The sequence below is a fragment of the Collinsella sp. LCP19S3_A6 genome (assembly GCF_052122015.1).
In the GTDB taxonomy this organism is placed as follows: domain Bacteria; phylum Actinomycetota; class Coriobacteriia; order Coriobacteriales; family Coriobacteriaceae; genus Collinsella.
Map to the genome: position 1 here is coordinate 115344 of NZ_JBQKDD010000001.1, position 115343 is coordinate 230686.

Genomic DNA, 115343 nt, shown 5'->3' on the forward strand with positions numbered 1-115343 from the left:
TCAGCTACCGTCTTATTACTGGACAGCCGCAGCCGAGCTAGCGCCCGCGGCTGCATCCTGCGAAAAATCAAGCGTAACGCTCTCGCTGGGCTCCACCATGCCATAAGCGCCCGCAAGATCGCGAATGCGTGTATCGGCACCATAAACAGAGTGCATGACCTCAAGGTCAGAGCTCTCATCGGTCGCCTTCTCGAGCGTGTTGGTAAGCTCGGCGTTGCTGTTGAGCACCTGGGCCGTAACGCTTGCAAGCGCCACGCGGGCGACGCCAATCGTCATGAAGATAGCCGCAATGATGCAAAACGTTTTAAGAACGCTCATGAAAACCGGGCTTACCGCCTGGTTTGCCTGACGGCCCGCGCCCGTGTAGACATCAAAGCGCGGTGTGCGCTGCTCACGAGGAGCAGCGGGCGCCTGCGGTGCCTCGCGGTAGGCGGGCATGGCGTTCATATCATAGGCGAGCGCTGCGTTTGAGGTGTTGTAGCCCATGATATGCCGCCTCCCATCCCGAGTACGTTGGTAGTGTGTTTAAGCTTCGTTTATGGTGCGAGCGGGAGGTCCAATATCGCGCGCGTAACGCTACAAGCGCTCCGCCACGCGGATTTTGGCTGATCTCGCCCGAGGGTTGCGCGCAACCTCATCGGGTTGGGCAACCAAGGGTTTGCGGGTGATGACCTTGAGTATCGGCACGTTGCCGCACACGCACACCGGAATCTCCGGCGGACACGTGCACCCCTGGCTCATCTCCTTAAAGTGGTTCTTTACGATACGGTCCTCGAGCGAGTGATACGAGATGACGCAGATGCGTCCGCCCGGGTTGAGCCACCTGGTGGCGGCGTCAAGTCCTCTCTCGAGCACATCGAGTTCATGATTGACCTCGATGCGAATGGCCTGGAAACTTTTCTTGGCCGGGTGTCCGCCATGCCGACGAGCGGCAGCCGGAATGCCAGCCTTGATGATCTCGACAAACTGACCGGTGGTTTCAATCGGTTCGGACTCGCGTCGACGCACGATCTCGCGTGCGATCTGCGAGGCGAACTTCTCTTCACCATAGACGCGTAGAATCCGGGCGAGGTCGTGTTCGTTATAGGTGTTGATGACCTCAGCTGCGTTTAGGGTGTTGTTACCCGGATCCATCCGCATGTCCAATGGGGCATCTTCGTTATACGAAAAGCCCCTGCCAGGGATATCGAGTTGCGGTGACGAAACGCCCAAGTCGAACAGGAAGCCATCGACCCCGGGCACCTCGGCCGAGCAAAGCAGCTCGTCCAAGTCGCCAAAGTTGCCCTTCAGCAGCTGATGCGAGACGCCGGGGACCTCGCGGTCCAGACGGGCACCAGCGGCCTCGAGGGCCATGTCGTCCTGATCGACGCCAAGCAAAAGACCCGTCTCCCCCACCTGCGCGGCCATCTTTACCGAATGACCGGCACCGCCAAGGGTGCAATCGCAGACGACAGATCCGCTCTTTAGCTGCAGCGACTCAAGCACTTCGCCGAGCATGACAGGTTCATGCCGATATTCTTGTGTCAAGATCCCACGCTCCATCCGTTACTCATGCCTTGCCCTTACGAGAAGAAGAGGTCCAGCAGAGCCTCATCGTCATCGTCCTCATCGGCCGTAGCACGGTCCCAAACCTCGAGGTGGTCGTAGTTGCCCACAACCGTGACCTCGCGGTCGAGGTTCGCCTGCTTGCGGAGAGACTCAGAAAGACCGATACGACCGGCGCTGTCCACATCCATCGAGGTGGTGCGCTTGTTGATCGCCCTCATGAGTTTCTGGTCGTTGATGTCACGCGGGTTAAAACCCTCGTGGCCCTCACGACCCGCGAAGAGTCCTTCGACCCACTTATCGAAGGCCTCGGCAGAGAACACGTACAGAGCATCGACATCCAGGGCTTTGAACACGCGAACATGCTCTCCAAGCTCCTCGCGAAGGGGTGCAGGCAGGGACAGACGACCTTTTGCATCGAGATTGCGCTCGTATGCACCCGTCATTCCCATGTGCGCCCTCCCCTCGGTTACTCAGATGGCACGTACGCGGGGAACCACCCCGCCTGTCGACGTCATTAATAATATGGGGAACTGCCCCATTTTTCAACATCTTTCCCCACACCTTCCCCCACAACACCCCACCACTCCACCCTCTATATGCTGTAAAACACCCTCGTTCATATGTTCGAAAACACAATATGTTGTGTTTACAGCAAAGCCGGGATGCCATCTGTAGCAGCCCGGCTTTCAACCTCAACCTTCAAGTTGACCTTGAGGCGAATTTTGTGTCCCTTTACGCGCCGTTCACATCGCCCCCCAAACTTCCCCACCAACGTCACGCGCGACCCACCGGCGCATCGGCGCAAGACAAAAGATGGGGCGGACCCCAGATTGCCGATACGCGCACAAAACCGCGTCACGACAACCTGGGGTCCGTCCCCCATTAGTTGTAAATATGCAGGTCAAAGAGTCGCTAGCGATGCGCCAACGGATGAGCCGCCAGGTAGACCTCGGTCAGCTGCGTGCGGTCGACATGCGTGTAGACCTGTGTGGTCGAAATGTCGGCATGTCCCAAAATCTCCTGTAGCACGCGCAGGTCGGCACCGCCCGCAAGCATATGGGTCGCAAAGGAGTGACGCAAGGTATGGGGATGAAGCCCCACCAGTCCCACCTGACGCCCGTATCGCTCGCATATGACGTGAACACTCTGACGCGACAGGCGACCACCGTTCTTATTTAAAAAGACTGCCGGCGTCTTTGACCCGCGGGCATGAGCGGCCAGGCGCCGACGCCCATCAGCAATATATTGAGCCATAGCCCGTGCGGCACTTCCCACGAGTGGGGCAAGCCGCTCCTTCGAGCCCTTGCCGCGCACCAGCACAAAGCCGTCGTCAAAATGGACGTCGCCCACATCGAGCCCCACCAACTCGCTCACGCGCAGGCCACATCCATAGAGCACTTCCAAAATGGCATGGTCCCGCAAACCCATCTCCCCTTCCGGGAAATCTTGGTCGAGGAGCGCCGAGACATCCCCTACCGAGAGATACTCCGGAAGGCGCTCCGCCTTTTTGGGCAGGCGCAGTGCAGCCGTCGGGTTTTGGGCGACGATCCCATCGCGAACCAAAAAGGCATGCAAACCTTTCACGGCCGCAACTGCACGCTCCACCGAGGCATCGGAGTAGCCCCCGTCGCGCCGATCACCGACAAAACCCTCTATTATCTGACGGTTCACGCCTTCAAAGGACTCAACACCGGCCCGCTCCAGGTAGGAACAGTAAGTCGTCAAGTCACGACGATATGCCGCGATCGTATTGCGCGCCAAGCCTCGCTCGACCGCAAGGTAATCAAGATACTCCCCCGTCACCGTATCGAGCAACGAGGGAGTATCTTCGGTATGTCTTTCGTTCGCTGGCACCCTTAGTCCGTCGCGAGGTTCATGGGCGTCACCTGCAGGCGATCGACACCCTCGTGCTGGCCAATCGAGGCGCGCACGAACTCGCGGAACAGAGGCTGCGGCTTGGTCGGACGGCTCTTAAACTCGGGGTGGGCCTGGGTGGCCACATACCACGGATGCACGTCACGCGGCAGCTCGACCATCTCGACCAGACGCTCGTCAGGCGAAAGACCCGAGATAACCAAACCCGCGTCCTCGAGCTGGTCGCGGAAGGCATTGTTGAACTCAAAGCGATGACGGTGGCGCTCATAGACAAGCTCCTCGCCATAGGCCTCGCGCGCAAGGGTATCGGCGGCGAGCTTGCACGGATAGGCGCCCAGGCGCATGGTGCCGCCCTTCTCGGTCACGTCCTCCTGCGAGCTCATCAGGTCAATTACGCTAAACGGACCGTCCGGATCGAACTCGGAGGAGCTAGCGCCGGCAAGGCCGACCACGTTGCGGGCAAACTCGCACACGGCGACCTGCATGCCCAGACAAATGCCCAGATACGGAATCTTATGCTCGCGAGCAAACTCGGCAGCAAGAATCTTGCCCTCCAGGGCACGCTTGCCAAAGCCGCCGGGCACCAAAATGCCCGATGCGTCGCCCAGCACCTCGTAGACGTTCTGCTCGTCGAGGCTCTCGCCGTCGACCAGCTGCACGTCCACATGACGATCATAGAAAACGCCTGCATGATGCAGGGCCTCGATGACCGACAGGTAGGCATCGGGGAGCTGGGTATACTTGCCCACAACGGCGATCTTGACCTTGTCGGCATGGTGGTTGGCATGATTCTGTTTGCGCAGGAACTCGTTCCACTCGCTCATGTCGCGCTCGCGCGGGTCCAAGCCCAGGCGCTCGCAAATGCGCAGGTCAAAGTCCTGCTCGGCGAGCAGCTGCGGCACGTCGTAAATACTCGCGCAATCTTCGTTGGTAAAGACGCAGTCGGTATCGACGTCGCAGAAGCTTGCGATCTTGCCACGGATGGCATCGTCGATATGGTGATCAGAACGCAGCACAATGATGTCGGGCTGAATGCCAAAGCTGCGAAGCTCCTTGACCGAATGCTGCGTGGGCTTGGTCTTGACCTCGTGCGCGGCGGCGATATAGGGGACGAGCGACACGTGGATGTAGCAGACGTTCTCGGGACCGGCCTCTTTACGGTACTGGCGGATGGCCTCCACGAACGGCTGCGACTCGATATCGCCAATCGTGCCGCCCAGCTCGGTGATGACCACGTCGGAACCGGTCTGCTCCTCGATGCGGCGGAATTTATCCTTAATGGCGTTGGTGACGTGCGGAATCACCTGAACGGTGCCGCCTAAAAAGTCACCGCGACGCTCGCGGGCAATCAGGCTCTTGTAGATAGCGCCGGTCGTAAAGTTGGAATCACGGGTAAGATTCTCGTCAATAAAGCGCTCATAATGGCCCAGGTCCAGGTCGGACTCGTAGCCATCCTCGGTCACGAAGACCTCACCATGCTGAAACGGGCTCATGGTGCCGGGGTCGACGTTCAGATACGGGTCGGCCTTCTGCATCGTCACCTTGTAGCCGCGTGACTTGAGCAGACGGCCCAACGAGGCCGCGGTGATGCCCTTACCCAAGGACGAAACTACGCCGCCGGTTACAAACACATGCTTGGTCATATTGAATTACCTGCGCTTCCCGTAGAAGTTTTCCATTCACATCTTACGGGTCTTCATTGTAATACTCGAAAAGCAAGCCGCTCGCTATTTTTCACCCGCATGCCCGCATTTCTCCATCTCGAAACAAAACACCGCCCAAGTAGCTTTGGGCGGTGCAGGCTCGTCGAAACTGCCGTGTTGTTACCGATCGGCAGTCTCATCCTTCAACATATCTTGAACAAGCATGCCGGCACGAACACCCTTAAGGTACCACTCGCCTCGCCCGGTCAGGCATATGCCGTTTGCAAGCTGGCCGCCATCATCGTTATAACGAGAAACGACCTCGATAAGGCCATCAGAATCCAAACGGTCGATTGCAGCGCGGGCACGATACGGCGAAACCCCTACGCACTCGGAGAGTGTCTTGCGCGAGAAACCGTACGGCACACCGTTTCCCTTAGATTGCCGAGCAATCTCCATCAGCACCAGCACCTCGACACGCTTCATATCGTTGACACTCGCACGACCCTTGCCCGCCATGGCAGCCTCCTCAAACCGAGCACGAGCATCAAAAGCACCGCGCATGACCGGCGCATCCCTCGATGGCCGGTAACATCCATCATGGGTAGCCCCGCAAAGGATGTATCCACTGAGGTAATTGTATACCGCGCAAATCGCTTTTGGGCAGGTAAACGGCCTAAATTTCGGCAAATATAGCCCTAAAACCCCCTAAGCGCCGCATCGGGTGCGCACTCCGATGCGGCGTCTCATCTCAATCTTAGCGATGGAAGAAACCGCGGCGCTCAAACTTGGGCTCACAGCACACGTTAATGCCCAGCTTGCGCAGCACCGTCTCGTCCGTAGGCGAGATAATCACGCTAAAGAAGGCGTCGCAGCCGCGCAGCTGCTCAAGACCCGAAAGAACACGAGTAGCCGTCTCGCTCGTGGCCGAGGTGATAGAGAGCGCCATGAGCGTCTCGTCGGTGTGGAGACGCGGGTTTTTGCTGCCAAGGAAATGCGTCTTGAGCTTGCTGATAGGCTCAATCGCCTCATCGCTGATGACCTCGAGCTCAAGATCGACGCCCGAAACATGCTTAAGCGCGTTCATGATGAGCGAGCTCGCGGCACCCAGACGCGTTGAGGTCTTTCCGGTCACTACCGAACCGTCCGGCATCACCATGGCACCCACGGGACCGCCCGTCAGTTGCTCCCTGGTGAGAGCAGCCGAGCGTGCCGGCGAATAGTTCTTGTCGATGCCGGCTTTTTTCATAATGAGTTTGAGACGGTCGACCTGCTCATCGCCCACGCCAGTACGGCGCACGCTTTCAACCGCGGCAAAATAGCGGCGCACGATCTCCATCTTGGAGGCATCTCGGCATGCATCGTCATCGGTAATGGCAAAACCGACCATATTGACGCCCATGTCCGTAGGGCTCTGATAGGGGCTCTCGCCCAAGATCTTTTCCATCAGGGCGCGAACAACCGGGAACGCCTCAACGTCTCGGTTGTAGTTGACCGTGGTCTTGTTATATGCCTCAAGGTGGAACGAGTCGATGATGTTGGCGTCATCGAGGTCTGCCGTGGCAGCCTCATAGGCAATGTTCACCGGATGCGTGAGGGGGAGATTCCAGACCGGGAAGGTCTCGAACTTGGCATAGCCGGCAGCGGTGCCATGCTTGTGCTCGTGATACAGCTGCGACAGGCAGGTGGCGAGCTTACCCGAGCCAGGGCCGGGCGCCGTCACGACAACGAGCGGACGCGTGGTCTCGACAAACTCGTTCTTGCCGTAGCCTTCATCAGAAACGATCAGGTCAACATCGTGCGGATAGCCCTCGATGGGATAGTGCAGCTTGGCGGGAATGCCGAGCGCGTTTAGACGATTGCGGAAGACGTCGGCAGCGGGCTGACCGGCATACTGCGTGATGACCACGGCGGCAACGGCAAATCCGTTCCCGCGGAACAGATCGACCAGACGCAGGACGTCCTCGTCATAGGTAATGCCCAAGTCGCCACGGGCCTTGTTCTTCTCGATATGGTTCGCATTGATTGCGATGATGACCTCGACGTCGTCGGCAATGCTCTTGAGCATGCGGAACTTGCTGTCCGGTTCAAAACCCGGCAGCACGCGGCTCGCATGATAGTCATCGAACAGCTTGCCGCCAAACTCCAAATACAGCTTGCCGCCAAACTGCGAGATGCGCTCCTTAATGTGAGCAGCCTGCAGCTCGATATACTTCGCGTTGTCGAAACCCTGGCGCATGTATGGCTCCCGTCCCGTTTCCATTTAATGTCCTAGGCGATTATAGCGGAGCAGACCCTCCCCCACCGACGAGGCCGGAGCAGCTAATTTGGGACGGGGCTTTTCTGACTACCCCCACATAAAGGGGTAGTCAAAAAAGCCCCGTCCCAAATTAGCTGCCCCAAGCGCACTTCCCCTGCACCAGCAATGGCAACATCGCAGGTTGAGCATAAGTCAGACACGGGCGCCAGAGCGAGCAAGCTGCTCCCTGCACCAGCAAGGGAAACGTCGCAGGTTGAGCATAAGTCAGCGAGCGCCGTCCAGAACGTACAAGTTGGCATGAAAAAGGCAAGGCATAGACCTTTTGGTCATGCCTTGCCTTTTGAATGACAAATTGTCGTTCTGGGCGGCGCGCAGCGTCAACTGGTTGCGCGGTTCGTAGAACCGCGCAACATAAGAGCGCCCCCTCCCGCGCACGGAACGGGAGGGGGCTAAAGGTAGGAGTCTACCGGTGGGTGACCCCACCGGACAGACGATGACCAAGTGATCCTCTACAGGATCGTCAAGGTTTCCGTGGGGCACCCGTTGGGTACTTAGATCAACACGCAGGCGACAGTCAGGATGATGGCGCAGACGACGGAGAGAACGACGATGAGCTTAAGGGCAAACTTGAGCCAGGTCGTCCACTCGATCTTGGCCAGGGCGAGACCGCCCATGATGGCACCGGAGGTCGGGGTGAACAGGTTCACGACACCGATGGCGGCGGAGAAGATCATGACCATGACCTCGGGCGAGAAGCCGAGCTTAACAGCCAGCGGTCCCATGATGGGCATGGAGACGGTAGCCATACCAGAGGTCGACGGGATCAGGAAGGACAGGCCGAAGTAGACCAGGAAGCTCATGGGAGCGAAGATCACGCCGGACAGACCAGCCAGGGCATTGGCGGCAGCGTCGAGGACGTAGACGTCGAGACCGGTGTTGGCCATGAGGACGGAGATGCCACGGGCGAGGGCGATGACGAGAACAACGGACATCATGTCGGCAGCGCCGGTGATGAAGGTGTTAACGATCTGCTTCTCGGACAGGCCACCGATGATACCGATCAGGATAGCCATGAGGAAGAACCAGGTGGAAGCCTCGTCGAAGTACCACTGGCCAATGGGCAGGCCGGTGATCAGGGCAGACCAGCCCTGGACGACGGTGTTACCGTCGGCATCGTAGACAGCGCCAGCGTCAAAGAAGTTGGCAACGCCCTCGTTGAGGTCGGCCAGCGGAATGAAGCCGACGATCATGACGACGAAGGTGAAGGCAAAGGCGATCAGAACACCCTTCTGACGACCGGTGAGCTTGACCTCCTTGTTAACCTCGGAAGCAGCCTTGCCGTGAGCCTCTTCGGCGTCCTTGAGCTCCTGCATCGAAAGGATGGTGGAACCCTTGTCAGCCTTGACCTTCTTGGCATAGCCCATGACGAAGAAGATGGAAATGGCCGTGGTAACAATCCACAGGACGGCACCGAGGCCGATGATGATGGACTGGTTGACCTCAATGCCAACGCCGGTCAGAGCGTCGACGGCAGCGCCGACGGCGAACGGGTTAACCGTGGAGCCCAGGCAGCCGCAGCCAGCGCCGAGCAGGACGGTAGCAGCGCCGACCATGGGGTCGAAGCCGGCAGCCATCATGGTAGCGGCGAGCAGGGCGTAGAAGGGAACGGTCTCCTCGCACATACCATAGGTGGTACCACCGAGGGAGAAGATGAGCATAAGGACAGGAACGAGCATGATCTCGTTGCCCTTAAGCTTCTGCACCAGAACGGCGATGCCGTTGTCCAGAGCGCCGGTCTCGGTCATCATACCGAGGAAGCCGCCCAAGATCATAACGAAGAGGCAGACGGGCAGAGCGTCAGCGAAGCCCAGAATCGGGGCGGTGCAGAAATCGCTCAGGCGGGCTGCAGTAACAGCGCCGCCGGACGTGCCGGAGACGATAACGGTAATCACTGCAACAATTGCCAGCAGAGCTAGAAGAATGGTGAACGATGAAGGCATACCGCGCTTTTTCTTAGCGGTCTCAGTCATAGTTCTCATCCCCCCTTCATAAATCATTTAACTTTCTCGCGCGAAGCGGATCTTCCGTGCCGTGCCCACCGCCCGACGCAAGATATTTACCAGACAAACCGCTCGGGGTGTGCAGCAATACACCCCGAGCGAAATGCTTAAAGGCTCTTACTTGAGCGTTGCGTACATGACAGCCTTGATGGTGTGCATGCGGTTCTCGGCCTCGTCGAAAACCTTGGAAGCAGGGCTCTCGAAGACCTCGTCGGTGACCTCCTGCTCGGTAATGCCGAACTGCTCGCACTTCTCGGCGCCAATCGTGGTGTTGGTGTCGTGGAAGCTGGGCAGGCAGTGCAGGAAGATGGCACCCGGGTTGGCCATAGCCATGACCTCGGAGGTGACACGATACGGGGTGAGCTGAGCGATGCGCTCGGCCCAGACCTCGTCAGGCTCGCCCATGGAGACCCACACGTCGGTGTAGATAACGTCGGCACCGGTGACGCCGTCCTTGACGTCGGTGGTCAGCTTGATGGTGCAGTCGTTAGCCTCGGCGATGGGCTTGCAGGCCTCGATGACGTCGTCAGCGGGCATGCACTCCTCGGGGCCACAGGCCACGAAATTCATGCCGAGCTTGGAGCAGACAACCATGAGGGAGCGAGCAACGTTGTTCTTGCAGTCGCCCATGAAGACGAGGGTCTTGCCCTTGATGTCGTAGTTGAAGTTCTCCTGGACGGTCAGGATGTCGGCGAGCATCTGGGTGGGATGCCACTCAGTGGTCAGGCCGTTCCACACGGGCACGCCGGACTTAGCGGCGAGCTCCTCGACGTCGTCCTGGGCAAAACCACGGAACTCGATGCCGTCATACATGCGGCCGAGAACGCGGGCGGTGTCCTCGATGGACTCCTTCTTGCCCATCTGCGACGAACCCGGATCGAGGTAGGTGACGCCCATGCCCAGATCCATGCCGCCGACCTCGAAGGCGCAGCGGGTACGAGTGGAGGTCTTCTGGAAGAGCAGAACGATGTTCTTGCCCTCGAGATAGCGATGCGGAACGCCAGCGCGCTTCATGTCCTTGAAGTTCTTGGAGAGCTTGAGCAGGTACTCGATCTCCTCGGTGGTGAGGTCGAGGAGCTTGAGGAAGCTACGGCCGGAGAGGTTAACACCCATGGTTCGTTTCCTTTCGAAAAATGAATTACGCAAGTATTAGTGTTGCCCGTTTGACGGGCAAAACCGGTGCGGTTGTAGGGGGACCGCACCGGAAACGGAAAGACTTAGAGGTCCTCGCGCCAGAAGGGCATGCTCATGCAGCGCGGGCCGCCACGGCCGCGGGAGAGCTCGGCGGAGGGCACGACGAGAAGGTCCAGGCCCTCCTTGTACAGCACGTCGTTGGTGACGGTGTTGCGGGCGTAGACGCAGATCTTGCCGGGCTCGACGCACAGGGTGTTGGAGCCGTCGTTCCACTGCTCGCGGGAGGCCGCGATCGGGTCGCCGCCGCCGCAGGGGATCAGCTTGACCTGGTCGACGCCGGTGGCGTCCTCCAGGACGTGCTCGAGGGTGTCCTCGATCAGGCGGATGTTCACGTCGCCCGGGTTCTTGCCGGCGGTCAGCTCGTAGACGCGCAGGGTGCCCATGATGGCGGGGTGGATCGTGAACTTATCGACGTCGATCTGGGTGAAGACCGTGTCGAGGTGCATGAAGGCGCGCGAGACCGGGATGTCGAAGGCCAGGATGCGCTCGACCTTGGAGTCGGAGTTCCAGAAGATGTTCTGGGCCATGACGTCGATAGCGGCGGCCTGGGTGCGCTGGGAGATGCCGACGGCGAGGGTCTTCTCGTTGATGTTCAGCACGTCGCCGCCCTCGGTGTGGAACTGGCAGTCGCGGCGGAAGTACAGGGAGACGTCCTTGTAGTCGGGGTGGTACTTGAAGACGTACTTGCCGTACAGGGTCTCGCGGTTGCGGGTGACCGAGTACATGCGGTTGAGGTTGACGCCCTCGCCGACGACCGCGAACGGGTCGCGGGTGAAGTAGAGGTTGGGCATCGGGTCGATGATCAGGTCGGACTCGGACTCGGAGTTGACCAGGGAGTCGAGGGTCGTGGAGGCCGTGAGGGGCATCTCGATCTCGGCCTTGGTCATGCCGGCCATGGTCTTCTTGACGAACTCGAGGTTGTCCTCGATGGAGTCCAGCTTCTCGCGGACGATCTGCGGCATGTGCTTCCCGCGGATGCCGGCCTCGGCGATGTACTGGTCGGTGAACTCGTCGCGGGCGCCGGGGACCTGGTCGAACACCTCGGCGACGAGGTTCTCGAGGTAGAGCACCTCGACGCCCTGGTCCCTCAGGATCTGGGCGAAGGTGTCGTGCTCCTGCTGCGCGACCTCCAGGAACGGGACGTCGTCGAACAGGAGCCGCTCGAGCTCGTCGGGCGGCAGGTTGAGGAGCTCGTCGCCGGGACGGTGCAGGCAGACCTTCCTGAGCTTGCCGATCTCGGAAGGCACGTGCAGACCTTTCGTCATGGCCTCCTACCTTTCTTTCGGGCCCTTGTCAGGGCCGATTCGTTAGCGCCCCTCCGTGTGAGGCGTTATTGCTGACGACATATTTATATCCAAAATCAACCCATACTTCCACCTTGCCCCCGAACGGTTTTTTATAGGGGGTGAACGGCATACACATATACTTCACGCATGGCACACTTCATCTTAATAAAGTGTATTTACGTGCTTAAACGCGTTTTCAATCCAAAAATCAAATGGAACTAAACTTTGTTAAACCACCCTCAGATTGCATATTTCATGCAACGATATGAATAGAATTCGCAATTCTTGCTGTCTCTCAACCATTTTGATTTTTATTCATAAAAAAGTTTGTCCTATTCATTTTTAGCAAACAGATTACCGTTTACCAGACGTTGGATACCGTTCACCGGAAACTTAGTATAAGGCCCGTCGAATACCCGATCGATCTTGCGTCTCCATTTGTAGCAACTTGACTTTTCCGGCGGCAAAGACAAACAGACCCGCTCCCCAAAAGGGGCGGGTCTGCATTCGGTACACCTAGGGCCAAGTAAGGTTTAGGCCTTCGAGGGCCTCAAGGGATTAGCGATCGAACTCGGCCAGTGCCTCGCCCAGAAGCCTCAAGCCCTCGCGAAGAACATTTTCGCTCGCGCAGTAGCCCAGGCGTGCGCCGCAGGGAAGCTCAAAACGGCTGCCGGGCACCAGCAGCACTCCCCTCTCGGACAACAGGCGTTTGCAGAACTCCTCGTCGTCCTCGGGAATATCAAGCTGGATAAACGAGGTAGACACGCCCTGCGGGGCCGTCCAGGAAACGCGATGTTGCGTATCGATCCAAGCCTGCGCGATATCGCGATTGCCAGACACGATCTTGCGGTTGCGCTCGAGAATCTTGTCCTTGTGCTCAAGCACATAGGTCGCCAGGGCATCGTTGAACACGCCGCCGCAGATCATGGTGTAATCGCGATAGGTACGGATGCGATTGGACACCTCTTCGTCGGCCACGACCCAACCCACGCGGGCTGCAGGCGTCGAATAGGTCTTAGACACCGAGTTGGTGACAATGGCCTTCTCATACACGTCGGCCATCGACATAAAGGACTCGGTGTTCTCGAGCGGCAGATACACCTCGTCACACAGCACGTAGGCGCCCACCGAACGGGCGATCTCGGCAATCTGACCGAGCGTATCGGCATCAAGCACCGTACCGATGGGGTTCGATGCGTTATTGATGCAGATGAGTTTCGTGTTGGTGCGAATGAGGCGCTTGAGTTCCTCGATATCGGGTTTCCATCCGAGCTCCTCGCGAAGCTCCCAATACTCGACCTCGGCGCCCAGTGTACGCGGGATCTCATAGAGCGGCGCATAGGTAGGCCACTCGGCGATGACATGATCGCCGGGCTCGACCACGGCAATGATGGCGTTGAGGTTGGCACCCGTGCAGCCGTTGGTCTGCAGAATGTGATCGGGATTGACCTCGCGACGATAGAGCTTGGCGACCTCAGCCTTAAACTCCGGTGAACCCTCGATCCAGCCGTAGTTCATCTTCTCGCGGTCCAGGCGCTCATAGAACGTAGCGCCGTCCTGCTCGTCGAGCGCGCGCAGCTCGCCCATGGTAAGCGACGAGATCGTCGACTGGGCGATATCCCACGTGGCGCTCTTCTCCCAAACGTTGAGCCATTCCTCAACGCCGATTGTCTTGATATCCATGGCTAGGCTCCAATCGCTAGAACACGGGGATGATGCCGGCGAAGGTCATGGGAATGGAGATGATGCCCAAAAGGCAAAGAAGCCGACACCGTTGGGGGGTATCAACGTGACTGCCCCTAGTCATATGGGCCGCCTTATCTGATGTTAATTAAGCTTCATTAAACAAGAATGGGGCGGTGCGAAAGATCCGCACCGCCCCAATGGGAGACATCTAATGGCAGCTAGATGTTTGTTTTAAGACCTGTACGGGTCTTTGAAAACCTTAGAGGTCCTCGCGCCAGAAGGGCATGCTCATGCAGCGCGGGCCGCCACGGCCGCGGGAGAGCTCGGCGGAGGGCACGACGAGAAGGTCCAGGCCCTCCTTGTACAGCACGTCGTTGGTGACGGTGTTGCGGGCGTAGACGCAGATCTTGCCGGGCTCGACGCACAGGGTGTTGGAGCCGTCGTTCCACTGCTCGCGGGAGGCCGCGATCGGGTCGCCGCCGCCGCAGGGGATCAGCTTGACCTGGTCGACGCCGGTGGCGTCCTCCAGGACGTGCTCGAGGGTGTCCTCGATCAGGCGGATGTTCACGTCGCCCGGGTTCTTGCCGGCGGTCAGCTCGTAGACGCGCAGGGTGCCCATGATGGCGGGGTGGATCGTGAACTTATCGACGTCGATCTGGGTGAAGACCGTGTCGAGGTGCATGAAGGCGCGCGAGACCGGGATGTCGAAGGCCAGGATGCGCTCGACCTTGGAGTCGGAGTTCCAGAAGATGTTCTGGGCCATGACGTCGATAGCGGCGGCCTGGGTGCGCTGGGAGATGCCGACGGCGAGGGTCTTCTCGTTGATGTTCAGCACGTCGCCGCCCTCGGTGTGGAACTGGCAGTCGCGGCGGAAGTACAGGGAGACGTCCTTGTAGTCGGGGTGGTACTTGAAGACGTACTTGCCGTACAGGGTCTCGCGGTTGCGGGTGACCGAGTACATGCGGTTGAGGTTGACGCCCTCGCCGACGACCGCGAACGGGTCGCGGGTGAAGTAGAGGTTGGGCATCGGGTCGATGATCAGGTCGGACTCGGACTCGGAGTTGACCAGGGAGTCGAGGGTCGTGGAGGCCGTGAGGGGCATCTCGATCTCGGCCTTGGTCATGCCGGCCATGGTCTTCTTGACGAACTCGAGGTTGTCCTCGATGGAGTCCAGCTTCTCGCGGACGATCTGCGGCATGTGCTTCCCGCGGATGCCGGCCTCGGCGATGTACTGGTCGGTGAACTCGTCGCGGGCGCCGGGGACCTGGTCGAACACCTCGGCGACGAGGTTCTCGAGGTAGAGCACCTCGACGCCCTGGTCCCTCAGGATCTGGGCGAAGGTGTCGTGCTCCTGCTGCGCGACCTCCAGGAACGGGACGTCGTCGAACAGGAGCCGCTCGAGCTCGTCGGGCGGCAGGTTGAGGAGCTCGTCGCCGGGACGGTGCAGGCAGACCTTCCTGAGCTTGCCGATCTCGGAAGGCACGTGCAGACCTTTCGTCATGGCCTCCTACCTTTCTTTCGGGCCCTTGTCAGGGCCGAATGTATCAGCGCCCCTCCGTATGGAGCGCTGCTTGCTGACAGCTCTAGTTATATCCAATTTCCACCCGCAATTCCACCTCGCCCCCGAACGGTCAACAAAGTACGATGAACGGTATATCGCATACGATTTCCCATGATGCACTTCAGTTTCGTAAAGCAGATTTTCCTAGGTAAACCTTATTTTTCTAGGAAATCAAGATTGAACACTCAAAGTTATCCATGATTCAAAATTGCATAGAAAAAACGGTTATCTGCATATAAATGACGCTTGTCCTCGATTCGACCTAAATTCGATTATATTCAGCTTGCTATCATTCTTATTCATACATTCTCACCAGTTGAGTGAGGATATAGATCGCTTGTTCAAAGCACCGGACGTTAGTTCTTCGGATCGTCAGCGTAATAAGTAGGTAAAGATACCGTTCGCGCGATACGTCCGCGCCATAGGTCGACTAAATTGAGACAATAGCAAACAGTGTTAGGCTACCGTCCCTTTGGGGACTGAACGGACAGATGCATATGCCGAGCAAAATCGAAAAGAAGCAGAACGCCGCCAAGCTGCGCAAGAAACCGCGCGATTTCTCGTATACGCAAAATCGAGAGCTTAGCTGGCTGCGCTTTGATAACCGCGTACTCGACGAAGCCTTCGATGAGTCTGTGCCACTGTTCGAGCGCCTTAAGTTCGTCTCGATCTTCGAGTCAAACCTCGACGAGTTTCTCATGGTGCGCGTGGGCGGCTTGTCCGATCTGGCGGAGCTCAAAAAACAGCCCGTCGACAACAAGAGCAATATGACCGCCTCCGAACAGGTCGATGCTGTCATGGCAGAGCTGCCCGGGCTCCTTACCCGCTGGGAGTCGATCTTTAAGAGCATCGAGGACAAGCTCGACGCTTTGGGCGTTCACCGCGCCCGCATCGATTCGCTTACGCCCGAGGAACATACCTTTGTAACCCGCTACTTCCAGGCCTACGTATCACCGGTCATCTCGCCGCTGGTCATCGATCCGCGCCATCCCTTCCCCAACCTGCGCAACGGCGCGCTCTATCTGGCTTGTGGCCTGGACGGCATCACCGACGAGGAGAGCCTGCTGGGCCTTATCGAGATTCCCGCCTCGATGAACCGCGTGGTCGAAATCCCCTCGCCCACCGGCACCTACTCCTACATTCTGCTCGAGGACGTCATCCTCGCCTGCCTGGACAGCTGCTTCGGCTCCTATAAGCCGCTCGACCGCGCGCTCATCCGCGTCACCCGCAACGCCGACATCGATCCGGACGGCGAGGGCGTCGAGGAGGAAGAGGATTACCGCCAGCACATGAAGCGCATCCTCAAGAAGCGCCTGCGCCTGCAGCCGGTGGTACTCGCCGTATCGGGCTCGCTCGAAAAGCCAACGCTCAAGACCATCCGCAAAGCGCTCGAGCTTTCGCGCCGCTCGGTTTTTACCTGCGATATCCCGCTCAACCTGGGCTATGTCTTTGGCATCGAGGGCAAAATACCCGAGCATCTACGCAACGAGTTGCTCTTTACGCCGTTTAGGCCGCAGCCCAACCCCACCATCGATATGACCCGCTCCATCCGCGATCAGGTGCTGCAGCACGACAAGCTGCTCTTTTACCCTTACGAGACCATGAATCCGTTCTTGGACCTGGTGCACGAAGCAGCCTACGACCCCGAGTGCATCTCGCTTCGCATCACGCTCTACCGCGTGGCCAAACAAAGCCGCCTGTGCGAGTCGCTCATCGATGCTGCCGAAAACGGCAAAGAGGTTACAGTGCTCATGGAGCTCCGCGCCCGCTTTGACGAGCAAAACAACATCGAATGGGCCGAGCGGCTGGAAGAAGCCGGCTGCACCGTTATCTACGGCTCCGAGGGCTTTAAATGCCATTCCAAGATCTGCCAGCTCACCTATCGCGAGGGCATGGCGCTTACCCGTCTGACGCTTTTGGGTACCGGCAACTTTAACGAGAAGACGGCCAAGCTCTACAGCGACTTTATGCTCATGACCGCGCATCCCGGCATCGGCGAGGACGCTAACCTGTTCTTCCGCAACCTGTCGCTGGGCAACCTGCGCGGCGACTACCGCTTCCTGGGCGTGGCGCCCGTGGGCCTCAAGCCGCTCATCATGCGCGGCCTGGACCGCGAGATTCAGCGTGCCCTTGTCGGCGAGCCCGCCCGCGTGTTCTTTAAGCTCAACTCGCTTACCGACCGCGAGGTCATCGACAAGATCGCCGAGGCATCGTGTGCCGGTGTGCGCGTGGACATGATCATCCGCGGTATCTCGTGCCTCAAGCCCGGTGTTCCGGGCAAGACCGAGAACGTGCACGTGCGCTCCATCGTCGGACGCTTTTTGGAGCATGCGCGCGTCTATGCCTTTGGCGTGGACTCGGATATGATCTACCTGAGCTCGGCAGACATGATGACGCGCAACACCGAGCACCGCGTGGAGATCGCCTTCCCCGTGCTCGACCCCACCTGCCGCGCCCAGGTGCACGAGTACATGGGCATGCAGCTGCGCGACAACGTGAAGGCACGCAGTCTGACGAGTGACGGCACCTGGATTCCCGTGAAGCGCAAAGAAGGCGAGAACCCCTTCAACTCGCAGGAAGCTCTGCTGGAGCGTGCCTATCGCAACGCCGAGGCCGTCGCCAAGGCAGAACCTACGCTCGCATCCAAGCCTGAGCCCGAACCGCAGCCGGCCGCACCCGAGGTCCAGAAGGTTCAGGCAACCGTCATAGAGCCTGAGTCCGAGCCTGCTCCTCGGCCCCAACCGCAGACGGCCAACCCCGCGTCCGAGAAGGGCGCCCGCCGCGAGAAGCCCGCTGGCAAGACCAAGACCATCGAGCGCCATCGCCCCGGTCGCGTGCGCATGGGACTGGGCCTGATCGGCCTAGGCCTTAAGACGCTCATTACCGGCAAGACGAAATAGACGTTTGTAGAAGCGCCCCGTATTTGAGGAATACCCCAAATACGGGGCGCTTTTCCCTGCTACCATGGTTGCGAACAATACCGCGAATGACAGGCAGGAACATGAAGCTCACCATAGAATCGATGACCTACGGCGCCGACGGACTGGCGCACGCCGACAACAGCAAGGCCGTCTTTGTGCAGGGCGCCGTGGCAGGCGACACCGTCGAGGCCGAGATCGTGCAGGACGGCAAGTCGTTTATGCGCGCCCGCACGACCGAGATTCTGGAGCCGGGCCCCGATCGCATTCAGCCCCCCTGCCCCTTCGTGGGCGTCTGCGGCGGTTGTTCGTGGGGCAATCTCTCGCGCACTGCGCAGCTTGCCGCCAAAGAGCAAAACCTGCGCTCCACGCTCGAGCGCATTGGCAAGTTCGCCCCCGAGCAGGTCAACGATCTTGTCCAGCCCATCCGCCACACCAAGGACGACTGGGGCTACCGCAACAAGATTGAGCTGGAGCCCACCCTCGTTAACGGCCGCGTTCGCCTTGGCATGCACGGCGTCGATCCCAGCAAGATCGTCACCGTAGATTCGTGCCCGCTGTTCGATAAGCGTTTTCCCAAGGCGCTCAAATCGGTCGTCGGCGCGCTCAACTATCTGAGCGGCAGTCACGATCTGGGTCTGGAGCGCGTGGGCATTCGCGCTTCGCGTCGCACCAAGGCACTCGAGGTCGCACTTTGGACGCCCACGGGCTCCTTCCCGCGCTCGCAGGTCTCGCGCGTGTTGGCAGACGCCGCTCGCCCCACGAGCGTAGTGCGCGTCATGAGCAAGGGCGAGAAGAAGGCCCGCCGCGTCTCCAAGGTGGAGATGCTCGCCGGCGAGGGCTCCTGGACCGAGAACATCGCCGACGGCCAGATGCGCCTTTCGGCCCCATCGTTTTTCCAGGTCAACACCAAGGGCGCCGAGATTTTGATCGAGCTTGTCATGGAGGCGCTCGACCCGCAAGAAGATGAGCTTTCCATGGATCTGTACTGCGGCGCCGGCACCTTTACCCTACCGCTCGCCCGCCGCTGTGATTTTGTTGCCGCCGTCGAGGCCTACGGCCCGGCCGTGCGCGACCTGCGCCGCAACCTCGAGATCAACAAGCTCGATAACGTCGATGTTATCGGCGGCGATGCCGTGCGCGAGTTCCCCGACCAGGATGCCGATGTCCTGGTGGTCGACCCGCCGCGTGCAGGTCTGGCACCCGAGGCAATCGACCTCATCGCCAGCACGAGCGCCCGCGACGTGGCCTACGTGAGCTGTGATCCGGCGACTTTGGCACGCGATCTTAAGCGCTTTGTCGAGGAAGGCACCTTCTCCCCCGTCAAGATCACGCCGGTCGACCTGTTCCCGCAAACCTTCCACTGCGAAACCGTCGCCCATCTCAAGCGCAACTAGACTGTTTGCCCAAGACCACACCCGATGATTTTTCTGGGACGGGGATAAAAATAAATTTGTTCCGAATGATTATTTAATCCCCGTCCCGAAATTAAACCGCCCCCCATTTCTTGGACATTGAACTGTCGCCCGAGAAAGCTAAACGCCTTCTGGCAGGTTGTCCCGGGCCGAGGGCGGCCGCCTCGACCGCCCTCGGCCCTCACCCACCTCAACTGCCCTCAACTACATAGAGCTGGTCGACATAGAGCTGGTCGAGAAGGACCCAAGCTAGCGGGCGCCTTCCTCGTCGTCGTTGGGCCGGTAGGTGATGAACTCGATGACGAAGGCCAGGACGGCAGAGACGAGCGAGGCGATGATCGCGAAGATCATGTGGGAGATTCCGGCGCCACCAGGGGTCCCGTCGATGAAGTTGAGCAGGTTGAAGACACCGAGGCCACCCGAGATGTACATGAGGGCGCCCGTCATTCCCACGATGGCGCCGCCCACGGCGGAGCTCAGGCATGCCACGACGAACGCGCGCTTGTTGGGGAGGGCGATGCCGTAGATGCCCGGCTCGGTGACGCCGAAGAAGAAGGCGGAGATCATCGCGGGAAGGGCGATGCCGCGGAAGCGCTCGTCCTTGTTTCTGAGATACATGGCAAAGATGACCGCTCCGAGCGCGAACCCGTGGCCGACGGTGGCGGCGAGCACGCTGTCGTGGCCGAGGGTGTTCAGGTTCATGATGGAGATGGGGATGAGGATGAGGCTCCAGTGGAAGCCAAAGATGACGAGGCACATCCACAGTCCGCCGACCAGGGCGCTGCCCAAGACGGAACCAACCACGGGAAGCTGGAAGATGAACGAGAACGCCACGCTCAGCAGGTTGGTGATGAGGGTGGCCACCGGGCCGATGACGAGGTAGCCCAAGACGATGGAGACCGTCATCGTGGCGAGCGGGACGAGGAACATCTTGAGCGCAGCCGGCATCCAGCTCTTGAGCCAGCGCTCAATGATAGAGCCGAACCACACCATGAGAAGGACGGGAATCACCGAGCTCACGTAGCCGGACACGGGCATGATGATGGGGACCCCGAGGGCGGTGGCGTACCACGAGAACGTGCCGGCCATGCCGAGGTCGATGCTGCCGAGCGCCTCGCCCGAGGTCAGGGCGACCATCGTCGGGTAGAGGAGCGCCACGCCGATTGCCACGCCGGTGAACTCGTTCATGCGGAACTTGCGCGCGGCACTGAACGCCAGGGCGACGGGAAGGAAGTAGAAGAAGCCGTCAGCCACGGTGTAGAGCAGCGTGTAGAGGCCGTCGTTTGCAAAGGCCGGGACGAAGTAGGTGATGAGGGCGAGCAGTCCCTTCATGATGCCTGCGGCGGCAAGCGGTCCCAGGATGGGCTGGAAGATGCCAGAGATGAGGTCGATGATGACGGAGGCAACGGTCTTATCGCCCTGGGGCTCGTCATCGGCGCTTGCGCCGCCCGAGAAGTTACCGGCCTCCAGGACCGCGTCGTAGACGTCCTCGACGATGTTACCCACGACCACCTGGTACTGGCCGTTGGCCTGGATGACCTGGATGACGCCCTTGAGGGCCTCGATCTTGGCCGTGTTGGCGCGGGACTCGTCCTTGAGCTTGAAGCGCACGCGCGTGATGCAGTGCGCGACGCTGGCGACGTTCTCGGCGCCGCCTACGTTCTCGAGTATGGATCTGGCCAGATCGTCGTATTTTTCAGCCATTATTTTCTCCTTAGTGATATTGCCCGGGCGGCTAGCCCAGGTCGCCTCCGTTGGTGGCGATGGCCTGTCGGTACCAGTAGAAGCTCTTCTTGCGCCTGCGCTCGAGCGTGCCGTTGCCCAGGTTGTCGCGGTCCACGTAGATGAAGCCGTAGCGCTTCTCCATCTCGCCGGAGCCCGCGCTCACGAGGTCGATCGGCCCCCAGGTGGTGTAGCCGAGCATCTCGACGCCGTCCTGCTCGATGGCGTCGCGCATGGCCTCGATGTGCTCGCGCAGGTAGGCGATACGGTAGTCGTCCTCGATCGTGCCGTCGGGAAGCACCTCGTCATAGGCGCCGAGGCCGTTCTCCACCACAAAGAGCGGCTTTTGGTAGCGGTCCCAGAGGTCGTTGATCGTGATGCGGAACCCCAGCGGGTCGATGACCCAGCCCCAGTCGCTCGTGCGCACGTAGGGGTTCTCCACGCCGGCGAAGGCGTTGCCCTCGGCGACGCCGCCCACGGAATCGGGGTCGCCCGCGGTGCAGCGCGAGGAGTAGTAGCTAAACGAGATGAAGTCGACGGTGTTCTCCGCAAGGATACGCTCGTCCTCGGCGGTCATGCCCACGTCGATGCCCTCGCGCTCGAGCATCTTGAGCGCGTAGCCGGGGTAGTGCCCGCGCGCCTGCACGTCCACGAAGAAGAGGTCCTCCTGGTTCTTAACCTGCGCCGCGCGGACGTCCTCGGGGCGGCAGGAGTAGGGGTAGTAGCTTCCCGCGGCGAGCATGCAGCCCACCTTGTTCTCCGGGTCGACCTCGTGGGCGATCTTGGTGGCCCAGGCGCTGGCCACGAGCTCGTTGTGCGCGGCGCGGTACTCGGCCTCGCGGGCATTCTCCCCGGGCTCGAGGACGATGCCGGCACCCATGAAGGGACGGTGCAAGATCATGTTCATCTCGTTGAACGTGATCCACCAGCGCACGAGGCCGCGGTAGCGGTTGAAGAGCACCGTCACGAGCCGCTTGTAGAGTTCAATAAGGGTGCGGTTTCGCCAGGCGCCGTACTTCTTGACGAGGTGGATGGGGCAGTCGAAGTGCGTGATGGTCACGAGGGGCTCGATCCCGTGCTCGCGGCAGCAGCGGAACACGTCCTCGTAGAAGGCGAGCCCGGCCTCGTTGGGCTCCTCCTCGTCGCCGTTGGGGAAGATGCGACTCCAGGCGATGGAGAGGCGAAAGACCTTGAAGCCCATCTCCGCGAAGAGGGCTATGTCCTCGCGGTAGCGGTGGTAGAAGTCGATGCCCGTCTGGGCCGGGTAGTAGTACCCGGGCTCGAAGTCGAGCATGCGCCTCAGGCCGCGGCTCACGTCGTTGCGCTCCGGCCCGTGTGGAATGACGTCGACATTGGCAAGGCCGCGGCCGCCCTCGTCATAACCTCCCTCGCATTGGTTGGCGGCGGTGGCTCCTCCCCAAAGGAACCCTTTTGGAAATGGCATGGTGCCTCCTTCTCTCTGGCGTCCCCACCTCTGCGGGGGACGCTTTAATAACGTCCTTGCGACCTCACGCGCCGGGCCCGTGGCCCTTTCCCTGATGCGCGCGGGCCGCCTGTGAAGGGATGACTAGCTGATGGCTTGTCCTGCGGCGGCGCGACGTGCCTCCCGGCCTCCAAGCAGGGAGGGGACCTGCGCCAGGCACACGCCGGCGAGGATGATGGCGACGCCCAGCCACTCGACGACGCCGAGCGGCTCGCCGAGGACGATCATGGCGATGAGCAGGCCGGCGGGGAGTTCCGCGGCGGCCATGACTGTGGAGAGGCCCGCGGGCAGGTGCGGAGAGCCCATGCCGAAGAGCAGGACCGGGCAGAGCATGCCAAAGAAGCCGGCGATGACGGCAAAGGGCAGGATGCCCTGGACGAGGACGCCCGAGACGACGTAGTCCGGGCACACCGTGAGCGACATGACCACGGAGCCCGCGCATACGATGACGCCACGCTGCTCGGACGAGCAGGGGGCCTCGACCTTGCCGGAGAGGGTGACAAAGAGGGAGCAGGACACGGCCGCCCCCAGCGCGCAGAGCAGGGCCACGGGGTCGTACCCGGTGATGCCGGTCTTGTAAACGCCGCTGGCGAACACCGTTCCGAAGACGATGACCAAGGCGGAGACCACTTGGAGGGCCCTCGGCGGTCGGCGCGTCATGACGGTCTGCCACAGGAGCCCCAGCCACGTGAACTGGAAGAGGAGCGTGAGCGCCACCGGGGCGGGCAGCACGCTCATGGCGTAGCAGTAAAGGATTGAGGTGAGGCAGGTGAGGGCTCCCAGGCCCATGAGCTTGAGGGCGAGCTTCCAGCCCACGCGCTGCCATCGGTGCCCGAGTGCGTTGCCCGCGAGTGTGGCGAGGGCGAAGAAGAGGCAGCCGAACCACGCCTGGCTCGCCACCACCTGCACCGAGGTGAAGCCCGCGGCGTAGGCGAGCTTGTAGGTCGTGGCCATCGCGCCGTAGCAGGCGCCGCCCGCAAAGACCTGGAGCGCCGCCTTGGCCTGTCCCGCGCCCGTGGCTCCTACCCCGGCGGCCTGTTGCTTGATTGTGTTTGTTCCTGCCATTAGGCTCCCTTCCGTCTGCTGTCTTGCAGATGCACGTCTCGTGCGTCTGTTCCCTGCAGTCGGAAGGTGGGCTCGTGCGGTCTTCTGGCGGTGCATGTGGCACCTGCTGCCAAGACGAAAAAAGCCACGCAACCGACTGCTCGGTTGCGTGGCAAAAAGGTGGCTAGCGCCCAGAAAAGTCCACGCGTTTTTAGACTGGGACAAAGTACTACAACAGGTGAGATTCCGTCAAGAAAAACCGAGGAAAAAAATGAGTCTCTGCCCGCCGTACCTGTGGCGGTCGTTCCCCGAACGGGGCGGTGTGTTGGGGACGGTCTCGATCTGTAACAGTAAGACCCGGTTTTGGTCCGTAGATGTTACAGATTTAGACGTTTTGTCGGGGCGGTTTCCGTTTGTCTTGATCTGTAACAGTTAGGGGTCAAAAGTGGGCCTAGATGTTACAGATCGAGATTGTTGAGGATGGGTGAGGGTAGCTAAAATAGCCCCGTCCCCTTTTAAACATTGGGAAATCGAGCGTGGCAAGCATAGGCCTTCGGGGTATAAGACGGCTAATTGTATGCCGCCTTACGAAAGGAACTCTCATGCCCAGCGTTGCCGTTCTCGCCGCCGATGGTTTTGAAACTATTGAATGCCTGACCATGGTCGATGTCATGCGTCGCGGCGGCGTGCGCGCCACGCTCGTCTCGATCATGCCCACACGCGAGGTCGTGAGCTCGCTGCAGATTCCCGTGACCTGCGATGCGCTCTTTGATGAGATCAACTTTGAGGAGTACGACTGCATCGTGCTGCCCGGCGGCCTGCCCGGAGCCACCAACTTGCGCGCCGACCAGCGTGTCTGCGATGTAGTCTGCGAGTTCGCCGCAACCAAGCACGTTGCCGCCATCTGCGCCGCCCCGTTTATCCTGGGCGAGCTTGGTCTGCTCGAGGGACGCCGAGCCACGTGCTTCCCCGGCTTTGAGAAGAGCTTCCCCGAGGGTGCTTATACCGGCGAGAAGGTCACGCAAGACGGCAACATCATCACTGCCAGCGGCATGGCACAGTCACTTCCCTTTGCCTTGGAGCTGCTGCGCACACTCGCCGGCGACAAGGCCGTCGAGAAGGTTGCCGAGGGCATCCAGCTATGATTTTGGCTTCGCAATCGCCGCGCCGCATAGAGCTGATGCGCGAGGCGGGCTATGACGTTCGCGTAATTCCCGCAGATATCGACGAAACACCTTTTGATGGCGAAGCTCCGCTTACGCTTGTCGAACGCTTGGCACGCGCCAAAGCCGCTGCCGTTGCCTCCGAGCACGCCGAACCCAACGAACTGACTGTCGCAGCCGATACCATTGTCACCTTTGACGGGCAAATTTTGGGCAAGCCGGCAGACGAGAACGAGGCACGCACCATGCTCCGCGAGCTTTCGGGCCGCACGCACCAGGTGGCAACCGGCGTCTGCATCGTTAAAGCCGGCGACGCGGCGGCTCCGCATGCCGCCGAAAGTCTGTCGTTTGTCGATGTGACCGACGTGACGTTCTATGAGCTTACCGAGGAGCAGATCGGGCACTATGTTGCCTCCGGCGAACCCATGGACAAGGCCGGAGCCTACGGTATCCAGGGCACAGGCGGCCGCATGCTCGTGCATGACATTTCGGGCGACTTCTACAACGTGGTGGGCTTACCCATCGCTCGCGTCGCACGTGCGATTCAAAAACTCTCGTAATTGCATCTGGCGCTGGGTATCCCCCGGCGCCTACAATTTTGCCGTACCGTACGGATCCCGACCGAGCATAAGGCCCGGCGGAAAACCGATAGGAGAAAACATGGACACACTGCTCGAAGCCATTGACGTTTGCGATATCGATGGCTTTTGCTTTGGCAACTATACAGACGGGGAGGCCGGCACCGGCTGCACCGTAATCGTGGCGCCCGAGGGTGCCACCGGCGGCGTTGACGTACGTGGTGGCGCTCCCGCTTCGCGCGAGACCGATCTGCTGCGTCCCGAGAACACCGTCGATAAGGTCCACGCCGTCTGCCTTTCGGGCGGTTCGGCCTTTGGTCTCGAAGCGGCAAGCGGCGTGGCCCGCGAACTCGAGAGCCGCGGCATCGGTCTGCCCGTCGGCCCCACGCAGGTGCCCATCGTGTGTTCCAGCTGCATCTTCGACCTCGCCTTTGGCGATCCCACCGTGCGTCCCGACATTGAGGCCGGTATCGCCGCCGTGCGCGAGGCGCTCGACCATACCCCCACCACACTCGATCAGGGCAATGTAGGTGCCGGCACCGGCGCCACCGTAGGCAAGCTCATGGGGCCCGCCACCTGCATGAAGGCTGGCCTTGGAGCTGCTGCCGTGGCACTCGGCACCGTCAAGGTGGGCGCCGTGGTCTCGGTCAACGCCTGTGGCAACGTGGTCGACCCGACCACCGGCGAGTGGGTGGCCGGCATGCGCGCCGCAGCCGATAGCGACCAGATCGTCGACATGGAGCTCGCCGCCCTTGCCGCCGCCGGCTCTATGAAAATGCCACTCGACCGCACCAACACCACCATCAGCTGCATCGTCACCAACGTGGAGCTCACTAAGGCCCAGGCCACCAAGGTCTCCCAGATGGCCGCAGACGCCTATGCACACGCCATCCGCCCCACACACACCACCAACGACGGTGACACCATCTACACCCTTGCCAGCGGCAAGCTGGGCAGCCAGGCAAGCGCCGCCGTTCCCCTAGACCTGCTGGGCATGCTCGCCGTAAGGGCCCTGGAAACCGCCATCGTAAACGGAGCCAAAACCGCCAAAACATCCCACGGCATCCCCGGCGTTGCGAAGTAAATTAGCTCGTCCGGTTGCCCGGTTGGTCTTGGTTATGTTTGCTGCTCTACAGTCCTGGCTCGCACGAAGAGCACATTAAGTGCTCTTCGGCTCGTGCGGAACTCGCGACAAACATAACCAAGACCAACCGGGCAACCTACTCATCAAGATCTCTTTCAGCCCAGGCCCCTGTGTACCGCGCGTCCAAGATCTTCAAATTCAGGCAGCCTGACAATCGATTCTTATAGCAAAGGCCCCTTGGCCTTTAGTTTGATACAAGTTCCGCACGAGCCGGAAAGCACTTAATGTGCTTTCCGTGCGAGCAGGACTGTTCGCAGTAGCAAACTAAAGGCCAAGGGGCCCAGTCAACCTATCAGCAGCGATTACTCAACAGCTAGTTGAATTTGAAGATCTTTGAGGCAAGGCGGTATAGGCCGAGTGTGGTTTTGTCTCCAGCCCGCCCGTGCAGGTTGGTAAAGAAGCCGACCACACCGTAGCGTGCACGACGATACATACGCTCGTCGTAGGCCTTCAAATCACTCCACAATGTCGTCAGGCGCTCGTCAGCGCAATCCTCATCGGAAAGCTTGGTAAGCACCGAACAAATTGCCATCATCATGGTGAAATAGCCCATCATGTACGCGCGCAGACGCGACGACTCGACATCGCTGTACAGATGGAACGACTCCATCATAATGCGCGTCACGCGAAACTGCTGGTCCAGACGTTTGACCATCGTGGCCTCGTTGACGCTCTGGCCCTCGCGACCGATAAAGTAACGATAGAGGTCGATGTCGGCGTAGTACATGGTCTTGCAGCGCGGCAGCGGCACATAGGCGTAGATATTGTCTACATAGAACGTGTGCGGCGGCATAGGCAGATTGGACGCGCGCAGCACATCCGTGCGATAACACAGGCTGTGCATGAGCAAATTCTGGTCCAGACGGAAATGGCCAATCTGGTCCCAGGTAAAGATCTTTTTGCGCGGCAGGGCGAACTTGTAACCAATAGCGGTATGCGTACCCTCGTAAACCTTCTCGTACACATAGTTCGAGATAAACAGATCGACGCGCTGGTCGCGCTCCTCAAAGCCACGCAGAATCGAAAGCATGGTCGAAAGCGCCGCACCGTCGAGCCAGTCATCCGAGTCGACGACCTTGTAGTAGGTGCCCTGTGCCTCGCGCAGGCCCGAGAGGACGGCCATGCCGTGACCGCCGTTCTCCTGATGCACCGCGCGGATGATACCGGGGTAACGCGCCTCCCACTCATCGGCCTTAGCTGCCGTCTCGTCCTTGGAACCGTCATCGACGATGATGATCTCGATATCGGTGGCGTAATTGCTCCCCTCCAGAATGGAGGTGATGCAATGGTCCATGTCCTTGGCGGCGTTATACGAGGGAATACCGAATGATATGACTTTATGCATGGCAGGCGATAATCTCATCCGAAAGATCGAGGGCAGAGTTGGTCACGGCATCCATATCGTAGTAACGATACTCGGCCAGGCGACCCACCGGGTGGAAGTTCGTCAGGTTCTGGACGCGCTCAAGATAGCGCTCATAGAGCTCGCGGTTCTCGGGCTCCAGAATGGCGTAATAGGGCGTCTCACCCGAGCCGGGCGTATAGGCCTTGGAATACTCCTTCATGATGGTGGTCTTGCCGGGCAGGACCTGACCAGTCATGTTCTTGAACTCGGTGATGCGCGTGTAATCCTCGCTCGTGGTGTAGTTGACGGTGCCCACGGGCTGGAACTGGTCCATATCGAGCGTCTCGAACTTCATGTCGAGCGTACGGTACGGCAGAGCGCCCAAGTCGAGGTTGAACAGCTCGTCGAGCGGACCGGTGTAGACGATCTCGCCGCCATAGACCTTGCCGTCGATCTTGACGGTGGTCTCGTCAATCTCAAAGAGGTCGCGGGCGTCCACGTTGCAGAACACATCAATCAGATCGTGGTCGAGCATATGCTCGAACAACGCGGTATAGCCGTCCTGCGGCATGCCCTGGAAGGGGGCCTGCGGGAAATAGCGGTCATCGTCGCCCACAAAGACGGGAACGCGGCCGGTGATCGAGGGATCGATCTGGTCGGGCGTCTGGCCCCACTGCTTCATGGTGTAATGCAAAAAGACGTTCTCGTAGACGTAATCGGCGACCTCGGCAAGATCCGGGTCGTTCTTCTTGCGCAGCTCCATGATGGGCACCTTGACGTCCTTGCCAAAGGTCTCCACGAGCTTCTGATACAGCTCCTCGCCGCGCTCATCGCCAAAGGCGAGCTTGAGGCTCGCGTGGTTAAAGGGCACGGGCATAAGGGTGCCGTTGATATTGGCAAGCACCTTGTGCTGGTAGTCCGTCCACTTGGTAAAGCGCGACAGAAAATTGTGGACGCGCTCGTTAAAGGTATGGTAAATGTGCGGACCATACTCGTGGACCAGGATCCCGGCCTCATCAAAGCAGTCGTAAGCATTGCCCGCAATGTGGCCACGGCGCTCCAAAACGGCAACGCGATAGCCGATAGTCTCGGCAAGACGGCGGGCACAAACGGCACCGGCATACCCGGCACCGACGACAATCATGTCGTATGCGCCGGCGTTAAAGCCTTCAGGCAGGCCTGAGGTAATCTGCATCGATACTCCTTGTCAAAAGCCACGGGCTCGTTAGCTGGGCTTTTCTCGAACATTCTTCGAGACATATTTATCAGAGCGATTATAGCGCTAATGCGTCCTATAATGAGCTTGCCACACAAGGAAAGCTCAAGCACCCCGGCGTACATATTTGAAAGGTAAACCCGCTAGCAGCGGGTTTATTCGTGGACAGCCGGGTGCCTGGAGCTTAGCGAAACGCTTGTAAGGAGTAACATGAGCGATTTCCTAAACCGTATGAAGTCTGCCGCCAAGGCCGACCTTAAGACGATCGTCCTGCCCGAGGGCGAAGATCCGCGCACCATCATCGCAGCTACCAAGATCATCGAGGAGGGCTTGGCAAAGATCGTCATCTTGGGCAACCCCGACGAGATCAACGTTCCCGGCGCTACCGTCATCGACCCGCGCAATGCCGAGAAGCACGAGGAGTACGCGCAGAAGTTTGCCGAGCTCCGCGCCAAGAAGGGTGTCACCATCGAGCAGGCTCGCGCCCAGGTGATGGACGCCACCTACTTTGGCACCATGATGGTCAAGATGGGCGATGCCGATGGTCTGGTCTCCGGCGCCTGCCACTCCACCGCCGACACCCTGCGCCCCGCGCTGCAGATCCTCAAGACCGCCCCGGGCACCAAGCTGGTCTCGGCCTTCTTTGTGATGTGCACCGACACCCCGCAGTTCGGCACCGACGGCACGCTGATCTTCGCCGACTGCGGCCTCAACATCAACCCGTCCTCCGATGAGCTCTCCGAAATCGCCATCGCCTCCGCTCACTCTTGGTCCACCTTCATGGGCAACGTTGAGCCGCACGTGGCCATGCTCTCCTACTCCACCATGGGTTCCGCCGGCGGCGAGGTCGCCAAGAAGGTCCAGGAGGCCGTGAAGTTCTGCAAGGAGAAGGCTCCCGAGCTCGCCATCGATGGCGACCTGCAGCTCGACGCCGCCATCGTCCCCAACGTCGCCCAGCTCAAGGCTCCCGGCTCCTCCGTTGCCGGCAAGGCCAACGTGCTCGTGTTTCCCGACCTCGAGGCCGGCAACATCGGCTACAAGCTGGTCCAGCGCTTCGCCGGCGCCGACGCCTACGGCCCCATCCTGCAGGGCATCGCCAAGCCGGTTAACGACCTTTCGCGCGGCTGCTCTGCCGACGACATCGTGGGTGTCGTAGCCATCACCGCCGTCCAGGCTCAGATGGCTGAGTAGCGCACGCACTCGCCCGAAGGCCGTACGGGCTAACCCCTGAAAACGTCCTCGACCAATGAAACGCCCTCGTTCTGCTCCTTCGGAGCTACGAACGGGGGCGTTTCTGGTCTGCGGATTGTTTTCAGGGGTTAGCCCGTACGGCCTTCTACCGCCACGTAGCATTCAGGGGATCTGGGGTGGACGGCGGCTTGGCTACGAGCTGGGGCTGAGAATCTGAATGGATGGGTGCCGTTGCTGAAAGTGCAGGCGTTGATGGCGGCAATCACTTTGGATGCGAAATGTTGGCTGCGGTTCGATGTCTGGCCCACCGGAAAGCGTGTCCCGGTTTGGAGGCGGATTGTGGGATGCAGCTTCCGCTTGGGGCTTGTTTGGGAAACTGTGGGACGGAATTTTGCTTTATTGTGGGTCGTTTTTTCCGCAACGTGCCTCAACCGGAAAGCGTGTCCCAGAATTTGTGCTCGAAACGGGATGGAGTTTCCGCTGTCCTTCTGCTAGTAAAAAAGGCCTCCCGAGCTGTTGCTCAGGAGGCCTTTCGTTTACATGCAAACGAGCGCGCTAGTTGTTCGCGGTCAGACGCTCGACGTCGCGGGCGATCATGTATTCCTCGTCGGTGGGGATGACCATGACGGTGACGGCGGAACCGGCGGAGCTGATGACCTGCGGGCCGTTGCCCACGGCCTCACGGTTCTTGTTGTTGTCGATGCGCACGCCCAGCCACTCAAAGCAGTCGCAGAAGGCCTTGCGGATCGACCAGTCGTTCTCGCCGATGCCGGCGGTAAAGGTGATGGTGTCCACGCCCGCCATGGATGCGATCATGGAACCGGCCTGCTGCATGGCCTTGTAGGCGAACATGTCGAAGGCGAGCAGGCAGCGCTCATCGCCCTCGGAGGCGCGCGTGCGGATGTCGCGGGCGTCGTTGGAGATACCCGAGATGGCAAGCAGACCAGACTGCTTGTTCATCATGTCATCGACTTCCTGATAGCTGTAGCCGCCCTCGCGCTGGAGGTAGCACACGGTGGCCGGGTCAATGGAGCCGCAGCGGGTTCCCATCATCAAACCATCGAGCGGCGTGAGGCCCATCGTGGTGTCGCGGCACACGCCGTCCTCAATGGCGGCAAGCGAAGCGCCGTTGCCCAGATGGCACGAAAGCAGACGGTGGCAGCGCGAGCCCAGGATCTCCTTGGCCATCATCCACTCGTAGCGGTGGCTCGTACCGTGCGCGCCGTACTTGCGCACGTGGTACTTGTCGCACACGTCCTTGGGCAGCGCGTAGGTGTAGGCAACCTCGGGCATGGTCATGTGGAACGAGGTATCGAAGACGGCCACGTTGGGCAGCTCCGGATACTTCTCACGGCAATACTCAATCGCCGCGGCCTCGCCGTAGTTGTGCAGCGGAGCAAGCGGTGCCACCTCAAGAATCTTGGCCATAACCTCGTCGTCGACAACTGCGGAATCATCGAAGTGCCAGCCGCCCTGAACGATACGATGCCCAATGCCATCAATCGTAAAGTCGGTCTTCTCAAGCTCCTCGAGCACACGAGCGATAGCAGAGCGATGATCGGGGAAGGGAACCTCCTCGGTCTGCTTGGCGCCACCGTTCTCGGAGTGGCCAAAGACGCCCATGTCCGATCCGATACGCTCGCAGTTGCCCTTGGCGAAAACCTTGCGGGTATCGGTATCCAAAAGCTGATATTTAAGGCTTGAGCTGCCGGCGTTGACAACAAGTACGTTCATGAGACTCCTTTGCAGTGCAATACGGTCGGCGCAGACCCCTTAAGGTGGCCGTATGTTAATAAGAAGTTATCACAACTTGATAAATAGCTATCAGGCATATCGCCCAACGAGCACAAGAGAGGGGCCGAACGGCACTTGATCGTCCAGCCCCTCCCCTCTTGCAATTACTTGCCGTTGACGATGCGCTCGACGTCGGAAGCGATCATGAACTCCTCATCCGTGGGGATGACGAAAATCTTGACCTTGGAATCCTTGGCGGACAGGCACCAGGCGCCGTCGCCACGCAGGGCGTTGCGGGCATGATCCATCTTAACGCCCATAAAGGCCAGACGATCGGCCACGCCGGCGCGAACGGCCGGAGCGTGCTCGCCGATGCCGGCGGTAAAGACCAGGGTGTCCATGCCGCACATGGAAGTGGCCATCTCGGCGGCCTTGGCGGCAATCTTGTAGACGAACATATCGAAGGCGAGCTGAGCCTCGGGGTCGCCGGCAGCGGCGAGCTCCTCAACGTTGCGGCAGTCGTTGGTCTTGCCGCCGGTCACAGCCAAAAGGCCGGACTTCTTGTTCATCATCTCGTCGACCTCGTCGAAGGTGTAGCCACCCTCGCGCTGCAGGTAGCACACGGTAGCCGGGTCGATGGAGCCGCAGCGGGTGCCCATCATGACACCGTCGAGCGGCGTCAAGCCCATGGTGGTGTCCATGCACTTACCGTCCTCAATAGCGCACAGAGAAGCGCCGGAACCGATGTGGCACACGACGACCTTGCGAGCCTCGCCGTTGGTCATCTCGGCAACCTTCTTGGAGATGTAGCGGTAGCTGGTGCCGTGGGCGCCGTACTTACGGATGTGCAGCTTGTCGCAGACGTCCTTGGGCAGGGCGTAGGTCTTGGCGACCTCGGGCATGTTGAAGTGGAAAGCAGTGTCGTAGACCGTGACGTTGGGCAGGTCGGGATACTGCTCGAGGCAGTATTCGATAACGTTGGCCTCGGGGTTGTTGTGCAGCGGGGCGAGCGGAGCGACCTCGCGGATCTTGGCGAGGACGTCCTCGTCGACGAGGGAGGAATCGCCGAAGTACCAACCGCCCTGAACGATACGGTGGCCGATGCCCTCGATCTTGACGCCGTTGGCCTCGAGGTCCTTCAGGACGACCTCGATGGCGACCTTGTGGTCGGGGAACTCGATGTTCTCGGTCACCTTCTTGGAACCGTTGGCAGCGTGGGTGAAGGTACCGCCGGTAAAGCAGACGCGCTCGCAGGAGCCCTTTGCGGACACCTTGTGGGACTTGGTATCGATGACCTGATACTTAAGGGTCGAAGATCCTGCGTTGACGACCAGAACGTTCATGTGTCTCCCTACTAACAGGCGGTGTGGCGCCGCCAGGTTACATACGCTTCAATAATAAACCCAAACGCCCTCGCGCTCGGGTTTATTGCGTTGATATATAAGTTATCGGTGCCTAAGCTTTCGCCTCATCCCACGGAAGAAGCGTCCTCAGATGAGGTTCTCGCCCAGGTTTTTGCCGCCGAGGACGTGCATGTGGAAGTGCATGACGGTCTGACCGGCATTGACGCCCTTGTTGGAGATGACGCGGAAGCCGTCCTCCAGGCCCTTGGCCTTAGCGACCTCCTGGATGGCGTGGGCCATGGCGCCCATGGTCTCGGCAGGTACGTTGTCGGCGATGTCGCTGTAGTGCTTCTTGGGGATTACGAGCGTGTGGACCGGCGCCTGGGGATTGAGGTCGTCGAACGCGATGACCTGATCGTCCTCGTAAACGACGGTCGAGGGGATCTCGTGGTTGGCAATTTTGCAGAAGATGCAATCACACATGGTTGGTTCCTTTCTCACAGACCAAGGTAGTCTTTTTGGGACGGGGCTTTTTTGACTACTTTTTCGCAAGCGCAGGCACCTGGCGAGCCGTCGCGCAAGGGTAGTCAAAAAAGCCCCGTCCCAAAAAGACTACCCCAAAGTAGGCTGCGAGGTGGTTAGAACGAGAGGTTGTCGTCGGTGTTGGCGGCTTCGCCGTCGACGAGCACGTCGTTGCCGTCGACGTCCTTAAGGAGCACCGAGACCTTCTGCTCGGCATCGGACAGGCGGGTGCGTAGGCTCTTGAGGAGCTCGACGCCGCGGGTATAGCTCTCGAGCGACTCCTCGAGCTCCATGTCGCCCGACTCCAGGCTGCGGATGATGAGCTCCAGCTCCTGCGAGGCCTGCTTGTACGTAAGCTGCTCGACCGGGGTCTTCTCTGCCATATCTGTTTCCTTTCCTAAGGGTCTATCACTGTGAAACGCGGTCTACTCGACCGCGTTGACGGTTGCTGCCACGTTGCCGTCCGCCATGCGCACGCGAATAGCGTCGCCCGGCTTAAAGATCTTGGCGCTCGAAGCCACACCGTCCTCGCTGTACGCGATGGAGTAACCGCGGGCAAGCACCTTGAGCGGCGACAAGGCATCGAGCGACGCAGCAGCTCGGCCCAGGTCGGACGCGGGCTTGCTGAGCATCGTGCGCCCCTGATGCTCCAGACGGGAGCTCGCAAGCGTGAGCGCATGGCGTTTGCCATCGAGCCCCGAGGTGCTTGCGATCAAGCGCTCGGGCAGGCGCTCAAAGTCGGAGCGGAAGGCCCCAACCGAACGCGTTATGGCGCCGGACAGGCGATCGGCCGTCAGGGCAAGCTCAGACTCGCGACGCTCGACCATAAACGTTGGATCGTTGAGGCACGGGCGGCACGCGGCCGCATCGAGCGCGTCGCCCAGACGAGCCGTATAGGTGTCCCAAGCGCGGCGACCACGCTGATCGAGCATTTCCAGATCGACCTGATCTGACCCGATCATCGAAGCCATCGCGGCGCCCAGACGCTGATGGCGCGTCTCGAGCACGTCGGCCAACTCCGTCATAGCCGGCGCCACCGATTCTGCCGCCGCCGTGGGCGTGGAGGCGCGACGGTCGCTCACCATGTCGCAAATCGAGGTATCGGGCTCATGGCCAATGCCGGTCACCACGGGCACAGGACAAGCCGCCACCGCGCGGGCAAGCTCCTCGTCATTAAAGGTCATGAGGTCCTCGAAGGAGCCGCCGCCGCGCACCAGCAAAATACAGTCAGGCGCCGGCGTAATGGAAGCGGCGCGACGCAAACCCTCAATGAGCTCTGCCGGCGCACCCTCGCCTTGAACCTTGGCACCCACGCAAACGAGCTCGACGAGTGGGTTGCGACGACGCAATGTGCGCTTGACGTCATCGATTACGGCACCCGAAAGCGAGGTGACGACCGCCACGCGTGAACAGAACACCGGGATGCGGCGCTTGCGCGCTTCGTCCATCAGGCCCTCGCGGCTCAGCTTTTCGGCCAGTTGCGCCACTTGTTGACGCAGCAGACCCTCCCCCGCCAGCGAAAACGAGCGGGCGACAAAACTCATGCGGCCCGTGGGCTTATAGAGATTGAAGCTACCCTTAAAGCTCACCTGCATGCCGTCGCGCAGATCGAACGTGCGCTTGAGATAGGCGCCCTTCCAAATGATGCAGTCAACGGCGGCCGAATCGTCCTTAATCTGGAAGTAGCAGTGACCGCTTCGGGCATTGGGGCCACGAAAACCCGTGACCTCGCCCAAAACACTCAGCTGCGGAATAGCATCGAGTGCACCGGCGGCGATCTCCACCGCCTGGCTCACGCTGAGTTCCTTGCGCTCCCGATCGTCCGAGCCGTCAAACTCGGCGGAAACGGCATTGCCGGTTAGATTCCAGCCTGCCACGCAGCCTCCTTTCGTTATCGCGCACAAAGGCTCCAGCCCTGCGCAAATTCAAGTCCAACACATAGTACAGCGCCGCGGGGACACAAATCCCCGCGGCGCCTGTCAAGCCAATTTGTTATCGGTTGGAGTTTCTGTTGTAGCGAGCCATCAGGTAGAGCAGCTGAATGATCGAGGTGAGCGCTGCGGCAACATAGGTAAGCGCGGCTGCCGTCAGGACCTTCTTGGCACCGTTGACCTGCTTGGAACTCATGCCCGACCGCTCGATGTACGCCACGGCGCGGCGGCTGGCATCAATCTCGACCGGCAGCGTAACCAGCTGGAACAATACACTAAACGAGAAGAAGATCAGCGCGAGGGTCGTGAGTCCCGCGATGTTCATGAACAGGCCCATGAGTAGCACGATGGTCCAGGTGTTCTGGGTAAAGTTGACGACCGGGACCAGGGCAGTGCGCACCTTCATCATGGCATAGCCGCTTTGGCGCTGGGCGGCGTGGCCCGCCTCGTGGCAGGCGACGGCAACGCTTGCGACCGATCCGCCCGAACGGTTGGCATCCGAGAGATACAGGTTGTTATCCTGCGGGTTGTAATGGTCGGTGAGCTCACCGGCGACGCCCTTGATACCCACGGCATTGCAACCGCTGGCGTCGAGCATGCGGCGCGCGACCGCAGCGCCCGTGTCGCCGTCCGAGCGAACCTTGGACCAGGTTTTATACGTCGAGTTGATATAGCTCTGCGCGGCAAGACCGAGCACCGTACAAACAAGGACGACCAGCAGGTACAGCGGGTCGATGCCAAAGCCATAACCATAGTAATAGGGCATGCGAATTCCTCCGAATCGAGTTACACGTTGGAGGCATTCTACCCACTCGCCCAGCCAACGAGACAGTATCGATGTTTTGGCAATGTCAGCGAAAACGGCCGAGAGCGAGCAAGGTGACGTGAAAGAGAAGCGACGCGTACTTTGGTACGCGAGCGACGATTGAACGTCAGATTGCCGCTCTCGGCCGTTTGCAGCGTCGAGCTGTTACGTGGTTTGGTAAAACCGCGTAACCATATACCTACAGGAGCTCGATTTTGCCGTCCTTCACCGTCAACCCCATGTTGCCCGAGAGCAGATCGTCCAGGCGCGAGCCCACAAGCTCAAAGCGCCAACCTTCGCGCAAAGGGCTCTGCTCGGGATGCTCAATATAGTCGGCCAGGTCATCGCGCGAGGCAATGACCGAGGTCGCCACGCCCGAACGCTCGGCAACCAGGCGAATGAGCGCGTACATGAGATCCGTCACGCTCTCCAGCTCCGGAGAGATCTGGCGATGTCCGCGCACCATGAGCGGCAGGCGATCGTGCGGGCAGCTCGCGCCGCGTTTGATGGCCATGAGCGCGCCGTCCACATCGCGCTCCCCCAGTTGATCGGTGCCGCGGATGCTGCGGAACTCCTCAACGCGCACAGGATTGCGCTTGACGAGCGCCAGCAGCGTATCGTCGGACATGACCCACTTGCGCGGGATGTTGCGGCGCTCGGCGCGGTCCTCGCGCCAGGCGGCAAGCTCGCGCGCAATGCCCAGCTGATGGCGGCTACACGAGTTGATGCGCTTGACCTTGCGGAATGCCTCATGGCGGTCGGCGCGGTAGTGCGACTCGTCGGCCAGCGGGCGCAACTCGTCGAGCACCCAGTCCACACGGCCCAGCTCGCGCAAACGGCTCATCATCTCGGTATAGGCGACGATCAGATACTTGACGTCATCGATCGCGTACTCAATCTGCTTATCGCTCAGCGGGCGGCGCGACCAATCGGTCAGCGACTCGGTCTTGGGCAGCGATACGCCGCAGAACGTCTGCACGAGCGCGCCGTAGGAAATCTGCTGGCGCTCGCCCAAAAAGGCGGCGGCGACCTGTGTGTCAAAAATCGGTCGCGGCAGCGCGCCCACGGTGTGGAGCATGACCTCCATATCCTGCGAGCAGGCGTGGAAGACCTTGACCACGCTCTCGTCGGCCATAAGCTCGGCCAGCGGCGATAAGTCGTCGATCACCAACGGATCGACCGCGACACTCTCGGCAGGGGTGGCAATCTGGACCAGGCACAGGCGCGGATGAAACGTGCGCTCGCGCAAAAACTCGGTATCGACGGCAATCGCGTCGAACTCACGAGCGCGCTGACAAAAGTCGAGTAGAGCCTGATGTGTGGAAATGTACATATCAACCCATCGAATAAGGTTAAGCCCGAAAAACACGGGTAGGATATCGGCATTGCCCTACAACTATACTCGGTTAGTCACAGAACGGGAACGTAAGTATGCGCTGCCTTATCATCCACAACCCGGCATCGGGTCCCAGCTCCGATGAAATCTACGCATTCACGCACGCTCTTGCACAGGGCGGCGACGAGGTCGTAATGCGCTTTATCGGCGATGGCATGGAGCCCGAGGACGCGGTAGCGGACGTTCGTGAGTTCGACCGCGTAGTCGTTTCGGGCGGCGACGGCACCGTCTCCAACGTGCTCGACCAGATGCGCGGGTGCGGTGTCCCTACGCTCATCTTCCCCTCCGGCACAGCCTGCCTGTTCTTTAACAACATCGGTAATGCCCCCGAGGCGGCGGCGCTTGCCAAGGCTTGCCGCGCCGGCCGCACGGTCAAGGTGGACATGGGTGAGCTCTTTTGGATCGACGAGAACGGTAACGAGAAGCGCCACGGCTTTATCATCATCGCCGGCTCGGGCTTCGACGCCGAGATCATGATGAAGGCCGCTCCCACCAAAAACGACATTGGCGAGATCGCCTACTTCCTCTCCGCGCTCGCCACGCCCAACCCCACGGTGGCGCACTTTACCATTGAACACGACGGCATGGTCGAGGAGCTCGACGGCATCTGCTGCATGGCGGGCAATACCTCAGTCATCCAAAACGACATCAACCTGTTCCCCAGCTGCCGCATGAACGACGGCATGGTCGACATCGCAGTCATCGAGCCGGTAAAAACCGTGCAGCTGCTCCCCACGGTGATCACCGCCGCGCTCGACCCCGCCGGCAAGGTGCTCGGCCGCCCGCAGTTTAAGATTATCCAGACCAAGGAAGCCAAGATTACCTGCACGCCGTCGCTGGGCATGCAGTTCGATGGCGAGATCATCTCCAGCAACTCCGGTGTCTTTGGCGCCCGCGCGCTTCCACAATGCCTCGACCTCATCGTCGACGAATTCTCTCCACTCGGAAAATAGGAGGACCCCGTGAACGACAACCCTATCATTGGCTTTATCGTCATCGTTCTGGCCATGCTCGTGGGCTACGCGATTAACGTAATCCACCGCCGGAAGAAGTAATTCCACATTGGTATGATATTCATCCAATCATCGTCTCCCCCGTTGTTTATGCATTTGCCAAACAGTGGGGGATTTTCTTCGCGCCCTGTGCAAGGCGCTTTATTCAGGTACAGTAATTACAGGGTGCCTTTATTTAAGTAAAGCTACATAATGAATACGATTTACCGCTCATCGAATATTTCACCACGTTTATAGAATAAGTTTATTTCACACATGAATAATATTTCCATTTCGTTATGCTATGGAAGATGTTTTATTGGCTGAAGCCCTCTGGCGACAGAGGGCTTTCGCACGCTGGGAGGGAAAATGAGGAAAGCTCACCCCGTCAACGCGCTCAAGAAGCTAGGCATAGGCCTCGCCTTTGGAGCTGCAACCATCATGTCCATGCCGACATCTGCGCTCGCCTGCACGCAGATGTACATGGGCAAGAACCTTACGGCCGACGGCAATACGTATTATGGCCGCGCCGAGGACTATGACAAACGCTACCTCAAGCACTTTGGCATCGAGGATTCGCACGCCCCCGGCTTCACCTACAGCTCCGATGAGTCCGGGTTCGCATACACCTCGAACAAAACCACGTATCGCTACAGCTATGTGCGCGATCACCCCTCGCAGTGGGATGACCGTTGGGACGCCTACTCCGAGGCAGGCATCAACGAGAAGGGCGTCTCCTGTTCCGCCACGCTAAGCACCAGCATGAATGCAGATGTCAAAGCTGTGGACCCCCTGACGGACGGCTTGGGTGAGTACAACTACGCCAGCGTTATCCTGGGCGAAAGCGCCACGGCCCGTGAGGGCGTCAAGCTTATCGGCAGTCTGATTGACGAGCAGGGCGTCTGCTCCAACGACCAGATTGTCATCGCCGACAGCAACGAGACTTGGCTGTTCGCCGCACTTTCCGGGCATCAGTGGATTGCCATGAAGCTCGCTGATGACGTCGCGTCGCTCAACCCTAATATCGGGAGCCTCAACTACGATGTCGACCTTAATGACGCCGAGAACTGCCTCCACTCCGAGGGCATCCAGACCATGCCCGTGGAGAAAGGCTTCGCCAAATACACCGACGGCAAGTTCGATGTTGCCAAAACCTATGGCGAGGGACTCGATGAGTCTGGCAGGCATCAGTGGACTCGCTATGTCCAGGGCCGAGACTACTTCATGAACCCGCTAATCAAGGACAAGGACTACACCATCGTTAAAGACAAGAACGGTACCGGCGCATCCGTCAGCGAGATCCAGCCCTTGTTCTTCAAGCCTGGCAAGTCTGGCTGGAGCACCTTTGAGCTGATTCGTGCCTTTGGCAACCGCGGCGAAAATGTCCCCGGCCTTAACGCCAACACCGACGGCGCCTACGCCATCGGCACCGAGCGCAACACCGAGGTCAACCTCTTCCAGATTCGTCGCGGCCTTGATCCCCAGGTTGCCACCATCCAGTGGGAGATGCTCTCCCGCGCTGCGTACTCCGTCGCCATCCCGTTGTACTCCGCTCTGATAACTGAGGTCAGCCCGTACTTCAGCGATCAGACCGTCTCCTTCGAGCACTGCGAAGAGACCGACATCGTGAACAACGAGGAACCCGAGAACTCAATCAACTACGTTCTCATGGACATCAGCTCGCTCTGCTTTGAGAACCCTGACACCCTTGGTATCAGCGTCCGTGCCTACCTCGATGCGCTCCAAAATGAGCTCATCGAGCAGAACAAAGAAGTTGACGTCGCCATGCTGGCCGAGACGACCACCGAGGGACGCACTGCTCTGGCCAACAAGGCCGGCAACGCTGCCACCGAGAACACCTACGTCAAGTGCAAGGCCCTGCTCCAGGAGATGCGCGCTTATCTGAAGGCTGGCGACTTTAGCAAGCCCTTCACCCCGAGCGACCTGAACACCGAGACCCGTGGCCTTAAGCAGTCCATCACCTACGCCAAGGATGCCCTCGCCACCGAGGCCCCCGAGAAGCCCGAGCAGCCCGGCACCCCCGAGCAGCCCGGCACCCCCGAGCAGCCCGGCACCCCCGAGCAGCCCGGCACCCCCGAGCAGCCTACTACCCCCGAGAAGCCGACCAAGCCGAGCACCTCTACCACGGTGACCACCAACAAGAAGAACACCAAGGGCAACCTGCCCACCACCGGTGACCGTTTTGACGGCCGCGTGGTTGCCGCGTTCGCCGCTGCTGGCGTCGTCGTCATCTCCGCTGGCGGCTATGCCCTCTATCGCCGCAACAAGGAGTAACACTCCTCGCAGGAAGTAACACTTCCCAGGGCGCGGGCGGGACAGCACAAGCTGCCCCGCCCGCTCTTCTTAATAGGAGGAAACGCCGCGAGATTCTTTTCAAAAAAGATTTCCCCGCACACACTTCGCTGTGCTATAGTGCAGCGAAACAGCAACTGGGCGCGACCGCGCCATGGCATCACGAAAGGAGCCACCAACATGAAGAACACGATGACGTCTCTCAACAACTGGTGGTGGCGTGATGCGAATACGATCGGTCGACGGTGAGTCCCTCACGCCTGTTTTTGCGCTCTAGGTGATTGGAAGGCCTCCGGTTTCGACCGGGGGCCTTTTTCTATCTCGAGCCCGATCGCATTCGCATCACGCGCCTCCGTTTTTCCTGCACTCCCCTTTTCGAAAGGACTTTCACCATGCCTCAGAACACCACCGCCGCCCAACCCCGCACCGTCCAGACCGCCGACCGCGGTAAACTCGACATCCGCGCCCTTGTCCTGCTCGCCATCCTGCTTGCCGCCGGCTTCATCCTCAACTTCACCGTTGGCAAGGCCATCTCGGGCATCTCGGGCGGCATGATCAGCCCCGAGTTCATCATCTCGGCCTTCTGCCTCACCATCCTGGTCATTCGCCCCAACATTGGCCAGGCGCTCGTCATCGGCCTCATCTCGGCCGCCGTGATCCAAATCACCACCACCTCGCCGTTTGTCGATTTTGCCGCCGAGGGCATCGCCGCCATGCTCATGGCCGTCATCGTCAACGCTGCCGCCAAGGGCGGCCAGGTTAAGCCTGCCGTCGCCATCGTCGCAACGTTCGTGACCACCTTTGTCTCGGGCGTCATCTTTATGGTCATCAAGATGGCCATGCTCGGCGTGGTGGGCGAGCTCGCCGCAGCCATGCTGCCCGTCGTCGCCATGACCGCCGTGTTTAACGCCATTCTGGTCGGCGCCCTCTACCTGCCCATCCAGAAGGCTCTGAAGCTCAACTAACCTGCTCGGCTTTACGAGCCACCCCATCTTGGCGTTCATTCGTCGCTCGCGTACCCAAGTACACTTCGCTCCTCTTTCACGCCAACCTGGGGCACCTCGTAAAGCCGTCTCCGCGCTCAACCAACAAAGACCATCCCCAACGACCATGAAAGGTATCCATGGAAACGATCATCAGCGTCGATGACGTCTCGTTCTCATACGGCAGCGCACCCCAGCCCGCGCTCGCCCACGTGTCGCTCGGTGTGCATCAAGGCGATTTCATCGGCATCATCGGGCCCTCGGGCGCCGGCAAGTCCACGCTTGCCGCCTGCCTCTCGGGCGCCGTGCCTCACCACTACACCGGCACCTTTTTTGGCTCCGTATTAGTTGACGGCCACGACACCTGCGAGGTCTCGCTCACCGACGTGTCGCAGATTGTCGGCAGCGTGCTGCAGGACATCGACACGCAGATGGTCGCATCCGTCGTTGAGGACGAAATGCTCTTTGGTCTCGAGAACTTTGGCGTTCCGCACGACCAGATCGAGCAACGCGTGAGCGATACGCTCGAAACAGTCGGTATCAGCGACCTGCGTGACCGCGAGATCGCCACCCTCTCGGGCGGCCAGAAGCAAAAGGTGGCCATCGCCGCCATCCTCGCCATGCGTCCGCGCGTCCTGGTACTCGACGAACCCACCGCAGCGCTCGACCCCGCCAGTTCCACGCTCGTCTTCGAGACCCTGCGAGAGGCAAACCGTAACCTCGGCATCACCATCGTCGTCGTTGAGCAAAAGGTCGCCCTGCTTTCGGAGTATTGCAACCGCGTGCTCGTGCTCAATCACGGCCAGATCGCGCTGCAAGGCGAGCCACATGAGGTCTTTGAGCACACCGACAAGCTCCGCGCCATCGGTGTCGATTGCCCGCGCGTCACGCGCATTTTCAACAGCCTCGAGGCCGATGGCTTGGCAAGCGGCACCCCCTGCCTGGATGTCGACGAGGCCGAACGCCTGATCGCGGGCATCGTCGACCCCGACCGTGCGACAAGCGACGCCCAGGCGCCCACAGGCTCCCCGCACGCACCGTCGCTGCGCCCGCATGCGAAAGACGCCGAGCCGGTGCTCACGTTTGACCACGTTGAGTTTTCCTACCCCCATGGTGGCGCCGCCGTCCACGACCTCAACCTGACGCTCTATCCCGGCGAGCTCGTGGGCATTGTCGGCCAAAACGGAGCCGGCAAGACCACGCTCACCAAGCTGCTCACAGGCCTGCTTAAGCCCACCTCGGGCAGCGTGCGCGTCACGGGACTGGATACCGCAGCCGTTCCCACGAGCCGCATCGCCCGCGAAGTCGCAACCCTTTTCCAAAACCCCGACCGCCAGATTTGCAAGGACACCGTGCTCGACGAGGTCGCCTTTGGCCTAGAGCTTGCCGGCATCGACCGCGCCGAGGCGCTGCGTCGCGCCCAGCTCGTCATCGACCGCTTTGGCTTGCCGCCCTACGATGCGCCCTTCTCGCTCTCGCGCGGTCAACACCAGATGGTGGCGCTCGCCTCCGTCGTGGTCGTAGAGCCCAAGATCGTGGTTCTCGACGAGCCCACGAGTGGCCTGGACTACCGCGAGTGCATGACCGTGATGGAAACGGTGCGCACCATGGCCGAGCGCGGCTGCGCCGTTATCATGGTCTGCCACGACATGGAAGTTGTCTCGGACTTTGCCGAGCGCATCGTGGTGATGGCCGACGGTCGCATCCTCGATCGCGGCCGCACGCACGAGCTGTTCTCGAACATCGAGCTCATGCAGCGTGCCTATGTTGAACCGCCCCAGGTTATTGAACTCTCACGCCGTCTGGCATCTTCCGTCTCGCCCGCCTTTGCACAGGTGAGCGAGGTCACCGATATCGTTCGCATTACCGAGGAGATGGTCCGCCGTGGTTAATGTCATCGACTATATGCCGGGCGACACGCTGCTGCATCGTCTGAATCCCGTCATCAAACTGGGCCTCGCCGCTGCCATCATCATCGGCATCCTTTTGTCCGACACCTACGTGGCGCTGTTGGGGTTTCTGGCGCTCACGCTCGCGCTGGGAGCCTACGCCGGCGTCGTCGACCGCCTGTTCTCGCTGCTCAAGCTGCTGATTCCGCTCGCACTCATCATGTTAGCGCTGCAGCTGGCCTTCATGCGCGATGGCAACGTGGTGTGGGGCTTCGTCACCGACGAAGGCCTCATCACCGGCTCGAAGGCCTGTCTGCGCCTGTTGGGCGTAGCGCTGCCACTCATCCTGATGCTCATGGTGACCAAGCTCAACGACCTTGCCAATGCCTGCGTGGAGGTGCTGCACGTGCCGTATCGCTACGCCTTTACCTTTACCACGGCGCTGCGCTTTGTGCCGGTGTTTGGCCAAGAGATGAACGCCATCATGGAGGCACAGACCGCACGCGGCGTCGAGTACGATACCAAGAATCCCATCAAGAAGCTCAAGCTCATGCTGCCGTTGTGCGTGCCGCTATTGATCTCGAGCGTGGGCAAGACCGATGCCACCGCGCTTGCCGCCGAGCAGCGCGGCTTCTACCTGCGCACGCGTGCGAGCTCGTACAAGCGCTACCCCATCAAAGGCTTGGACATTGCCGTACTTATCGTCAGCATCGCCCTTATCGCCATCGGCTTCCTGTTCTAGCAATCGCTGGCAGCAACCGACAAATGCAAAAGGCCTCGGCTCGCACAAACGAGCCGAGGCCTTTACTGTTTTCCCAGATAAAACCTACCAAAATAAACCTGTCCCTTTTTGGCAGGTCGAGAGCTACAGGCGGTAGGGGGCGCCGCTGCGGATGATGGACTCGCGTACCAAAACGTCCATGGCGTCGAGGGTGATCTCGGGCATCTCGCGATACTTTTGCAGCACCGAAAGCTCCGTGCAGGCCAGAATGACGCGGTCGCAGCCGCTGCGGGCAAACTCCCACATCACACGATCAAACTTATCCATATCGGGCTCGCGTCCCGCCTTCACGTCGTCGTAAATAAGCGACATCACATCGGCCTGGCGCTTCTCGCTGGGATAGACGACTTCGACGCCCGCCGCCTCGCACTCGCGACCGTAGACGCCGGCACCCACGGTGCCATCGGTACCCATGATGCCGATCTTGCGCACCGGCTCGGCCGGCATGCTCAAGTTGGGGTCGAACTCACACTCCCCCATCACCACGCCGGCAAGCGCATAGCGCACCGACTCGCGCGGCATATGGATGATGGGGACCGAGGTAAACGACTGAATCTGATCGTAAAAGTAGTGCGACGTGTTGCAGGGAATGGCAATGTGCGCGCAGCCCAGCGTCTCGAGCGCCTGCGCGCATTCCTTCATGGTCGCCAGCAGCTCGGTATGGTCGCCGGTCTTAATGGCCAGCGTACGGTCGGGCATGGTCGACTTAGAGAGCACCACCATGTCAATATGTTCCTGGTCGCGGGCGGCCGCCGTGTGACGCACCACCTGGTCGTAGTAATACGACGTGGCCTCGGCGCCCATACCGCCGATAACTCCCAGCTTTTCCATCGCCGCCTCCTTGGTGACGCTCACACCATTGCGCGTATCATACCCGCGCCCGTCCGATACAAACCGGGCGGGCGCGACGTTCATCCTATTTGTAATACGTCCTAAACAGCTTAAAGTGACGCAGCTTGGTGTGCCACATGCGCAGCCAGCGGTTAAAGACAAAATCACCCTTCATAAACGAGGGGTCGGCGGCCTTACCCTCCTTGGCCAGACGATGCGCCTTAGCGCGCAGCTCGGGATCCTTGACGTATTTATCGACCACGCCCATGGGGACAACCATCCACAGCGCCTCGTTCTGCGCCGTCACAAACTCGGGCTCAAACGGGCGGTTGTACACATACTCGTCCACTACGTACTTGGCAACGTTAAAGCCACTGTTGGTGACATAGTAGTTACTGCGGCCCTGGCGAGTGTTGAAGTCGAAGAACTTAAACGAACCGTCGCGCTCGTCGTATTTGACGTCAAAGTTGGAGAAGCCCGTAAACTTGAGGTCCTCGAGCAACTTGCGCACGCCGCCCATGAGCTCGTCATTGGGCTCGGTGATGATGCAGGCGTGGTTGCCAACACCGTGAGGCTGGTGCTCCTCGAGCAGCACGTGGCCCAGGCACATCATGCGCACCTTGCCGTTGCGGTCGGAATAGCTGGTAAGCACGCGCATGTACTCGTCGTTGCCGGGCACGCGATCCTGCAGGATCAGATCATCGGTGTAGCCACTCGCGTATACATCGCGAATGACCTGCTCCAGCTCGGCGCGATCGGCGATCTCGTAGGCCTTCTTCTGGCCCTCGAACTCGTGCTCCCACCACATGATGCCGTCGGAAGGCTTCAGGATCATCGGGAAGGGAAAATCAATCTGGTCGAGCACCTCGGCAGGAGCCTCGCCCCGGGCGTTAAGCATGGCCATGGTAAAGGTAAACGTATGCGGATAGGGAACACCGTGCTTCTCGCACAGCTCGTAGAAGATTTCCTTCTTCTGGCACTGTTCGAGCATGCTGTAGGGCGCATAGGGCGCGATGACGTTTGAGGCAAGCTCGCCGGCATCCTGAGCCTGTGCGGCAAGCGCGACATAGTTGTCGCCGCAGCCCATGAGAATAATCTTCTTATCGGGATTGGCCTGCGCGACACCGTTAATGGTCTCGATCATGACCGGCATGGTGTCGATATCCACATTGGGCGTGTAGTCGATAATCTGGCTGCGGTACGCAGGACCGGTCTGGTACTTGCCAAAGACCAGGCTCTTGACCTGATACTCCTCGTAAAAGGCGCGCGCCACCGAATAGGCGTTGATGTCACCACCGAGCAGCACGGGGATAAACTCGCGCTCTGTAAACTGCAATGCCATGGAAACTTCCTATCTAGAACTGCCCACGACGGGCGGTCTTTATGCAACCCGTTTATTTTAGCGTGCCGGACCGTTTCCACCTAAAGCTCCACTGTATCTATGACAATCAACGCAATTATCCAGCATGAAGGCCGCGCTCACCGCCGTATGACAAACGGTAATGAACCCACCGTTGTTGTAGGGTTCAGCATATTGATACCCCCGAGTGAAAGGCGCACGCGTGATCCAGGAACTTCCAACCGATAACCCCATCCTCGATGCCGCAAAACGCGAGTTGGCGCCGCGCGCGCAAGCGACTGCTCCTCTGCGCACCGCAAACGATGCTTACGACGGTGCCGCCTACATCACCTCCATCGATACATCGGCGCACAAAGGCACGCGCAAGACGCCCGTCGCCGGCGGACACGATACCGCCATCGAGCAGTTTGGCCTCGTCTCCGATGCCCACGCCGGGGACAACATCGGGGTAATCAAACTCGGCGACGGCACCTGTTCGTTCACCCCCGCCCAGGCGCTCAACGAAGTAGAGCAAGCTCGCCGCGATGGGACCTTATAGCCACAAACCCCAACGTTGAGATGGCTTTCACAGTCCAAAGCCCGTCCCAAACAGGCCCCCGTAACGTTAAAGTTGAACTCTATGGTTTCTCAACAATTCGATATAACTGCAGGTCAAAGCCAAAGTCTCAAGTTCAACTTGACCCTTTAAAACCTTTAAGGTTCAAGTTGAGGTCGAAAGCAGTAGTAGAATACCTGAGGAACAATAACCTACGATTGATTGCAGAGGGACTGGATGCAGCATTCGAATCATCGCACCGCAGCGCTCATCGCGTCGAAGCCGGCTCGTATCATCACGAGCGCCGCGCTCGCCGTTGCGTTGACGGCCACGCCGATGCTCTCCCCCGCCGCGGCGTATGCCGCCTCGCAGGCAACGCAGGATCAGCTTGCCGCCGCCCAGCAGAAGATCGAAGCCGCCACGAGCGCCTACAACGATGCCCGCACCAAGCTCGGCGATCTGCAGAAGCAGATTGACGCCAACGAGGCAAGTATCGAAAAGATCGAGGCGAAGCTTCCCGATCAGCAGGAAAAGGCACGCACCGCCATGCGCGATCTGTACAAGTACCAGAAGGGCACCAACCCCATCGTGAGCTTCCTGGTCAACGCACAGAGCCTGGGTGAGTTCATCACGACCTGCAAATACACCAACCAGATCACAAGCTCGAGCGTCGACGAGATCGAAGAGCTCAATAACATGCAAACCGAACTCGAGCAGAACAAGGCCGAGCTCCAGCAGGCCAAGTCTCAGCTTGAGGCAGAGCAGAAAAACGCCGAGGATGCGCTGGCGCAGGCCCAGCAGCTCCGCAGCGAGGCACAGGCAAAAGCCGAGCAGGAAAATGCCGCCGAGCTTGCCAAGCTTGAGGCCGATAAGGCCGCTGCCGCCGAGAAGCTCTCGGGCGAGGGCGTGAGCGGCAGCAATTCCAGCAGCCAGGCCACCAACGCCAACACCACCATCGACACCACGGTGAACAACGCCAACACCGGTAGTTCGGATTACGATTCGTTCATTAATGAGTGGACGAGCCGCATCGACAATTACCTCGCCGGCTCCCCTATGGCAGGCCAGGGCTATAACTTTGCCGTCGCCGCTTGGAATACCGGTGTCGACCCCCGTTGGTCCCCCGCCATCGCCTGCATCGAGAGCACCAAGGGTGCTTATTGCGCCAATTCTTACAACGCCTGGGGCTGGAGTGCACGTGGCGGCGGTTGGCGCAGCTTTGGCAGCTGGAGCGAGGGCATCTTCGCTCACGTTGCCTATCTGGGCGCCAACTACGGCTCCACCCTTACCCCGGCTGCGGCCAAAAAGTACTGCCCACCCACGTGGCAGGACTGGTACAACAAAGTCGCCGCTCAGATGAACCGCATCTAAGTGCAACTGCAAAGGGCCCCAATGGGGCCCTTTTTTAGGTAGCGGAGGTATCGACGACGCCGGTCGCATTGGCAACCGCGACTATGACGATCATGCATAGGAGCAGCACACCCAATGCCTTGAGCCAGAGTTTCGCGAGCTTCTTGCCGCGATAGCTGTCGAGCACTGCGAATCGCCGACGAAGACGGCGCTTATCGAGCACCGCAAAATGCGTAAGCGCCATAAGGCCATCGACAAAGAAAAAATACTCGATTATGAGAAGCCACGTCGGGTAGCTTTGGTTTGCTCCCGTGGGTTGAAAGACGGCAAAGTGACTTCCGGCAAAGAACACAAGCAGCGAGAAGCAGACGAGCGTATTCCAAATGCGCCCCAGGGACTCCGGAACGCGAGAGAGCAGACCGCATGCAGCGGAGGTGGCAGGTCTAGGAAGCCTTGCGGGGTTCTGGAGCCCTTGGGGCGTCAACAACGTCTCCGAGGCCGGAGTACGGACAGGCGCAGGCGCAGGAGGCCGCACGGGGCGACTCAGATCGTATGCCGCGCGCGTCGCCCGTCCCAACGCTTCCGCACTCGCAAAACGCTTGGCCGGATCGAGCGCCATCGCCATGCAAACGACATCGGCCAATGGGCCGGGAACGCCGCATGCCTCGCATTGTTCGCGCATGTCCCGACCCGGCTTGGGGTCGGTCCCCGTCAAACAAAAGAACAGCAGGGCACCGAGCGCGTAGACGTCGCTTCGCATGCTCGTCTGTCCAAACCCATACTGCTCGGGCGGCGCATAGGGCCGTGTCCCAAACTTGACAGTATCGGCATCGGCGCCATCGCGCCACACGCGCGCGATCCCCAAGTCGATAATCACCAGCGATGAAAACGTCAGGCCATCATCAGGCGTATAGTTGGCACCTGTCACGATGATATTCGACGGCTTGAGGTCGCGATGGATCACCGGCGCCGAAGCCTCCCCCGCCATTGCAAAACCGGCATGGAGCTCGCCCACGGCGTCGCAAAGGACAGGATACAATTCACGCGCATAATCGGGAACGGATCCCAGACGGTCCACCAGTGCCCCGAGTGTCTCCCCTTCGATGTATTCCATAACCACGTTGAGCTCGTCGCCCGCACGACGACAATCGACGATTCTGGGCAGGTGCTCAAAACGCCTGCCTGCCCGCTGAGCGGCAAACAGACGCTCGTATGCCCCGCCGATTTGAGCCGAAGCATCGATGCGTTTACGGACAAAGGGACCGAGCGAACCACCGCCGGTTCCTTCAAAGTACACGAGCTCGGTTGTTTCAACGGACGAGCGCTTAAGTACACGCTCCACGCGATAGCTGTCGTCGCGATCGAGCGACGCCAGGTGCTCGGCAAGCGCTGCAGTCAGCTCGTCATTGGAATATGTTGGGGTCTGAGTATCCATAGCCTCCATCATAGCGCAGGGCGCAGACACCCCATGGCATCCGCGCCCCGTTCGTTTGCATCGTTGTTCGACAGCTCCGCCGGCTCAGATATCAGCGGCTAATTCACCGTCTCCTCGCCAAAGCGATACAGCTCCTCGTTGACCTTTTGGAGGCTGCACCCGCGATCGATGCAAAAGATGATAATCGCATCGCGGCGGTCCTTGCAGTTAAGGACGCTTACCCCGGCAGCCGTCAGCGCACGGTTGGTCTCTTTGAGCGTCAGCGCCATCGCAAAGGCAATCTGCAGTACCTTATTGCGACTCGGATGACGCGCACCGGTAAAGATCTGATAGCCAAAGGTCTCATTGAGATCGGCCATACGAACCACGCGCGAGCGCTCCAAGCCCTTTTCCTGCAGTAGCTGCTTCAGGTAATCCGAAAGCGACGGGGCGGCAAAGTCGTGCTCCCTGATATAGCCATCGATGTTCGGCGCATCGAGAAGCTCATTGAGCAACTCCTCGGTCAGTTTTTTATCGGGCATACGACTTCACCTCCCATCCGGCGCAACGGTAGCGACATGCTAGGCCAGCACCCAGCTTGCAGTGGCAGACTTATCAAACATGTTGGCAAAATACAGTGCCTTCTTGATATCGCCATCAAAGTAGATATTGCCCGCCACGGAGCCACCGGCGGAAAGGGTACCAGACTGCAGCTCATCGGAGCCCTCGCTGTAGTAACCCTGATTCTGTTGGGCGCCGTTGGCGTCCTCACCCTTCCAGTCGTAGATATTGTAATCTGCGCCCTCATCGCCATTGTTGACGTACGTGACGTGAATGCCCGTCATGGTCGAACCGTCATAATTTGTAAGGCCGGGCTGGACGGAATCGACAACGACGGAAAGACCGGCAGCTGTGGTCACCGTCGTGCCAACCGCCAGGTCAGTCGTAGGCTGCTCTTCCTTCTTCGCCTCTTCCTTCTTGTCGCCATCGCCAGCGTCCTCGGTGACGGTCGCCTTATCGCTACCACAACCGGCAAGAAGACCGGCAGTCCCCAAGGCGACGGTGGCGAATGCGCCAAGTGCAGCGCGACGGCTCAGCAGCACTTCGTTTTCGAGCTTTTTCATTATGCATCCTTCCTACGATCCGGCTACCGCGCCGGTACACAGCACATCGTAGGAAGGATTAAACTTGAATTCATTAGCTGAGAGCTAAGGCCGCGGTAAACGGCCAATGCTCACAGCAATAACCGGGAGCAGCAGCAAGCCACACCCGCACCCACCAGGACTATATATGGCAGACTGTCGGCGTCGTTCCATCGTCACTCCAAGCCAAGCAATCGTTTGTAGACATCGAGGCCCTTGAGCAAAATTTCCTCGTCAAAGAGCATGGTATCGGTGTGAAGGGCGCTCGTGGCATAGGCGGGACAGCCATCCGAATCGCTCGGGTTTTCTTGACCCTCCGGCACACCCGTGCCCAGCAAGAAGAACACGCCCGGCAGATGGCGCTGATAGAACGCAAAGTCCTCGGCAATTAACAGCGGCTCCTCCACAAGCTGCAGGCCGGGCAAGGCAGGCGCGACACGGGCAAACAACTCGGGGTCGTTGTCGACCGGCGGATAGCCCTCGGCAAAGTCGAGATCGTACGTGCAGCCCGTTGCGGCACAGGCCTCATCAAGCACGCGACGCACGCCTTCGCGCGCCCGGTCGAACATGCCGTCCGTAAACACACGCAGGCTTCCGGCCACATGGGCCTCCCCCGCCACCGCGTTGCAAACCGTACCGGCCTGCAGCAGACCAAACTTGCCGATACAGGGCTCGTCGCCGCCCAGCTCGTCCATCAGCTCGCGCTCGGCAACCAAAAACTTCGCTGCCGCCAACGCGGCATCGTGCGACTCCTCGACCGGCACGCCATAGGTCTTAGCAATATGGATGCTCGTACCGTGAATATAGATATGCGTCTCGCTCGAACGCGCCAGCAGCGGACCGGAACAGCTCGCCAACGTGCCGGCAGGCAGATCGGGCCACACATGGAAGCCAAAAATGCGGTCGACCCCATAGCGCTCAAACACGCCGCTCTCGCATACCGTCTTGGCACCACCGGTCGTTTCCTCGGCCGGCTGGAACACAAAGAGCACGTTGCGCCTCATGGCGCCCGGCTGCTCGCGAATCGTACGGTCGACATACGTCGCGGCGGCAAGTGCCATGGCCATGTGACCGTCATGTCCGCAAGCGTGCATCTTGCCGGGATGGGTCGAGGCAAAGGCCGCCCCTGTCGCCTCCTCAATGGGCAGCGCATCCATATCGGCGCGAATCGCCGTGGCATGCGCGGCATCAACGCCGGCGTCGAAGAAAGCGCAGACGCAGCTGGAGCACGGATGGGTCACTTCGCAGGTGAGCGGTGCCAGCACGCCCTCGATATAGGCAATGGTTTGCGGAAGATCGAAATCGAGCTCCGGAATGCGATGGAGATCGCGGCGATAGCGACGGAGTTCTTGGAGCTCGGTCATAGAGGATCCCTTCGTGAGGCACATCTGTTGCAACTTATTGTGATACAGGATTGTGGCACACATGTTTCCAGCATATCCCTGCATTTTTTAAACGTTATATACGAATACTCTTGTTTGGTAAAGTGCAACGTGATAGGGTCTTTACCACTTGATAGAGGCGCGGGCACGAAGAGCCGCGGGCGAGCCGGCAGGCTTTGACCCCGCGGGGAGGCGAAACCCGCCGAACTGGGTTTTCGGGCACGAACAACCTGGTGGGCCTGTGGGAAACACCCACAGGACTGTCTGCAGCAATGCGGGAGCGCTATCCGGACATTGGGTCCACGCTATGCGGATTCGATGCGCAGATGGCGCCGTCTGGATAGCGAGGTTTACGGGACATGGCATTGACCCCCAACGAGGCATATGCGGCCAAGCAGCCGTTTGTGGACAAGGAGACGCTCGAGCATATCGTCGAGCAGTTCCCCACGCCGTTTCATCTATACGACGAGGCGGGCATCCGCCGCAACATGCAAGAGGTGCGCGACGCCTTTGCGTGGAACCCGGGCTTTAAGGAATACTTTGCCGTCAAGGCCAACCCCAACCCGGCACTCATCTCCATTCTCAACGAATACGGCTGCGGCTGCGATTGCTCGAGCTATACCGAGCTCATGATCGCCCGCTCGCTGGGTATCACGGGACACGACATCATGTTCTCGTCCAACGACACGCCGGCTGCGGACTTTGAGCTCGCCGACAAGCTGGGTGCCATCGTCAACTTTGACGACATCAGCCACATCGAGTTCTTTGAGCGTGTTGCGGGGCCCATCCCCAAGACGGTCAGCTGCCGCTTTAATCCGGGCGGCCTGTTCCAGCTCTCCAACGGCATCATGGACAACCCTGGCGACTCCAAATACGGCATGACCACCGAGCAACTCTTCGAGGCCTTCCGTATGCTCAAGACCAAGGGTGCCGAGGACTTTGGCATCCACGCATTCCTTGCCAGCAACACCGTCACCAACGACTACTACCCCAAGCTCGCGCGCATCCTCTTTGAGCTTGCCGTGCGCCTGGAGCGCGAGACCGGCGCACACGTCGCCTTCATCAATCTATCCGGCGGCGTCGGCATCCCCTACCTGCCCGAGCAGCAGGCCAACGACATTCACGCCATCGGCGAGGGAGTGCACGCGGCATACGACGAGATCCTGGTCCCCGCAGGCATGGGCGATGTGGCAATCTACACCGAGATGGGCCGCTTTATGATGGGCCCCTACGGCTGCCTGGTCACCAAGGCCATCCACGAGAAGCAGATCTACAAGGACTATATCGGTGTCGATGCAAGCGCCGTCGATTTGATCCGCCCCGCCATGTATGGTGCCTACCACCACATTACAGTGATGGGTCAGCCGGGCGGCGCCGACAAGGGCACAGCGCCCGTCACGAACACCTATGACATCACGGGCAATCTGTGCGAGAACAACGACAAGTTCGCCATCGATCGCGAGCTACCGCATATCGACATGGGCGACCTGCTTGTAATCCACGATACCGGTGCGCATGGCTACTCCATGGGCTACAACTACAACGGACGGCTGCGCTCCGCCGAGGTCCTGCTGCGCCCCGATGGCGCGGCCGACCTCATCCGCCGCGCCGAGCGCCCGGGCGATTACTTTGCCACGCTCGACGTGCTGCCGTGCGGCCGAGAACTGTTGGCCAAGTCGCGCGCCGAAAGTGCCCGCCGCCGCGCCCAAGACGAGCGCCTAGCAGTCGCCGCCCAATGGAACAAGCGCATCCAGATCGCCGAAGCGAAGGAGAAGAACATGGACATCCGCAATCTCGAGGGCTCAATCGTCGCCCTGGTTACGCCGTTTAAAAAGGACGGCAGTGTCGACTTTGATGCGCTCGAGCGCCTTATCGATTTCCACCTGCAAAATGGCACCGACGCCATCCTCGCCCTGGGCACCACCGGCGAGAGCGCCACGATGACCGACGACGAGGACAACTCCGTTGTCGCCGCGGTGGTCAAGCAAGTTGCAGGACGCGTCCCCGTCATCGCCGGCTCGGGCTCCAACTCCACGCAGACCATGCTCACCAAGTCGCTCACTTACCAGGGCTTGGGAGCCGACGGCCTGCTGCTCATTACCCCCTACTACAACAAATCCAACGAAGAGGGTATCTACCAGCACTTTAAGACCGTCGCCGATGCCGTAGACATCCCCTGCATCCTGTACAACATCCCCGGCCGCTGTGGCTGCGGCATCAGCGAGCGCAACGTGGAGCGCTTGGCCGCGCACCCCAACATCATGGGTATTAAGGAAGCCTCGGGCAACGTCGCCTACGCTGCCAAGATCGCCCACCTGCTGTCCGACGACTTCCGCATGTACTCGGGCGAGGACGCGCTCACCGTGCCGCTCATGAGCTTGGGTGCTTCGGGCACCATTAGCGTGTGGGCCGACGTGCAGCCGCAGCTCGTACATGACATGTGCCGCGCCTATCTGGACGGTGACGTGGCACGTGCCCGCGATATCCAGATTGCCGGCCAGCCGCTCATCAATGCCCTCTTTAGCGAGGTCAACCCCATCCCCGTCAAGGAAGCGCTCGCCCAGATGGGTATGATCGAGGCAAACTACCGCATGCCGCTGTGTCCCATGGCAGACGACACGCGATCCGCACTTACCGATGCTCTGAAGGGAGCTGGTCTGCTTGATTAAGACCGTCATTATGGGAACGGGCCGCATGGGCTCGCTCATCCGCACTACCGCCGAGGGTATTGTCGACGCTGCCGGAGAGCCCGTTTTTGACATCGTCGCCCAGATCGGCTTCGACTTGTCCGAGCTCGAGAACGCTCCGGCGGCCGACGTCATCATCGACTTCTCGAACGTTGCGACCTTCGACGCCGTCGTCGCCTATGTCGAGCGCACGGGTGCGGCGTTGGTCTCGGGCACCACAGGCTATACGCCCGAGCAGATGGATCGCCTGCGCGAGCTGGGTCAGAGCGCCCGCGTCATGCACTCCGGCAATTACTCCATCGGTATCGCAGCCCTGCGTCATCTGGTGGCACAGGCCACGCGAGAGCTGCCCGGCTTTGACTGCGAAATCGTCGAGACGCACCACAACCAAAAGGTCGACGCCCCCAGCGGCACTGCCAAGTTGCTGCTCGACGCCGTCGTCGAAGCCGAGCCCGAGGCAGGCTACCACCCCGTCTATGGCCGCGAGGGCATGTGCGGAGCGCGCGACCCCAAGGAGATCGGCGTGCACTCGCTGCGCGGTGGCACTGTCGCCGGCGTGCACGAAGTGAGTTTCTTTGGCCAGGACGAGGAGGTCACGCTCACGCATCGCGCCACGAGTCGTCAGATCTTTGTCAACGGCGCCTTGGCAGCCGCGCAGAAGCTCGTCACCCGCGAACCCGGCTTCTATACGTTCGACCAGGTCATGTTTGCCTAACCAGGTATCAACCGGATCCACCCAAAGGAGAGACCGCAAATGAGCAACGCAGCCGAAATGGATGCACAGGAGATTATCAACTATATCGCCACCGCGCCCAAGAAGACGCCCGTCAAGCTGTACGTGCGCGAAAAGCCGGGCATGAAGGTCCAGTGGGGCAGTGCGCATGTCTATGGCGGCCGCCGTGGCAAGACCGTCTTTGGTGACTGGGATGAGCTCAAGGCAATCCTCGACGCCAACGTCGATTCCATCGATTATTACGATGTGGAGAACGACTGCCGCAACTCCGCCGTGCCCATGCTCGACCTCAAGGGCATCAACGCCCGCATCGAGCCGGGTGCGATCATCCGCGACCGCGTCGAGATCGGCGACCGTGCCGTCATCATGATGGGCGCCATCATCAACATCGGCTCCGTCATTGGCGAAGGCTCCATGATCGATATGGGCGCCGTGCTGGGCGGTCGCGCCACCGTGGGCAAGAACTGCCACATCGGCGCCGGCACCGTGCTGGCAGGCGTCGTGGAGCCCGCCAGCGCCACGCCCGTCATCATCGAGGACGACGTTATGATCGGCGCCAATGCTGTGGTCCTGGAAGGCGTGCGCGTGGGCAAGGGTGCTGTCGTTGCCGCCGGCGCCGTGTGCGTCGAGGACGTCCCCGCCGGCGCCGTGGTCGCCGGTGTCCCCGCCCGCGTTATCAAGATGCGCGACGAGAAGACCGATAGCAAGACCGGTCTCGAGGAAGGCCTGCGCCAGCTGTAGGGTTACGCGGTTTTACCAAACCGCGTAACGGCTCGACGCTCCAAACGACCCAGAGCGGCAATCTGACGTTCAATCGTCGGGCATGACCAGAAGGTCAATGCCCTCCTCTTTCACGTCACCTTGCTCGCTCTGAGTCGTTTTCGCTGACGCATGCGCAACCTGCAACGTGATTAAGCCCCAAGTAAAAAGGCCGAAGCCCTCGTCCGAGGCTTCGGCCTTCATCATCTCAGGGTTCCGTCGTATTCAACCATGGCGGGTTGCTTTGACAGGCGCCCTACGGCCGTCTTATAGACCTCGAAACGATCGCGCCGCCCTATTGCCACGATCTCGGCAATCTCAACCATTCCGTCCTCTCGGATTCGGAAAACCATTCTGAGTCCTGCATTCCGCCATTTAATCTTTTTGCAGCCGGCGGGCTCGCCGTGAAGCGGCGTTCCGATTTCATCAGCGCGCGTCTTTAATTTTGCGACGGCAATACGGACGAGCCTGCGCTGGGATCCATCTAGTTTTTGATATTCCTTCTCGGCGTCTCGATTCAAAAAGCCGACAACAAAATGCCCGCTCATTCGAAAAGGTCCTCGTCGGGAATCGCGTCCGGATCCATCGACTCAAGCTCCGCGAGCTCCTCGGCAGTTAAGGCGTCCTCAAACGAAACAAACTCATGCGGACCATGCTTGACTCGATCCGCAGCGATGCGATTTATCTCAAGTTCACGCAGATACTGCAGCGCGCCGTACATTTCCTCATAGGCAGCATAGTCGATAATCACGGTATCGATATCATTATGATCAGCAATGAACTGAGGCGCGCGTTTTGCGCGTTTACGAATGGTGGATAAGGACTTGCTTGCTTCGGTAGCAGAAACAACCTGGTCTTTTGTAAACACCGGTTTTTCCAGAACAAATGGGGACATTTTGACCTCCAAAAAATAATCTGGATTATATTTCAAAGTATACTTCAAAATATAATCCAGACTTTTATTCAAAAGCAAAAAGCCTTATCGGTTCTCGATGCTGCCGATGTTTTTGAGCTCGATGGAGATGAGGCCGTTGGGCTCGTTGACAAACTCGATGTACTCGGAATTCGAACCCATCTCGGCCGGAAAGCTGATCTCGATGCCCGTATCGGTACGAATCTTGTGATTGCGTACGGCCGCGCGCTCGACTTGCTTGCGCTCCACGGGCACGCGCTCGGGAACCTTCTCCTCGGTCAGCGCCGCACGCACGCTCTCCTTGATGACCGGCTCGTCCTCAAAGACCTCATCGACGATATCCCAAGGCGGCAGCTCCTCGTCGTCTTCAACCTTCTCGGCAACGGCGGCTTTGACCTTGGCGAGCGCTACGGCCGTGTTGGCGCCGTGCTCCTCGGCGACTTCCTCGACCACGCGCGTCACCGTGTCGATGACCTCCTTACCCGAAACCCCCGTGTCGCACTGCAGCAGGCCGTCGGGAATGAGCATGCGGTCCTCGCCGGCAATCTTGCGCTTCTTATCCACGTAGCCGATCTCCATGGTGCTTGCACGCACGATGGCATAGCTCGGCACCTTTTGCGAGGGGTTTGGCAAAATGGCGTAGTGGCGCGCGATGTCGTTACGAACCTCGCCCTCTTCGCGACCCACCTCGTGCATGAATGCCTGCTTGGAGCCCAGCAGCATCACGGCAAACCAGCGGGCATCTTCATCATCGTCAAAGTCCGCCACAAGCACGTCAGTGGACTCGGCTTTCTCGGCCTTGGTGAGTTCGGAAGAGATGAACTCCGCAATCTGCTGAGACAAGTCCACGAACTCACGCTCACCAAAGAAATAGCCCTTGAGCTCGCCGCCAAACGCAGAGTTCTCCGCAAACGTGGCGCGCTTATTGTCGGCCGAGGTACGTGCGCGGCGCAGATGCGTGGTCACAAAGCTGCGCACGATACGGCTTTCGATATCCAGCTCGCGCTGGCTCATGACGTTGACGGCAGAGTCAAAGTCCAGGATATGCAGAATCGCGTGATTGATTTTCATATACGGCATTCCGTTCTAGATCGCTTTTGGCACGAACCAGTATAGCGGTCGAGTCCGCCCCAGGCGCATCGAAGATTGGTGCAAACAAGCCTGTCCCCTTTGCATAAAAAAGCGCCCGGGTCACATGGGCCCGGACGCCTTCATTGTAGCTTTTCGCTCTAGCGAGCTTGATTTAGCAGGAGAAGTCGACGCTGTCGATAATGTCCTTGAGGGCCTTTGCGGAGGCGGTGAGCTCATGCTGCTCGTCATCGTTCAGCGGCACGGGAACGCGGCAGACAACGCCGTCGCGACCAACGACGGTCGGCATGGAGATGGCCAGATCGGACAGGCCGTACTCGCCCACCATGAGCGAGGAGACGGGCAGAACAGTCTGCTCGTCACGCATGACGGCAGTGCAGATGCGCTTTACCGCCATAGCGACACCGTAGTAGGTGGCGTGCTTCTTCTCGATGATGGTGTAGGCGGAGTTCTTGACGTCCTCGGCAATGCGCTTCTCGGCAGTCTCATGCTCCAGGTGGCCGTGAAGCTCACAGAAGGTGTTCAGCGGCACGCCGGCAACCTGAGCGCTGGACCAGGCGACAAACTCGGAGTCACCATGCTCGCCCATGACGTAGGCCTGAACGTCGCGCGGGTCAACCTCGACGTGAGCGCCGAGCATCTGCTGCAGACGGCCGGTGTCGAGCACGGTGCCGGAGCCGATGACATGGCCCTCGGGCAGGCCGGACATCTTGATGGCGGCGTAGGTCAGAACGTCGACCGGGTTGGAGACGATGAGCAGAATGCCGTCGAAGCCAGACTTCTTAATCTCGGGAATAATGGACTTAAAGATGCTGACGTTCTTGTTGACCAGGTCCAGGCGGGTCTCACCGGGCTTCTGAGCAGCGCCAGCGGTGATGACGATCATGGCGGCGTCGGCGACATCAGAATAATCGCCGGCGTAGATCTTCATCGGCTCGGCAAACGTCATGCCGTGCGCAATATCCAGGGCCTCGCCCTCGGCGCGGTTCTTGTCCACGTCGATGAGAACCATCTCGGAGAACAGACCACTCTGCATCAGCGCGAACGCCGAAGACGAACCGACGAAACCGCAGCCGACAATAGCGACCTTCTTCTCGTTAACCATTAGAAACTCCCATCTCTCTCCACAAACAAGCCGCCCGGGAACGACCCGAGCGGCTTGCCGTGATCCCAATACATCCAATCGGGACTTTGATTATGCTCCTATACGCAGCCAAAAATCGACCGTTTACCGAAATTGTTTGAAGGATTCGTAAAATAACTGCACGAAATCGGTTTCGAGCTATTGACGAGCCCAAATAGCCTTCTAATACAGGCCCGCCTCGCGAATGGCCTCGACAGCCAAAGCGATCTGATCGGGCGGCAGGACCAGCGCCATGCGCACGTGCCCCTCGCCCGAAGGGCCAAAGCTCGCGCCCGGCGTCACCACAACGCCGGCCTTCTCCATAAGCTCCTCGCAAAACGCCATGGAATCGGTGCGACCACCGGGAAGCTTGGCCCACACAAACATAGAGCCATGCGCGTTGGGACGCTCCCAGCCCAGGCCCTCAAGACCGTCGCACAGGGCATCGCGGCGCTCCTGGTACTTCAGACGTTGCGCCTCGACCTCATCGCGCGGACCATTGAGGCAGGCGATGGCGGCCTTCTGAATCGGGAAGAACATGCCAAAGTCGATCTGGCTGCGCAGCTTGGCAAAGGCAGAGACCACATCCTCGCGACCGACCAAAAAGCCGATGCGCGCACCGGTGACGTTAAACGACTTGGAAAGCGAGAAGAATTCCACGCCCACCTCGAGCGCGCCGGGATACTGCAAGAAACTGCCGCCGGGCTCGCCGTCAAACACGATGTCGGAGTACGCGTTGTCATGGACGATCAGCAGGTCGTGCTCGCGGGCGAAGGCGATGATCTCCTCGTAGACCTCGGGCGTGCCCACCGAGCCCACCGGGTTGGCGGGCAACGACACGATCATGTACTTGGCACGATCGGCCACCTCGGGATCGATGCCCGCCACATAGGGCAGGTAATTGTGCTCCGCCACCAGCGGATAGTACTCGAGCTTGGCATCGGCGATCTTGGCGCCCGCCTCAAAGACCGGATAGCACGGATCGGGAACCAGAATGGTGTCACCCGGATCGAGCAGGGCCAGGCCCAAATGACCCACGCCCTCCTGCGTGCCGTTGCACGACTGCACCATGGACGGCGTAATGCCCGAAACGCCAAAGCGACGCTCATAGTAATCGCACACGGCCTGCTTAAGCTCGGGCAGGTCGCGCAGGGAATACTTCCACATCTCGGGATTTCGGGCAGCCTGCGTGAGCGCGTCGACCACGTGGTCGTACGGCTTAAAGTCGGGCGTGCCCACGCTCATGTTGTAAATGGTCTTGCCCTGAGCCTTCAGCGCAAGAAGTTTGTTGTTGAGCGAGGCGAAGACCTCCGCGCCAAAGCGGTCGAGACGCTGCGATGCCTGCATGGTGCCACCTTTCGATATAAAAAACGGCGCTCCGACAAGAGCGCCGCGCGATACGGGCCATCAGATTGCAAAAGTGTAACGCTTGCAACCCCCGTATTGGTTCAATTTAGCCAACCTTAGTCAATTGGATTGAGCGCGTCGATCCGCGCAAGCCACAGACGCGAGCTGGCGTCACTCGGCATACGCCAATCGCCGCGCGGGTTGAGCGTCACCGAGCCCACCTTGGGACCATCGGGCAGACAGCTGCGCTTAAACTGCTGGGCAAAGAAGCGACGATAGAACGTACGCAACCACGCGTGGACGGTCTTGGCGTCATAGACACCCTCAAAGCTCTTGAGCGCCATACGGTAGATCTTGCCCGGCTCAAAGCCAAAACGCAGCAGGTAATAGAGGAAGTAATCGTGCAGCTCGTACGGGCCCACCAAATCCTCGGTCTTCTGCGCAATCTCACCGTCGCCCGTGGGCGGCAGAAGCTCGGGGGACACCGGCGTATCGAGGATATCGAGCAAGACCTCGGCAATACGCCCGCCAAAGACATCAGCGGCATAACGTACCAGATGGCGCACAAGCGTCTTGGGCACGCTCGCGTTGACGGCGTACATGCTCATGTGGTCGCCGTTATAGGTAGCCCAGCCGAGCGCCAGCTCTGACAGGTCGCCCGTGCCGATAACAAAACCGCCAGCCTGGTTGGCCAGATCCATCAGAATCTGCGTACGCTCGCGGGCCTGGCTGTTCTCGTAGGTCACGTCTTGGACGGCCGGATCGTGCTCAATGTCCTTGAAGTGCTGCTCCACGGCCGTGTGGATCGAAACCTCGCGGAAGCTCACACCCAGGTCGCGAGCGAGCGACTCGGCATTGGACTTGGTGCGATGTGTCGTGCCAAAGCCGGGCATGGAAACCGCCGTGATACCCGTGCGCGGCAGCCCCAGCGCATCGAAGGCACGCACGGTCACAAGCAGTGCCAGCGTGGAATCCAGGCCGCCCGAAAGACCGATGACTGCAGCCTTGGTACCCGTATGGGCAAGGCGAGTCTTGAGGCCGGCAGTCTGCAGATTAAGGATCGTCTCGCAGCGCCCGGCCAGGTCACCATGGTCGGCCGGCACAAAGGGCGCGCGGGGGAAGACACGGTCGATGTCGAGCGCATCGCGCAGGACAGGTTCTTCGGCCAGCACGCCCTCAAACGAAAACTCAACGGTCGTGGCCTCCGGCGCATCATCCGCGCGCGTCCACGTGGTCGAACGACGACGCTCGGCAACCAGACGGTCGAGGTCAACGTCGGCCACCGCCATATCGCAGGTGAGGAGCTTCGTGGCGGCGAGCTTCGAACCGTTTTCGTAGACGAGGTTCTCGCCTGCAAAGACCATATCGGTCGTGGACTCGCCCTCGCTCGCGTCCGCGTAGGCATAGGCGCAGTACAGGCGCGCGCTTTGGTTAGAGATAAGGCTGCGACGGTAATCTGCCTTACCGATAATCTCGTCCGAGGCCGACGGATTGAGGATCACCGTCGCACCGGCAAGCGCCATCTCGGTCGAAGGGGGCGCCGGCACCCACAGATCCTCGCAGACCTCAATACCGAGTACCAAATCCTCGGCGCCCTCATCACAGCAGCGGTAGACAAGCCCCGAACCCAGCGGAACCGGACCCTGACCGGCAAACTCAACCCACACGGGATCGGCGGGCGCCGGAGCAAACCAACGGCGTTCATAGAACTCGCCATAGTTGGGCAGATACTTCTTGGCCGTGAGGCCCAAAAGCTCGCCCGCGCAGCACACGGCGGCACAGTTGTAGATATTCTCGGCCACCGCAACGGGAAGACCGATGGTAAAGACAATCGGCAGCTCGCGGGTTTCATCGAGAATAAGTGCCAGTGCGGTCTCGCAGGTATGCAGTAATGTGCGGTTATGGAACAGATCAGCCGCGGTATAGCCGCACAAGTTGAGCTCGGGCAGCACCAGAGCACGGACACCGCGCTCGACCGCCTCGCGAACAGCCGCCAGCGCAACCTCGGCATTGCCCTCGACATCGGCCACGCGAATCCGCGGCGAGGCCGCCGCCACACGCAAAAAGCCATCAGACTGAGAAAGGTGAAGATTCATAAGAATGCTCCCGTGCGTAGACGCCATTCACAACAATTAGCAAGCCCTATTGTAGTTCAACCGCCGGGTGTAACCGCATCCCACCAATTTGGTGAGCTATTGATGAGTTGATGGTATCTGTTAAATGTCACGTACGATTCACATCTGGTGGGTACCCTGATGGCTACACGAAACGAAGAAGATTTACACCGGGAGGGCCCCGTATGACAACCAAGTACACCGACGCGCCGCGCACGCGCGTCATGACACCGGCCGCGCTCAACAACGGCGTTCACGAGAACCATTCCATCGGACAGACCATGGCCATCGCGCCCAAAAAGGGCTTGTTCGACGACATTTCCATTCCCCAAATCATCGCCGGCGCCGCAGCTGCCGCCACGAGCGTCGCACTTGCTTCCAAGATCGGCATCGCCGGATCGGTGATCGGCGCCGCCGTGAGCTCGGTCATCACCGTTGTGTCCTCGCAGGTCTACCGCCACTTTATCTCTGCCAGCGCCAACGCCCTCAAAGGCACGCACGCCGCCGTCGACTACCCTGCCGGCGCCTATGAGCCCGTTGACCTTAGTGCCGAGGAGCACCTGGGCGGCGCCGCGACTACGCAGGAGATGTGCCAGGTTGCGGGGCGCGCGACCACGGCGCGCGTCGCCCCCAACAGTCTGCGTGCCAAGGCGGCGGCAGAGCGCAGCCAGACGCAAAAGAAAGTCATCGTCTTCTCGATCGCCATCGCCATCGTCGCGGTCATCGCCTGCGCCGGCGCCATCCTTATCACCACCGCCGGTGAAGGTCTGGGCGAGCGTCCCGAGTCAATCCTTTCGTCGCGCACAACCGAGCACGATGCGGATAGCTCAGATCAATCACAAAGCCAGCAGGACGACTCGCAGGGCAACTCCGTATCCACCGATTCGTCCTCGAACGCCCCCGATCAATCGCAGAACGCCGATTCCTCTGTGAACAACAGTGGCACGCAATCCGGCACGACTGACTCAAGCCAAACGACCGACGGCTCTCAACCGAGCACGAGCGACCAGGCAAACGGCAATACATCGGGCACAAGCTCCACCGACAACAGCAACACCAATAGTTCGAACAGTTCGAACAGTTCGAGCGGATCCGCGTCCGGCACGCCATCTGACAGCTCGAGCCAAGGCACAGCATCGGGCAACTAAGCACGTTTGCCTCTCATAGATAACCGACCTGCATAACGGGCGCGAACCGGCAACGGTCGCGCCCGTTTGCCTTGGGCGCCGAGGTGGCAAACCCCGTGCGATGGTAAGATGCTTTACGTGTGTAAAGAGGAGATTTGCCATGAGCAAGACAATAGTTAAGCCCACACTATCGCTGGGCAACCACATCTATCTGTATCGCCTGCTGCGCGACGCGATTGGGTGCGGCAAGCAAACGTTTATGACGCAGGTCGAGGAGGCGCTCGCCGCTGGTGACATGGCCGCTTATGACCTGGGCTTTGAGTCCACGCGCGAGCTGCTCGAGGAGCTCGACGACTGCATTAAGCTGACCGTCTTTAAAGGCGGCCGCCTGTATGCCACCGTCATCGCCAACGAGGCCTGGGATGCCGCCCTTGCCAAAGGCGAGGACAAGCCCAAGGCTGCCAAGGGAGCCAAGCAGTCCTACAAAAAGAAAAAGCGAGGCGAGAAGGACCTCAAGGCCGTGCGTCCCAAGCACGTTAAGCGTCCCGAGCCCGAAGCCATGGTTGAAGCCGTACCGGAACCCGAGCCCGAGACAGAGATCGAAGTCGCTATTGAGGTAACGGCAGAAGCCGAAACCGAAATCGACACCGCGACCGATCCCGAAGTCATATCCGACCAGGAAGCCACCGCGGAGCTCAACGAGACTCCCAAGTCGACAACCGAAGAAGCCACCAACCAACCCGAGACGCCTGCATTCCAAAACAGCGATGTCTTTGGCGACGAGGCCGAGGACGATCAGCCCGACGAGCCCGCCGATCAAGACGCTACCGAGTCGGCATCGGAGCCCGAGGCGCCGCAGCCTGCCATCTCGCTCACGGTCGTCTATGACCCCGAGAACGCAAACGCCGGCATCACCACCATGGCCTCCACGCCAGCCGAGGCAAAGTCATCTGTCAAGGCAGAGGATGCCCCGCGAGCCGATGCCAAAACCGAGACCGCAGACACGTCCGTCTCCGTGGAACCGACGGATTTCGCAGTTAAGCCGGAAACAGCGCCTGAGCCTGAGCCTGCCATCGAGTCCGCATCCGCATCTGCCTGTGACCAGATTCCCGCACCTGCACCGGCTCCGGTCCCCGTTGCAGTACCTGTCACCACACCCGCAGCACCGACCATCCCCGAGGACTTCCCCGTCGATTTCACAACCGAGGTCTTCTGCCCCGGCCCATTGCTACACCAGCTGTCGACCTATCTCCCCTACGGCGCCGACACGCTCGGCATCGTCGGCGAGTACTACTGGATCGCCCGCGAGCGCGGTACCATCGAGGCCGCGCGAAACCGCGCAAGCTTCCCCCTGCGCTACACGCAGGCCGGCGAGCGCCACGAAGTCACCGTGCGCATCCGCCGCAACACCACCGGCGGTCTCGGAGCCACCTGGACCATCGATAAAGTCGAGCCTTCTACCAAGTAAAAAAGGGACGATAACCCTCAAGGTTATCGTCCCTTTCCCGTTAGGTCACCTGAGCTCGACTAATCGCGCGTCAGCTTGCGGTGAATACGATGCGGCTGGGCTGCGTCCTCGCCCAGGCGCTCGATACGGTTGGCCTGATAGGCCTCGAAGTTGCCCTCAAACCAATACCAGTTGCCCGGATTCTCGTCGGTGCCCTCCCACGCCAGAATGTGCGTGGCGACGCGGTCCAGGAACATACGGTCGTGGCTAATGACCACCGAGCAGCCCGGGAACTCGAGCAGCGCCGCCTCGAGCGAGGACAGCGTCTCGACGTCGAGGTCGTTCGTGGGCTCGTCGAGGAGCAGCAGGTTGCCGCCCTGCTTGAGCGTAAGCGCCAGGTTCAGACGGTTGCGCTCGCCACCGGAAAGTACGCCGGCGCGCTTCTGCTGGTCCTGGCCCTTAAAGCCAAAGCTCGCCACGTACGCGCGGCTGGGGACCTCGGTCTCGCCGACCAGCATGTGGTCCAGGCCGTCCGAGACGACCTCCCACAGGTTCTTATCGGGGTCGATGCCGGAGCGGTTCTGATCGACGTAAGAAATCTTGACGGTCTCGCCCACCTCGAGCTCGCCCGAAGTCAGCGGCTCCAGACCCACAATCGTCTTGAACAGCGTGGTCTTACCGACACCGTTGGGGCCGATGACGCCCACGATGCCGTTGCGCGGCAGAGTGAATGATAGGTCGTCGATGAGCACGCGGCCATCGAACTCCTTGTGCAGGTGATGGGCCTCGAGCACCTTGTTGCCCAGACGCGGGCCCACAGGGATGCGGATGTCGGTCCAGTCGAGCTTCTGGCTTGCGCGGGCCTCGGCCTCCATCTCCTCATAGCGAGCCAGACGGGCCTTGTTCTTGGCCTGACGGGCCTTGGGGCTGGAGCGTACCCACTCGAGCTCGGCCTCCATGCGCTTAGCGAGTTTGGCGTCGCGGTTACCCTGAGCCTCGATACGGGCGGCTTTGGTCTCCAGATACGTGGAGTAGTTGCCCTTGTAGGGATAGAGGTGACCACGGTCGACCTCGCAGATCCACTCGGCAACGTTATCCAGGAAGTAGCGATCGTGTGTGACGGCTAGCACCGCGCCCTGGTAGTTGTGCAGGAAGTGCTCGAGCCACAGGATCGACTCGGCGTCCAGGTGGTTGGTGGGCTCATCGAGCAGCAGCAGGTCGGGAGCTTCGAGCAGCAGCTTGCACAGGGCCACGCGACGGCGCTCGCCGCCGGAAAGCACGTTGACCGGCATGTCGGAATCGGGCAGCTGCAGGGCATCCATAGCCTGGCCGAGTTTGGAATCGATATCCCAGCCATCGGCGGCGTCGATCTCGTCCTGGAGCTTGCCCATCTCGGCCATGAGGGCATCCATGTCGCAGTCCGGGTCGCACATCTCCTCGCCGATCTTATTGAAGCGATCGACCTTGGCGATCATGTCGCCAAATGCCATGCGCACGTTCTCGATGACGGTCTTGTCGTCGTCGAGCGGCGGCTCCTGCTGCAGGATACCCACGGTGTAGCCGGGGGTAAGTCTGGCATCGCCGTTGGAGACTTCCTCGATGCCGGCCATGATCTTGAGCAGGGTCGACTTGCCCATACCGTTAGGGCCCACGACGCCGATCTTGGCACCGGGATAGAAGCTCAGGGTCACATCGTCAAGGATCACCTTGTCGCCATGAGCCTTGCGAGCCTGATACATCTGGTAGATAAACTCTGCCATTTGCCTGTTTTATCCTTTCTACCTGCTGTTTCCCTATTCTTGTTTCGCTTTAGTGGAAACGAGATGAGAAAACCAGCTCTAAAACGTAACGAAAAAGGGGCACGGTTGCCCACACCCCCTAATACTACCTGGGAAAAGTCCCCCGGAACATACTATGAACTGCGTACGCTAGTTTTCCGCAACCTTAACGAGCGGCTCGCTGCGATTTGCGCCACAGCAGATACGAGTAGACGTAGACGACTCCGACCGAACCAAACGCCAGCACCGCAATCACCGCGGCGACAACTTCACTCGAAAGCACGCTACCCGCAACGCCCATCACAATCAGACCAACACCCAGCACCATAAAGCAGGCACCGCCAAAGCGCTGCGTACGGCGCCAGTTCTCGGGATCGGCAAGCGCCCAGGGCGTCTTGATACCGAGCGTATAGTTCTGCTTCACACGCGGCAAGTAGTTGCCTACGCCAATGAACAGCAAACCGATAGTACCGGAAATCAGCGCGTTGACCGAACCGACCGCCGGCACCACGCCCCAGACCGTAAGCTCTCCCAGCCAGCTTATGGCGCACATGAACAGGGTGAAGGCGATTACGAAGCCCTGATAGAACTTGCCCGAGGTTCGATATGCCTCACCTTTGGGATCGATGCGCGGCACCACGCAGAACATTGCGAGAAGCACCAGGGGCAGCACGCCGTGCGCGGAGGCCATCCAGCTGGGACCCCAACCGTCAACGCCGTTCGCGCCCCAGTGCGTGGGAATCTGCGCAGGCAAGCTCGGCATCACCATAAGGTGCGCTACGATATTGGCGACGCACAGAGCGACCAGCGCGATCCACACGCGTGGCGATACCCCCGTGGCGTGAATGCCCTTGTTTTCGTTATTCATCCTTATCACCTTCAGTGTTTGTAAAGCCCATAAACCAACCGATCAAGTCCTGCATGACGGTGGTGTTTAAGCTGTAAACGATGTTTTGGCCATGACGTTCATCGGTCACCAACCCGGCGTTTTTGAGCGTCGCCAAATGATGGCTCAACGACGGCTTGCTGATGTCAAAATGCTCGGCAAGCTCCCCAGCCGTGCGGTCGCCCTCGCGTAGTAGTTCCAAAATACGCCGCCGTGTAGGATCGGCCAGCGCTTTAAAACCCTCTCCCGGCATAGGACCTCCCCTCAGCAACTCTCATGACACGCACACTATACTCGATATTTAGATGTTTGTCTAATTATCTAATACAGCCGCATCTATAGAACATTTGTTCGTATTTAGCTACAATGGAAGTTGAAGCAGATGGGCCAGCTCCCTCTATCCGAGAAGGAGATGGACTATGAGTATTGACGATGTCCTGACGTTGTTATTGCTTGTAATCGCGGCTGTGGAGCTCGGCATCCACATTGGAGGTCGAATGAAATAGCCGCCCCCGCGTAATGCGAAGACGGCCACTTCTCACGCCATAAACGTGTTTCGGAGTTGGCTAACCCGCGGCAACGGGCGCCATCTGCTTCAATCTTATGCGAATCCCAATCCCATTTCAACAAACCCCAAGGGTTCAAATGGAATCGTGATAATACCCTTGATTATCAACTTTATCCGAACACCTCCCACATTCATCCGCACATGTGCGGATGAATGTGGGAACCCGATACCCTGAGGGCCGGATCGGCCGGCCCCGGGAGATCGGAGGACGGCATGTCCGGAAAGAAGAAAAGTGGCTCCGCAAGGGCGGTCCCGAGGGCCTACGGAAGGCTCACGAGGCACGAGCGGGACACGGTCCAGAGGATGCTGGAGCGCAGGGCGTCGTGCAGGGAGATCGCGAGGGAGCTGGGCAGGTCGCCCTCGACGGTGAGCGCCGAGGTGGCGTCGCACAGGTTCGTGACGGCGCCGAAGGCCAGGCGCGGCGAGCGCGTGGACGCCTCCGCCGACCTGTCGGCGGCCTGCCCGCGCCTGGCGGCGTGGCCGCGATGCTGCAACGGCTGCGGCCGGTACCGCGCGATCGGCTGCAAGCGCCGCCCCCACGTCTTCTACGAGGCCCGGGCCGCGCAGCTGTGCGCCGACTCGGTCCTCGTCTCGTCCAGGCGCGGGATAGACGCCGACGAGCCCGCCGCGGCGGCCAGGCTGGAGGCGATAAGGGACTGCCTGCGCCGGGGGCTGTCGCCCGAGCAGATGGCGGCGCGCAACGGCGGCCCGGTGGACCTGTCGCCGTCGACCATCTACCGCTGGGTCTCGGCGGGCTACGACGGCATGACCAACATGGAGCTCAGGCGCAAGGTCGGCTACAGGCCGAGGAAGCGCGCCGCGGGCCGGGCGGCGACCCGCCACTCCGCCCGCAGGTCGCATGCCGCGTTCCTCGCCCTCGGGGAGGACGCGTGCGCCGCGGCCTGGGAGATGGACACCGTCGAGGGGGCCCGGGAGGACTCCGCCTGCCTGCTCACGCTGCTGCACCGCCCCAGCAGGCTCCAGCTCGCGCTGCCGCTGGAGGAGAAGACCGCCGGGTGCGTCGCGGGCGCCCTGGAGGGCGTCCGGGCCATCCTCGGCGCCGACGGGACGCGCCGCGTGTTCCGCGCCGTCCTCACCGACAACGGCGCCGAGTTCTCCGACGAGGCGGCGATCGCGGCGCTGCTCGGCGAGGGGCCGGGCGAGACGAGGCTGTTCTACTGCGACCCCAGGCGCAGCGACCAGAAGGGCGCCTGCGAGCGCAACCACGTCGAGATCAGGAAGCTGCTGCCCAAGGGCGCCGGAATCAGGTTCGACCGGCTCGCCCCGGCCGACCTGGCGCTGGCCATGTCGCACGTGAACTCCGAGCCCCGCGGCGCGCTCGGCTTCGCGACGCCCGCGCGCGCCTTCAGGGCGATGCTCGGGGAGGACGCGGCGGCGCTGCTGGACGCCTACGGCGTGGGGGACGTGCCCATCGGGGAACTCGACCTGACGCCGGGGCTCATCGAGAGGGCGCGCGCAGAGAGGGGCAATGCCCCGCTGGCCTAGCCTAGGAGAAAAAACGGAATAGACGGACCGACCGTCCGGCTGAGTCTGGGAAGAGGTGCCGGGCGGCGGGCGGAGCATGGCCACCGGACCCATCGAAACACATCTCCACCATTCCTTCAACTGGGAAAATGCCGCCCCCGGGTCCCGGATAGGACCTCGGGGGCGTTCGGTTGACTGCGGGAGCGTGCCATCAGCTCAATGTGTTCGGCTGAGATCGGAAATCAACCATCGTGATAATACCTATAATGGCGATAGCTAAAACACGACCTGCTTCCCCATCGGAGGATATTTATGACCGAAACCGTTGCCGCAGCCGCCATCGAGACACGCGACACCAAGCTCGAGATCATCATGGGCCGCGAGGCACTCGATAAGCTCGCCGATGCTACGGTGCTGGTGCTCGGCTGCGGAGGTGTGGGCTCCAATTGCTGCGAGGCACTCGCCCGCGGCGGCATCGGTCATTTCGTCATTCTGGACAAGGACATCATCGCGCCCAGCAATATCAATCGTCAGGCCATCGCCTTTCACAGCACCGTCGGCAAGCGCAAGGTAGACGTGATGGAAGCCATGATTCGCGATATCAATCCCGCCGCCACCGTTATCAAGCGCACCGAATACCTGTTGAGCGACAACATCGACGAGTTCTTTGCGAGCGTTTTTGAGCAGACGGGCGGCAAGCTCGACTACGTCGTCGACGCCATCGACACCATCTCGGCCAAGCTCACCATTGCCAAATATGCTCAGGACCACGACACTTGTTTGATTAGCTCCATGGGCGGGGCCAACAAGCTCCATCCCGAGTGCCTCCGCTTTGCCGACATCTTCGATACGGTACGTGACCCCATGAGCCGCATTATGCGCAAAGAATGTAAGAAGCGCGGAATCAAGAGCCTACATGTATTGTTTAGCTGCGAGGAATCGGTTAAGACACAGCCCCGCGACCCTTCCAACATCCACGAGCGTACCGAGCTGGGAACCGCCAGCTTTATGCCGCCCATCATGGGTCAGATGATTGCCGGCGAGGTTATCCGCCAGATCAGTGGCCGCGGCACCGAGCGCGTGCGCGCCGATGGCCAGCGCCTGGACTAGCGGAGCGCGCCGAGATGGAGCCCCGGTTAATTGATGCACACTGCCATCTTGATTTGATGGCTTACCCGAATGCTGTTGCCGACGAAACTGCGGCTATAGGGTTGGGGGTCTTTGATTGCGGGGTCGACCCACGCGACTTCGCAGCGGCAAAAAAGCGGGCCAGCCGTTACCCAAACATTATCGCGGGCGTTGGCCTCCATCCCTGGTGGCTCGCCGACGGCCGCTGCGGTCCTGCCGAAGTCAATCTGCTTTGCAAAGTTGCTGCCCAAGAGCGCTATATCGGCGAAGTTGGACTCGACTTTTCCGCACGCTTTGCCGGAAGCGAACCGCTTCAAATACAGGCACTTGACCGGCTCTGCGATGCGCTCGTGCAGTGTCCTCTTGCCGGGCGCGTGATATCAATTCACGCCGTTCGTTCGGCAGGAGCCGTACTGGACGTCCTCGAATCGCATGGTCTACTCATCCCAAGCCCCAACTCCCCCGCTATCATCTTCCACTGGTTTAGCGGCACTTCGGACGAACTCGTCCGCGCGCGTAATGTGGGCTGCTATTTTTCCGTGAACGATCGTATGCTCGCCACCAAGCGCGGTCGCGAATACGCACGACAGATTCCGCTCAATCGTCTACTGCTTGAAACCGACGCCCCAGCCGAAGCAAACACAGAAACAAGCGCGCAGTCGCTCATCAAATCGCTCACAAGGACCTCGATGCGCATCGCCTCGCTCAAAAATTGTGACGCAAAGCGCATCGAATCGGCAGTTTTAGCAAATGCGCACTCTATTTTTGGCCTTCGCTAACCCCTGTGGGCAAAAAGACGACAACGATACCATTATGACGGCAGACGTGCCGTCCAAGTCCTACGCAAGCTCCAGCAGCTCCGGCAGCTGGTCGATAATCTTGTCCGCGGCATCTTGGCTAAAGCCGAAGCGTTCCTCGCGCTTGGCAATGACCGTCAGGCCGGCTCGCTTGCCGGCAGTGATACCAGGCACCGAATCCTCAACGCAGCAGCAGCGATTCGCGGGCAGCCCCAGCAGGTCCAGCGCATGCAGGTAGATGTCGGGCTCGGGCTTGCTCTCCTTAAACTGCTCGCCGCTCACCACATACTCAAAGGCATCCGACAGCCCGCACGCATTGAGCACTTCCTCGATGCTATCCATGGGAGACGAGCTGGCAAGCGCCACGCGAACGCCGCGGCGCGGCAGCTCTCGAATCGTATCCACGGCGCCTGGGTTAATCAAAGCCTGATAGTCGCGCGGACGCTTATACGCCCACTCGTCCCAACGGGCCAACGCTTCCTCGCCAGATAAATGCCCCTTACCGGCGCGCTCAAACCAATCGACCAGCATATGCAGGAAGAACTGATGTGAGGTCCCGACCTGCCCATTCAACTCCTCTTGAGTCAGGTTAAGCCCAAGCTCCTTGGCAAACGCGGCAGTCTCGCCCAGGTAGTAATACTCGGTATCGACAATGACGCCGTCCATGTCAAAGATAACGGCGTCGAACGGAAATGCGGACACGGCACCCTCCCTAACAAAAGGGCGCCTGTAAGCAGGCGCCCGAACCATGCATTAATCGGCGATTCTAACCCAGCAGCTTATCCAGCGCCACCGCAATGCCGTCTTCGTTGTTATTGGCAGTCACCATCTGGGCCACGGCCTTAACCTCGTCAACCGCGTTGCCCATGGCAACACCGGTGCCGGCCCACTCAATCATGGACTTGTCGTTCTGGCCGTCGCCAAACGAGACGACCTCGCTGGCATCGATGCCGAGCTTGGGCAGGGCACCCTCGAGCGCGCGGGCCTTGTCGATACCGGGCGCCGTAAACTCAAAATACCAGTCGGCCGTAAACATACCCGAAAGCGTCTGAGTAAAGGGCGCATACATCTCCTCGTGATGCGCTTGCAGATAGGCCGGGTCGCCCGCAGTGAGCAGCTTGTCCACGGGATAAGTGTCCACGACCTCATGCAGGCTCTCCACCTCGCGAATCTTAAGATCGCAGGCATCGCGCTCGTATTTGACGATGTTTTTCTGCGAGCCATCCGGCAGCGTAATCATGCAGCGGTACGAATCCTCGACATGCAGATCGCGACCGAGCGAAATCATAGGGATCACGTCGAAATTGCGCAGATGATCAATCAGACGGTGCAGTTCGTCAGCCGGCATGGCCTGGTCAAAAAGGACCTCATCGGTCTGAGCGTCGACCACATGCGCGCCATTAAAGGCCACCAGCAGACCGTCATGGTTTTGAAGGTCGAGCTCCTGCGCCAAGGCGTGCAGCCCCCATGCGGGACGGCCCGAAGCCAAAATGAGCTTAATGCCCGACTCCTGCGCCGCGAGCAGCTTCTCGCGCGTACGCGGGCTGATGACCTTTTGGTCGTTGGTGAGCGTACCGTCGATATCCATTGCGATGGCTTTGATTGCCATATAAGCCTCCCTGTCATTGAACAACCTTGCCTGAGTCATCATACAGAACACCTACTGCGGCTCTGTCTGCAACGGGTAAAAAGTCATATTGTCCCGAACATGAACGGCGTGTGGTCGTGAAGCTTTATCGCTCAGGTCAAATACGTCTGCTAGCGACGCTCATCCGTCGGTGCGCCCTCGACGATCGCGATGCCCGCCGATGCACCTAACGCGCTGGCGCCGGCCTCGATGAATGCGCAAGCCTCTTCGTAATTATGGATACCGCCCGCCGCCTTGATTGCCACGGCATCGCCGAGCACCTCGTGCATCAGCCGCACGTCCTCGAGCTTAGCACCGCCAAAGCTTCTGCCGGTCGATGTCTTAAGGAATCCCGGCTTGGCCTCCAGCGCGATCTCGCATACACGGCGCTTGGCGGCGTCGTCGCCGTCCAGCTTGCACATCTCAACGATTACCTTGTCAGTGATGCCATGCGCGCGACAAAAATCAGCAACGGCAGTCATCTCGCGCTCGATGGCATCAAAATCGCGGTTCTCGATCGACCCCTGATTCAAAACGTAGTCAATCTCGGTAAAGCCACACGCAGCGTATTCCTCAAACCTCGCAAGCTTCTCCTCAAGCGTCATAGTGCCCTGGGGAAAGTCGATAGCGCCGGCAAGGATGATGTCAGAGCCCTCGAGCATGGCGCGGCCCGTCTCGTACTCCTGCAGGTTCGCAAATACGCAGCGAAAGTTGTACTTTAGCGCCTTCTCGACATACTGCTCAAACGTGTCCTCGGGGGCATCGATATAGTCGATGTATTTATTGATCGGTTTGGCAAGCGTCATGCTGGGCCTCCTTGTTCAGGGTTGACAACCGATTCGTGGTTTCACGCGAAAAACCACGTTCAATCTACGCCCAACATGCAAGGACAGTGTCCGCATTCCGGCAAGTGGTATGAAATTAGCTGTAGACGTATATTTACGGACAGCGAATGGCACCGCACGCGGATGCCGACTGCAAGACATTCCCCTCAATACGCCCTCATGCCCACTCAAATAGCAAAGGGGCCCGCATCCCAACGGATACGGGCCCCTTTCAGTCATAAGCCAACTCGGCCGTAAAGACTACTTACGGTGAGCGCGGTAGAACTCGATGAGCGCCTGGGTCGAAGCGTCCTGCTCGGCCTTGGCGGCGTCGTCGTGGAAGGCCGGGGTAATCTGCTTGGCAAGCTGCTTGCCCAGCTCGACGCCCCACTGGTCGTAGGAATCGATACCCCAGACCGTGCCCTCGACAAACGTGATGTGCTCGTACAGGGCGATGAGCTCGCCGAGTGCGAACGGGGTCAACGTATCGCCGAAGATCGAGGTCGTCGGACGGTTGCCCTCAAAGCAGCGGGCCGGGACGATCTGCTCGGGCGTGCCCTCGGCGCGCACCTCATCGGCCGTCTTACCAAAGGCGAGTGCCTTGGTCTGGGCCAGGAAGTTGCCCAGGAACAGCTCATGCACGTCCTGACCGCTATCGGTCGCGGGGTTGGCGGTATTGGCAAAGGCGATAAAGTCGGCCGGGACCACCACGGTGCCCTGGTGCAGCAGCTGGTAGAAGGCGTGCTGACCGTTGGTGCCGGGCTCGCCCCAGAAAATCTCACCGGTATCGGAGGTCACAGCGCTGCCGTCCCAGCGGACGTGCTTGCCGTTGGACTCCATGGTGAGCTGCTGCAGATAGGCCGGGAAGCGGTGCAGGTACTGGCAGTACGGCAGCACGGCGTGGCTCTTAGAGCCGAAGAAGTTGACGTACCAGACGTTGAGCAGGCCCATCAGCGCGACGGCGTTGTTCTCGAGCGGGGTATTGCAGAAGTACTCGTCGATGGCGTGGAAACCCTCGAGGAACTGCTGGAAGCGCTCGGGACCGAGCACGACGATCAGCGACAGACCCACGGCGGAGTCGACGGAATAGCGGCCGCCGACCCAGTTCCAGAAACCAAAGGCGTTAGCGGGGTCGATGCCGAAGGCCTCGACCTTGTCGAGTGCGGTGGAAACGGCAACGAAGTGCTTGGCCACGGCCTCGGCGTTCTGCTCATCAGAGCCGTCGATGGCACCCTGAGCCTTGAGCTGCTCGAGCATCCAGGTCTTGACCTCGCGAGCGTTGGTGAGGGTTTCGAGCGTGGTGAAGGTCTTGGAGACGATAATCACGAGCGTGGTCTCGGGATCCAGGCCCTTGAGCTTCTCGGCCTGGTCGTTGGGGTCGATGTTGGAGATATAGCGGCAGTCGATACCGGCGTCGGCGTAGGGACGCAGGGCCTCGTAGGCCATGACCGGGCCCAGGTCGGAGCCGCCGATGCCGATGGACACCAGATGCTCGATCTTCTTGCCGGTAACGCCCTTCCACTCACCGGAGCGCACGCGCTCGGCAAAGGCGTACATGCGGTCGAGGACCTCGTGCACGTCGGCGACGACGTCCTGGCCGTCGACGATGAGCTGGCCCTTCTCGGTTGCCGGGCGGCGCAGCGCGGTGTGCAGGACGGCACGGTCCTCGGTGGTGTTGATGTGCTCGCCGGAGAACATGGCGTCGCGGCGCTCCTCGAGCTTCACCTCGCGGGCAAGATCGCACAGCAGCTTGACGGTCTCATCGGTCACCAGGTTCTTGGACAGGTCGAAGTGCAGGTCACCGGCGTCAAAGCTCAGCTTGTTCACGCGCTCTGCATCGGCAGCGAACCAGGCCTTGAGGTCGATACCTTCGGCCTCGAGCTTCTCCTGATGAGCCTCGAGCGCCTTCCAAGCGGCGGTCGACGTAGCGTCGATAGGTGCGGCAACAGTTGCCATAAAGTCCTCCTCAACATACGGGCGCAAACCTCCATGCGCCCGGATAATCAGATGCCCCTATTCTAGCGCAGGTCAAGACCGTAATCAGCGAGCGTTGCCAATCCGCCCCCAAACGGCGACCGACCAAAAAGGGACAGGTTTATTTTGGCAGGTCAAACGCTTTACCTACCAAAAATAGCCCATCTCTTTATGGCAGACACTAGGCCGCGGCGCACACGCTGCCGAGCAACTCACGCAGAGGAGACCCAATGCTCTCAAGCAGTTCGGGAGCGATAATGGCAAAAACGGGAACCTCGCCGGCTCCCACGACAGCAGGCACTTTGCCCTCCGAGACAATACATCCATAAGGGACAAAACCGTCTTCGCCGGCATCGAGCGCCGCCATGCGACGCGCGAGTTCGCGCGCAAAGCCAGCAGTATCGGCATCGCCAATCGCCAGGACAAAGTCCACGCCTTCGTCGGTCGCCAGGGCCACAGCTTCGTCGATCAGCTCGTCTCCCCCGTCGCCCTCAACCGAGCCGCAACGAAAAAGCACGCGCTCGAGCAGAGCTCGGTCAAGCGAGCCGAGCGCCGCCGAGACAAGCTCATCGCGCGTATGTTTGTCGCCACCCAGCACCACCAGCGCCTTGGTGCCGCCGTAGTGAGCGACCAATCGTCCACACCAGCGAGCCACGTCTCCATCCGCAACAAGGCGCGTCGGCATACCAAACCCATAGTTGACCATTATCCCCACAACCCTTCCGTGCTTTATGGTGGTATCGATCGCTAGGCTCATGCTACGAAGCGAGGTTTTCCGAGCTGTTTCGCGCTCTTTAGAGCTGCGTTAAAACCCGATGCAACCGCCCGACCATACCTGCCAAAAAGGGACAGGTTTGTTTTAGTCGGTCAAGCGTTTTACCTACCAAAATAAACCTGTCCCTTTTTGGCAGGTTTTGACGATGTCCGGACGAGCGGGTATTATCGAACATGTATTCGATAAGAATATGTGTTTGATGGGAGAACGCGTGGGGCACGGGCGTCACACCTATATCTGCATCGACCTCAAGACGTTTTACGCCAGCGTCGAGTGCGTCGACCGCGGGCTCGATCCGCTCACCACCCACCTGGTCGTTGCCGACGAATCACGCGGGCGTACGACCATCTGCCTCGCCATTACCCAGGCCATGAAAGACCTCGGGATACACAACCGCTGCCGTCTGTTTGAGATTCCCGACGGCATCGACTACATCAAGGCCGTACCGCGCATGCAGCACTACATGGAGGTGTCGGCGCAGATCTACGGTATCTACCTGGAATACGTCAGTCCGCAAGACGTTCACGTCTACTCAATTGACGAGTGCTTTATCGACGTGACACCCTATCTAGAGCTCTACCATACCAATGCCAAAAGCTTTGCCTGCATGCTGCGCGATGAGGTCCTCGCGCGCACCGGCATCACGGCGACAGTCGGCATCGGCCCCAACCTATTCCAGGCCAAGGTGGCGCTCGACATTACCGCTAAGCACGTACCCAGCCGCATCGGTATACTCGACGACGAGACCTTTCGCAAGGAGATCTGGCCCCATCGCCCCATCACCGATATCTGGGGCATCGGCCCCGGCGTGGCAGCTCGCCTCGAAAAGTACGGGGTATACGATCTGATGGGTGTCGCCGCGCTCGACGAAAACCTGCTTTACGACGAACTCGGCGTCAATGCCGAGTATCTCATCGACCACGCCTTTGGGCGCGAGCCGACAACTATCGCCGATATTCAGGCCTATTGCCCGCAGGCAACTTCAACCACCACAGGACAAGTGCTCTCGAAGGGTTATGCCTACGAGCAGGCCTACACCGTCTTGCGCGAGATGGTCGATGCCGCCGTACTGGACTTGGTCGATAAGCACGTGGTCTGCGACAGCATCTCGCTCTTTGTGGGCTACGCGAGCGAGCGCGCCGACATACGCCGCCTCGACGCCAGCGGCACAGCGCAATATGTAGACGGATGCGGACATTTGCGTTCGAGCACGTCGAGCATCGAACCCGCCGCAACCGCAGGCCCCGAGCTCGCACCCCGTGCACCCAAGCCCGTCCAGCGCGATGACGAACGACGCCGTCTGGTGCGCGAGGCACAGGCAATCGACGGCATCTTTGTGGGAGAGCATGGCGGCAAACCGCGTGGCGGCTATGCCGCGCTCTTTGCGCACTCTAACGCTTCGCGCAAGCTGCCCGAGCGCACCAATTCGTTTAAGAAGATCATGGGCCATTTCGATGAGCTCTGGGCGCAGACCGTCGATCCCAAACGACCGGTCAAGCGCATCAATTTGGGCTTTGGCAACCTCATGCCCGAGGAATTTGCCACCATCGATCTGTTCAGCGATGTTAAGGCCGATGAGCGCGAGCGCGACCTGGCCCGCGCCGTTCTGGCCGTGAAGGGCAAGTACGGCAAGAACGCCCTGGTCAAGGGATTAAGCTTTACCGCCGGCGCCACCGCACGCGAACGCAACGATCAGGTAGGAGGACACCGTGCCTAAGGCCCAACAACAGCCGATGCGGCCGCCGACACCTTTTGAACGCCTGGCGGACCCCGAGGGAAGACGTCGCGCCGCCGACCCCAGGCTCACCGCCAACGGTGCCGTTCGCGCCAACCGCGCCGCGCAGTTTATGCCCTTTGCCGCCCTCACGGGATACTACGAGCTCGTGCGCAAACAAGAGATCTCTGTTGAGCCCAAATGCGAACTCACGGAAGAAAAAGCCCTCGAACTTTCAAAAAAGCTCGAGGGCCTCAAACGCGGCGACTTGGTGCGCGTCACTTATTACGATACATACGGCTATCGTAGCCGCACCGGCATTCTCGACGAAGTGCTCCCCGCGTTCAAGCTGCTCAAACTCCGAGACATCGCCATCGGCTTCGACGATATCCAAGACATCGAGCTGCGCGGCCGAGCCTAAGCGCAAGCGTACGCCCGGCCCTACGGCTTCATGACGTAATAGCCCGCATCCCTCACGGCAGCCTCAAGCACCTCACGATCGATCGGGTTTTAGAACGGATGCACGCCGTGTGGTCTGTATACGTCACTGTGGCCCAAATGCCATCGAGAGCGTTGAGGGCGTTCGTCACATTTTGCGCGCAGCCGCCGCAGCTCATACCGCCAATAAGCAGCTCATCGCTATAGGGGTAGTGAGACACATCGGTGTCCGCGACCGCGACCCTCTTGACCTTCTTTCTGCCCGCCCCATCGCCGCAACAGCATTTGCCATGAGTCGATGCGACAATACGCCGGAATCCAAAAAATAAGCCGGCGGCAATTACGGCAAGCACAATGATGTTTGCAGGGTTAAGCAAATCCTCCATATTGGTTATTTCCTGGGATATCCCTACGACGACGTGCACGAGTTTATCGTCCAGCATGGCGAAAACTACAAGGTCTTTGGAGCCTGGAAGGTCTACACAAATGTCGAGCAAGCGCTTGCGACGTTCGAATCCTACCACGCTTGCACGCAGCGCCTCACCCATATCTATCAGCAGGGCCACAGCATCGCAAAACTTGCCCAGACAACCCGATAGAACATACAAACCGCGGCCGCACGCCGCACAACCGAAAGGAAAACATATGAGCAAGATCGCAGTCGTCTACTGGAGCGGCACGGGCAACACCGAAGCCATGGCAGACCTCGTTGCCGAGGGCGCGGCGTCAGCCGGCGCCGAGGCAGAGGCCGCCTGCCGCGCCCTTGGAGCCGAGCTCGCCTAACGGCGATAAGCTCCGCCCATACGCGGCTCTGCACCAAAACACATTCGCATCCCAACAAAAACGGGGCTGGATCCAAATCCAGCCCCGTTTTCTGCTATGTCAGCCACATAAAGCAGCTACGAGATGTTGCCCAAAAACGCCTTGGTGCGCTCGCTCTTGGGATGGTCGAAGACCTCGCTCGGCGTGCCCTCCTCCACGATAACGCCGCCGTCCATAAAGACGACGCGGTCGGCGACGTCGCGGGCAAAGCCCATCTCGTGCGTCACCACGATCATCGTCATGCCGTCACGCGCAAGATCGCGCATGACGCCAAGGACGTCGCGGACGAGCTCGGGATCAAGCGCCGACGTAGCCTCGTCAAAGAGCATCACGTGCGGATTCATCGACAGGGCGCGGGCGATGGCCACGCGCTGCTGTTGACCGCCCGAAAGCTGGCTCGGCATAAAATCGATGCGCTCGGCCAGACCGACCTTGCTCAGCTCCTCGACGGCAATCTTCTCGGCCTCTTCCTTGCTGCGCTTGAGCACCTTTTGTTGCGCAAGCATGACGTTCTTTTTGACCGACAGGTGCGGGAACAAATTGAACTGCTGAAACACCATGCCCAAGTGCGTACGCACCTTATTGAGGTCGACGCCCTTGGCGCACACATCCACGCCCTCAACGACAATCGAGCCGCTCGTGGGCTCCTCAAGACGGTTAATGCAGCGAAGCATCGTCGACTTACCCGAGCCCGAGGGGCCCAGGACCACGACGACCTCACCCTTGTGCACATCCAGATCGATGTCGCGCAGGACCACGTTATCGCCAAAGGCCTTCTGGAGATTCTTGATGCTGACGACGACCTCGTTCGAGTTATTGGTTTCGCTCATAATAGAACCTCCTTACAGACCTGCAATATGATCGGCGGGTGTCGCGACAACCTGTCCGGCGCTCTTGGTGGGACGCTTCTTTTTGGTTTCGGCCGTCCCCAGAAGTCTCGCCTCAAGACCGCTCACCAAGCGCGCAAGCGGCAGGGTAATGACCAGATAGAACAGGGCGGCAACCACATACGGCGTGATGGAGCCCGTCGTCGCCACGATGGTGCGGGCATTCATGACGATCTCGACCACGCCCACGGCGGCGAGCAGCGACGTATCCTTGTAAAGCAGGATAAACTCGCTGGTCAGCGTAGGCAGGACATTGCGGAACGTCTGCGGAATCATAACGTAGAGCAACGTCTGGAAGGCATTCATGCCCAGCGAGCGGGCAGCCTCGTTTTGGCCCTTGGGGATCGACTGAATACCGGCACGGAAAATCTCGCACAGGTACGCAGACGAGTTCATGGCCATGACGATAACGCCCAAGACGTAGTCGTCCACCTTGACGCCGGCAAGTGGCAGGCCAAAGAACGCGATATAGATCTGCAGGAACGCCGGCGTACCACGGATGATATTCACGTAGATGCCGGCAAGACAGCGCAGGATGCGCGACTTGGAGATGCGCATGAGCGACAAGGCAAAGCCAAAGGGGATTGCCAGCGGAAACGCCACAAGCACGATCGAGAGCGACATAAGGAAGCCCTTAAATACGACCGGCAGGCTCTGGACCAAAATGACCGGGTTCAAGAACAGGCGCAGGAACATATTGGAATTCCAAGCCTCGACCCACGGCTGTTCCTTAAGATCGGCCTGGAAGTTATCGAAGGCCGTCACGCCCTTAATCTCGACGGAAGGAATCTTGGAAATCTTCTTGGTCGAACCGTCGGCGAGCGTATAGGTGCCGCTAAAGGCCTCGTCGCCGCCTTCGACGGGGAAGGTCACACCGTACACCTCGACACGGAAAAAGCCGCCGGAAGGCGCCGTCTCGCCAAAGTCGATCTTGAGCGTCTGGCCATCAGCCGTGCACGTGGGCTTCATGGGTGTGCGATCCATGAGGTCCTCGCCCGAGAGCATCGTCAATCGCGTGTCATCGGTACCAAACGTCGTGCCGTCGACAAACGTCAGCGAAAGACCGCTCAGTTCCTCGTCGGCATCGGCCTGAACTTCCCAGGTAATGCGTGTCTCGGTGCCGCCGACCACATCGCTGCCCGAACCGGTGTTGGGTCGGGCGGTAATCTTTGCGGTCTCAAGCGCTTGGGCAGTCGAGGGCGCAGATGCCCCCACGCACACCAGCGCGAGCGCCACGGCCATGACGCAGGCTAGCTTTTGGAGCAAGGCGGGTAGTGAAGAACGCTGCTCCACGGCCCCTTTGTTCAGTCGAGACAAGGTGGCTCCTATCGTAGAAGTTGCCGGCAAAAAGAGACGGAAACACTCTCCGTCGAGAGAAGCGCAAAGGCCCTCTCCGCTAAACGGAAAGGGCCCACACGCAATCAAGTATCTGTTTACTTGATGTTGTACTTAGCCATGAGGGCGTCAACGGTACCGTCGTCGGTCAGGTCCTTGATGGCCTGGTTGATGTCGTCCTTGAGCTTGGTATTGCCCTGGTTGATGGCAATGGCGTACTCCTCGCCGGTGCTGATCTGTTTAACCGTGTGGCAGGTGTTGAACTGCTCGGCGGTCAGCTGGCTGGCAACGGAGCGGTTGGTGACTACGGCATCGCCCTTGTCGGACTGCAGGGCGCTGAAGCAATCGGTAGCGTCCTTGTAGGGGATGATCTTGGCCTTGGGGAAGTTCTCCTGAGCAAAGGCCTCGGCGGTCGAGCCAGACTGGACGATAATGGTAGCGTCGGCGTTGTTGAGCTTCTCGCTGTAATTGTCGGCCGTGATGTCGGTGTTATCGACCTTGGTCACGATAGCCTGATCGTCCATGTAGTAGGAATCGGAGAAAGCGACTTCCTTCTCACGCTCGGGCGTGTCGGTGATAGCCGCAATGGAGACGTCATACTTGGTGCCCGAAGCGACGCCGGGGACGAGCGTGTCGAAGTCGTTGTTGACGTACTCGACATCCAGGCCCAGCTTGTCGCCGATAGCCTTGATGAGCTCAAGGTCAAAGCCCTGATAATCGCCGTTGTCATCCTTGTACTCAAACGGAGCGTACTCGGCAGAGGTGCCGACGGTCAGCGTACCGTCCTTGACGAGCGCGTACTCCTTGGAGCCGTCGACCTTCTCGACCTTAGCGTCGTCAGAGCTGCTGGAACCGGCATCAGAACCAGAGGTGGCGTTGGACGAGCCGCAGCCCGTCAGTGCGAGGGCGAGCGCCATGGCGCCCGTGGCGGCAAATGCGCCAAGCTTCTTCAGCTTCATAATCAGTCTCCTTCCAATGGCCCCATGTGATTCAGGGGCCTGCAAAAACTGAGGGCTATTATGCACCCGCGTGAGAGAATCTGCAATTAGAAAACTGATTGAAACAAACCCATAACGTGAATGGAACACTCCACTTTATGACAGTCATTACTGCTGCAATGACCTTAATAGTTTAATTTCAGCCGCATAACCTGCAAGTTCGTTCGGCGTTTCCAAAATGAATGGCAGTGATCGCAGGCAGCTATTCGATACAATATTCTGCATAACCTGCATTCCACCGCCAAGTTCCTCGCTGCCGAGGTAACCCTTGCCGATGCATTCATGCCGGTCCTTATGGGCACCGCGGGGATTCTTGGAATCATTGATATGCACAGCGCGCAGGCGCTCGATACCCACCACACGATCGAACTCGTCGAGCACACCGTCAAGATCTTGGACGATATCATAGCCGGCGTCATTTACATGGCAGGTGTCCAGGCAAACGCCCAGCTTGGCCGACAGCTCGGGGCGCCTGTCAGCAACGCCCTCGATGATGATCGCCAGTTCCTCAAAGCTGCGGCCCACCTCGGTGCCCTTGCCAGCCATGGTCTCGAGCAGCACCGTCGTCTGCTGGCCCTCAAACATCACCTGGCACAGGGCGTCGACGATCATCTGAATGCCGGCGTCGGAGCCCTGTCCCACATGCGCACCGGGATGGAAATTGTAGTAGTTACCGGGCAGCGCTTCCAGACGCTGCAGATCCTCAGCCATGGCCTCCAGGGCAAACTCGCGCGCCCGCTCTTTGGCCGAGCAGGGGTTATAGGTATACGGAGCATGGGCCACGAGGGGACCAAAATCGTTTTGTTCCATAAGCTCGCGCAGGGCCGCCACGTCATCCATGTCAAGGTCTTTCGCCTTGCCGCCGCGCGGGTTGCGCGTAAAGAATGCAAAGGTATTGGCGCCAATGGATAGCGCCGTCTCCCCCATCGCCCGATAGCCCTTCGTCGTGGATAGGTGACACCCGATCGTCAGCATCCCCAGCTCCCCCTCATCAGTTACGGTGAAATAGTTCCTGTTGATGCCTTATTCTGCCGCAAACAGGAACTATTCCACCGCAAGTTATAAAAGGGGCATCAGGAGAGCGTTTTGCCGAAGGCCTTAAGCGCCGCCGTCACGGGGCCAGGCTGGAAACGTCGGCGCACATCGTCGAGACGCTCGGGAATATCGATGTGCTGCGGGCAGTGGCGTGCGCATTTGCCGCACTTGACGCAATTGCTCACCAACTTGGGCTCGCTTGTGCGCACCGCACTCGCCGTAAAGTACTGCGATAGACCCGTAAACCAGCTGTGCGCATAGCTTGCGTTGTAGGCGGCAAAACACCCAGGAATATTGATGCCTTTAGGACACGGCACGCAGTAACCGCATCCCGTGCAGGGCACGCGATTCGATTTTTCAAACTCCGTCAGCACGTGCGCGATGGCATCGAGCTGAGTAGCCGTCATCGAATCCGGCAGGGCCCGATCGGCCAATGCCGCGTTCTCATCCACCTGCGCGGTATCGGTCATACCCGAAAGCAGCATCGTCACCTGAGGATGATTCCACACCCACGAAAGCCCCCAGGCGGCAGGAGTGCACAAATGCGGGTCACGGGCGCTATCGAGCACAGCGCGGGCCCGCGGCGGCAGCTTGCCCGCCAGGCGTCCGCCCAAAAGCGGCTCCATCACAAACACCGCGAGGCCTTGCTCGGCGGCGGCCATGAGTCCCGCCGTTCCCGCTTGGTAACGCTCGCCGGCATAGTTGTACTGTATCTGGCAAAAATCCCAGTCATATGCGTCAAGCATCGTCAGGAAATCCGCCGCGCTGCCGTGATACGAAAAACCAATCTGGCGAATGCGCCCCGCCGCCTTTTGACGCGCGATCCAGTCCTCGATGCCCAACGCCACCACACGTTCCCACTGGGCGGGCGAGGTGATGTTGTGTATAAGGTAGTAGTCGATATGGTCAGTCCGCAAACGGTGCAGTTGCTCGTCGAAGATGCGGTCGAAATCATCCGCACTCTTGCACGAAGCGTGCGGCAACTTAGTCGCCAGCAGCACCTGGTCGCGCAGCCCCAAGCGCTCAAGCGAGGCGCCCACGCACGCCTCGTTGCCGGGATAAAGGTACGCCGTATCCAGATAATTTATCCCTCGCTCCACCGCACGGGAAATGATGGCATCGGCTGTCTTCGCATCCGGACGTCCCGGCGCACCAGGAAATCTCATGCAGCCCAGACCCAGAGCGGATATTCGGTTACCACTTTTGGGGTCAACGCGGTATTGCACGGCCCCTCCCTTCGCCATCAGCGCCCCGGCAAGGCGAAACACAAGGGTCACGCGGCCGAAACATCGTGGAATCGCAATCGAGAACGTATCGTAACGCAGCAGAAATCGAGCTGTCACGGCACCGCTTTAACATCAGCAAAAAGCCCGATGAAAGGAGGCGAGCGTGACCACACACGAGGATGCCTACCCCTATCCCGGCGAACAATGCACCCTCTCGGTCGACCGCTACCAGATCGAGATCATGGACCATCTGGACGAGCTTCCCGCCACGGGCGCCGTCATCTTCTGCACCTTCCCCAAGGTGCGCGATGGCGTTGGATATCCCGCGCGCGTTTTTGCCATCTGCCCCGCGGCATAAGTTCCCATGCATTTGTTCTTCTAAATTCAGCCTCCGGTGTACGCCACATGCCCCAGCGGCATACAATCCATCAGGCGCCCCATATGCGGGCGCCTTTTTGTGAGGAGATGATTCACATGCAGATCAACAAGGTCGCCTTTATCGGCAAGGGCGGCGTCGGCCTGCTCTACGGCAGTATGATTGCCAAGGCCCTCGGCAATGACGCCGTCGAATACGTCATGGATGACGCGCGTTTCGAGTGCCACGTGGGCGATGCGCTCACCGTCAACGGAAAGCCCTGCGCGCTCAAGTCCGTCCGCGCCAGCGAGGCAACGCCCGCCGATCTGGTCATTCTCACGGTCAAGACGACGGGGCTCAACCAAGCACTCAAGACTATGGAGCGCGTCGTGGGACCCAACACGCTCATCGCCTCGCTGTGCAACGGCATTACGAGCGAGCAAAAAATAGCCGAGCGCTTTGGCTGGAAGCACACCGTCCTGGGCATCTGCCAGGGCATGGACGCCGTATTCCTTAACGGCGCGCTCACCTTTACCAATGCGGGCGAGATTCGCTTTGGCGCGGCAGCAGGCACCGAGCCCGCAACCGTCACCGCCATCGATGAGCTCTACACGCGCTGCGGCATCGCCCATACCGTCGAGAGCGACATTGTGCACCGCATGTGGGCCAAACTCATGCTCAACGATGGCATCAACCAGACCTGCATGGCCTATGGCGGGACCTACGGGAGCGCCACGGAACAGGACTCCGAGCAGCGTCGCTGCTTTGTTTCCGCCATGCGCGAGACACTTGCGGTCGCCAACGCCGAAGGCGTTGAGCTTACCGAGGCAGACCTGACGCAGATGGTGCACCTCATCGAGGGAATCGACCCCGCCGGCATGCCCTCGATGGCGCAGGACCGCATCGCACAACGTAAAACCGAAGTCGAGGAGTTCGCGGGCACCATTTGCCGCCTGGCCGCCAAACACGATATCCAAGTGCCGCAAAACGATTGGCTCTACCAGAGGATTCGCGAAATAGAAAGCAGCTGGTAGCCTCGCCCGCACGGCGACGCGCGCAATGTAAGCAGACAGTCCTTCGCGAGGATCCCATCGCTCGCGAAGGACTGTCGCATTTAGGCCGAGGCTAAAACTGAGGCTCGTTTTGCGACTCCGGGACCTCGTCCTCGTCATCGCGGCAAAGCACCACGCCGGCGCTTCCCAACAGCGCCGCTGCAATCAAGGCGCTCACAACCACAGGAGCAGCACCCGTAGTGGACTGCAAGCCGGCAACTAACGCCGCCGTCGGACCAAGACATCCGATCAAAAGGGCAACGACGGCAATAGCGACATCTCGAGCGTTCATGGGATCACTTCCTCCACGAGAAAGACCTTGTTTCTCATGACTTAGTGTGCCCCGCGCCCATATGCCCAACGTAGTGCCACGGTAAGGGCTCTGTTAACCCAAATGCATATAAAAACGGGCGCCCCTACATTGCCCGAAAGCTCGGTAAAGACGCCCGTCCATCATGTGCAATCGATGCCGACAGATTACCAACCGGTGTAGTAATCGGTAGTTCCGGCTGCGCAACCCGAATCGTAGACCTTGCACTCGCCCTTAGAGCCCGTAAAGGTCGAGCCCTGGGACTTATCGCTCGCAGCCACCACGTAGTAGCCGTCGGAATCACGCCAAAAGCCCTCGGAATCCAGCGTCCACTCACCCGTGCGGTGGTGATACAACACGTTGCTGCTGTAATAGGTCTCGCGACGACCGTTGTAGTTATTGACACCGCTCGAGCGCGTCAGGCCCGAGCCGTTCGCGTAATACGCAGCAGACGCGTAAGACGAGCCGGAGCCGGCGTTGTAATACGAAGCCTGAACGGCCTCGGCAGCTTCTGCCTCGACGGCCGCAGCCTCGAGCGCCCCGCGCTTAGCATCCTCGAGCGTGGAGCGAAGCTCGTCGAGCTCGGCCGACTTCGCGTCGACCTCCTCCATCGTCAAAAGACTGCCCGCACCGTCGATACAACCCTGCAGTACAGCGCGCTCGTCATCGGTGGCATAGTCACCGTACATGTTCATGATGATCTGCGCGCGGACCTCTAGGGAATCGCGCTTGGCCCCCATCGAGGCGTTCCACTCCTGCATGGAGCCAAAGCCGTCGCTACGATAGTCGACGGGCTGCATCAGGGTCGCCTCGGACGGCGTGGATCCGACCGCGTCGGACAGTGTTGCCGCGTGGGCATCGGTTACGCCGGCACCCACTAAAAGCGCCACGGCAAGCGTGGCAGAAAGGGCGGCGGCCTTCGGTTTTCGTGAATCGATCCTCATGTAGCTGGAAACCTCCGTAGTGAGTTTTTGCTGCGTTTACGCTGCGTGTGATTCGATCGCGCTGCATAGTATCCCGAGTAAATCGCGACCTGCGGTTTTTCTCAAAAGGTGCACGTCATTTGCGTAAAACTCACATCCTCTCAACAGGAGTTTTCCACATCTCGATTGCATAAAGCATGCCAACAACCCTGTAATAGCGCCCTTCCTATGCAAAAAAGCGCCTGCGCAACCATTGTTCGCGCAGGCGCCTTGAGCAGGCATTTTATGCAGTTATACCTATCGAGTCGCAAGGGGCCCTTGCACAAGTCGCCTCACTCGTCCAGCGCGGCAAAGGCCTGCTTCAGATCCCAAATGATGTCCTCGGCGTTCTCGGTACCAATGGAAAGACGGATTGTAGAGGGCGTAATGTTCTGCTCGGCAAGCTCCTCGGCAGAGAGCTGGGAGTGCGTGGTGGTAGCCGGGTGCACGACGAGCGACTTGACGTCGGCTACGTTGGCGAGCAGCGAGAACACCTGCAGGTGGTCGATGAACTTCCAAGCAGCCTCCTGGCCGCCCTTGATCTCGAAGGTGAAGATCGAGGCGCCGCCACGGGGGAAATACTTCTGGTACAGCTCATGGTCGGGGTGCTCGGGCAGGCTCGGGTGGTTTACCTTGGCAACATGGCCGTCACCGATCAGGAACTCAACGACCTTCTTGGTGTTCTCGACATGGCGGTCAACGCGCAGCGACAGGGTCTCGGTGCCCTGGAGCAGGACCCAGGCGTTAAACGGGCTAATGCAGGCGCCCTCGTCACGCAGCAAGATAGCACGGACATAGGTCGCGAAGGCAGCGCGGCCGGCGGCCTCGGTAAACGAGACGCCATGGTAGGAGGGATTGGGCTCGGAGATCTGCGCATACTTGCCGCTCGCCTTCCAGTCAAAGTTGCCGCCATCGATAATCACGCCGCCCAACGAGGTGCCGTGGCCGCCAATAAACTTAGTTGCAGAGTGAACGACGATGTTGGCGCCGTGCTCCAGCGGACGGAACAGATACGGGGTGCCGAAGGTGTTATCGACAACAACCGGAAGACCATGCTTCTTAGCGACCTCGGAGATAGCGTCGATGTTGGGGATATCGGAGTTGGGGTTACCGAGCGTCTCGAGGTAAATGACCGTGGTGTTGTCCCTGATGGCACCCTCGACCTCGTCCAGGTTGTGGGCATCGACGAAGGTGGTCTCGACACCAAACTGGGAGAGCGTGTGCTCCAGCAGGTTGTAGGAACCGCCGTAGATGGTCTTTTGGGCCACCACATGGTCGCCGGCCTGAGCGAGGGCCTGCAGGGTATAGGTGATGGCGGCGGCGCCAGAGGCGACGGCGAGGCCGGCAACGCCGCCCTCGAGCGCGGCAATGCGATCCTCAAAGACGCCCTGGGTGGAGTTGGTCAGACGACCGTAGATATTCCCGGCGTCGGCAAGGCCAAAGCGGTCAGCAGCGTGCTGGGAGTTGCGGAACACATAGCTCGTGGTCTGGTAGATAGGCACAGCGCGGGAATCGGATGCGGGGTCGGCGCTCTCCTGGCCAACGTGCAGCTGCAGGGTGTCGAAGCCAAAGGTGTGCTCGGGGTTGTTGATAAACTGGCTCATGATGATCTCCTTGATCAAACAAAAGTAATAAGAGTAAGAGAAGTAAGCCCCTGTCTCCTGATCACGCCGACGGGCGCAAGCAGGAGCCCGGCATTCGTCTTAGTAAGCAGTTCATATGCGGCCCTCCTTTTGACATCCCGTTCTCGTGGTCGGATTAATTACCTACCTCCTTTGTGTGTTTTGAATAGTACGAGCATTGTTTCGCGCGGTCAATCACTTAAAAGCGCTAACCTGTTATCGGTTTTTTAGATAGCTATCGAAAGGACGGGTGCCGATGACCCTCCAGCAGCTTCGTTTTCTTATCGCCGTGGCAGAATCCGGCTCAATTAACGCCGCAGCTCAGCGCCTCTATACCGCGCAATCCAATATCTCCAACGCCGTCAAAAGCCTAGAGCAGGAGCTCCGTCTGGAAATCTTTACGCGCTCCAGCCGCGGCGTCACACTCACCAACGACGGCACCGAGCTTTTAGGCTATGCGCGCCAGGTCGTAGAGCAGGCCGATATGCTCGAGGCCCGCTACGAGGACGGCGGCACACCCCAGGCACGCCTTGCCGTCTCGGCCCAGCACTACGCTTTTTCGGTCGAGGCCTTTGTCAACGTCGTCGAGCGCTGCCGCGACAGTAAGTTCGAGTTCATCATGCGCGAGACCACCACGTCACAGATCATCGACGACGTCCGCGCATTTCGCAGCGATATCGGCATTCTGTATCTGGATGACTTTAACGCCCGCGTCCTGCAGAAGGCCTTCGCCGACGCCCGCGCAAGCTTCCATCCCCTCTTCGATGCAACGGTCCACGTCTTCGTTAGCGAGCGCCATCCGCTCGCACGCCGCCCCCAGCTATCGCTTGCCGACCTTACGCCCTATACGCGCTACAGCTTTGAGCAGGGGACCTCGAACTCCTTCTATTACGCCGAGGAGCCGTTTAGCCATATCCCCTGCGACCGCAACATCCGCGTTTCCGACCGTGGCACGCTCACCAATCTGCTCATCACGTCGAACGGTTACACTTTGTCGACCGGTGTCCTCTCCAATGAAATGCAATGGGGCATGGCATCGATCCCGTTGGCAGACGCTCCAACGATGCGCGTGGGCTACATCATGCACGATGAGCGCAAGCCCTCTCCCCTGCTGCGGCAATACCTCGACGAACTCGATCGCATCATCCACGAAAACCAACCATTTGGGGACGGGATAGAAATGGCAGATTTAAAAGCCCTCTAGCTCTTGACAATTCAGGTCGCCCATCTTTCTTGGCGACAACGTCTCCACCATCCTTGTGGAGCGGCACGCCTCGCATAAAACAGGATGGACCGGGCGCTACAATAGACAGCCGCAAGAGAGGAACTCGACGAAAGGAAGTCTGTGAAGGTCATCATCTATACCGACGGCTCGGCTCGATCCAATCCGGGACGCGGTGGCTACGGCGCCGTGCTCAAATACACCAACCCCGCCGGCAAGACCTTCACCTCCGAGCTTTCGCGTGGCTACGCCAAGACCACCAACAACCGCATGGAGCTCATGGCGGTCATCGTGGCGCTCGAGGCGCTCAACCGTCCCTGCGAGGTCGAGGTCCACTCCGACTCGCAGTACGTCGTCAACGCCTTTAACAAGCACTGGATCGACGGCTGGAAAAAGCGCGGGTGGAAAACTGCCAACAAGCAGCCCGTTAAGAACCGCGACCTGTGGGAGCGCCTGCTTGCCGCAAAGAGCAAGCATAAGGTGGAGTTCATCTGGGTTAAGGGGCATGCCGGCCACGAGCTCAACGAGCGCTGCGACGAGCTCGCCACCACCGCGGCCGATGGAGCCAACCTCGATATCGACACCGGCTTTAACGAGAGCGACCTGTAATAGCGTTTTCGCGCAGCTTTATATCCCCACGCGCTACACTCATCCTGTAGACCAAAACAACGCAAGGGGGACGTATGCTGCGCATCGCGACCATCGGCACATCCATGATCACCGACGACTTTATCCAGGTCGTCAATGCCAACGACCAGGCTGTATTCGTAGGCACGCTCTCGCGCAACGCCGAGCGCGGCGCCGCCTTTACTGCCGAGCACGGCGGCGAGCGAAACTTTACTTCACTTGATGAGCTTGCAGCGGCCGCCGACGTCGACGCCGTCTATATCGGCAGCCCAAACGCACTTCACTACGAGCAGGCCCTTGCCTGCATCGCCAGCGGCAAGCACGTCATCGTCGAGAAGCCCTTCTGCGCCACCGAGGCGCAGGCGCTGGAAGTCTTCCGCGCCGCCGAGGCGGCGGGCGTCGTAGCCCTCGAGGCCATGCGCCCGCTCCATGACCCCGCTTTCCACGCCATCGAGGACGCCCTGGGCGAGATTGCGCCCATTCGTCGCGCCTCACTGCGCTTTGGCAAGTATTCTTCACGCTACAACGAGGTTCTCGCGGGACGCGCCACCAACATCTTCGACTGCCACATGGCCTCGGGCTCCCTCATGGATATTGGCGTCTATACCGTCGAGCCCATGGTCGAGATCTTCGGCATGCCCTCCAGCCTTACGAGCATGGCTACTCTGCTCGACCCCACCACGCAGGAGCTCACCCATGGCCCCATCGATGGCTGCGGTTCCATCCTCGCCAGCTACGGCGGTGGCCGTATCTCCGTCGAGCTCGCGCACTCCAAAATTACGAATGACCTACTGCCCTCGCAGATCGAAGGCGAGCGTGGCACTATCCAGATTGACCATCTGTCCACGCCCCGCAACGTCCGCATCGACTATCGCGGCGATGTCGTACGCGGCTCGGCGACCGAGGCGCCGCGCGAACAGAGCGACAACGGCCGCGTGCTCGACCTGCCCAAATCGAGCAACACCATGGAATACGAACTCGCAGACTTTATCACCGCCATCGGCGGCATCGATAACGTCAAGGAAGAGATTTGGGAGACCCCGGCGGGACGTCACGAGCTTGGCCACTATCGCGATGTCACGCTTGTCTCGCTGCGCATCATGGATGCCGTGCGCCAACAGGCCGGCATTACCTTCCCCGCCGATTCTGTCAAGCAGGCCTAGCGATGGGTATTTTCGACAAGCTTTTCTCGGGCGTCGCCGGCGGCAGCCGCGAGCCCCAAAAGCCCTCTGGCATCGAGCTCGAGCTGCGCCGCAGGCTTACTGTGCTCGCAAGCGACGAGGCCACTCAAGACACTCCCCTGCGCTATTTCCTGCGCTGGGAGGGGCAAGTCCAAGGCGTTGGCTTTCGCTTTACCAACACCAACCTCGCGCAGGCACGCGCACTCACCGGCTGGGTGCGTAACATGGAAGACGGCTCAGTCGAGATGGAGATACAGGGAGCTCCGGCAAACATCCTATCTCATCTCGAGGCGCTTCATGCCTCCTACGAGCGCATGGGAACGCGTTTTCGCCTCGTAGACGCCCAGCTCCGAGCCTCACTTGCCAATGAAGACGGTTTCACTCCTCATTATTAGTATTGTGTGCTAAATACGGTATCATTTACCTACGACCGTTAATAGAAAAGAGGCGAGGCGCATGGCGGTGCAAAGAAGGAATACCAGGCAGCGAAAGCTGGTTCTTGACGCCGTGCGCCAAAGCTATAACCATCCCACCGCCGATGAGATCTACAACGTCGTGCGCGCGCAGGATGACAAAATCAGCCGCGGTACGGTCTACCGCAACCTCAATCTCTTGGCCGATGCCGGGGAGATTCTCTCGATTAAAACGCCGGGCGGCAGCCGCTTCGATCGTGCCATCGAGCCGCATGCGCATATCATCTGCACCTCGTGTGGCCGCGTCATCGATGTGCCGCTCCCCTTCAATACCCAGCTCGACGCCAGGGCATCCGAACAAATCGGATGGAGCGTCAGCTCGCACTACACCATCTTCGAGGGCCTCTGCCCCAACTGTAGGTAGATTTTGGGACATGCCTTAAAAACAACTTTTTCACCGATTGCGGCAAAAGAAAGATTTCCAGGCATGTCCAAAATGTCTACTCAGCAAGTAGGCGACGCAGCTCTTCTTCGACCGTGCGCACGTAACGGACGCGGTCGTTGATACCGCGCATACTGGGATTGCAGCTCTCCATCAGATAGGGATGGCCCACCACGTTGAGCATGTCGCGGTCGTTTTCATTATCGCCAAACGCCATCATTTCGTTAGGTGAGATCCCCAGCGCACGACCATAATCGGCAAGCGCGGACCCCTTGCCCGAATCAAAGCCGATAAAGTCGGTCCATTCGGTTCCCGACGTCATCACATCGACCCGGTCGCCAAAGCGACGGACGAAATACTCCAGCGCCGCCGGCTGCTCTGTCTCGGGCGTTTGAAACGCGATCTTAATGACGTCCTCGTCGATGTCCTCGGGACGGTCGACCACCGCCACATCGCAATGGACCTCGTAGCGCAAATGGTCGACGAATGCATCGTTGCCGCTCATGGTGTAGAGGTGCCCCTCGCAGGAAAGGGTCACGTCGGCATGGGGATACGCAACCACGGCATTCGCGATATCCATAGCAAGGTTACGCTCCATGGAACGCTTGACAACGGCACGCCCCTCGCTCATCACGAGGGCTCCGTTTTCGCATACATAGGCGAGATCATCGGCCACCGGGGCAAACAGATAGCGCAAGCTCGCATATTGACGGCCGCTCGCCGGCATAAACACGATGCCACGACGATGCAGCTCATCGATGAGCTCAAAGGCCTCGGAACGCGGCTCGCACTCCCCCGGATGCAGCAACGTGCCGTCCAAATCGCATGCAATCAGCTTGATTCCCTCAAGACCCATATGCTTTCCCCCACAGCACCTCATCAACAGCAAGACGGACTTTGAATAGCTGCCTCTCAAAGTCCGTCTTGCTCATACGCACGTTAACCGCGCGCCTTTTTTACGATCGTAAAGTCGGGAGCCATACTCACGACGACCTCCGCCGCACGCGACGCAAAGCGCCGGTCCGTATCGAGTTCACGGGTAACCACCGAGAGCATAACGCCCTCGACGTCTCGGAGCATGCGGCCCAAAACAGGCTGCACCGGCGTATACATGCGCACGGTATGCTCGTCCGAATCGCCTCGGAAAAGCGGCGCGTGCATATTGCCGATCTCCCAACACGCATGCGCGAGCGCAATCGGATCCATGCGGTCGACTTCGACCAAATAGACCTCGGCGCCGCGCAGGCGCACGACAACCGCCACGGGCACCATGCCTGAACGGTCGATGGCGAGCACGTCGCCGTCGGCAAGACGACTGCCGTCGGCAGCATCTAGCCGAACATCGACCGTGCGCCCCAGCTCCGTCACGCCCGCAAACGCGCAAACATCAGCCTGGTCCCAATCGAGCAGCAGCTCGTCAACTTCAAAGATGCCACCCAGCTCCCGACGAAGCAGGAGTTCATAGGACGGATCGTTGAGATTTCCCAAGCATGTCGTCGAAACCAAGCGTTCAGGCATACTCTAATCCTCGACCTCGACGAGCTCGATATCAAAGTTGAGATCCTTGCCGGCCAGCTCGTGGTTAGCATCGAGCGTCACGGCCTCGGGCGTCACATCGATGACAACGGCAGGGACAGGCATGCCGCTCGGCGTGGACAGGAAGAGCTTCATGCCCTTCTCGATCTGCTCGATGTTGGGAACCTGCTCGGCCGGGAAGGTGATAACCATCTCGGGATTGTGCTCGCCGTAGGCATCGGCAGCAGGAATGTGCACGGTCTTCTTCTCGCCCACCTGCATGTCGACAACGGCGGCATCGAAGCCCTTGATCATCTGACCGGCACCGCAGGTGAACTCCAGCGGCTCGCCGCGATCGTAGGAGCTATCGAACTGCGTGCCGTCGTCGAGCGTGCCGCGATAATGGGTCTTGACCTTCTTGCCCTGGTTGGACATGGAAACCTCCGTGATAAGGGCGGCACACAACGCGGGCCGCCATGAACGTATGGCGCTAACTATACCCTAGTCATACAATTCGAAGACAGTTTGCAAAGAAACGCTGCAACCGGAGGAACCATGGCATATCCCGTATTTGACTTGCACTGCGACACCGCCGACCGCATCGGCTGGGCCACGCTCGATCTCGACCTGCGCTTTACCGCCGGCACCGACGGTTATTTCCCCGGCGACGAGACGCATCCGCAAGATTTCGACCTCATCGAGGGCAACGCCTGCGCCATCTCGCTCGCAAAGATCGGCAACACACCGTGGGCACAGTGCTTCGCCACGTTTGTCCCCGACGAGATTCCCTCCGCCCACGCCGCGCGCTTCCAGGCGCAGATCATGGCGCATATGAGCGGCCAGGCCATGCTCAACCACGATCGCATGGTCAACGTGCGCAGCGCCGCAGACATTCGTCCCGCGCTCAAGGACGGCAAGGTCGCTTGCATCCACACCATCGAAAACGCCACGTTCTTTGCCGAGGACCCCGCACTGATCGAGGTGCTCAAGAGCTTGGGCGTACTCATGTCGTCACTCAGCTGGAATGCGCAGGGGCCGCTCGCGAGCGGACACGATACCCACGCCGGCCTCACCGCCGCCGGCATCGAGGCACTTACGCAGATGGAGCACGCCGGCATGGTGCTTGACGTCTCCCATCTCAACGATGAGTGCTTTGACGAGGTCGCCGTCCGCGCCACGCGTCCCTTCGTCGCCAGCCACTCCAACTCCCGTGCGGTTTGCGGCGCCAAACGCAATCTTACCGACGACCAGTTCCGCACCATTCGCGACATGGGTGGCATCGTCGGCCTCAACTACTGCAGCGAGTTCCTTTCCAACGACGCAACCGACAAGACCGCCGCAGACGTCACCTTCGATCAGCTGGCGGCACATATCGAGCACTGGCTCGACCTGGGCGGCGAGGACGTCATCGCGCTCGGCGGCGACTGGGACGGCGCCACGGTGCCCGCTTTCCTCTCCGATGCCAGCAAGATGCCCGAGTTCCAGAACATGCTCTCCAAGCATTTTGGCAAGACCGTGATGCAAAAGCTCTGCAGCGACAACGCGCTTGCCTTCTTTGAGCGTTATTAATTTCACATCCCTTGAGCGGGCCGGCATGCCGAACGGTCGACATGCCGGCCCGTCCCCAATCTGAAGGACCGCTTTTGACGCAGCAGTTTACGATTTCCGTATCCCGACCGGATGGGATGCCCATCCCCGTCGTCGTTACCAAAAAGCGTGTCAAGAACTTCAACCTACGCGTCACATCGAGCGGTGAGGTCCACGCCAGTGCGCCGCTCGGCGCCACCCGCGAGGATCGCGTCGAAAATGTTGGTGTAAGGGTGACACCCTAGCGCTCGTTTAACGAAGAACGGCCTTCGTCCTAGAATCTGAAATCACCACAACAACAGGTTCTAGGAAAGGACGAAGACCGCTATGGAAATCTTATCAGACCCGACGCCGGACATGCTCGCTATGCCCCGTTTCGACGACGGCGCCATCGATATGCAGGAGCTGCTTCGCAGACTCGCCGAGCAGGTCGTGAACGCCGTGATGGACGCCGAGGCCGACCAGCTCTGCGGTGGCGGGGCGAACAGCCGAAACGGCTACCGCGAGAGGTCGCTCGCCACCTGCGTCGGCACGCTGACGCTGCGCATCCCCAAGCTGCGCTCCGGCAGCTTCTTCCCGGAGGACGTGCTCGAGCGCTACCAGCGCGTCGACCGCGCCCTCGTTGCCGCCGTCGCCGAGATGTACGCCACGGGCACGAGCACCCGCAAGGTGCAGAGGGTGGCCGAGAAGATGGGCGTCTCCAGGCTCTCGAAGGACCAGGTGAGCGCAATCGCCTCGAGCCTGGACGCAGACATCGAGGATCTGTGCGGAAGGCCGCTCGACGGCTCGCCGGTGCCCTACGTCTGGCTCGACGCGACCTACGTCAAGTGCCGCCGCGAGGGGCGCGTCGCCTCCACCGCCGTGGTCACCGCCATCGGCTGCGATGCGGGCGGCTGGAGGCGCGTCTGTTAACGTCAATATAAATTTCACCAATTTTGCTGGCCGGCAAAACCAATCGCGCTGGCGGGATCGCACCATTTGCGCTGGTGCACTTTCACCAGTTAGGCCCCCTCTCCAATCCTTTTCGTATCCCTGGGAAGGTCCTTCATTCGGTACGAGGGACCCGTTATCTTCAGCAGCGTGCAGTGGTGCACGAGCCTGTCGGCGATGGCGGAGGCGGTCACCGCATCCCCGAATACGTCGGCCCATGCGCCGATTCCCACGTTCGTCGTCACTATCGTGGACCGATGCTCGTAGCGCGCCGACACCAGCCTGAACAGCAGGTCGGCCCCCTCGTCGTCGATGTCAAGGTAGCCCAGCTCATCGATGATGAGCAGCGTGCAGTGGGCGTAGTACTTGATCCTCTTCTCCACCAGGCCCCTTGACGCCGCGTCCTTCAGGTCGGCGACGAGCCTTGCGCAATCTATGAAGCGGACCTCCTTCCTGGCACGGACGGCCTCCACGCCCAGCGCTATGGCGATGTGGGTCTTTCCCACGCCCGGGTTTCCCACGAGCAGCACGTTTTCCGCCCGTTCCAGGAAGCCGAGGGACGACAGCCCGATCACCGTGGGCTTGTGGACGCTCGGCTGGAATCCGAAGTCGAAGTCGTCCAGGGTCTTCACGTAGGGAAAGCCCGCCGACTTCACGCGGCGCTCCATCTCCTTGCTGTTCTTCCTGTCCACCTCCATGGCCGCAAGCTCCATGATTGCCGTGCAGAAGTCCATCTCCCCGCCGGAGACCATCGCCTCGTACCCAGGCAGCGCCGATGCCATCGCATCGAGCCCCAAGGCCTCCAAGCCGTTCATCATCCGCACATACGTGCTCGATTCCCCCAATGAGCCCATCGTTACCTCCACGCGTCTTCCGACTCTCCTATGATTCGCAGGTTCTCCCTGGCCGCCGCCTGGATGTCCTCGTCGGCATACCTTCGCTTCGAGGACAGGGCCTCCTCGTAGTGGGCCGGGTCGTAGTTGATCCTTCCGGACGCCTTGGACATGTCGTGCAGCGCCACCAGCTGGCCGTCCATGCTTATGCGCAGCTGGCCCCCGGGCATGGCCAGCAGCCTCACCCTCTTTCCGATGCATCTCCTCGGGACCGACCATTCCCGGCCCCTGCATCTGACGAGCATGGTGCTGGGCACGACCTGGTCCGACACGTCGCCGACCATCTCCTGGAGGGCTCGCAGGTTGCCGATCGGGCGCAGGTAGTCCTTCTCTTTGAGGAAGGCGACGGCAGGCGGCACGCCGAGCGCCTCGTGGGGCTCCAGGTTGGCGCGCCTTTCTATGTTCGCGATGATCGCGATGAGCTCGTCCTCGCCGTCGAAGTCGAAGTCGTATGCGCGCAGGCGGCTTAGGAACCTGTTTGCCGACTCGTCCTTGCCCTTGGTCTCGGGCGACCTGCGTGCGCAGTACTCGATTCTGGTTCCCGCCTCCTTGGCGAACCTGTCGGCGCGTTCGCTGCGTTTGCGCCCGCCTTTGCTGAACGAGACCAGCGACGACATGTTGTCCGTAAGGCAGGTCTCTGTGAATCCGCCGTTGGCGACGGCGACGTCAAGCAGGCAAGCGAGCACGTCGTCGGCGGTCTTGGTCTTAGAGTAGCGGTACCTCTTCAGCCTTGAGGCCCCGAGGATGGCGGAGAACACGTTGAATTCGAAGATCTCGCCGTTGACGTCGGTCATCCTGATGTCCTCCTTCCAGTCGAACTGGAGCTGGACTCCCATCGGGGTCTCGAATCGCGGATGCGGGACCGGGCCGCCGGGCGGCGTGCCGCAAGCTATCTGGTGCTTGCGCATGTACTCGGTCAACGTCGGGTACTTCGGCACCTTCTCCTCGCCATACCTGTCAACGAGGTATTCGTGGATCGCCTTCTTGGTAACGCCCGGAAGGCCCGCCTTCTGCGCGATGACCTCCCGGTACTCATCGAAGCCGCTCGGCTTCTCGGATCGCCCGTCGGAAACGTCGGACCCGTTGCGCCAAAGCTTGGCAACCGTGTGCCGGTCCATCCCGTAGCGTCTTGCCACGTCGGAGAAATTCGGCGTAGTTCCCGCTTGGCGATACATGTCAAGCTCTCCCATCACATTCCTTTCCAACCTTGCGCTCCTTCCTGGATCAACGAACAGGAGGAGCATATTTCCTGACAAAGGTTGGTGAAAGTACACCAGCGCGGTTGGCGCCAAAAGGCCAGTGTGATTGGTGAGGTTATGCCAGTTGATTTGGTTATTTATACGTTAGCGCTAACAGCGTCCTCGGTGTCGACGTGGTTGACACCGAGTCTTACGACTCGTGGCTCGCCTTCCTGCGGGCTATCCGCTCGCGCGGGGCGGCGGGCGTGCGGCTCGTCGTCTCGGACGCCCACCCGGGGCTCGTCCGGGCGCTCGGCGAGGTCTTCCAGGGCGCCGCGTGGCAGCGCTGCGCGGTCCACCTCATGCGCGACTGCATGCGCGAGGCCGGCTCCTGGCAGCTCAGGCGCCGCGTGGGCAGGATCGTGTCGCAGGTGTTCCGCGGGCGCGACGCCGCCACCGTGACGGCCATGTACCACGCGGCGTGCGACATGCTGGCGGGGTGCTGCCCCAGGGCGGCGGCGGTGCTGGAGGAGGCCGAGCCCGACGCGCTGGCCTACCTCGACTTCCCGCCGACCCACTGGAAGCGCCTGCGCACCAACAACGTGCAGGAGAGGACCAACCGAGAGATAAAGCGCAGGTCGCGCGTCGTGCAGGTGTTCCCCTCCACGGGCTCGCTGGTGCGGCTCGCGGGCGCGGTCATGTGCGAGCAGGACGAGATATGGCAGGAGTCCAGGTACTTCTCGGAGGCGAGGATGAACGAGCTCTACGACGACGGTCGCACCCGGGGGATCGACGGTCCCGTCGATTGGGCGCGGCTCGAGGCGGAGGCAAGGAAGATGCTCGAGTCCGGCCTCGAGCTTGCGGACAGGGTCGAGGCGGCATAGGATATCAACCGTATTCCAGATTCTGGGACGCCGGGCCGACTCGCTTCGGATCGGGCACTACACCAACTTTCTCGACACTACCCCCGCGAGCGTATCGAAGCATTTGTGAAGCGCAACAGCGCCTGGATTATCAGCCGACTTGCCCAGCGCGAGCAACGTCAGGCGACGGAGCGAGAGCCGCTCAGCCCCTCGTCCATCATTGCGCTTTGGGGCAAGCCCATCACGGTACAAGATGCGCTCGATCACAACTTTGCATCACCCGCACCGCGACCCAAACAGGCCACCTTCGCAAGTTTTATGGGTACCGACGAGCCAGGTGGGCGCGCGCAGGCAAAGCAGCACACGGCCCTCGACGGCCTAACGCCCGATAAGCTCCAAGCCCGCATCGACCAGCTCTATACATCCGAGGTCACCACGGCGCTGCGCGATATGGTGCGCACATACGAAATCGCAATGGATGTCGCCGCTTCCCGCGTTTCCGTGCGCAGCATGAAAACGCGCTGGGGCTCGTGTACGCCCAAAACCGGTGCCATTCGCATCGCACGCGAGCTTGCCGCCTACCCCGTCGAGTGCCTTGACATGGTTGTCGCCCACGAGCTCGTCCACTTGCTCGAGCCAAGCCACAATCAGCGGTTTCACGCCCTGCTCGACACGTACTGCCCCAACAATAGAGCTCTGTCGCAGCGGCTCAAGCAGCCACCCATAGAGACGTAGTAGAACCGGTTAGCGCACGCGCTCGATCTCGACACCGCAGCTTGCCAGGGGAAGACCGACGGGCGCCCAAGGCTTATCGAGCTTAACACGCACGCCGAGCAGCAGAGGGTAACGACGTAGCAGCATCTGGGCCACGCCCTCGGCTGCGGCCTCGATGAGCTTAAACGTATGCTCGCGCAGATAGCCATCGACATCGTGGCACACCGAGCCGTAGTCAATCGAGGCATCCAGGTTATCGTGCTCCCCTGCTGCACGCAGGTCGGCATAGAGCACCAAGGACACGATGAACTTCTGGCCCAGGGCGTTCTCCTCGGGATACACGCCGTGGTTGGCAAAGACCTCAAGACCTTCAACGGTGATGCGATCGGCATGGCGCAGATCGTCATAGCTCACGTGGGGCACCGCCGTTGCGGTGGATATTTCGCCCCTTCCACGGCGGGCGAGCTCGGCGCCTTCAGTCTTGGTTGCATTCTCGGGCAGTTTCTTGTTGGTCATCGCGATCGTCTCCTTCGTTTAGAACCCCGACCGCGCAAACCAACTACACGCGAATCGACAGGTTCTTTTTATCATCGCTCCAGTTGCAGGCATTGCGCGCGGGGCATGCAAAGCAGGCGCGCGACGCTTTGTCAGCTGCATAGAGCAGACGCTCAAGCGGTTGGCTGTTCACGCGCAGCTTTCTATGGCCTAAAATGGCCGTCTTAATGGCCGCGGCATCGGCCGGATCAAATGCCACGTCATCGGGCATGCCGCCAAGAATCGCATCAGCGACGCGCTCGCTTGCAACATCATGGGATATACCCGATTCATACTGTTCATCTTTGCCGATATCGTGAAGAAGTGCCGTGGCGTAGATGACCTCGCGGTCAAATTCGAGCTGTTCCTCAAGATTCTTAATCCACATAATGCGCGCGACATCCAGCAGATGGTCAATACCGTGGCGGCAGAAGATGCGCCCCGATTCCAACTGTGCAATGTTGCCCAGGTGCCGCCGGAACAGCCCGTTGGCACAAATGCAATCAATGCGAGGCATGGCGCCAAAGGGAGTCAGGCCCGAAGCCATAAAACCGCGACGCGGCGTCCCCTCATCGGTCTTCGATGTAAAGTCGTTGACGACTCTCATGGTTAGCGGCCCAGCATCCTAAAGAATCGCTCCTCGAGCGCGGGATCGGTCTCAAAGACGCCGCGACGAGCAAGCGTTACGGTCTTGGTACCGGGCTTTTGCACGCCGCGCATGGTCATGCACATATGCTCGGCTTCCATCAGCACGATCGCCCCTTGGGGAGCAAGATATTCCATGAGGGCATCGGCAACCTGCGCGCACAGCTGCTCCTGCAGCTGCAGACGACGGGCATAGACCTCAACCGTGCGAGCAAGCTTAGACAGACCCGCCACGCGACCGTTAGGGATATAGCCGATCGCAGCCTTGCCATAAAAAGGCAGCAGATGGTGCTCGCACAGCGAGTAAAACGTAATATCGCGCTCGATAACCAAATCGTTCGAAGCGACGGCAAAGGTTTTGGACAGGTGCTCCTCGGCACTCCGGCCCATACCGCCGGCAATCTCGCCATACATACGGGCGACGCGTGCCGGGGTCTCCAGCAGGCCCTCACGAGTTGGGTCCTCGCCTATACCTTCAAGCAGCAGCTTAATAGCAGTCTCGACTTTTTCCTGATCGACCATCTGGGCCTCACTTTTTTCGATTTCGCGTTCGCGCTATGGTACCACGCTGGCACGCAACCTCTTCCAGCTACATAGTATGGGTCGAATAGACCGGATCGTCCCGCCAAAGCTCCACAGCGTCGCAAAGCGCAACGCCCTCGCGCGCAGCACGAGCGCGCGAGGCGTTCATGTCGATCACGCGCTGATTACTCGAGCCCCTAAAGCGCAACGAGATATCGTACAGATCTTGAACGAACGGACCGTCTACCAGCATGTCGAGGCAAGCAAGGATACGGTCCGTCACGTCGGTATGGTGGCGGCCGCCCGGCATTAGTTCCTCGAGCACATCACCGGTAAAGCACCAAATGGTCTTCCCAGACTCCACAGGATAGGTCGCACGCACGCGTTCGATAAAATCAACGAGCCCCGCCTGGTTCTCGGGTTCCATAGGCTCCCCGCCCAGAATCGTCAGGCCATCAATAAAGGGATGATCAAGACTCTCGATGATTTTGTCCTCGACGGCACGATCGAACGGTTCACCCGCGGCAAAGTCCCACGCGACGGAGTTAAAACAATTCTTGCACCCACGACGGCACCCACTCACAAACAGAGAGGTACGAACGCCTTCTCCATCAGCAATGTCGAAATACTTAATGTTCGCGTAGTTCATAGGTAACCTTCCTGGGGGTCTGGAGCATATCATCCCGTCCTCAAACATTCTCGGCCTTCGGCCTGCGAAACTACGGGCGAGACGATATGCTCCAGATCCCTCGCGAGCGACACTCGATGAACGAAGCGAACATCGAGTATGGGGTTCGAGGCCCAATAAAAACTGGGTTGCGGCTCAACCGGCATCGCAAGTAAATCGCAGCTGCAGCTCGAATTATTTCCGCTAAGAACTTCGAGGAGTGAGCAGACCGCATACTGCATCTCAGCTACATCAACTTGGCTGCCCCGTAGCGAGGCCCCGGACCTTTGCTCGATATGAGTTCCGCACGAACAGGAGGCGCCAGTGGCGCCTCCGTCGTGAGCCAGGACTGTCCGAAATAGCGAGTAAAGGTCCGGGGCCTCGCTACGGGGCAGCCTGGGATGGTTATTAGAGATGCAGCACGCGGTCGCGGATCTCCTCGGTTCGACCCTGGTTCCAGAACTGGGTACCGATGTAGCCGCACGTGCGACGGGCGACATTCATCTTCTCCTGGTCACGATTGCCGCAATTGGGGCACTCCCACACCAGTTTGCCATCGTCCTCGACAATGCGAATCTCGCCGTCATAGCCGCACACCTGGCAGTAATCGCTCTTGGTGTTGAGCTCGGCGTACATGATGTTGTCGTAGATGTACTGCATTACGCGAATGACCGCCTTGAGGTTGTCCTGCATGTTGGGAACCTCAACGTAGGAGATGGCACCGCCCGGCGAAAGCTGCTGGAACATGCCCTCAAACTTAAGCTTGTCGAAGGCATCGATCTCCTCGGACACGTGGACGTGATAGCTGTTAGTAATGTAGCCCTTATCCGTCACGCCCGGGATAATGCCGAAACGGCGCTGCAGGCACTTGGCGAACTTGTAGGTCGTCGACTCAAGCGGGGTGCCGTACAGCGAGAAGTCGATATCGCTTTCGGCCTTCCACTCGGCGCACTTGTCGTTCATGTGCTGCATGACGGCCATGGCAAACGGCGTGCCCTCCTTCTCGGTATGGCTGTGGCCCGTCATGTACTTGACGCACTCATACAGACCGGCGTAACCCAGGCTAATGGTGGAATAGCCGCCCACGAGCAGCTTGTCGATCGTCTCGCCCTTCTTAAGGCGCGCCAAGGCACCGTACTGCCAAAGAATCGGCGCAGCATCCGAAAGCGTGCCCATCAGGCGCTCATGACGGCACAGCAGGGCGCGGTGGCACAGCTCAAGGCGCTCATCGAAGATCTTCCAGAACTTGTCCATGTCCTGATGCGAGCTCAGCGCAACATCGGGCAGGTTGATGGTCACAACACCCTGGTTAAAGCGACCATAGTACTTAGGCTTGGTCGGATCATAGTTCAGAGCGTTGGCGACATTGTTAAAGCCGTTGCCCGAACGGTCGGGCGTCAGGAAACTGCGGCAACCCATGCAGGTATAGCAATCACCGTTGCCGGCGGTCTCGCCCTTAGACAGCTTGAGCTCGCGCATCTTCTTCTCGGAGATGTAGTCGGGCACCATGCGCTTGGCGGTGCACTTGGCGGCGAGCTTGGTCAGATAGAAGTACGGCGAATCCTCGCGGATGTTATCGTCCTCGAGCACGTAGATGAGCTTGGGGAACGCCGGGGTGATCCACACGCCGGCTTCGTTCTTAACGCCCTCATAGCGTTGACGAAGCGTCTCCTCCACAATCATGGCAAGGTCGTGCTTCTCCTGGGGCGTACGGGCCTCATTGAGATACATAAAGACCGTCACGAACGGCGCCTGGCCATTCGTGGTCATAAGGGTCACGACCTGATACTGAATCGTCTGGACGCCGCGACGAATCTCATCGCGCAGGCGTTCCTCAACGACCTCGCGAACCTTCTCGGCAGATGCCGAAACACCGAGCTCCTCAAGCTCGCGAGCAACCTCGCCGCGAATCTTTTGACGGCTCACCTCAACGAACGGGGCGAGATGGGTCAGCGAAATAGACTGACCGCCGTACTGGGAGGAAGCAACCTGGGCGATAATCTGCGTCGCGATGTTGCAGGCGGTCGAAAAGCTGTGCGGCTTCTCGATCAGCGTGCCCGAGATAACGGTGCCGTTCTGGAGCATGTCCTCCAGGTTCACCAGATCGCAGTTGTGCATGTGCTGGGCAAAGTAATCCGAATCGTGGAAATGGATCAGACCCTCATTATGGGCATCCACGATCTCCTGGGGCAGCAGCACGCGTTGGGTCAGGTCCTTGGAAATCTCGCCGGCCATATAGTCGCGCTGAACGGAATTGACGGTCGGATTCTTATTGGAGTTCTCCTGCTTAACCTCTTCGTTATTGCACTCGATCAGCGACAGGATCTTGTCGTCGGTCGTGTTCTTTTGGCGCTTCAGGCTCTGAACATAACGATAGATGATGTAGCGGCGAGCGACCTCGTAGCAGTCGAGACGCATGATCTCGTCCTCGACCAGATCCTGGATCTCCTCGACCGATACGGTATGGCCGGCCTTCTCACATGCCTCGGCGACGTTTTGCGCCGCATAGATCACCTGGCGGTCGGTAAGACGAGAGCCCTCCTCGACCTCCAAGTTGGCGGCGCGAATCGCATTGACGATCTTATCGATGTCAAAGGCAACCTCGGTACCGCTGCGCTTGATGATCTTCATCCTCTTGCCTCTTTCGCGTCGTAATCCCATTGCGCTTCAGAGCCAAACGATGCCTGGCAGGGCTTGTCCCTGTCTTGCGGCGCCGTCGCGCAATCTGTGTTCTCGATAAACCATAGGTCCTCATGCGGACAATCCTCGCGGCCGATCAAGCGGCTCAAAGGCGTGTCCAAATGGGACGAACAAGGTCTTCGTTCTCTGTCCGCCATCTATCATACGACAAAGACGCCTCTATATCCTGTATTCTTTTTTTAGGTCAAACACAACATATAGTGTTTCAGCAGGTCAAAGCAATTGGTCATTTTACAGACACATTAATTATGAGGGTTTCTTGGCAAGTCGGTAAAACGTTACCAACGCGGCTACCTGCAAGGCAGTTATAAAACCCCCTCGTCAAGCCGCCGACAAATCCTATCAAAACCAAGCCGCTCACGCGAAAAGAATCCAAAAGATTATGCTTGACCAACATGTTGCGGTCGAATGCCGGCGGACGGAGCGACGGGGCTGCAAACGCTCGGAAGACTACAGCCCCGGCACCCCGTCCGCCGGCATTCGATAGGCGAGGGGCTATTAGTTCTCTTCGCGAGCTATCATGCGGCCGAGAGCCGCTGTAAAGGGATCGAGCAGCACGCCGGCGATAACCACAAAAGCCCACCCCTTTGTGACAAGGCCCGCCCAGCGCGCGAAGAACGTACGGCCTTCAATCGTTCCGAATCCTCCCTGGAAGGCAATCTCGCCAAAACCGATCACCATAAAAGATTGCGCGGGGGTCAACCATGGAAACGCGGGCGACGTGCACGGTTATGATCAAAATAATCATCTCCCACGAGACCAAGAGGCCAATAACGACAAATTATGCTGGGCAGCAAATGCAACGTGAAAAAGCGACCGAGGTCGATAATTTGACGGCATATTATGTGTGTTTATAACAAAACAGTCCAGAAGCAAAGCCTCTGGACTGCGAACATTTGGTGGGCGTTACAAGATTTGAACTTGTGACCTCTTCCGTGTCAGGGAAGCGCTCTCCCCCTGAGCTAAACGCCCAAATGGAGCGGACAACGGGGCTCGAACCCGCGACCCCAACCTTGGCAAGGTTGTGCTCTACCAACTGAGCCATGTCCGCTTACGGGGATTAATCTTACGTGATACCCGCATCCTATGCAAGAACTTTTTTTGAAAAGTTTTGCGACGCTCTCGCGAACCTCACGAAGACATCAGCCACCTCAAAAAGGCCGAGCTCCTCACCCTGATACACGTATGCCGAGCCCGGAAGCGCCAGCTCAAGCAAAAGGGCCGCCCGCGCGCGGCGCTCGCCGAGTTCACGGTCCTCGTCATAAGACGACCCGTCGCGTAAGAGCCAGTCGAGCGAAATCTGGTGGTAGCGCGTCGCCTTGATTTGCGGCAGGGCATAGCGCGTCGCCACTCGCGATAGATCTCGTGGACCTCGTTGCGGTCCCACAGCGGATGGGTGCCGTCGTCAACCATGTCATCGCCCTCGGCGAGATGCCACCGGTCGAGGTCATCGCGGTCGAGGTCCTTGGCGAGACCGTGCGCCACATCAATGCGAAAGCCATCGACGCCTCGATCGCTCCAAAACGTCAGGACGTCGCAAAAGAACGCATGAACCTCGGGGCATGACCAGTCAAAGTCCGGCTGCTCGGGCGTAAACATATGCAGATACCACTGACCGTCCGCAACACGCGTCCAGGCGGGGCCTCCAAAGTTGGCATTCCAATTGGTGGGAGGCAGCTCGCCATGTTCGCCGCGACCATCGCGGAAGATATAACGGGCGCGCTCGGGCGATCCGGGGCGGGCGGCAAGAGCGGCTTTGAACCAGGGGTGCTGGTTGGATGAATGATTGGGCACGATGTCGACGATGACCTTGATGCCGCGCGCGTGAGCCGCAGCGACCATGTCATCGAAGTCGTCAAGCGAGCCGAGACGTGGGTCGACATCGCAGTTATCCGCCACATCATAGCCACCATCGACAAGAGGCGATGGGTAAAACGGGCTCAACCAGATGGCCTCGATGCCCAGCCGCTCAAGATAGTCCATCTGCTGGGTAATGCCCGCGATGATACGCCCAAAGCTGTTATTCGCGGCAAACAACGCCACAGCCACGCCCCAAGACGCTCGCTCCCTCTCGGCTTCGGGCCTCCCGGGACGAATCGACCGATTAGTGAAAAGAACGGAAAACCCACTCCCCCGGTCACGACAGCGAGCGGGCTCCGGGTGCCCCAGGTTGCCGCGAAAGAGGAGGGAAGCGTACTTTATGTACGCGACCGACGATTGAGGGGCAAGATGGGGTGCCCGGGGCTCGCGCAGCGTCAACAAAAAACGCGGTTCGTTAGAACCGCGTAAGATAGTTGGAGCGGACAACGGGGCATCCGCGTATCCGCTTCGCGGATCCGCACCGGCTTCGGCCGCCTGCCGGCGACCTCGCCAGCTCGCTACAAACGCTCCGCGTTTGCTTAACGCTCGCTCCCTCTCGGGTTCGAGCCTCTGCAATGGGTACGAAAAAGCCCGGCTACCGTGGTAGTCGGGCTGTTGTGCTTGGAGCGGACAACGGGGCTCGAACCCGCGACCCCAACCTTGGCAAGGTTGTGCTCTACCAACTGAGCCATGTCCGCATATGTAAAACAAAACGGGCGCCGGAGCGCCCGGATGTTGCCTGGAGGCGAAGCCCGGATTCGAACCGGGGGTAAAGGCTTTGCAGGCCTCTGCCTTACCACTTGGCCACTTCGCCGAAAAAGGACCGTTAAGAACGGTCCGGAAATGCAATGGAGCGGACAACGGGGCTCGAACCCGCGACCCCAACCTTGGCAAGGTTGTGCTCTACCAACTGAGCCATGTCCGCTTGCGGGTTATTAATTTACGCGAGTTATCCAAAAGACGCAAGTACTTTTTTCAAAAAAGTTGCCCAAAGCAAGTTCACGCAGGGAAATCATGTCGGCCCAAGGCGCTAAGCGCACGATTCCAATGCCGAACTAAACAGCTTCACCATCCGAACGCGTGTGCCGGCACCATCCGTGCGACGGGCAACCTCCACATTATCGACGAGCATGCGCATAAGCTTGATACCGCGTCCGCGTTCCTCGGATGCCATCGGTTCGCTCGCCCCATCGATAGAATAGCCAGAACCTCGATCAAGCACCTCAAGCACAACACGGTCCCCATAGGCCTGAACCGTCAGGATGCAGCCAACACCGCCCGCATGGTCATATGCGTTACCCAATGCCTCCCCCAACGCTAATGCGACGTCATAGCGCTCATCACGCCTCAGGGGAAGCGATTCGAGAAGCTCGGCCACACGGTGCCGATAATACGGGAGATTCTCGATGCCTCGCTGCACCTTGACGCTCTTGCTCCATCGCGGCAACTCCCCCACCGGAATGGCGGGAATCGACTCCCGCACCGGACCCGCAACATGAAGGATGTCGACAAGTCGGGCAATCTCCAAAAAGCGAACGACCTCATCGGAGGCGTTAACAAGCGAAAGCAGCCCTTCTCGTCTCATAAGCTCTCTGGCACGCGTAAGCAAAAACGCCAAACCCGTCGAGTCGATAAAAGCCACGGTCTGGCAATTGATGACAACACGGCGCACGCCCCGGTCGATTAAATTATCCAACCGTCGGCGCAGCTCGGGCACCGAGGCGATATCGATATCGCCCGGTGGCGTCAAAACCGCTATGTCATTCCACTCATTCATGCGACCATGGTTCCCCAAAAGAGCTCGCTCGATGCAAACTTTTCTGCAACCGTTAGGATTCTGTATGCCCAACGTCGCGACCTACGATCGACCCCGTAAAAACTCAAGGGACACCAATGCAATGTCATCGTCCAGCGCCGAGTCGGTAAAGCGGTCAAGCTCGCCCAAGACCTTACCGCAGATGCCCGATACGCCCTCACCCGAAACAGAGAGTAGAAGGTCGCGCAGGCGTTGCTCGCCAAAGAAAGCACCCGAGCGGTCGCGTGCTTCGATCGTTCCGTCGGTATACATAAACAGCATGTCACCAGGATCGAACGTAAACACGCCCGTCTCGTACACCATGCTCTCAAAGGCACCGATCACGCCCGATTGGCACCCAAGGAGCTCCACTTCTCCCCCGCAGGTCTCTCCTCCGCCATGCGGCGTCGACGACGGCCTAATGACCATAGTGGGAGGATGTCCCGCAGAGCAATAGGTAGCACGGCCCGCTTTAAGATCAATCTTGGCGATAAACGCCGTCACAAACGTCTCGACCCTCGAAAAGCCCATGAGCATGCTATTGAGCGAGCGGGCCATGCGAGCGGGTCCCGCACCCTCCCAGGCATAAGCCGTCAACGCCGTCTTGACGAGTGCCGACATCGACGCCGCCTCAATTCCTTTGCCGGAGACATCGCCCAATATCATAACGGCGCAATCGTCTGGAAGACGGACAAGCGTATAGAAGTCACCACCAACCAACGCCGAATTCGTTGCCGACAGGTATACCGAATCGGTTGCGATGCCCGGAACGTCGCCTAGCGAATTTCTCATGCCAATCTGAAGCGTCTGAGCGATATGACGCTCTTCACGCTTTTGAGACTCGCCCTCATAGATCAGCTCAAAGTCGTGTGCCAAATGCACCATGTAGTCGTATTCAAGGTCGTCGATTGGCTCCTGGCTGCCATCACGGAGCAGCAAAACGCGCCTCGTCGGTCCCTTGGCGATATCAGCGGGCACAATCGCATCGTTGCTTCTCGTACCATCCGCCTCCGAGCGGCAGCGCCCCGCCTCGATACCGGAATCGACATAAAGTCCCTGACACGGCAGGCCGTGGGCTCTCAACCATGCGCCCATAGTCGTGGATTCGTCCACGCGCGTAAGGCGCACGTGCTTGAGGTCGTCGGCGCTCGTCCCGCCCAGCACCGATGTCTCAAATCCATCGGAAATTGCCCCCAGGCGCGCCGCCGGCGTCGTGACAGAAAAGAAGAGTGACTCCGGATCGCCCGGCAATGCCACACGACTGCCGCCCTCAAAATCGATGACATAGGTTCCGAGGCCCGCATCATACTCCACGGGGCAGAAATGGCAACTGAGCACAGCGCAGATTTCGGTCGACACCGCACGCGAGGCGGCAATAGGATCATCGAGATAGGCAAACAACTCATCGCGCAGCACGTTGAGAGAACGGCCAAGCTCTGCCGTGCGACGTGAACGTAGACTCGATGCCATGCCGACTAGTTGGATGGAGAGATAATCGCAAATGACCTCGAGCACGTTGACATCATAGGCAAGCGGCGCCTGCGGACGTTTCCAACCGACCTCCAACACACCGAGCACCTGAGTGCCATAAAACACGGGAAGACATATCTCGCTGCGGTATGGAGGCATATCTTGCATGCGTAGCAGGTGCTTAGAACGATTGTCCAGGTCCATGAACATACCCGAGGCAATCCTATCGCCCTCAAGGTCCTGCTGAATCGACAGGCGGCAGGCACGAGACTCACGGAGCACATACGTCGGGATACCCGCACCATACGGCATAAACTCGGGCAGGTAGCTGTCATACAGCTCCTTGGAAACACCGCGAAGCTTAAAACCGCCGCTCTCAGAAAAATAGATGGCAGCACCCGAGGCATCGAGGGTTCCTACAAGCTGGTTCAAAACGGTATCCAACAAACTAGGCAGCTCATCGGAGCCCACCGTGCTCATAATGACCGACAACGTGCCCGAGAGGCGCTTATTCGCCACTCTGAGCTCCGAAAGCGCACGCTTGAGCTGACGGTCATGCGAATACTGCTCTTCGATACTATGGAGCGCCACGAGAACACGCGGCGCACGGCGGCCAAAGATACGAGGCGGCGTAACCGAGCCGGCACAAACTAGGACGGGAATAAAGGAGCCGTCACTTAGCTTAAGCATCAACTCGCTCTCGGTACCATTGGTCTCAAAAGGAAGACGATGTTCTGTCGCGCGTTCAAATGCTGACGAGTACAAGAAATCTTTAACGTCCCCGTTGATCACATCGGAACGTTCCTCGCAGATCAAGTCGAGCAAGCGATTGTTTACATGCAAAATGGTTCCGTCGAGCTCGCAGATAATGACAGCATCGCTCGTAATATCGACCAATTGGGCAACGTCAACCCACTCATTGCGCTCAAGCGTTTCCATCGTGAACCTCACCGTCTATCGGTAACAAAAAAGCCTCCGAAGAGGCTTCTCAAATGCGATGGTGTCGGAGGCGGGACTTGAACCCGCATGACCAAAAAGCGGTCACTAGCACCTCAAGCTAGCGCGTCTGCCAATTCCGCCACTCCGACATGCTATATTGTTGATTCGCAGTTCGTTTTGTTGGACCCGCGCTTTCAACGAGGAAGATAATAACCTATGATTCGAGAACTGTGCAAGCACTTTTTTCAAAAAAGTTTACGAATTTGAAAATGCGCAGGTAGACTGACCTGTTCGGGCAGGAATGAGGTTGCCTTCCAACGCGTCCTCGGGCATGCGGCATTATTTTGATCTGCGCTTCGCGCTACAAAATAATGCCGCCCCCTGCGGAATGCGTTGGAAGGCAACCTCATTCCTGCCCTAGGGGCACATGCTTCATGCACAGTTCTCAATCATGTTCTGGGGGCTGATATAAATTTAGTGGCTCGGCTTTGCCGAGCCCTTATATAAGGAGGCCGGAGCTAAAGCTCCGGCCTCACTAAATTTCTTATTAGATAAAGTGAGCGATCAAGGAATCGCCCCCCCCCTGCAGTGGTAACACAGGGCCCGTGCTGGACTTAGTTTTCAGAACATTCCGCAGACCAGGAAACCCCCTTATCCGCAGCTCCGAAGGAGCAGGATAAGGGGGTTTCCATGGTCGAGGACGTTCTGAAAACTAAGTCCAGCACGGGCCCGGACGAAAACAACCGACTACAGGTCGATGTGCGATTCCTTAATCGGGAACGGCTCGGCGAAGTGGCAGGCGCAGCAGTGGCCCGGTGCGACTTCCCTAAACTCGGGAAGCTTCTCGGAGCAGATGCCCTGCGCGATCGGGCAGCGCGTGTGGAAACGGCAGCCAGTCGGCGGATCCAGCGGTGACGGCGGATCGCCGGCGAGGATGATGCGCTTACGGGACTTTTGGATATCCGGATCGGGAACCGGCACGGCAGACAGCAGCGACTGCGTATACGGGTGGTGAGGCTTGCTATAGAGCGTCTTCCAGTCAGAAACCTCGACCACCTTACCCAGATACATAACGGCAACGCGATCGGAGATGTGCTGAACGACGGACAGGTCGTGGGCGATAAACAGATACGCCGTACCAAACTTGTCCTGCAGCTCCTTAAGCAGGTTCAGAACCTGGGCCTGAATGGACACATCCAGAGCGGATACCGGCTCGTCACAGATAATCAGCTTGGGCTTCAGCGCAAAAGCGCGGGCAATGCCGACACGCTGACGCTGGCCACCCGAGAACTCATGAGGATAGCGGTTGATGTGCTCGGGGTTCAGTCCGACAACGTCGAGAAGCTCGCGGACGCGCTCAATGCGCTCCTCCTTGGTTCCCACGCCGTGAATGGTCATGGGTTCGGAGACGATCTCGCCGATGGTCATGCGAGGATTCAGCGAGGCATAAGGATCCTGGAAGATAAACTGCATCTCGCGACGCATATCCTTGATCTCATGCTTGCTCATTTCGGCAACATCTTTACCCTGGAAGAACACCTTACCGGCGGTCGGCTTGGTCAGGCGCATGATGGTGCGACCCGTAGTGGACTTACCGCAACCAGACTCACCAACCAGACCAAAGGTCTCACCAGGATAAATCTCAAAAGAGATGTCGTTTACAGCAGAGACGAC

Annotated in this window: 104 protein-coding genes, 6 tRNA genes, 2 pseudogenes and 1 riboswitch (1 of these 113 only partly in view); of the genes and pseudogenes, 37 read left to right on the top strand and 75 right to left on the bottom strand. The window is 59.7% G+C overall.

Annotated elements, in window-relative coordinates; all coding sequences use genetic code 11:
- Positions 1–15: 15 nt before the first annotated feature.
- The 12 genes from ACTQVX_RS00520 to arcA (ACTQVX_RS00575) all read right to left on the bottom strand — a co-directional run bounded on the left by ACTQVX_RS00520 (position 16) and on the right by arcA (ACTQVX_RS00575) (position 15053).
- Complete coding sequence (locus ACTQVX_RS00520) at positions 16–486, bottom strand: hypothetical protein (RefSeq protein WP_427719178.1); 471 nt, start codon at positions 484–486, stop codon at positions 16–18.
- Between the two features lie 90 nt (positions 487–576).
- A complete protein-coding gene (gene rsmH, locus ACTQVX_RS00525; RefSeq protein ID WP_441540636.1) occupies positions 577–1542 on the bottom strand; it encodes a 16S rRNA (cytosine(1402)-N(4))-methyltransferase RsmH in 966 nt (321 codons plus the stop codon).
- A gap of 20 nt (positions 1543–1562) precedes the next feature.
- Positions 1563–1997, bottom strand: a complete 435-nt coding sequence (locus ACTQVX_RS00530; protein ID WP_035137949.1) for a division/cell wall cluster transcriptional repressor MraZ — start codon at positions 1995–1997, stop codon at positions 1563–1565.
- A 463-nt stretch (positions 1998–2460) separates the two neighbouring features.
- Positions 2461–3402 carry a site-specific tyrosine recombinase XerD gene (gene xerD / locus ACTQVX_RS00535; RefSeq protein ID WP_441068155.1) on the bottom strand — a complete coding sequence of 314 codons (942 nt, stop codon included), beginning with the start codon at positions 3400–3402 and terminating at the stop codon, positions 2461–2463.
- Between the two features lie 2 nt (positions 3403–3404).
- A complete protein-coding gene (locus ACTQVX_RS00540) occupies positions 3405–5066 on the bottom strand; it encodes a CTP synthase (RefSeq protein ID WP_441540635.1) in 1662 nt (553 codons plus the stop codon).
- 180 nt (positions 5067–5246) lie between these two features.
- Positions 5247–5630, bottom strand: a complete 384-nt coding sequence (locus ACTQVX_RS00545) for a hypothetical protein (protein WP_154515229.1) — start codon at positions 5628–5630, stop codon at positions 5247–5249.
- Positions 5631–5823: 193 nt separating this feature from the next.
- Positions 5824–7305, bottom strand: a complete 1482-nt coding sequence (locus ACTQVX_RS00550; protein WP_154515227.1) for a DUF1846 domain-containing protein — start codon at positions 7303–7305, stop codon at positions 5824–5826.
- 572 nt (positions 7306–7877) lie between these two features.
- Positions 7878–9365, bottom strand: a complete 1488-nt coding sequence (locus ACTQVX_RS00555) for a YfcC family protein (RefSeq protein ID WP_441540634.1) — start codon at positions 9363–9365, stop codon at positions 7878–7880.
- 138 nt (positions 9366–9503) lie between these two features.
- On the bottom strand, positions 9504–10499 hold the full coding sequence (gene argF / locus ACTQVX_RS00560; protein ID WP_154515223.1) for an ornithine carbamoyltransferase: 996 nt from the start codon (positions 10497–10499) through the stop codon (positions 9504–9506).
- Positions 10500–10603: 104 nt separating this feature from the next.
- A complete protein-coding gene (gene arcA, locus ACTQVX_RS00565; RefSeq protein WP_427719164.1) occupies positions 10604–11845 on the bottom strand; it encodes an arginine deiminase in 1242 nt (413 codons plus the stop codon).
- Between the two features lie 579 nt (positions 11846–12424).
- Positions 12425–13549 (bottom strand): aminotransferase, encoded by a 1125-nt coding sequence (locus ACTQVX_RS00570; RefSeq protein ID WP_441559897.1) that lies wholly within the window; start codon positions 13547–13549, stop codon positions 12425–12427.
- A 262-nt stretch (positions 13550–13811) separates the two neighbouring features.
- A complete protein-coding gene (arcA, locus tag ACTQVX_RS00575) occupies positions 13812–15053 on the bottom strand; it encodes an arginine deiminase (protein ID WP_427719164.1) in 1242 nt (413 codons plus the stop codon).
- Between the two features lie 551 nt (positions 15054–15604).
- Here arcA (ACTQVX_RS00575) and ppk1 point away from each other — a divergent pair.
- The gene (ppk1, locus tag ACTQVX_RS00580) at positions 15605–18013 is read left to right on the top strand and encodes a polyphosphate kinase 1 (protein ID WP_441559899.1); all 2409 of its coding nucleotides are present in this window, start codon (positions 15605–15607) and stop codon (positions 18011–18013) included.
- An 86-nt stretch (positions 18014–18099) separates the two neighbouring features.
- Positions 18100–19428 (top strand): 23S rRNA (uracil(1939)-C(5))-methyltransferase RlmD, encoded by a 1329-nt coding sequence (rlmD, locus tag ACTQVX_RS00585; protein ID WP_441559901.1) that lies wholly within the window; start codon positions 18100–18102, stop codon positions 19426–19428.
- Between the two features lie 267 nt (positions 19429–19695).
- Here the strand turns inward: rlmD and ACTQVX_RS00590 are convergent, their stop codons facing one another.
- The 3 genes from ACTQVX_RS00590 to ACTQVX_RS00600 form a co-directional block, all read right to left on the bottom strand.
- Positions 19696–21150 carry a PTS transporter subunit EIIC gene (locus ACTQVX_RS00590; protein ID WP_441559903.1) on the bottom strand — a complete coding sequence of 485 codons (1455 nt, stop codon included), beginning with the start codon at positions 21148–21150 and terminating at the stop codon, positions 19696–19698.
- A gap of 31 nt (positions 21151–21181) precedes the next feature.
- Positions 21182–22612, bottom strand: a complete 1431-nt coding sequence (locus tag ACTQVX_RS00595; protein ID WP_441044763.1) for a 6-phospho-beta-glucosidase — start codon at positions 22610–22612, stop codon at positions 21182–21184.
- A 123-nt stretch (positions 22613–22735) separates the two neighbouring features.
- Complete coding sequence (locus ACTQVX_RS00600) at positions 22736–23716, bottom strand: EamA/RhaT family transporter (RefSeq protein WP_441559905.1); 981 nt, start codon at positions 23714–23716, stop codon at positions 22736–22738.
- Positions 23717–24297: 581 nt separating this feature from the next.
- On the opposite strand from ACTQVX_RS00600, the gene ACTQVX_RS00605 reads away from it, so the two are divergent.
- The 3 genes from ACTQVX_RS00605 (at position 24298) to ACTQVX_RS00615 (ending at position 26520) form a co-directional block, all read left to right on the top strand.
- Positions 24298–24840, top strand: a complete 543-nt coding sequence (locus tag ACTQVX_RS00605; RefSeq protein ID WP_427718432.1) for a DJ-1 family glyoxalase III — start codon at positions 24298–24300, stop codon at positions 24838–24840.
- A complete protein-coding gene (locus ACTQVX_RS00610; protein ID WP_441015717.1) occupies positions 24837–25418 on the top strand; it encodes a Maf family protein in 582 nt (193 codons plus the stop codon). Before ACTQVX_RS00605 ends, ACTQVX_RS00610 begins: the two co-directional genes overlap by 4 nt.
- 100 nt (positions 25419–25518) lie before the next feature.
- Positions 25519–26520 carry a P1 family peptidase gene (locus ACTQVX_RS00615; protein WP_441559907.1) on the top strand — a complete coding sequence of 334 codons (1002 nt, stop codon included), beginning with the start codon at positions 25519–25521 and terminating at the stop codon, positions 26518–26520.
- Positions 26521–26893: 373 nt separating this feature from the next.
- Here ACTQVX_RS00615 and ACTQVX_RS00620 read toward each other — a convergent pair whose 3' ends face one another.
- Positions 26894–27925 carry a glycosyltransferase family 2 protein gene (locus ACTQVX_RS00620; RefSeq protein ID WP_441536831.1) on the bottom strand — a complete coding sequence of 344 codons (1032 nt, stop codon included), beginning with the start codon at positions 27923–27925 and terminating at the stop codon, positions 26894–26896.
- Positions 27918–29120: a UDP-galactopyranose mutase gene (gene glf / locus ACTQVX_RS00625; RefSeq protein WP_441040946.1), complete on the bottom strand. Its 1203-nt coding sequence runs from the start codon at positions 29118–29120 to the stop codon at positions 27918–27920. The genes ACTQVX_RS00620 and glf overlap by 8 nt, the downstream gene beginning before the upstream one ends.
- 231 nt (positions 29121–29351) lie before the next feature.
- Between glf and pta the strand changes: the two genes are divergently transcribed.
- On the top strand, positions 29352–30332 hold the full coding sequence (gene pta, locus ACTQVX_RS00630; protein ID WP_427718446.1) for a phosphate acetyltransferase: 981 nt from the start codon (positions 29352–29354) through the stop codon (positions 30330–30332).
- 555 nt (positions 30333–30887) lie between these two features.
- Here pta and ACTQVX_RS00635 read toward each other — a convergent pair.
- The 7 genes from ACTQVX_RS00635 to rnd form a co-directional block, all read right to left on the bottom strand.
- Positions 30888–32066, bottom strand: a complete 1179-nt coding sequence (locus ACTQVX_RS00635; RefSeq protein ID WP_441559910.1) for an acetate/propionate family kinase — start codon at positions 32064–32066, stop codon at positions 30888–30890.
- Positions 32067–32230: 164 nt separating this feature from the next.
- Entirely contained in the window at positions 32231–33409 is a 1179-nt protein-coding gene (locus tag ACTQVX_RS00640) for an acetate/propionate family kinase (protein WP_006234305.1), read from the bottom strand.
- Positions 33410–33556: 147 nt separating this feature from the next.
- On the bottom strand, positions 33557–33892 hold the full coding sequence (locus ACTQVX_RS00645) for a histidine triad nucleotide-binding protein (protein WP_035137921.1): 336 nt from the start codon (positions 33890–33892) through the stop codon (positions 33557–33559).
- 155 nt (positions 33893–34047) lie between these two features.
- The gene (gene xseB / locus ACTQVX_RS00650) at positions 34048–34314 is read right to left on the bottom strand and encodes an exodeoxyribonuclease VII small subunit (RefSeq protein ID WP_152067775.1); all 267 of its coding nucleotides are present in this window, start codon (positions 34312–34314) and stop codon (positions 34048–34050) included.
- 42 nt (positions 34315–34356) lie between these two features.
- Positions 34357–35808 carry an exodeoxyribonuclease VII large subunit gene (gene xseA / locus ACTQVX_RS00655; protein WP_441559912.1) on the bottom strand — a complete coding sequence of 484 codons (1452 nt, stop codon included), beginning with the start codon at positions 35806–35808 and terminating at the stop codon, positions 34357–34359.
- Between the two features lie 115 nt (positions 35809–35923).
- Positions 35924–36628: a zinc metallopeptidase gene (locus ACTQVX_RS00660; RefSeq protein WP_154517280.1), complete on the bottom strand. Its 705-nt coding sequence runs from the start codon at positions 36626–36628 to the stop codon at positions 35924–35926.
- Positions 36629–36866: 238 nt separating this feature from the next.
- Positions 36867–38000 carry a ribonuclease D gene (rnd, locus tag ACTQVX_RS00665; RefSeq protein WP_154517283.1) on the bottom strand — a complete coding sequence of 378 codons (1134 nt, stop codon included), beginning with the start codon at positions 37998–38000 and terminating at the stop codon, positions 36867–36869.
- A gap of 98 nt (positions 38001–38098) precedes the next feature.
- On the opposite strand from rnd, the gene ACTQVX_RS00670 reads away from it, so the two are divergent.
- From ACTQVX_RS00670 to ACTQVX_RS00690, 5 genes are all read left to right on the top strand, one after another.
- Positions 38099–39016 carry a diacylglycerol/lipid kinase family protein gene (locus ACTQVX_RS00670; protein WP_441559914.1) on the top strand — a complete coding sequence of 306 codons (918 nt, stop codon included), beginning with the start codon at positions 38099–38101 and terminating at the stop codon, positions 39014–39016.
- 408 nt (positions 39017–39424) lie between these two features.
- A complete protein-coding gene (locus tag ACTQVX_RS00675) occupies positions 39425–41350 on the top strand; it encodes a C69 family dipeptidase (RefSeq protein WP_441559916.1) in 1926 nt (641 codons plus the stop codon).
- 410 nt (positions 41351–41760) lie between these two features.
- Entirely contained in the window at positions 41761–42333 is a 573-nt protein-coding gene (locus ACTQVX_RS00680) for a hypothetical protein (protein ID WP_441559918.1), read from the top strand.
- A gap of 158 nt (positions 42334–42491) precedes the next feature.
- Positions 42492–44243 carry an ABC transporter ATP-binding protein gene (locus ACTQVX_RS00685; protein WP_441559919.1) on the top strand — a complete coding sequence of 584 codons (1752 nt, stop codon included), beginning with the start codon at positions 42492–42494 and terminating at the stop codon, positions 44241–44243.
- Positions 44236–44982, top strand: coding sequence for an energy-coupling factor transporter transmembrane component T family protein (locus tag ACTQVX_RS00690; RefSeq protein ID WP_441559920.1), 747 nt, complete (start codon positions 44236–44238; stop codon positions 44980–44982). Before ACTQVX_RS00685 ends, ACTQVX_RS00690 begins: the two co-directional genes overlap by 8 nt.
- Before the next feature lie 123 nt (positions 44983–45105).
- On the opposite strand, the gene ACTQVX_RS00695 is transcribed toward ACTQVX_RS00690, so the two are convergent.
- Positions 45106–45852 carry an aspartate/glutamate racemase family protein gene (locus ACTQVX_RS00695; RefSeq protein WP_229770678.1) on the bottom strand — a complete coding sequence of 249 codons (747 nt, stop codon included), beginning with the start codon at positions 45850–45852 and terminating at the stop codon, positions 45106–45108.
- Between the two features lie 85 nt (positions 45853–45937).
- Entirely contained in the window at positions 45938–47194 is a 1257-nt protein-coding gene (locus ACTQVX_RS00700) for a carboxylate--amine ligase (protein WP_441559921.1), read from the bottom strand.
- 220 nt (positions 47195–47414) lie between these two features.
- Between ACTQVX_RS00700 and ACTQVX_RS00705 the strand changes: the two genes are divergently transcribed.
- Both ACTQVX_RS00705 and ACTQVX_RS00710 read left to right on the top strand, forming a co-directional pair.
- The gene (locus ACTQVX_RS00705) at positions 47415–47750 is read left to right on the top strand and encodes a hypothetical protein (RefSeq protein WP_441559923.1); all 336 of its coding nucleotides are present in this window, start codon (positions 47415–47417) and stop codon (positions 47748–47750) included.
- Positions 47751–47984: 234 nt separating this feature from the next.
- Complete coding sequence (locus tag ACTQVX_RS00710) at positions 47985–49118, top strand: coiled-coil domain-containing protein (RefSeq protein ID WP_441559924.1); 1134 nt, start codon at positions 47985–47987, stop codon at positions 49116–49118.
- A 34-nt stretch (positions 49119–49152) separates the two neighbouring features.
- On the opposite strand, the gene ACTQVX_RS00715 is transcribed toward ACTQVX_RS00710, so the two are convergent.
- The 4 genes from ACTQVX_RS00715 to ACTQVX_RS00730 form a co-directional block, all read right to left on the bottom strand.
- On the bottom strand, positions 49153–50532 hold the full coding sequence (locus tag ACTQVX_RS00715; RefSeq protein ID WP_441559925.1) for a serine/threonine protein kinase: 1380 nt from the start codon (positions 50530–50532) through the stop codon (positions 49153–49155).
- A gap of 98 nt (positions 50533–50630) precedes the next feature.
- A complete protein-coding gene (locus tag ACTQVX_RS00720) occupies positions 50631–51053 on the bottom strand; it encodes an XRE family transcriptional regulator (protein WP_154517313.1) in 423 nt (140 codons plus the stop codon).
- 39 nt (positions 51054–51092) lie between these two features.
- Positions 51093–51635: a DUF4352 domain-containing protein gene (locus tag ACTQVX_RS00725; RefSeq protein ID WP_154517316.1), complete on the bottom strand. Its 543-nt coding sequence runs from the start codon at positions 51633–51635 to the stop codon at positions 51093–51095.
- Between the two features lie 194 nt (positions 51636–51829).
- On the bottom strand, positions 51830–53017 hold the full coding sequence (locus ACTQVX_RS00730) for an N-acetyldiaminopimelate deacetylase (protein ID WP_441559927.1): 1188 nt from the start codon (positions 53015–53017) through the stop codon (positions 51830–51832).
- A gap of 144 nt (positions 53018–53161) precedes the next feature.
- A riboswitch (Lysine riboswitch) is annotated at positions 53162–53329 on the top strand.
- 65 nt (positions 53330–53394) lie between these two features.
- Between ACTQVX_RS00730 and dapA the strand changes: the two genes are divergently transcribed.
- Genes dapA through dapD form a run of 3 tightly spaced genes read left to right on the top strand, consistent with a single transcriptional unit; the run spans position 53395 to position 57196 of the window.
- The gene (dapA, locus tag ACTQVX_RS00735) at positions 53395–55704 is read left to right on the top strand and encodes a 4-hydroxy-tetrahydrodipicolinate synthase (RefSeq protein WP_427718484.1); all 2310 of its coding nucleotides are present in this window, start codon (positions 53395–53397) and stop codon (positions 55702–55704) included.
- Positions 55697–56437 (top strand): 4-hydroxy-tetrahydrodipicolinate reductase, encoded by a 741-nt coding sequence (gene dapB, locus ACTQVX_RS00740; RefSeq protein ID WP_441559929.1) that lies wholly within the window; start codon positions 55697–55699, stop codon positions 56435–56437. The genes dapA and dapB overlap by 8 nt, the downstream gene beginning before the upstream one ends.
- A 39-nt stretch (positions 56438–56476) precedes the next feature.
- On the top strand, positions 56477–57196 hold the full coding sequence (gene dapD / locus ACTQVX_RS00745; RefSeq protein ID WP_427747945.1) for a 2,3,4,5-tetrahydropyridine-2,6-dicarboxylate N-acetyltransferase: 720 nt from the start codon (positions 56477–56479) through the stop codon (positions 57194–57196).
- A 69-nt stretch (positions 57197–57265) separates the two neighbouring features.
- Here dapD and ACTQVX_RS00750 read toward each other — a convergent pair whose 3' ends face one another.
- The 7 genes from ACTQVX_RS00750 to ACTQVX_RS00780 all read right to left on the bottom strand — a co-directional run bounded on the left by ACTQVX_RS00750 (position 57266) and on the right by ACTQVX_RS00780 (position 63782).
- Positions 57266–57421: a hypothetical protein gene (locus ACTQVX_RS00750; RefSeq protein ID WP_441559932.1), complete on the bottom strand. Its 156-nt coding sequence runs from the start codon at positions 57419–57421 to the stop codon at positions 57266–57268.
- A complete protein-coding gene (locus tag ACTQVX_RS00755) occupies positions 57418–57762 on the bottom strand; it encodes a type II toxin-antitoxin system RelE family toxin (RefSeq protein WP_441559934.1) in 345 nt (114 codons plus the stop codon). Before ACTQVX_RS00755 ends, ACTQVX_RS00750 begins: the two co-directional genes overlap by 4 nt.
- A complete protein-coding gene (locus ACTQVX_RS00760) occupies positions 57759–58109 on the bottom strand; it encodes a hypothetical protein (protein ID WP_441559936.1) in 351 nt (116 codons plus the stop codon). The genes ACTQVX_RS00755 and ACTQVX_RS00760 overlap by 4 nt, the downstream gene beginning before the upstream one ends.
- Positions 58110–58193: 84 nt before the next feature.
- Positions 58194–59198: a nucleoid-associated protein gene (locus ACTQVX_RS00765; RefSeq protein ID WP_441559937.1), complete on the bottom strand. Its 1005-nt coding sequence runs from the start codon at positions 59196–59198 to the stop codon at positions 58194–58196.
- Between the two features lie 172 nt (positions 59199–59370).
- Positions 59371–60321 (bottom strand): L-lactate dehydrogenase, encoded by a 951-nt coding sequence (locus ACTQVX_RS00770; RefSeq protein WP_441559939.1) that lies wholly within the window; start codon positions 60319–60321, stop codon positions 59371–59373.
- A gap of 201 nt (positions 60322–60522) precedes the next feature.
- The gene (locus ACTQVX_RS00775; RefSeq protein ID WP_441559941.1) at positions 60523–61686 is read right to left on the bottom strand and encodes a pyridoxal phosphate-dependent aminotransferase; all 1164 of its coding nucleotides are present in this window, start codon (positions 61684–61686) and stop codon (positions 60523–60525) included.
- A gap of 116 nt (positions 61687–61802) precedes the next feature.
- Positions 61803–63782 (bottom strand): NAD(+) synthase, encoded by a 1980-nt coding sequence (locus ACTQVX_RS00780; RefSeq protein ID WP_441559943.1) that lies wholly within the window; start codon positions 63780–63782, stop codon positions 61803–61805.
- A gap of 203 nt (positions 63783–63985) precedes the next feature.
- Between ACTQVX_RS00780 and ACTQVX_RS00785 the strand changes: the two genes are divergently transcribed.
- Positions 63986–64948: a hypothetical protein gene (locus ACTQVX_RS00785; RefSeq protein WP_441559945.1), complete on the top strand. Its 963-nt coding sequence runs from the start codon at positions 63986–63988 to the stop codon at positions 64946–64948.
- A gap of 139 nt (positions 64949–65087) precedes the next feature.
- Entirely contained in the window at positions 65088–66395 is a 1308-nt protein-coding gene (locus tag ACTQVX_RS00790; RefSeq protein WP_441559947.1) for a hypothetical protein, read from the top strand.
- Positions 66396–66454: 59 nt separating this feature from the next.
- Here ACTQVX_RS00790 and ettA read toward each other — a convergent pair whose 3' ends face one another.
- The 3 genes from ettA to ACTQVX_RS00805 all read right to left on the bottom strand — a co-directional run bounded on the left by ettA (position 66455) and on the right by ACTQVX_RS00805 (position 69291).
- Positions 66455–68134: an energy-dependent translational throttle protein EttA gene (ettA, locus tag ACTQVX_RS00795; protein ID WP_441559949.1), complete on the bottom strand. Its 1680-nt coding sequence runs from the start codon at positions 68132–68134 to the stop codon at positions 66455–66457.
- Between the two features lie 184 nt (positions 68135–68318).
- Positions 68319–69020, bottom strand: coding sequence for an SdpI family protein (locus ACTQVX_RS00800; protein WP_441559950.1), 702 nt, complete (start codon positions 69018–69020; stop codon positions 68319–68321).
- Positions 69013–69291, bottom strand: a complete 279-nt coding sequence (locus tag ACTQVX_RS00805) for an autorepressor SdpR family transcription factor (RefSeq protein WP_154517353.1) — start codon at positions 69289–69291, stop codon at positions 69013–69015. Before ACTQVX_RS00805 ends, ACTQVX_RS00800 begins: the two co-directional genes overlap by 8 nt.
- A gap of 528 nt (positions 69292–69819) precedes the next feature.
- Between ACTQVX_RS00805 and ACTQVX_RS00810 the strand changes: the two genes are divergently transcribed.
- From ACTQVX_RS00810 to ACTQVX_RS00820, 3 genes are all read left to right on the top strand, one after another.
- Positions 69820–71112 (top strand): IS30 family transposase, encoded by a 1293-nt coding sequence (locus ACTQVX_RS00810; protein ID WP_441559951.1) that lies wholly within the window; start codon positions 69820–69822, stop codon positions 71110–71112.
- A 291-nt stretch (positions 71113–71403) separates the two neighbouring features.
- Positions 71404–72201 (top strand): tRNA threonylcarbamoyladenosine dehydratase, encoded by a 798-nt coding sequence (locus ACTQVX_RS00815; protein WP_441559952.1) that lies wholly within the window; start codon positions 71404–71406, stop codon positions 72199–72201.
- Positions 72202–72215: 14 nt separating this feature from the next.
- Complete coding sequence (locus tag ACTQVX_RS00820; protein WP_441559953.1) at positions 72216–72998, top strand: TatD family hydrolase; 783 nt, start codon at positions 72216–72218, stop codon at positions 72996–72998.
- 60 nt (positions 72999–73058) lie between these two features.
- On the opposite strand, the gene ACTQVX_RS00825 is transcribed toward ACTQVX_RS00820, so the two are convergent.
- The 5 genes from ACTQVX_RS00825 to ACTQVX_RS00845 form a co-directional block, all read right to left on the bottom strand.
- Positions 73059–73718 (bottom strand): HAD family hydrolase, encoded by a 660-nt coding sequence (locus ACTQVX_RS00825; RefSeq protein ID WP_441559954.1) that lies wholly within the window; start codon positions 73716–73718, stop codon positions 73059–73061.
- 64 nt (positions 73719–73782) lie between these two features.
- Positions 73783–74625 (bottom strand): Cof-type HAD-IIB family hydrolase, encoded by an 843-nt coding sequence (locus ACTQVX_RS00830; RefSeq protein WP_441015803.1) that lies wholly within the window; start codon positions 74623–74625, stop codon positions 73783–73785.
- A 149-nt stretch (positions 74626–74774) separates the two neighbouring features.
- On the bottom strand, positions 74775–75449 hold the full coding sequence (gene deoC, locus ACTQVX_RS00835; RefSeq protein WP_441015806.1) for a deoxyribose-phosphate aldolase: 675 nt from the start codon (positions 75447–75449) through the stop codon (positions 74775–74777).
- Between the two features lie 279 nt (positions 75450–75728).
- On the bottom strand, positions 75729–77423 hold the full coding sequence (gene pgi, locus ACTQVX_RS00840; protein WP_118345572.1) for a glucose-6-phosphate isomerase: 1695 nt from the start codon (positions 77421–77423) through the stop codon (positions 75729–75731).
- Positions 77424–77622: 199 nt separating this feature from the next.
- Entirely contained in the window at positions 77623–78126 is a 504-nt protein-coding gene (locus tag ACTQVX_RS00845) for an iron-containing alcohol dehydrogenase (protein WP_441559955.1), read from the bottom strand.
- Positions 78127–78415: 289 nt separating this feature from the next.
- On the opposite strand from ACTQVX_RS00845, the gene ACTQVX_RS00850 reads away from it, so the two are divergent.
- Entirely contained in the window at positions 78416–79933 is a 1518-nt protein-coding gene (locus tag ACTQVX_RS00850; RefSeq protein ID WP_441054453.1) for a Y-family DNA polymerase, read from the top strand.
- Positions 79926–80351 carry a hypothetical protein gene (locus ACTQVX_RS00855; RefSeq protein WP_427727796.1) on the top strand — a complete coding sequence of 142 codons (426 nt, stop codon included), beginning with the start codon at positions 79926–79928 and terminating at the stop codon, positions 80349–80351. Before ACTQVX_RS00850 ends, ACTQVX_RS00855 begins: the two co-directional genes overlap by 8 nt.
- 52 nt (positions 80352–80403) lie before the next feature.
- Here the strand turns inward: ACTQVX_RS00855 and ACTQVX_RS00860 are convergent, their stop codons facing one another.
- Positions 80404–80811: a heavy-metal-associated domain-containing protein gene (locus ACTQVX_RS00860; RefSeq protein WP_441559957.1), complete on the bottom strand. Its 408-nt coding sequence runs from the start codon at positions 80809–80811 to the stop codon at positions 80404–80406.
- Between ACTQVX_RS00860 and ACTQVX_RS00865 the strand changes: the two genes are divergently transcribed.
- On the top strand, positions 80788–80967 hold the full coding sequence (locus ACTQVX_RS00865; RefSeq protein WP_441559959.1) for a DUF3793 family protein: 180 nt from the start codon (positions 80788–80790) through the stop codon (positions 80965–80967). The two genes, ACTQVX_RS00860 and ACTQVX_RS00865, sit on opposite strands and share 24 nt — an antisense overlap.
- A gap of 46 nt (positions 80968–81013) precedes the next feature.
- Positions 81014–81151 (top strand): flavodoxin domain-containing protein, encoded by a 138-nt coding sequence (locus tag ACTQVX_RS00870; RefSeq protein WP_427718565.1) that lies wholly within the window; start codon positions 81014–81016, stop codon positions 81149–81151.
- Positions 81152–81267: 116 nt separating this feature from the next.
- Here ACTQVX_RS00870 and ACTQVX_RS00875 read toward each other — a convergent pair whose 3' ends face one another.
- The 5 genes from ACTQVX_RS00875 to ACTQVX_RS00895 all read right to left on the bottom strand — a co-directional run bounded on the left by ACTQVX_RS00875 (position 81268) and on the right by ACTQVX_RS00895 (position 86671).
- Positions 81268–82020 carry an amino acid ABC transporter ATP-binding protein gene (locus ACTQVX_RS00875; RefSeq protein ID WP_441031648.1) on the bottom strand — a complete coding sequence of 251 codons (753 nt, stop codon included), beginning with the start codon at positions 82018–82020 and terminating at the stop codon, positions 81268–81270.
- 12 nt (positions 82021–82032) lie between these two features.
- On the bottom strand, positions 82033–83394 hold the full coding sequence (locus tag ACTQVX_RS00880; RefSeq protein WP_441031650.1) for an ABC transporter permease subunit: 1362 nt from the start codon (positions 83392–83394) through the stop codon (positions 82033–82035).
- 116 nt (positions 83395–83510) lie between these two features.
- A complete protein-coding gene (locus ACTQVX_RS00885) occupies positions 83511–84371 on the bottom strand; it encodes an ABC transporter substrate-binding protein (protein WP_427793865.1) in 861 nt (286 codons plus the stop codon).
- A gap of 147 nt (positions 84372–84518) precedes the next feature.
- Positions 84519–85385 carry a deoxyribonuclease IV gene (locus tag ACTQVX_RS00890; RefSeq protein WP_441559962.1) on the bottom strand — a complete coding sequence of 289 codons (867 nt, stop codon included), beginning with the start codon at positions 85383–85385 and terminating at the stop codon, positions 84519–84521.
- 98 nt (positions 85386–85483) lie between these two features.
- Complete coding sequence (locus tag ACTQVX_RS00895) at positions 85484–86671, bottom strand: aldo/keto reductase (RefSeq protein WP_441559964.1); 1188 nt, start codon at positions 86669–86671, stop codon at positions 85484–85486.
- A gap of 163 nt (positions 86672–86834) precedes the next feature.
- Between ACTQVX_RS00895 and ACTQVX_RS00900 the strand changes: the two genes are divergently transcribed.
- Together ACTQVX_RS00900 and ACTQVX_RS00905 are read left to right on the top strand one after the other, a co-directional pair.
- Positions 86835–87029, top strand: coding sequence for a hypothetical protein (locus ACTQVX_RS00900; RefSeq protein ID WP_427793860.1), 195 nt, complete (start codon positions 86835–86837; stop codon positions 87027–87029).
- Between the two features lie 116 nt (positions 87030–87145).
- The gene (locus tag ACTQVX_RS00905; RefSeq protein ID WP_441054461.1) at positions 87146–88060 is read left to right on the top strand and encodes a ketopantoate reductase family protein; all 915 of its coding nucleotides are present in this window, start codon (positions 87146–87148) and stop codon (positions 88058–88060) included.
- 91 nt (positions 88061–88151) lie between these two features.
- On the opposite strand, the gene ACTQVX_RS00910 is transcribed toward ACTQVX_RS00905, so the two are convergent.
- The 3 genes from ACTQVX_RS00910 to ACTQVX_RS00920 form a co-directional block, all read right to left on the bottom strand.
- Entirely contained in the window at positions 88152–88370 is a 219-nt protein-coding gene (locus ACTQVX_RS00910; RefSeq protein ID WP_154517389.1) for a hypothetical protein, read from the bottom strand.
- A 185-nt stretch (positions 88371–88555) separates the two neighbouring features.
- Positions 88556–89332, bottom strand: a complete 777-nt coding sequence (locus ACTQVX_RS00915; RefSeq protein WP_441054463.1) for a hypothetical protein — start codon at positions 89330–89332, stop codon at positions 88556–88558.
- 311 nt (positions 89333–89643) lie between these two features.
- Positions 89644–90954, bottom strand: coding sequence for an O-acetylhomoserine aminocarboxypropyltransferase/cysteine synthase family protein (locus tag ACTQVX_RS00920; protein WP_441054465.1), 1311 nt, complete (start codon positions 90952–90954; stop codon positions 89644–89646).
- A gap of 274 nt (positions 90955–91228) precedes the next feature.
- On the opposite strand from ACTQVX_RS00920, the gene ACTQVX_RS00925 reads away from it, so the two are divergent.
- The 5 genes from ACTQVX_RS00925 to ACTQVX_RS00945 all read left to right on the top strand — a co-directional run bounded on the left by ACTQVX_RS00925 (position 91229) and on the right by ACTQVX_RS00945 (position 94839).
- On the top strand, positions 91229–92176 hold the full coding sequence (locus tag ACTQVX_RS00925) for a LysR family transcriptional regulator (protein WP_441054467.1): 948 nt from the start codon (positions 91229–91231) through the stop codon (positions 92174–92176).
- Positions 92177–92317: 141 nt separating this feature from the next.
- Positions 92318–92803 (top strand): ribonuclease HI, encoded by a 486-nt coding sequence (gene rnhA, locus ACTQVX_RS00930; RefSeq protein ID WP_441041016.1) that lies wholly within the window; start codon positions 92318–92320, stop codon positions 92801–92803.
- 74 nt (positions 92804–92877) lie between these two features.
- A complete protein-coding gene (locus tag ACTQVX_RS00935) occupies positions 92878–93984 on the top strand; it encodes a Gfo/Idh/MocA family protein (protein WP_441054469.1) in 1107 nt (368 codons plus the stop codon).
- Between the two features lie 2 nt (positions 93985–93986).
- The gene (locus ACTQVX_RS00940) at positions 93987–94397 is read left to right on the top strand and encodes an acylphosphatase (RefSeq protein ID WP_441054471.1); all 411 of its coding nucleotides are present in this window, start codon (positions 93987–93989) and stop codon (positions 94395–94397) included.
- A gap of 61 nt (positions 94398–94458) precedes the next feature.
- A complete protein-coding gene (locus ACTQVX_RS00945; RefSeq protein ID WP_441015836.1) occupies positions 94459–94839 on the top strand; it encodes a Fur family transcriptional regulator in 381 nt (126 codons plus the stop codon).
- Between the two features lie 76 nt (positions 94840–94915).
- Here ACTQVX_RS00945 and ACTQVX_RS00950 read toward each other — a convergent pair whose 3' ends face one another.
- The 3 genes from ACTQVX_RS00950 to ACTQVX_RS00960 form a co-directional block, all read right to left on the bottom strand.
- Positions 94916–95713 (bottom strand): HAD-IIB family hydrolase, encoded by a 798-nt coding sequence (locus tag ACTQVX_RS00950; RefSeq protein ID WP_441559967.1) that lies wholly within the window; start codon positions 95711–95713, stop codon positions 94916–94918.
- An 83-nt stretch (positions 95714–95796) separates the two neighbouring features.
- Positions 95797–96375: an urease accessory protein UreE gene (locus tag ACTQVX_RS00955; RefSeq protein WP_441559968.1), complete on the bottom strand. Its 579-nt coding sequence runs from the start codon at positions 96373–96375 to the stop codon at positions 95797–95799.
- Positions 96376–96378: 3 nt separating this feature from the next.
- The gene (locus ACTQVX_RS00960) at positions 96379–96807 is read right to left on the bottom strand and encodes an FKBP-type peptidyl-prolyl cis-trans isomerase (RefSeq protein ID WP_117640821.1); all 429 of its coding nucleotides are present in this window, start codon (positions 96805–96807) and stop codon (positions 96379–96381) included.
- 120 nt (positions 96808–96927) lie between these two features.
- Here ACTQVX_RS00960 and ACTQVX_RS00965 point away from each other — a divergent pair, with 120 nt between their 5' ends.
- The 3 genes and pseudogenes from ACTQVX_RS00965 to ACTQVX_RS00975 all read left to right on the top strand — a co-directional run.
- Positions 96928–97941, top strand: coding sequence for a dipeptidase (locus tag ACTQVX_RS00965; protein ID WP_427727766.1), 1014 nt, complete (start codon positions 96928–96930; stop codon positions 97939–97941).
- 74 nt (positions 97942–98015) lie between these two features.
- Positions 98016–98204, top strand: coding sequence for a hypothetical protein (locus tag ACTQVX_RS00970; RefSeq protein WP_441559971.1), 189 nt, complete (start codon positions 98016–98018; stop codon positions 98202–98204).
- An 82-nt stretch (positions 98205–98286) separates the two neighbouring features.
- Positions 98287–98865, top strand: a pseudogene (locus ACTQVX_RS00975) (transposase); the annotation flags it as partial.
- A 95-nt stretch (positions 98866–98960) separates the two neighbouring features.
- Here the strand turns inward: ACTQVX_RS00975 and istB are convergent.
- Together istB and ACTQVX_RS00985 are read right to left on the bottom strand one after the other, a co-directional pair.
- On the bottom strand, positions 98961–99755 hold the full coding sequence (gene istB / locus ACTQVX_RS00980; RefSeq protein ID WP_441559973.1) for an IS21-like element helper ATPase IstB: 795 nt from the start codon (positions 99753–99755) through the stop codon (positions 98961–98963).
- A complete protein-coding gene (locus ACTQVX_RS00985) occupies positions 99746–100972 on the bottom strand; it encodes a Mu transposase domain-containing protein (RefSeq protein WP_441559974.1) in 1227 nt (408 codons plus the stop codon). The genes istB and ACTQVX_RS00985 overlap by 10 nt, the downstream gene beginning before the upstream one ends.
- Before the next feature lie 176 nt (positions 100973–101148).
- Here ACTQVX_RS00985 and ACTQVX_RS00990 point away from each other — a divergent pair.
- Both ACTQVX_RS00990 and ACTQVX_RS00995 read left to right on the top strand, forming a co-directional pair.
- Positions 101149–101844 (top strand): annotated as a pseudogene (locus tag ACTQVX_RS00990) (transposase); the annotation flags it as partial.
- A 12-nt stretch (positions 101845–101856) separates the two neighbouring features.
- Entirely contained in the window at positions 101857–102558 is a 702-nt protein-coding gene (locus ACTQVX_RS00995) for a M48 family metallopeptidase (protein ID WP_441559985.1), read from the top strand.
- Positions 102559–102567: 9 nt separating this feature from the next.
- Here the strand turns inward: ACTQVX_RS00995 and folB are convergent, their stop codons facing one another.
- The 16 genes from folB to ACTQVX_RS01075 form a co-directional block, all read right to left on the bottom strand.
- Positions 102568–103053, bottom strand: a complete 486-nt coding sequence (gene folB / locus ACTQVX_RS01000) for a dihydroneopterin aldolase (protein WP_427718610.1) — start codon at positions 103051–103053, stop codon at positions 102568–102570.
- A gap of 43 nt (positions 103054–103096) precedes the next feature.
- The gene (locus ACTQVX_RS01005; protein WP_441559976.1) at positions 103097–103678 is read right to left on the bottom strand and encodes an HD domain-containing protein; all 582 of its coding nucleotides are present in this window, start codon (positions 103676–103678) and stop codon (positions 103097–103099) included.
- A gap of 2 nt (positions 103679–103680) precedes the next feature.
- The gene (gene folE, locus ACTQVX_RS01010; protein ID WP_427718613.1) at positions 103681–104238 is read right to left on the bottom strand and encodes a GTP cyclohydrolase I FolE; all 558 of its coding nucleotides are present in this window, start codon (positions 104236–104238) and stop codon (positions 103681–103683) included.
- A gap of 67 nt (positions 104239–104305) precedes the next feature.
- The gene (gene nrdG, locus ACTQVX_RS01015; protein WP_441015851.1) at positions 104306–104887 is read right to left on the bottom strand and encodes an anaerobic ribonucleoside-triphosphate reductase activating protein; all 582 of its coding nucleotides are present in this window, start codon (positions 104885–104887) and stop codon (positions 104306–104308) included.
- 426 nt (positions 104888–105313) lie between these two features.
- Positions 105314–107536: an anaerobic ribonucleoside-triphosphate reductase gene (gene nrdD, locus ACTQVX_RS01020; protein WP_427718616.1), complete on the bottom strand. Its 2223-nt coding sequence runs from the start codon at positions 107534–107536 to the stop codon at positions 105314–105316.
- A gap of 567 nt (positions 107537–108103) precedes the next feature.
- Positions 108104–108286, bottom strand: a complete 183-nt coding sequence (locus ACTQVX_RS01025) for a hypothetical protein (protein ID WP_154517425.1) — start codon at positions 108284–108286, stop codon at positions 108104–108106.
- A gap of 216 nt (positions 108287–108502) precedes the next feature.
- Positions 108503–108577 (bottom strand) — tRNA-Val (locus ACTQVX_RS01030).
- A 3-nt stretch (positions 108578–108580) separates the two neighbouring features.
- Positions 108581–108656: transfer RNA gene (locus ACTQVX_RS01035), tRNA-Gly, on the bottom strand.
- A gap of 80 nt (positions 108657–108736) precedes the next feature.
- Complete coding sequence (locus ACTQVX_RS01040; RefSeq protein WP_441559977.1) at positions 108737–109648, bottom strand: alpha-amylase family glycosyl hydrolase; 912 nt, start codon at positions 109646–109648, stop codon at positions 108737–108739.
- Between the two features lie 439 nt (positions 109649–110087).
- Positions 110088–110163, bottom strand: a tRNA-Gly gene (locus ACTQVX_RS01045).
- A 42-nt stretch (positions 110164–110205) separates the two neighbouring features.
- Positions 110206–110279: transfer RNA gene (locus tag ACTQVX_RS01050), tRNA-Cys, on the bottom strand.
- Between the two features lie 35 nt (positions 110280–110314).
- Positions 110315–110390 (bottom strand) — tRNA-Gly (locus tag ACTQVX_RS01055).
- A 105-nt stretch (positions 110391–110495) separates the two neighbouring features.
- Positions 110496–111242 (bottom strand): anti-sigma factor antagonist, encoded by a 747-nt coding sequence (locus tag ACTQVX_RS01060; protein WP_441559616.1) that lies wholly within the window; start codon positions 111240–111242, stop codon positions 110496–110498.
- Positions 111243–111323: 81 nt separating this feature from the next.
- Positions 111324–113669 (bottom strand): SpoIIE family protein phosphatase, encoded by a 2346-nt coding sequence (locus tag ACTQVX_RS01065; RefSeq protein WP_441559979.1) that lies wholly within the window; start codon positions 113667–113669, stop codon positions 111324–111326.
- A gap of 59 nt (positions 113670–113728) precedes the next feature.
- A tRNA-Leu gene (locus ACTQVX_RS01070) sits at positions 113729–113818 on the bottom strand.
- A gap of 598 nt (positions 113819–114416) precedes the next feature.
- Positions 114417–115343 carry the 3' portion of an ABC transporter ATP-binding protein gene (locus tag ACTQVX_RS01075; protein WP_441559981.1) on the bottom strand. It continues 102 nt past the right edge of the window, so only the last 927 of its 1029 coding nucleotides appear in the window; the start codon falls outside the window, past its right edge; it ends in the stop codon at positions 114417–114419.

Bases quoted from the DNA above. Each gene is read 5' to 3' on its own strand.
- ACTQVX_RS00760 (WP_441559936.1), bottom strand. From the start codon at position 58,109: ATGTCCCCATTTGTTCTGGAAAAACCGGTGTTTACAAAAGACCAGGTT.
- ACTQVX_RS00870 (WP_427718565.1), top strand. From the start codon at position 81,014: ATGAGCAAGATCGCAGTCGTCTACTGGAGCGGCACGGGCAACACCGAA.
- ACTQVX_RS00610 (WP_441015717.1), top strand. From the start codon at position 24,837: ATGATTTTGGCTTCGCAATCGCCGCGCCGCATAGAGCTGATGCGCGAG.
- ACTQVX_RS00725 (WP_154517316.1), bottom strand. From the start codon at position 51,635: ATGAAAAAGCTCGAAAACGAAGTGCTGCTGAGCCGTCGCGCTGCACTT.
- ACTQVX_RS00765 (WP_441559937.1), bottom strand. From the start codon at position 59,198: ATGAAAATCAATCACGCGATTCTGCATATCCTGGACTTTGACTCTGCC.
- ACTQVX_RS00910 (WP_154517389.1), bottom strand. From the start codon at position 88,370: ATGAACGCTCGAGATGTCGCTATTGCCGTCGTTGCCCTTTTGATCGGA.
- ACTQVX_RS00550 (WP_154515227.1), bottom strand. From the start codon at position 7,305: ATGCGCCAGGGTTTCGACAACGCGAAGTATATCGAGCTGCAGGCTGCT.
- ACTQVX_RS00860 (WP_441559957.1), bottom strand. From the start codon at position 80,811: ATGCTGGACGATAAACTCGTGCACGTCGTCGTAGGGATATCCCAGGAA.
- rsmH (WP_441540636.1), bottom strand. From the start codon at position 1,542: ATGGAGCGTGGGATCTTGACACAAGAATATCGGCATGAACCTGTCATG.
- ettA (WP_441559949.1), bottom strand. From the start codon at position 68,134: ATGGCAGAGTTTATCTACCAGATGTATCAGGCTCGCAAGGCTCATGGC.
- ACTQVX_RS00940 (WP_441054471.1), top strand. From the start codon at position 93,987: ATGGGTATTTTCGACAAGCTTTTCTCGGGCGTCGCCGGCGGCAGCCGC.
- ACTQVX_RS00935 (WP_441054469.1), top strand. From the start codon at position 92,878: ATGCTGCGCATCGCGACCATCGGCACATCCATGATCACCGACGACTTT.
- ACTQVX_RS01005 (WP_441559976.1), bottom strand. From the start codon at position 103,678: ATGAGAGTCGTCAACGACTTTACATCGAAGACCGATGAGGGGACGCCG.
- ACTQVX_RS00820 (WP_441559953.1), top strand. From the start codon at position 72,216: ATGGAGCCCCGGTTAATTGATGCACACTGCCATCTTGATTTGATGGCT.
- ACTQVX_RS00955 (WP_441559968.1), bottom strand. From the start codon at position 96,375: ATGCCTGAACGCTTGGTTTCGACGACATGCTTGGGAAATCTCAACGAT.
- ACTQVX_RS00520 (WP_427719178.1), bottom strand. From the start codon at position 486: ATGGGCTACAACACCTCAAACGCAGCGCTCGCCTATGATATGAACGCC.
- ACTQVX_RS00905 (WP_441054461.1), top strand. From the start codon at position 87,146: ATGCAGATCAACAAGGTCGCCTTTATCGGCAAGGGCGGCGTCGGCCTG.
- ACTQVX_RS01060 (WP_441559616.1), bottom strand. From the start codon at position 111,242: ATGAATGAGTGGAATGACATAGCGGTTTTGACGCCACCGGGCGATATC.
- folE (WP_427718613.1), bottom strand. From the start codon at position 104,238: ATGGTCGATCAGGAAAAAGTCGAGACTGCTATTAAGCTGCTGCTTGAA.
- ACTQVX_RS00685 (WP_441559919.1), top strand. From the start codon at position 42,492: ATGGAAACGATCATCAGCGTCGATGACGTCTCGTTCTCATACGGCAGC.
- pta (WP_427718446.1), top strand. From the start codon at position 29,352: ATGAGCGATTTCCTAAACCGTATGAAGTCTGCCGCCAAGGCCGACCTT.
- ACTQVX_RS00925 (WP_441054467.1), top strand. From the start codon at position 91,229: ATGACCCTCCAGCAGCTTCGTTTTCTTATCGCCGTGGCAGAATCCGGC.
- ACTQVX_RS00615 (WP_441559907.1), top strand. From the start codon at position 25,519: ATGGACACACTGCTCGAAGCCATTGACGTTTGCGATATCGATGGCTTT.
- glf (WP_441040946.1), bottom strand. From the start codon at position 29,120: ATGCAGATTACCTCAGGCCTGCCTGAAGGCTTTAACGCCGGCGCATAC.
- ACTQVX_RS00755 (WP_441559934.1), bottom strand. From the start codon at position 57,762: ATGAGCGGGCATTTTGTTGTCGGCTTTTTGAATCGAGACGCCGAGAAG.
- ACTQVX_RS00660 (WP_154517280.1), bottom strand. From the start codon at position 36,628: ATGCCCTATTACTATGGTTATGGCTTTGGCATCGACCCGCTGTACCTG.
- ACTQVX_RS00675 (WP_441559916.1), top strand. From the start codon at position 39,425: ATGAGGAAAGCTCACCCCGTCAACGCGCTCAAGAAGCTAGGCATAGGC.
- ACTQVX_RS00780 (WP_441559943.1), bottom strand. From the start codon at position 63,782: ATGAATCTTCACCTTTCTCAGTCTGATGGCTTTTTGCGTGTGGCGGCG.
- ACTQVX_RS00915 (WP_441054463.1), bottom strand. From the start codon at position 89,332: ATGAGGATCGATTCACGAAAACCGAAGGCCGCCGCCCTTTCTGCCACG.
- ACTQVX_RS00810 (WP_441559951.1), top strand. From the start codon at position 69,820: ATGTCCGGAAAGAAGAAAAGTGGCTCCGCAAGGGCGGTCCCGAGGGCC.
- ACTQVX_RS01065 (WP_441559979.1), bottom strand. From the start codon at position 113,669: ATGGAAACGCTTGAGCGCAATGAGTGGGTTGACGTTGCCCAATTGGTC.
- arcA (WP_427719164.1), bottom strand. From the start codon at position 11,845: ATGACGAAAGGTCTGCACGTGCCTTCCGAGATCGGCAAGCTCAGGAAG.
- dapD (WP_427747945.1), top strand. From the start codon at position 56,477: ATGAGCAACGCAGCCGAAATGGATGCACAGGAGATTATCAACTATATC.
- ACTQVX_RS00730 (WP_441559927.1), bottom strand. From the start codon at position 53,017: ATGACCGAGCTCCAAGAACTCCGTCGCTATCGCCGCGATCTCCATCGC.
- ACTQVX_RS00555 (WP_441540634.1), bottom strand. From the start codon at position 9,365: ATGAGAACTATGACTGAGACCGCTAAGAAAAAGCGCGGTATGCCTTCA.
- dapA (WP_427718484.1), top strand. From the start codon at position 53,395: ATGGCATTGACCCCCAACGAGGCATATGCGGCCAAGCAGCCGTTTGTG.
- ACTQVX_RS00750 (WP_441559932.1), bottom strand. From the start codon at position 57,421: ATGATGAAGGCCGAAGCCTCGGACGAGGGCTTCGGCCTTTTTACTTGG.
- ACTQVX_RS00920 (WP_441054465.1), bottom strand. From the start codon at position 90,954: ATGAGCCAGTTTATCAACAACCCCGAGCACACCTTTGGCTTCGACACC.
- ACTQVX_RS00985 (WP_441559974.1), bottom strand. From the start codon at position 100,972: ATGGGAGAGCTTGACATGTATCGCCAAGCGGGAACTACGCCGAATTTC.
- ACTQVX_RS00545 (WP_154515229.1), bottom strand. From the start codon at position 5,630: ATGCGCGGTGCTTTTGATGCTCGTGCTCGGTTTGAGGAGGCTGCCATG.
- ACTQVX_RS00785 (WP_441559945.1), top strand. From the start codon at position 63,986: ATGACAACCAAGTACACCGACGCGCCGCGCACGCGCGTCATGACACCG.
- ACTQVX_RS00695 (WP_229770678.1), bottom strand. From the start codon at position 45,852: ATGGAAAAGCTGGGAGTTATCGGCGGTATGGGCGCCGAGGCCACGTCG.
- rlmD (WP_441559901.1), top strand. From the start codon at position 18,100: ATGACAGGCAGGAACATGAAGCTCACCATAGAATCGATGACCTACGGC.
- ACTQVX_RS00775 (WP_441559941.1), bottom strand. From the start codon at position 61,686: ATGCAGGCATCGCAGCGTCTCGACCGCTTTGGCGCGGAGGTCTTCGCC.
- ACTQVX_RS00715 (WP_441559925.1), bottom strand. From the start codon at position 50,532: ATGGATACTCAGACCCCAACATATTCCAATGACGAGCTGACTGCAGCG.
- ACTQVX_RS00875 (WP_441031648.1), bottom strand. From the start codon at position 82,020: ATGAGCGAAACCAATAACTCGAACGAGGTCGTCGTCAGCATCAAGAAT.
- ACTQVX_RS00530 (WP_035137949.1), bottom strand. From the start codon at position 1,997: ATGGGAATGACGGGTGCATACGAGCGCAATCTCGATGCAAAAGGTCGT.
- rnd (WP_154517283.1), bottom strand. From the start codon at position 38,000: ATGTACATTTCCACACATCAGGCTCTACTCGACTTTTGTCAGCGCGCT.
- ACTQVX_RS00680 (WP_441559918.1), top strand. From the start codon at position 41,761: ATGCCTCAGAACACCACCGCCGCCCAACCCCGCACCGTCCAGACCGCC.
- argF (WP_154515223.1), bottom strand. From the start codon at position 10,499: ATGGGTGTTAACCTCTCCGGCCGTAGCTTCCTCAAGCTCCTCGACCTC.
- arcA (WP_427719164.1), bottom strand. From the start codon at position 15,053: ATGACGAAAGGTCTGCACGTGCCTTCCGAGATCGGCAAGCTCAGGAAG.
- ACTQVX_RS00845 (WP_441559955.1), bottom strand. From the start codon at position 78,126: ATGCCGACGCGCCTTGTTGCGGATGGAGACGTGGCTCGCTGGTGTGGA.
- ACTQVX_RS00815 (WP_441559952.1), top strand. From the start codon at position 71,404: ATGACCGAAACCGTTGCCGCAGCCGCCATCGAGACACGCGACACCAAG.
- ACTQVX_RS00890 (WP_441559962.1), bottom strand. From the start codon at position 85,385: ATGCTGACGATCGGGTGTCACCTATCCACGACGAAGGGCTATCGGGCG.
- ppk1 (WP_441559899.1), top strand. From the start codon at position 15,605: ATGCATATGCCGAGCAAAATCGAAAAGAAGCAGAACGCCGCCAAGCTG.
- ACTQVX_RS00805 (WP_154517353.1), bottom strand. From the start codon at position 69,291: ATGCCGGGAGAGGGTTTTAAAGCGCTGGCCGATCCTACACGGCGGCGT.
- ACTQVX_RS00960 (WP_117640821.1), bottom strand. From the start codon at position 96,807: ATGTCCAACCAGGGCAAGAAGGTCAAGACCCATTATCGCGGCACGCTC.
- xseB (WP_152067775.1), bottom strand. From the start codon at position 34,314: ATGGCAGAGAAGACCCCGGTCGAGCAGCTTACGTACAAGCAGGCCTCG.
- ACTQVX_RS00605 (WP_427718432.1), top strand. From the start codon at position 24,298: ATGCCCAGCGTTGCCGTTCTCGCCGCCGATGGTTTTGAAACTATTGAA.
- nrdD (WP_427718616.1), bottom strand. From the start codon at position 107,536: ATGAAGATCATCAAGCGCAGCGGTACCGAGGTTGCCTTTGACATCGAT.
- deoC (WP_441015806.1), bottom strand. From the start codon at position 75,449: ATGACGCTTGCCAAACCGATCAATAAATACATCGACTATATCGATGCC.
- ACTQVX_RS00670 (WP_441559914.1), top strand. From the start codon at position 38,099: ATGCGCTGCCTTATCATCCACAACCCGGCATCGGGTCCCAGCTCCGAT.
- ACTQVX_RS00570 (WP_441559897.1), bottom strand. From the start codon at position 13,549: ATGGATATCAAGACAATCGGCGTTGAGGAATGGCTCAACGTTTGGGAG.
- ACTQVX_RS00620 (WP_441536831.1), bottom strand. From the start codon at position 27,925: ATGCATAAAGTCATATCATTCGGTATTCCCTCGTATAACGCCGCCAAG.
- ACTQVX_RS00640 (WP_006234305.1), bottom strand. From the start codon at position 33,409: ATGAACGTTCTGGTCGTCAACGCAGGATCTTCGACCCTTAAGTATCAG.
- ACTQVX_RS01025 (WP_154517425.1), bottom strand. From the start codon at position 108,286: ATGGTGATCGGTTTTGGCGAGATTGCCTTCCAGGGAGGATTCGGAACG.
- ACTQVX_RS00965 (WP_427727766.1), top strand. From the start codon at position 96,928: ATGGCATATCCCGTATTTGACTTGCACTGCGACACCGCCGACCGCATC.
- ACTQVX_RS00885 (WP_427793865.1), bottom strand. From the start codon at position 84,371: ATGAAGCTGAAGAAGCTTGGCGCATTTGCCGCCACGGGCGCCATGGCG.
- folB (WP_427718610.1), bottom strand. From the start codon at position 103,053: ATGACCAACAAGAAACTGCCCGAGAATGCAACCAAGACTGAAGGCGCC.
- ACTQVX_RS00635 (WP_441559910.1), bottom strand. From the start codon at position 32,066: ATGAACGTACTTGTTGTCAACGCCGGCAGCTCAAGCCTTAAATATCAG.
- ACTQVX_RS00790 (WP_441559947.1), top strand. From the start codon at position 65,088: ATGAGCAAGACAATAGTTAAGCCCACACTATCGCTGGGCAACCACATC.
- ACTQVX_RS00645 (WP_035137921.1), bottom strand. From the start codon at position 33,892: ATGTGTGATTGCATCTTCTGCAAAATTGCCAACCACGAGATCCCCTCG.
- ACTQVX_RS00945 (WP_441015836.1), top strand. From the start codon at position 94,459: ATGGCGGTGCAAAGAAGGAATACCAGGCAGCGAAAGCTGGTTCTTGAC.
- ACTQVX_RS00600 (WP_441559905.1), bottom strand. From the start codon at position 23,716: ATGGCAGGAACAAACACAATCAAGCAACAGGCCGCCGGGGTAGGAGCC.
- ACTQVX_RS00850 (WP_441054453.1), top strand. From the start codon at position 78,416: ATGGGAGAACGCGTGGGGCACGGGCGTCACACCTATATCTGCATCGAC.
- pgi (WP_118345572.1), bottom strand. From the start codon at position 77,423: ATGGCAACTGTTGCCGCACCTATCGACGCTACGTCGACCGCCGCTTGG.
- ACTQVX_RS00720 (WP_154517313.1), bottom strand. From the start codon at position 51,053: ATGCCCGATAAAAAACTGACCGAGGAGTTGCTCAATGAGCTTCTCGAT.
- ACTQVX_RS00710 (WP_441559924.1), top strand. From the start codon at position 47,985: ATGCAGCATTCGAATCATCGCACCGCAGCGCTCATCGCGTCGAAGCCG.
- ACTQVX_RS00770 (WP_441559939.1), bottom strand. From the start codon at position 60,321: ATGGTTAACGAGAAGAAGGTCGCTATTGTCGGCTGCGGTTTCGTCGGT.
- ACTQVX_RS00830 (WP_441015803.1), bottom strand. From the start codon at position 74,625: ATGGCAATCAAAGCCATCGCAATGGATATCGACGGTACGCTCACCAAC.
- nrdG (WP_441015851.1), bottom strand. From the start codon at position 104,887: ATGAACTACGCGAACATTAAGTATTTCGACATTGCTGATGGAGAAGGC.
- ACTQVX_RS00595 (WP_441044763.1), bottom strand. From the start codon at position 22,612: ATGCCATTTCCAAAAGGGTTCCTTTGGGGAGGAGCCACCGCCGCCAAC.
- ACTQVX_RS00700 (WP_441559921.1), bottom strand. From the start codon at position 47,194: ATGGCATTGCAGTTTACAGAGCGCGAGTTTATCCCCGTGCTGCTCGGT.
- ACTQVX_RS00800 (WP_441559950.1), bottom strand. From the start codon at position 69,020: ATGAATAACGAAAACAAGGGCATTCACGCCACGGGGGTATCGCCACGC.
- ACTQVX_RS00950 (WP_441559967.1), bottom strand. From the start codon at position 95,713: ATGGGTCTTGAGGGAATCAAGCTGATTGCATGCGATTTGGACGGCACG.
- ACTQVX_RS00590 (WP_441559903.1), bottom strand. From the start codon at position 21,150: ATGGCTGAAAAATACGACGATCTGGCCAGATCCATACTCGAGAACGTA.
- ACTQVX_RS00540 (WP_441540635.1), bottom strand. From the start codon at position 5,066: ATGACCAAGCATGTGTTTGTAACCGGCGGCGTAGTTTCGTCCTTGGGT.